108 protein-coding genes and 1 pseudogene (2 of these 109 cut by a window edge) are annotated in these 112107 nt (G+C 63.3%); 44 read left to right on the forward strand and 65 right to left on the reverse strand.

Going from position 1 to position 112107, the window contains the following annotated elements; translation table 11 throughout:
• The 10 genes from glnT to AC1D0N_RS10065 form a co-directional block, all read right to left on the reverse strand.
• On the reverse strand, nt 1–568 hold the start of the coding sequence (gene glnT, locus AC1D0N_RS10020; RefSeq protein ID WP_477243324.1) for a type III glutamate--ammonia ligase. Its footprint begins 740 nt before the window's first position; the window shows 568 of its 1308 coding nt (coding positions 1–568); its start codon is at nt 566–568; the stop codon falls past the left edge of the window.
• Between the two features lie 41 nt (nt 569–609).
• Nucleotides 610–1938: an FMN-binding glutamate synthase family protein gene (locus tag AC1D0N_RS10025; RefSeq protein WP_477243326.1), complete on the reverse strand. Its 1329-nt coding sequence runs from the start codon at nt 1936–1938 to the stop codon at nt 610–612.
• Between the two features lie 6 nt (nt 1939–1944).
• The gene (locus tag AC1D0N_RS10030) at nt 1945–2676 is read right to left on the reverse strand and encodes a GltB/FmdC/FwdC-like GXGXG domain-containing protein (RefSeq protein WP_477243328.1); all 732 of its coding nucleotides are present in this window, start codon (nt 2674–2676) and stop codon (nt 1945–1947) included.
• Nucleotides 2677–2680: 4 nt separating this feature from the next.
• On the reverse strand, nt 2681–3577 hold the full coding sequence (locus AC1D0N_RS10035; RefSeq protein ID WP_477243329.1) for a class II glutamine amidotransferase: 897 nt from the start codon (nt 3575–3577) through the stop codon (nt 2681–2683).
• A gap of 83 nt (nt 3578–3660) precedes the next feature.
• Nucleotides 3661–3984 carry a hypothetical protein gene (locus AC1D0N_RS10040; RefSeq protein WP_477243331.1) on the reverse strand — a complete coding sequence of 108 codons (324 nt, stop codon included), beginning with the start codon at nt 3982–3984 and terminating at the stop codon, nt 3661–3663.
• On the reverse strand, nt 3981–4670 hold the full coding sequence (locus AC1D0N_RS10045; RefSeq protein WP_477243332.1) for a hypothetical protein: 690 nt from the start codon (nt 4668–4670) through the stop codon (nt 3981–3983). The genes AC1D0N_RS10040 and AC1D0N_RS10045 overlap by 4 nt, the downstream gene beginning before the upstream one ends.
• Before the next feature lie 45 nt (nt 4671–4715).
• Nucleotides 4716–6110: an APC family permease gene (locus AC1D0N_RS10050; protein ID WP_477243334.1), complete on the reverse strand. Its 1395-nt coding sequence runs from the start codon at nt 6108–6110 to the stop codon at nt 4716–4718.
• A 14-nt stretch (nt 6111–6124) separates the two neighbouring features.
• The gene (locus tag AC1D0N_RS10055) at nt 6125–6286 is read right to left on the reverse strand and encodes a hypothetical protein (protein WP_477243336.1); all 162 of its coding nucleotides are present in this window, start codon (nt 6284–6286) and stop codon (nt 6125–6127) included.
• Nucleotides 6287–6305: 19 nt separating this feature from the next.
• Nucleotides 6306–6683 carry a hypothetical protein gene (locus AC1D0N_RS10060; protein ID WP_477243337.1) on the reverse strand — a complete coding sequence of 126 codons (378 nt, stop codon included), beginning with the start codon at nt 6681–6683 and terminating at the stop codon, nt 6306–6308.
• 11 nt (nt 6684–6694) lie between these two features.
• Nucleotides 6695–6982 carry a hypothetical protein gene (locus tag AC1D0N_RS10065; RefSeq protein ID WP_477243339.1) on the reverse strand — a complete coding sequence of 96 codons (288 nt, stop codon included), beginning with the start codon at nt 6980–6982 and terminating at the stop codon, nt 6695–6697.
• A 286-nt stretch (nt 6983–7268) separates the two neighbouring features.
• Between AC1D0N_RS10065 and AC1D0N_RS10070 the strand changes: the two genes are divergently transcribed.
• Genes AC1D0N_RS10070 through AC1D0N_RS10085 form a run of 4 tightly spaced genes read left to right on the forward strand, consistent with a single transcriptional unit; the run spans nt 7269 to nt 11051 of the window.
• Nucleotides 7269–8402 carry an aminomethyl transferase family protein gene (locus AC1D0N_RS10070; RefSeq protein WP_477243341.1) on the forward strand — a complete coding sequence of 378 codons (1134 nt, stop codon included), beginning with the start codon at nt 7269–7271 and terminating at the stop codon, nt 8400–8402.
• Nucleotides 8403–8442: 40 nt separating this feature from the next.
• Nucleotides 8443–9039, forward strand: coding sequence for a dimethylamine monooxygenase subunit DmmA family protein (locus AC1D0N_RS10075; RefSeq protein WP_477243342.1), 597 nt, complete (start codon nt 8443–8445; stop codon nt 9037–9039).
• Nucleotides 9036–10001 carry a PDR/VanB family oxidoreductase gene (locus AC1D0N_RS10080; protein ID WP_477243344.1) on the forward strand — a complete coding sequence of 322 codons (966 nt, stop codon included), beginning with the start codon at nt 9036–9038 and terminating at the stop codon, nt 9999–10001. Before AC1D0N_RS10075 ends, AC1D0N_RS10080 begins: the two co-directional genes overlap by 4 nt.
• A 9-nt stretch (nt 10002–10010) precedes the next feature.
• Nucleotides 10011–11051 (forward strand): heme-dependent oxidative N-demethylase family protein, encoded by a 1041-nt coding sequence (locus tag AC1D0N_RS10085; RefSeq protein ID WP_477243346.1) that lies wholly within the window; start codon nt 10011–10013, stop codon nt 11049–11051.
• A gap of 210 nt (nt 11052–11261) precedes the next feature.
• Here AC1D0N_RS10085 and AC1D0N_RS10090 read toward each other — a convergent pair whose 3' ends face one another.
• Complete coding sequence (locus AC1D0N_RS10090; RefSeq protein ID WP_477243348.1) at nt 11262–11981, reverse strand: helix-turn-helix domain-containing protein; 720 nt, start codon at nt 11979–11981, stop codon at nt 11262–11264.
• Nucleotides 11982–12325: 344 nt separating this feature from the next.
• Here AC1D0N_RS10090 and AC1D0N_RS10095 point away from each other — a divergent pair, with 344 nt between their 5' ends.
• Nucleotides 12326–13684, forward strand: a complete 1359-nt coding sequence (locus AC1D0N_RS10095; protein ID WP_477243350.1) for an NAD(P)-binding domain-containing protein — start codon at nt 12326–12328, stop codon at nt 13682–13684.
• Between the two features lie 15 nt (nt 13685–13699).
• Here the strand turns inward: AC1D0N_RS10095 and AC1D0N_RS10100 are convergent, their stop codons facing one another.
• The 8 genes from AC1D0N_RS10100 to AC1D0N_RS10135 all read right to left on the reverse strand — a co-directional run bounded on the left by AC1D0N_RS10100 (nt 13700) and on the right by AC1D0N_RS10135 (nt 23569).
• Entirely contained in the window at nt 13700–15682 is a 1983-nt protein-coding gene (locus AC1D0N_RS10100; RefSeq protein WP_477243352.1) for an ABC transporter permease, read from the reverse strand.
• A complete protein-coding gene (locus tag AC1D0N_RS10105; protein ID WP_477243354.1) occupies nt 15679–16758 on the reverse strand; it encodes a quaternary amine ABC transporter ATP-binding protein in 1080 nt (359 codons plus the stop codon). Before AC1D0N_RS10105 ends, AC1D0N_RS10100 begins: the two co-directional genes overlap by 4 nt.
• 77 nt (nt 16759–16835) lie before the next feature.
• Nucleotides 16836–17810 (reverse strand): ABC transporter substrate-binding protein, encoded by a 975-nt coding sequence (locus AC1D0N_RS10110; RefSeq protein ID WP_477243356.1) that lies wholly within the window; start codon nt 17808–17810, stop codon nt 16836–16838.
• A 459-nt stretch (nt 17811–18269) separates the two neighbouring features.
• The gene (locus tag AC1D0N_RS10115; RefSeq protein ID WP_477243358.1) at nt 18270–19055 is read right to left on the reverse strand and encodes an SDR family oxidoreductase; all 786 of its coding nucleotides are present in this window, start codon (nt 19053–19055) and stop codon (nt 18270–18272) included.
• An 8-nt stretch (nt 19056–19063) separates the two neighbouring features.
• Nucleotides 19064–19828 (reverse strand): SDR family oxidoreductase, encoded by a 765-nt coding sequence (locus tag AC1D0N_RS10120; RefSeq protein ID WP_477243360.1) that lies wholly within the window; start codon nt 19826–19828, stop codon nt 19064–19066.
• A 125-nt stretch (nt 19829–19953) separates the two neighbouring features.
• A complete protein-coding gene (locus AC1D0N_RS10125) occupies nt 19954–21462 on the reverse strand; it encodes a sugar ABC transporter ATP-binding protein (RefSeq protein ID WP_477243362.1) in 1509 nt (502 codons plus the stop codon).
• A 32-nt stretch (nt 21463–21494) separates the two neighbouring features.
• Nucleotides 21495–22433 carry a substrate-binding domain-containing protein gene (locus tag AC1D0N_RS10130; RefSeq protein ID WP_477243363.1) on the reverse strand — a complete coding sequence of 313 codons (939 nt, stop codon included), beginning with the start codon at nt 22431–22433 and terminating at the stop codon, nt 21495–21497.
• A 152-nt stretch (nt 22434–22585) separates the two neighbouring features.
• Nucleotides 22586–23569, reverse strand: a complete 984-nt coding sequence (locus AC1D0N_RS10135) for an ABC transporter permease (RefSeq protein ID WP_477244005.1) — start codon at nt 23567–23569, stop codon at nt 22586–22588.
• Between the two features lie 425 nt (nt 23570–23994).
• Here AC1D0N_RS10135 and AC1D0N_RS10140 point away from each other — a divergent pair, with 425 nt between their 5' ends.
• The gene (locus AC1D0N_RS10140; protein WP_477243365.1) at nt 23995–24957 is read left to right on the forward strand and encodes a sugar-binding transcriptional regulator; all 963 of its coding nucleotides are present in this window, start codon (nt 23995–23997) and stop codon (nt 24955–24957) included.
• Between the two features lie 23 nt (nt 24958–24980).
• On the opposite strand, the gene AC1D0N_RS10145 is transcribed toward AC1D0N_RS10140, so the two are convergent.
• The 3 genes from AC1D0N_RS10145 to AC1D0N_RS10155 all read right to left on the reverse strand — a co-directional run bounded on the left by AC1D0N_RS10145 (nt 24981) and on the right by AC1D0N_RS10155 (nt 28479).
• A complete protein-coding gene (locus tag AC1D0N_RS10145; protein ID WP_477243367.1) occupies nt 24981–25526 on the reverse strand; it encodes a hypothetical protein in 546 nt (181 codons plus the stop codon).
• A gap of 116 nt (nt 25527–25642) precedes the next feature.
• Nucleotides 25643–27136: a xylulokinase gene (locus AC1D0N_RS10150; RefSeq protein ID WP_477243369.1), complete on the reverse strand. Its 1494-nt coding sequence runs from the start codon at nt 27134–27136 to the stop codon at nt 25643–25645.
• A 20-nt stretch (nt 27137–27156) separates the two neighbouring features.
• Nucleotides 27157–28479, reverse strand: coding sequence for an NAD(P)H-dependent oxidoreductase (locus AC1D0N_RS10155; RefSeq protein ID WP_477243371.1), 1323 nt, complete (start codon nt 28477–28479; stop codon nt 27157–27159).
• On the opposite strand from AC1D0N_RS10155, the gene AC1D0N_RS10160 reads away from it, so the two are divergent.
• Nucleotides 28478–28717, forward strand: a complete 240-nt coding sequence (locus tag AC1D0N_RS10160; protein ID WP_477243373.1) for a hypothetical protein — start codon at nt 28478–28480, stop codon at nt 28715–28717. The genes AC1D0N_RS10155 and AC1D0N_RS10160 overlap by 2 nt on opposite strands.
• Nucleotides 28718–28735: 18 nt before the next feature.
• Here the strand turns inward: AC1D0N_RS10160 and AC1D0N_RS10165 are convergent, their stop codons facing one another.
• The 9 genes from AC1D0N_RS10165 to AC1D0N_RS10205 form a co-directional block, all read right to left on the reverse strand.
• Nucleotides 28736–30766, reverse strand: a complete 2031-nt coding sequence (locus AC1D0N_RS10165; RefSeq protein ID WP_477243375.1) for a dipeptide ABC transporter ATP-binding protein — start codon at nt 30764–30766, stop codon at nt 28736–28738.
• A complete protein-coding gene (locus AC1D0N_RS10170; protein ID WP_477243377.1) occupies nt 30759–31637 on the reverse strand; it encodes an ABC transporter permease in 879 nt (292 codons plus the stop codon). The genes AC1D0N_RS10165 and AC1D0N_RS10170 overlap by 8 nt, the downstream gene beginning before the upstream one ends.
• Entirely contained in the window at nt 31634–32587 is a 954-nt protein-coding gene (locus AC1D0N_RS10175) for an ABC transporter permease (RefSeq protein WP_477243379.1), read from the reverse strand. The genes AC1D0N_RS10170 and AC1D0N_RS10175 overlap by 4 nt, the downstream gene beginning before the upstream one ends.
• Nucleotides 32588–32589: 2 nt before the next feature.
• Nucleotides 32590–34923, reverse strand: a complete 2334-nt coding sequence (locus AC1D0N_RS10180) for a molybdopterin guanine dinucleotide-containing S/N-oxide reductase (protein WP_477244007.1) — start codon at nt 34921–34923, stop codon at nt 32590–32592.
• 151 nt (nt 34924–35074) lie between these two features.
• Nucleotides 35075–36739, reverse strand: a complete 1665-nt coding sequence (locus tag AC1D0N_RS10185; protein ID WP_477243381.1) for an ABC transporter substrate-binding protein — start codon at nt 36737–36739, stop codon at nt 35075–35077.
• A 268-nt stretch (nt 36740–37007) separates the two neighbouring features.
• Nucleotides 37008–38192, reverse strand: a complete 1185-nt coding sequence (locus tag AC1D0N_RS10190) for a mandelate racemase/muconate lactonizing enzyme family protein (protein ID WP_477243383.1) — start codon at nt 38190–38192, stop codon at nt 37008–37010.
• A 1-nt stretch (nt 38193) separates the two neighbouring features.
• Complete coding sequence (locus tag AC1D0N_RS10195) at nt 38194–39300, reverse strand: mandelate racemase/muconate lactonizing enzyme family protein (protein WP_477243385.1); 1107 nt, start codon at nt 39298–39300, stop codon at nt 38194–38196.
• A gap of 28 nt (nt 39301–39328) precedes the next feature.
• A complete protein-coding gene (locus AC1D0N_RS10200; RefSeq protein WP_477243387.1) occupies nt 39329–40021 on the reverse strand; it encodes a GntR family transcriptional regulator in 693 nt (230 codons plus the stop codon).
• A 109-nt stretch (nt 40022–40130) separates the two neighbouring features.
• Complete coding sequence (locus AC1D0N_RS10205) at nt 40131–40919, reverse strand: HalD/BesD family halogenase (RefSeq protein ID WP_477243389.1); 789 nt, start codon at nt 40917–40919, stop codon at nt 40131–40133.
• A 101-nt stretch (nt 40920–41020) separates the two neighbouring features.
• On the opposite strand from AC1D0N_RS10205, the gene AC1D0N_RS10210 reads away from it, so the two are divergent.
• On the forward strand, nt 41021–41959 hold the full coding sequence (locus AC1D0N_RS10210; RefSeq protein ID WP_477243390.1) for a LysR substrate-binding domain-containing protein: 939 nt from the start codon (nt 41021–41023) through the stop codon (nt 41957–41959).
• Nucleotides 41960–41968: 9 nt separating this feature from the next.
• Here AC1D0N_RS10210 and AC1D0N_RS10215 read toward each other — a convergent pair whose 3' ends face one another.
• The 3 genes from AC1D0N_RS10215 to AC1D0N_RS10225 are packed head-to-tail and all read right to left on the reverse strand — an operon-like array spanning nt 41969 to nt 46566.
• Nucleotides 41969–43123 carry an efflux RND transporter periplasmic adaptor subunit gene (locus AC1D0N_RS10215; protein WP_477243392.1) on the reverse strand — a complete coding sequence of 385 codons (1155 nt, stop codon included), beginning with the start codon at nt 43121–43123 and terminating at the stop codon, nt 41969–41971.
• A 15-nt stretch (nt 43124–43138) separates the two neighbouring features.
• Complete coding sequence (locus tag AC1D0N_RS10220) at nt 43139–46315, reverse strand: efflux RND transporter permease subunit (protein ID WP_477243394.1); 3177 nt, start codon at nt 46313–46315, stop codon at nt 43139–43141.
• A complete protein-coding gene (locus AC1D0N_RS10225; RefSeq protein ID WP_477243395.1) occupies nt 46309–46566 on the reverse strand; it encodes a hypothetical protein in 258 nt (85 codons plus the stop codon). The genes AC1D0N_RS10220 and AC1D0N_RS10225 overlap by 7 nt, the downstream gene beginning before the upstream one ends.
• 247 nt (nt 46567–46813) lie before the next feature.
• Between AC1D0N_RS10225 and AC1D0N_RS10230 the strand changes: the two genes are divergently transcribed.
• A complete protein-coding gene (locus AC1D0N_RS10230; protein ID WP_477243396.1) occupies nt 46814–47404 on the forward strand; it encodes a TetR/AcrR family transcriptional regulator in 591 nt (196 codons plus the stop codon).
• A 298-nt stretch (nt 47405–47702) separates the two neighbouring features.
• On the opposite strand, the gene AC1D0N_RS10235 is transcribed toward AC1D0N_RS10230, so the two are convergent.
• From AC1D0N_RS10235 to AC1D0N_RS10265, 7 genes are all read right to left on the reverse strand, one after another.
• Nucleotides 47703–48725: a LacI family DNA-binding transcriptional regulator gene (locus AC1D0N_RS10235; RefSeq protein ID WP_477244008.1), complete on the reverse strand. Its 1023-nt coding sequence runs from the start codon at nt 48723–48725 to the stop codon at nt 47703–47705.
• 150 nt (nt 48726–48875) lie between these two features.
• Nucleotides 48876–49670 carry an ATP-binding cassette domain-containing protein gene (locus AC1D0N_RS10240; RefSeq protein WP_477243398.1) on the reverse strand — a complete coding sequence of 265 codons (795 nt, stop codon included), beginning with the start codon at nt 49668–49670 and terminating at the stop codon, nt 48876–48878.
• A 3-nt stretch (nt 49671–49673) separates the two neighbouring features.
• Nucleotides 49674–50660: an ABC transporter permease gene (locus AC1D0N_RS10245; RefSeq protein ID WP_477243399.1), complete on the reverse strand. Its 987-nt coding sequence runs from the start codon at nt 50658–50660 to the stop codon at nt 49674–49676.
• A 118-nt stretch (nt 50661–50778) separates the two neighbouring features.
• Entirely contained in the window at nt 50779–51711 is a 933-nt protein-coding gene (locus AC1D0N_RS10250; RefSeq protein WP_477243401.1) for a substrate-binding domain-containing protein, read from the reverse strand.
• Between the two features lie 233 nt (nt 51712–51944).
• A complete protein-coding gene (locus tag AC1D0N_RS10255; RefSeq protein ID WP_477243403.1) occupies nt 51945–52979 on the reverse strand; it encodes an ABC transporter permease in 1035 nt (344 codons plus the stop codon).
• Nucleotides 52976–54520, reverse strand: coding sequence for a sugar ABC transporter ATP-binding protein (locus tag AC1D0N_RS10260; RefSeq protein WP_477243404.1), 1545 nt, complete (start codon nt 54518–54520; stop codon nt 52976–52978). The genes AC1D0N_RS10255 and AC1D0N_RS10260 overlap by 4 nt, the downstream gene beginning before the upstream one ends.
• A 104-nt stretch (nt 54521–54624) precedes the next feature.
• Entirely contained in the window at nt 54625–55782 is a 1158-nt protein-coding gene (locus AC1D0N_RS10265) for a fumarylacetoacetate hydrolase family protein (protein ID WP_477243406.1), read from the reverse strand.
• Between the two features lie 244 nt (nt 55783–56026).
• Here AC1D0N_RS10265 and AC1D0N_RS10270 point away from each other — a divergent pair, with 244 nt between their 5' ends.
• From AC1D0N_RS10270 to AC1D0N_RS10305, 8 genes and pseudogenes are all read left to right on the forward strand, one after another.
• Nucleotides 56027–57304 carry an NAD(P)/FAD-dependent oxidoreductase gene (locus tag AC1D0N_RS10270; RefSeq protein WP_477243408.1) on the forward strand — a complete coding sequence of 426 codons (1278 nt, stop codon included), beginning with the start codon at nt 56027–56029 and terminating at the stop codon, nt 57302–57304.
• A 67-nt stretch (nt 57305–57371) separates the two neighbouring features.
• A complete protein-coding gene (locus AC1D0N_RS10275) occupies nt 57372–58259 on the forward strand; it encodes an ABC transporter permease (protein WP_477243409.1) in 888 nt (295 codons plus the stop codon).
• Entirely contained in the window at nt 58256–59128 is an 873-nt protein-coding gene (locus AC1D0N_RS10280; RefSeq protein WP_477243411.1) for an ABC transporter permease, read from the forward strand. Before AC1D0N_RS10275 ends, AC1D0N_RS10280 begins: the two co-directional genes overlap by 4 nt.
• A complete protein-coding gene (locus AC1D0N_RS10285; protein ID WP_477243413.1) occupies nt 59113–60183 on the forward strand; it encodes an ABC transporter substrate-binding protein in 1071 nt (356 codons plus the stop codon). The genes AC1D0N_RS10280 and AC1D0N_RS10285 overlap by 16 nt, the downstream gene beginning before the upstream one ends.
• 88 nt (nt 60184–60271) lie before the next feature.
• Nucleotides 60272–60880, forward strand: coding sequence for a cupin domain-containing protein (locus AC1D0N_RS10290; protein WP_477243415.1), 609 nt, complete (start codon nt 60272–60274; stop codon nt 60878–60880).
• On the forward strand, nt 60870–61955 hold the full coding sequence (locus AC1D0N_RS10295; protein ID WP_477243417.1) for an ABC transporter ATP-binding protein: 1086 nt from the start codon (nt 60870–60872) through the stop codon (nt 61953–61955). The genes AC1D0N_RS10290 and AC1D0N_RS10295 overlap by 11 nt, the downstream gene beginning before the upstream one ends.
• Nucleotides 61956–61993: 38 nt before the next feature.
• Nucleotides 61994–63399, forward strand: a pseudogene (locus AC1D0N_RS10300) (aldehyde dehydrogenase family protein).
• Nucleotides 63400–63775: 376 nt separating this feature from the next.
• A complete protein-coding gene (locus AC1D0N_RS10305) occupies nt 63776–64129 on the forward strand; it encodes a SnoaL-like domain-containing protein (protein WP_477243418.1) in 354 nt (117 codons plus the stop codon).
• Between the two features lie 192 nt (nt 64130–64321).
• Here AC1D0N_RS10305 and AC1D0N_RS10310 read toward each other — a convergent pair whose 3' ends face one another.
• Nucleotides 64322–65851, reverse strand: coding sequence for a hypothetical protein (locus AC1D0N_RS10310; RefSeq protein WP_477243420.1), 1530 nt, complete (start codon nt 65849–65851; stop codon nt 64322–64324).
• A gap of 221 nt (nt 65852–66072) precedes the next feature.
• Between AC1D0N_RS10310 and AC1D0N_RS10315 the strand changes: the two genes are divergently transcribed.
• Nucleotides 66073–66258 carry a nuclear transport factor 2 family protein gene (locus AC1D0N_RS10315; protein WP_477243421.1) on the forward strand — a complete coding sequence of 62 codons (186 nt, stop codon included), beginning with the start codon at nt 66073–66075 and terminating at the stop codon, nt 66256–66258.
• A 102-nt stretch (nt 66259–66360) separates the two neighbouring features.
• On the opposite strand, the gene AC1D0N_RS10320 is transcribed toward AC1D0N_RS10315, so the two are convergent.
• Together AC1D0N_RS10320 and AC1D0N_RS10325 are read right to left on the reverse strand one after the other, a co-directional pair.
• A complete protein-coding gene (locus AC1D0N_RS10320; protein ID WP_477243423.1) occupies nt 66361–66840 on the reverse strand; it encodes an SRPBCC family protein in 480 nt (159 codons plus the stop codon).
• Nucleotides 66837–67190, reverse strand: a complete 354-nt coding sequence (locus AC1D0N_RS10325) for an ArsR/SmtB family transcription factor (protein WP_477243425.1) — start codon at nt 67188–67190, stop codon at nt 66837–66839. The genes AC1D0N_RS10320 and AC1D0N_RS10325 overlap by 4 nt, the downstream gene beginning before the upstream one ends.
• A gap of 177 nt (nt 67191–67367) precedes the next feature.
• On the opposite strand from AC1D0N_RS10325, the gene AC1D0N_RS10330 reads away from it, so the two are divergent.
• Complete coding sequence (locus AC1D0N_RS10330) at nt 67368–67703, forward strand: ArsC family reductase (protein ID WP_477244010.1); 336 nt, start codon at nt 67368–67370, stop codon at nt 67701–67703.
• A gap of 218 nt (nt 67704–67921) precedes the next feature.
• On the opposite strand, the gene AC1D0N_RS10335 is transcribed toward AC1D0N_RS10330, so the two are convergent.
• Together AC1D0N_RS10335 and AC1D0N_RS10340 are read right to left on the reverse strand one after the other, a co-directional pair.
• The gene (locus AC1D0N_RS10335; RefSeq protein WP_477243427.1) at nt 67922–69178 is read right to left on the reverse strand and encodes an aminopeptidase; all 1257 of its coding nucleotides are present in this window, start codon (nt 69176–69178) and stop codon (nt 67922–67924) included.
• Nucleotides 69179–69264: 86 nt separating this feature from the next.
• Nucleotides 69265–70179 (reverse strand): LysR substrate-binding domain-containing protein, encoded by a 915-nt coding sequence (locus AC1D0N_RS10340; RefSeq protein ID WP_477243429.1) that lies wholly within the window; start codon nt 70177–70179, stop codon nt 69265–69267.
• A gap of 94 nt (nt 70180–70273) precedes the next feature.
• On the opposite strand from AC1D0N_RS10340, the gene AC1D0N_RS10345 reads away from it, so the two are divergent.
• The 3 genes from AC1D0N_RS10345 (at nt 70274) to sbmA (ending at nt 73126) form a co-directional block, all read left to right on the forward strand.
• Entirely contained in the window at nt 70274–70489 is a 216-nt protein-coding gene (locus AC1D0N_RS10345; protein ID WP_477243431.1) for a hypothetical protein, read from the forward strand.
• A 100-nt stretch (nt 70490–70589) separates the two neighbouring features.
• Nucleotides 70590–71744, forward strand: a complete 1155-nt coding sequence (locus AC1D0N_RS10350) for a YbfB/YjiJ family MFS transporter (RefSeq protein WP_477243433.1) — start codon at nt 70590–70592, stop codon at nt 71742–71744.
• Between the two features lie 116 nt (nt 71745–71860).
• On the forward strand, nt 71861–73126 hold the full coding sequence (gene sbmA / locus AC1D0N_RS10355; RefSeq protein ID WP_477243435.1) for a peptide antibiotic transporter SbmA: 1266 nt from the start codon (nt 71861–71863) through the stop codon (nt 73124–73126).
• A 26-nt stretch (nt 73127–73152) separates the two neighbouring features.
• Here the strand turns inward: sbmA and AC1D0N_RS10360 are convergent, their stop codons facing one another.
• Nucleotides 73153–74154, reverse strand: coding sequence for a polysaccharide deacetylase family protein (locus AC1D0N_RS10360; protein WP_477243437.1), 1002 nt, complete (start codon nt 74152–74154; stop codon nt 73153–73155).
• Between the two features lie 205 nt (nt 74155–74359).
• Here AC1D0N_RS10360 and AC1D0N_RS10365 point away from each other — a divergent pair, with 205 nt between their 5' ends.
• Both AC1D0N_RS10365 and der read left to right on the forward strand, forming a co-directional pair.
• A complete protein-coding gene (locus tag AC1D0N_RS10365) occupies nt 74360–75025 on the forward strand; it encodes a tetratricopeptide repeat protein (RefSeq protein WP_477243439.1) in 666 nt (221 codons plus the stop codon).
• 66 nt (nt 75026–75091) lie between these two features.
• Nucleotides 75092–76528 (forward strand): ribosome biogenesis GTPase Der, encoded by a 1437-nt coding sequence (gene der, locus AC1D0N_RS10370; RefSeq protein WP_477243441.1) that lies wholly within the window; start codon nt 75092–75094, stop codon nt 76526–76528.
• A gap of 238 nt (nt 76529–76766) precedes the next feature.
• Here the strand turns inward: der and AC1D0N_RS10375 are convergent, their stop codons facing one another.
• Nucleotides 76767–77687 (reverse strand): LysR substrate-binding domain-containing protein, encoded by a 921-nt coding sequence (locus tag AC1D0N_RS10375; RefSeq protein ID WP_477243443.1) that lies wholly within the window; start codon nt 77685–77687, stop codon nt 76767–76769.
• Nucleotides 77688–77807: 120 nt separating this feature from the next.
• Here AC1D0N_RS10375 and AC1D0N_RS10380 point away from each other — a divergent pair, with 120 nt between their 5' ends.
• From AC1D0N_RS10380 to AC1D0N_RS10410, 7 genes are all read left to right on the forward strand, one after another.
• The gene (locus AC1D0N_RS10380; protein ID WP_477243445.1) at nt 77808–79091 is read left to right on the forward strand and encodes an MFS transporter; all 1284 of its coding nucleotides are present in this window, start codon (nt 77808–77810) and stop codon (nt 79089–79091) included.
• Nucleotides 79092–79234: 143 nt separating this feature from the next.
• Nucleotides 79235–80419: a cell wall hydrolase gene (locus AC1D0N_RS10385; protein WP_477243447.1), complete on the forward strand. Its 1185-nt coding sequence runs from the start codon at nt 79235–79237 to the stop codon at nt 80417–80419.
• 254 nt (nt 80420–80673) lie between these two features.
• The gene (locus AC1D0N_RS10390; RefSeq protein ID WP_477243449.1) at nt 80674–81066 is read left to right on the forward strand and encodes an AtpZ/AtpI family protein; all 393 of its coding nucleotides are present in this window, start codon (nt 80674–80676) and stop codon (nt 81064–81066) included.
• Nucleotides 81067–81132: 66 nt separating this feature from the next.
• A complete protein-coding gene (locus AC1D0N_RS10395; RefSeq protein WP_477243451.1) occupies nt 81133–81891 on the forward strand; it encodes a F0F1 ATP synthase subunit A in 759 nt (252 codons plus the stop codon).
• A gap of 68 nt (nt 81892–81959) precedes the next feature.
• Nucleotides 81960–82184, forward strand: coding sequence for a F0F1 ATP synthase subunit C (locus tag AC1D0N_RS10400; RefSeq protein ID WP_006206606.1), 225 nt, complete (start codon nt 81960–81962; stop codon nt 82182–82184).
• A gap of 80 nt (nt 82185–82264) precedes the next feature.
• Nucleotides 82265–82846: a F0F1 ATP synthase subunit B gene (locus AC1D0N_RS10405; RefSeq protein ID WP_477243453.1), complete on the forward strand. Its 582-nt coding sequence runs from the start codon at nt 82265–82267 to the stop codon at nt 82844–82846.
• Nucleotides 82847–82856: 10 nt separating this feature from the next.
• Nucleotides 82857–83348: a F0F1 ATP synthase subunit B gene (locus AC1D0N_RS10410; RefSeq protein WP_477243455.1), complete on the forward strand. Its 492-nt coding sequence runs from the start codon at nt 82857–82859 to the stop codon at nt 83346–83348.
• Nucleotides 83349–83646: 298 nt separating this feature from the next.
• On the opposite strand, the gene AC1D0N_RS10415 is transcribed toward AC1D0N_RS10410, so the two are convergent.
• Together AC1D0N_RS10415 and AC1D0N_RS10420 are read right to left on the reverse strand one after the other, a co-directional pair.
• Entirely contained in the window at nt 83647–84342 is a 696-nt protein-coding gene (locus AC1D0N_RS10415; RefSeq protein ID WP_477243457.1) for a ribonuclease HII, read from the reverse strand.
• A gap of 151 nt (nt 84343–84493) precedes the next feature.
• A complete protein-coding gene (locus AC1D0N_RS10420; protein WP_477243458.1) occupies nt 84494–85648 on the reverse strand; it encodes a PA0069 family radical SAM protein in 1155 nt (384 codons plus the stop codon).
• Nucleotides 85649–85797: 149 nt separating this feature from the next.
• On the opposite strand from AC1D0N_RS10420, the gene AC1D0N_RS10425 reads away from it, so the two are divergent.
• Complete coding sequence (locus tag AC1D0N_RS10425) at nt 85798–86301, forward strand: glycosyltransferase (RefSeq protein ID WP_477243460.1); 504 nt, start codon at nt 85798–85800, stop codon at nt 86299–86301.
• 163 nt (nt 86302–86464) lie between these two features.
• Complete coding sequence (locus AC1D0N_RS10430) at nt 86465–87439, forward strand: hypothetical protein (protein ID WP_477243462.1); 975 nt, start codon at nt 86465–86467, stop codon at nt 87437–87439.
• 9 nt (nt 87440–87448) lie between these two features.
• Here the strand turns inward: AC1D0N_RS10430 and moaB are convergent, their stop codons facing one another.
• From moaB to AC1D0N_RS10460, 6 genes are all read right to left on the reverse strand, one after another.
• Nucleotides 87449–88000 (reverse strand): molybdenum cofactor biosynthesis protein B, encoded by a 552-nt coding sequence (moaB, locus tag AC1D0N_RS10435; RefSeq protein WP_477243464.1) that lies wholly within the window; start codon nt 87998–88000, stop codon nt 87449–87451.
• Nucleotides 87987–88880: a 4-(cytidine 5'-diphospho)-2-C-methyl-D-erythritol kinase gene (locus tag AC1D0N_RS10440; RefSeq protein WP_477243466.1), complete on the reverse strand. Its 894-nt coding sequence runs from the start codon at nt 88878–88880 to the stop codon at nt 87987–87989. The genes moaB and AC1D0N_RS10440 overlap by 14 nt, the downstream gene beginning before the upstream one ends.
• A 26-nt stretch (nt 88881–88906) precedes the next feature.
• A complete protein-coding gene (locus AC1D0N_RS10445) occupies nt 88907–89092 on the reverse strand; it encodes a hypothetical protein (RefSeq protein WP_477243468.1) in 186 nt (61 codons plus the stop codon).
• Nucleotides 89093–89175: 83 nt separating this feature from the next.
• Nucleotides 89176–90039, reverse strand: a complete 864-nt coding sequence (locus AC1D0N_RS10450; RefSeq protein ID WP_477243470.1) for a S49 family peptidase — start codon at nt 90037–90039, stop codon at nt 89176–89178.
• Between the two features lie 84 nt (nt 90040–90123).
• The gene (locus tag AC1D0N_RS10455; protein ID WP_477243472.1) at nt 90124–90924 is read right to left on the reverse strand and encodes a tRNA1(Val) (adenine(37)-N6)-methyltransferase; all 801 of its coding nucleotides are present in this window, start codon (nt 90922–90924) and stop codon (nt 90124–90126) included.
• Nucleotides 90924–91148 (reverse strand): putative signal transducing protein, encoded by a 225-nt coding sequence (locus AC1D0N_RS10460; RefSeq protein WP_477243474.1) that lies wholly within the window; start codon nt 91146–91148, stop codon nt 90924–90926. The genes AC1D0N_RS10455 and AC1D0N_RS10460 overlap by 1 nt, the downstream gene beginning before the upstream one ends.
• 219 nt (nt 91149–91367) lie before the next feature.
• Between AC1D0N_RS10460 and AC1D0N_RS10465 the strand changes: the two genes are divergently transcribed.
• Nucleotides 91368–92384, forward strand: a complete 1017-nt coding sequence (locus AC1D0N_RS10465) for a polyprenyl synthetase family protein (protein ID WP_258603703.1) — start codon at nt 91368–91370, stop codon at nt 92382–92384.
• 248 nt (nt 92385–92632) lie between these two features.
• Nucleotides 92633–94408, forward strand: coding sequence for a tetratricopeptide repeat protein (locus tag AC1D0N_RS10470; protein WP_477243476.1), 1776 nt, complete (start codon nt 92633–92635; stop codon nt 94406–94408).
• Between the two features lie 57 nt (nt 94409–94465).
• Here AC1D0N_RS10470 and AC1D0N_RS10475 read toward each other — a convergent pair whose 3' ends face one another.
• Nucleotides 94466–94927, reverse strand: coding sequence for an N-acetyltransferase family protein (locus tag AC1D0N_RS10475; protein WP_477243478.1), 462 nt, complete (start codon nt 94925–94927; stop codon nt 94466–94468).
• A gap of 229 nt (nt 94928–95156) precedes the next feature.
• Between AC1D0N_RS10475 and AC1D0N_RS10480 the strand changes: the two genes are divergently transcribed.
• Nucleotides 95157–96077, forward strand: a complete 921-nt coding sequence (locus AC1D0N_RS10480) for a glycine--tRNA ligase subunit alpha (RefSeq protein WP_477244012.1) — start codon at nt 95157–95159, stop codon at nt 96075–96077.
• Here the strand turns inward: AC1D0N_RS10480 and AC1D0N_RS10485 are convergent.
• Nucleotides 96074–96214 carry a hypothetical protein gene (locus tag AC1D0N_RS10485; RefSeq protein ID WP_477243479.1) on the reverse strand — a complete coding sequence of 47 codons (141 nt, stop codon included), beginning with the start codon at nt 96212–96214 and terminating at the stop codon, nt 96074–96076. The genes AC1D0N_RS10480 and AC1D0N_RS10485 overlap by 4 nt on opposite strands.
• 192 nt (nt 96215–96406) lie before the next feature.
• Here AC1D0N_RS10485 and glyS point away from each other — a divergent pair, with 192 nt between their 5' ends.
• Together glyS and AC1D0N_RS10495 are read left to right on the forward strand one after the other, a co-directional pair.
• Nucleotides 96407–98938, forward strand: coding sequence for a glycine--tRNA ligase subunit beta (gene glyS, locus AC1D0N_RS10490; RefSeq protein ID WP_477243481.1), 2532 nt, complete (start codon nt 96407–96409; stop codon nt 98936–98938).
• Nucleotides 98939–99102: 164 nt separating this feature from the next.
• Entirely contained in the window at nt 99103–99438 is a 336-nt protein-coding gene (locus AC1D0N_RS10495) for an ATPase (protein WP_477243482.1), read from the forward strand.
• A 103-nt stretch (nt 99439–99541) separates the two neighbouring features.
• Here AC1D0N_RS10495 and AC1D0N_RS10500 read toward each other — a convergent pair whose 3' ends face one another.
• Together AC1D0N_RS10500 and AC1D0N_RS10505 are read right to left on the reverse strand one after the other, a co-directional pair.
• Nucleotides 99542–99928 (reverse strand): hypothetical protein, encoded by a 387-nt coding sequence (locus tag AC1D0N_RS10500; RefSeq protein WP_477243484.1) that lies wholly within the window; start codon nt 99926–99928, stop codon nt 99542–99544.
• Between the two features lie 91 nt (nt 99929–100019).
• A complete protein-coding gene (locus AC1D0N_RS10505) occupies nt 100020–100523 on the reverse strand; it encodes a hypothetical protein (RefSeq protein WP_477243486.1) in 504 nt (167 codons plus the stop codon).
• Between the two features lie 159 nt (nt 100524–100682).
• On the opposite strand from AC1D0N_RS10505, the gene AC1D0N_RS10510 reads away from it, so the two are divergent.
• The 3 genes from AC1D0N_RS10510 (at nt 100683) to AC1D0N_RS10520 (ending at nt 103847) form a co-directional block, all read left to right on the forward strand.
• The gene (locus AC1D0N_RS10510; protein WP_477243488.1) at nt 100683–101657 is read left to right on the forward strand and encodes an L-threonylcarbamoyladenylate synthase; all 975 of its coding nucleotides are present in this window, start codon (nt 100683–100685) and stop codon (nt 101655–101657) included.
• Nucleotides 101658–101666: 9 nt separating this feature from the next.
• Nucleotides 101667–103097 (forward strand): FAD-binding oxidoreductase, encoded by a 1431-nt coding sequence (locus AC1D0N_RS10515; protein WP_477243490.1) that lies wholly within the window; start codon nt 101667–101669, stop codon nt 103095–103097.
• Between the two features lie 183 nt (nt 103098–103280).
• The gene (locus tag AC1D0N_RS10520) at nt 103281–103847 is read left to right on the forward strand and encodes a DUF6101 family protein (RefSeq protein ID WP_477243492.1); all 567 of its coding nucleotides are present in this window, start codon (nt 103281–103283) and stop codon (nt 103845–103847) included.
• A gap of 89 nt (nt 103848–103936) precedes the next feature.
• Here the strand turns inward: AC1D0N_RS10520 and ubiA are convergent, their stop codons facing one another.
• Nucleotides 103937–104920, reverse strand: a complete 984-nt coding sequence (gene ubiA / locus AC1D0N_RS10525; RefSeq protein WP_477243494.1) for a 4-hydroxybenzoate octaprenyltransferase — start codon at nt 104918–104920, stop codon at nt 103937–103939.
• 46 nt (nt 104921–104966) lie between these two features.
• Nucleotides 104967–105875: a LysR family transcriptional regulator gene (locus tag AC1D0N_RS10530; RefSeq protein ID WP_477243495.1), complete on the reverse strand. Its 909-nt coding sequence runs from the start codon at nt 105873–105875 to the stop codon at nt 104967–104969.
• Nucleotides 105876–105968: 93 nt separating this feature from the next.
• Between AC1D0N_RS10530 and AC1D0N_RS10535 the strand changes: the two genes are divergently transcribed.
• Nucleotides 105969–106763, forward strand: a complete 795-nt coding sequence (locus AC1D0N_RS10535; RefSeq protein ID WP_477243497.1) for a phytanoyl-CoA dioxygenase family protein — start codon at nt 105969–105971, stop codon at nt 106761–106763.
• A gap of 162 nt (nt 106764–106925) precedes the next feature.
• Entirely contained in the window at nt 106926–108203 is a 1278-nt protein-coding gene (gene purD / locus AC1D0N_RS10540) for a phosphoribosylamine--glycine ligase (protein ID WP_477243498.1), read from the forward strand.
• A 14-nt stretch (nt 108204–108217) separates the two neighbouring features.
• On the opposite strand, the gene AC1D0N_RS10545 is transcribed toward purD, so the two are convergent.
• The 3 genes from AC1D0N_RS10545 to AC1D0N_RS10555 all read right to left on the reverse strand — a co-directional run bounded on the left by AC1D0N_RS10545 (nt 108218) and on the right by AC1D0N_RS10555 (nt 110297).
• Nucleotides 108218–109354, reverse strand: a complete 1137-nt coding sequence (locus tag AC1D0N_RS10545) for a glycoside hydrolase family 25 protein (protein ID WP_477244014.1) — start codon at nt 109352–109354, stop codon at nt 108218–108220.
• A gap of 155 nt (nt 109355–109509) precedes the next feature.
• A complete protein-coding gene (locus AC1D0N_RS10550) occupies nt 109510–110013 on the reverse strand; it encodes a GNAT family N-acetyltransferase (protein WP_477243500.1) in 504 nt (167 codons plus the stop codon).
• Nucleotides 110010–110297, reverse strand: coding sequence for a type II toxin-antitoxin system TacA family antitoxin (locus AC1D0N_RS10555; RefSeq protein WP_477243502.1), 288 nt, complete (start codon nt 110295–110297; stop codon nt 110010–110012). The genes AC1D0N_RS10550 and AC1D0N_RS10555 overlap by 4 nt, the downstream gene beginning before the upstream one ends.
• Before the next feature lie 189 nt (nt 110298–110486).
• On the opposite strand from AC1D0N_RS10555, the gene AC1D0N_RS10560 reads away from it, so the two are divergent.
• Nucleotides 110487–112107 carry the 5' portion of an acyl-CoA dehydrogenase gene (locus AC1D0N_RS10560; RefSeq protein WP_477243504.1) on the forward strand. 149 nt of this gene lie beyond the right edge of the window, so the window shows 1621 of its 1770 coding nt (coding positions 1–1621); the start codon lies at nt 110487–110489; its stop codon lies off the right edge, out of view.

The following is a 112107-nucleotide window of genomic DNA, read 5'->3' on the forward strand; positions in this document are numbered from 1 at the left end:
AGTTCATCTCGAACTGGCCGTTGGCGTCCTCGTGGTCGTTCTGGTAGGCGCCCCAGCCGAGCGCCAGCATGTGGTCGCAGATCTCGGCGATGACATCGTAGCGGCGCATCACCGCCTGCTGGTCGTAGCAGGGCTTCGACGCGGTGTCGTATTCGTCGGAAATCGTCTTGCCGTCCGGCGAGATCAGGAAGAACTCGGCCTCGACGCCGGTCTTGACATGCATGCCGTCGCTCGCCGCCTCGGCAATCAGCCGCCGCAGCGTGTTGCGCGGCGTCTGGTCGACTTCCTTGTCGTCCATGATGCAGTTGGCGGCGACCCAGGCGACCTCCGGCTTCCATGGCAGCTGGATGACCGAGTCCGGATCCGGCACCGCCAGCATATCGGGATGCGCCGGCGTCAGGTCGAGCCAGGTGGCGAAACCGGCAAAGCCGGCACCGTCCTTCTGCATGTCGGCGATGGCTTGCGCCGGCACCAGCTTGGCACGCTGCCCACCGAACAGGTCGGTGTAGGAAATCATGAAATATTTGACGCCGTTCTCTTTGGCGAAGGCGGCGAGATCGTTCCCCATTATAGTTCCTCGCTTGATGGTATTTTTGCTATTCGGATGTCTTAGAAGCCGTTCTTCCCCGGTATCCAGTTGGTGCCGGCCAGCGGCACGCCGGCCATGGCGGCGGCTTCGATGGTGAGCGCGACGAGATCCTCTGGCTCGAGATTGTGCAGGCTGTTCTTGCCGCAGGCCCGCGCGATGGTCTGCGCTTCCAGCGTCATCACCTTCAAATAGTTCGCCAGCCGCCGTCCGGCAGCGATCGGGTCGACCCGCTTCATCAGTTCTGGGTCCTGCGTGGTGATGCCCGCGGGGTCGCGCCCCTCGTGCCAGTCGTCATAGGCGCCGGCCGTGGTGCCGAGTTCGTTGTATTCCGCCTCCCAGCGCGGATCGTTGTCGCCCAGCGCAACCAGCGCTGCCGTACCGATCGACACCGCGTCGACGCCGAGCGCCAGCGCCTTGGCGACATCGGCGCCGTTGCGGATGCCACCGGAGACGATCAGCTGCACCTTGCGGTGCATGCCGAGATCCTGCAGCGCCTGCACCGCCGGCCTGATGCAGGCAAGCGTCGGCTGGCCGACATTCTCGATGAACACTTCCTGGGTGGCCGCGGTGCCGCCCTGCATGCCGTCGACGACGACGACATCGGCGCCGGCTTTCACCGCAAGGGCGGTGTCGTAATAGGGCCGCGCGCCGCCGACCTTGACGTAGATCGGCTTTTCCCAGTCGGTGATTTCGCGCAGTTCGAGGATCTTGATCTCGAGATCGTCGGGCCCGGTCCAGTCGGGATGGCGCGAGGCCGAACGTTGGTCGATGCCTTTCGGCAGCGTGCGCATTTCGGCGACACGGTCGGAAATTTTTTGGCCAAGCAACATGCCGCCGCCGCCGGGCTTGGCGCCCTGGCCGACGACCACTTCGATGGCATCGGCGCGGCGCAGGTCGCGCGGGTTCATGCCGTAACGCGAGGGCAGATACTGATAGACCAGTTGCTTGGAATGGCCGCGCTCTTCCTCGGTCATGCCGCCATCGCCGGTGGTGGTCGAGGTGCCCGACAAGGTCGCGCCGCGGCCCAAGGCTTCTTTCGCCGGGCCGGACAGTGAACCGAAGCTCATGCCGGCAATGGTGATCGGGATCTTCAGCTCGATCGGCTTCTTGGCATAGCGCGAGCCGAGTACGACGCTGGTGTCGCAGCGCTCGCGATAGCCTTCCAGCGGATAGCGCGAGATCGAGGCGCCAAGGAACAGCAGGTCATCGAAATGCGGCAGCTTGCGCTTGGCGCCGGCACCACGAATGTCATAGATACCGGTCGCCGCGGCGCGGCGGATTTCAGAGAGCGTGTAGTCGTCGAAGGTCGCGGATTTGCGCGGCGTCGTCGGCGGGTTGCGATAGGTCATGCTGCCTCAATACGCGTCGGCGTTGTCGATATTGAAATTGTAGAGCGTGCGCGCCGAGCCGTAGCGCTTGAACTCGGACGGTTTGACCCCGGTCACGCCGGCGCGGTCGAGCAGGCCCTTCAGCAGCTCAACGTGCTCTGGCCGCATCTCCTTGGCGATGCAGTCGGCACCCAGGCTGTCGACCTTGCCGCGCACGAACAGCCGCGCCTCGTAGATGGAGTCGCCCAGTGCATCGCCAGCGTCGCCCAGCACCACCAGATTGCCCGACTGCGCCATGAACGCCGACATGTGCCCGATATTGCCATGCACGACGATGTCGATGCCCTTCATCGAAATGCCGCAGCGCGACGAGGCATTACCCTCGATGACCAGCAGCCCGCCCCTGCCGGTGGCGCCGGCATACTGGCTGGCATCGCCTTTGATGGTGATCGAGCCCGACATCATGTTTTCGCCGACACCCGGTCCGGCCGAGCCGTGCACGGTGATCGTAGCGCCATCATTCATGCCGGCACAATAATAGCCGACGCTGCCGCGCACATCGATGGTGACCGGCTGGTCGACGCCGACGGCGACCGAATGGTTGCCCTTCGGGTTCAGCACTTCCCAGGCCGTTTCGTTCGACCCTGATGTCAGATTGTGCAGGGCCTGGTTGAGCTCGCGCAACGACAGCTCGTCGAGGTCGAAGACCCTCGCAGCGTGGTCGTGCGTCACCGTCTTTGAAAGTTTCGTTGCCGGCATGAACTCAATGCTCCCAGAAATAAACGGTCGCGGGCTCGGGTTCCCAGACCTTGGCGCCGTCTATGCCGGGCAGTTTGGTGAGCGCGCGATATTCCGAACCGAAGGCGACATACTGGTCGGTCTCGGCCATGACGGCGGGCTTGCAGGCGATCGGATCGCGCACCACGCCAAAGCCGTTCTTGGTGCCGACGACGAAGGTGAAGAAGCCGTCGAGATCGGAGAGCGTGCCTTCCAGCGCCTCGCCGAGATTCTTGCCATGCGCCATCTGCGACGAGAGATAGGCGGCGGCGACCTCGGTGTCGTTCTCGGTCTCGAATTTCATGCCTTCGCGGATCAGTTCACGGCGGACATTGTTGTGGTTGGACAGCGAGCCATTGTGCACCAGGCATTGGTCGGCGCCGGTCGAGAACGGATGCGCGCCCATCGTCGTCACCGCCGATTCCGTCGCCATGCGGGTATGGCCGATGCCGTGCGTGCCGGTCATTGAGCGCACATCGAAACGATCGACCACCGCTTCCGGCAGGCCGACTTCCTTGTAGATCTCGACGACGTCGCCGGCGCCCATGATTCTGATGTCGGGACGCAGCGCCTGGATGGCCTCGCGCGCTTCGTCGATCTTGGCGGGCGTGGTCCTGACGACGGCGTGGGTCGATTTCACGCTGATCGTCACCGGCGTGCCGATGACCTTGGCCAGTTCGGCGTCGAGGCCGCGGAAATCGCGCTCCGGCTTGGCCGACTGGATGGTGATCTTGGCCTCATTCTTTGAAGGCGCGCCATAGATGGCGATGCCGGCGCTGTCGGGACCGCGATCGCTGAGCGAGATCAGCATCTGCGACAGCATAGCGCCGAGCTGGGGCTCAAGCGACTTGTCCTTCAAAAACAGTCCGACGATTCCGCACATGTCAGGCTCCCGAGGTTTGTTCCTTGGAGATGTATCGAATGAGTCCTGGGAATTCAATTGGTATGAAAAAAATATTCCTCTCGTTATATGTCGGCCTGTGCATTGCTGCCGGCACTATCGCCGCCCGTGCGGGCGCTGTGGACCCATTTGGCGGTGCGGATGCGGGCTATCTTGTAGGCGTCGAGCACCGACAAGGCGTAGATCAGGAAGCCGCCGGCATGGCGGCCGACAAAGGAGGCATCTGGCGGTGCGATCTTCGCCGTCACCCAGGCCAGGATCACCATGAAGAAAAGAAACTGCAAGCCGCGCACCGGCACACCCAGAATGACATGCCCGCTTGCCGGCAAAACAATCGCTGCGCCAAGCACCAGATACGGATTGGCCGGTGCGGGTGAGGAACTGGTCATGCGGCCTGCCGTTTGCGTTGATTGATGGCATCGCGCAGCGCTGATGCCGAAACCAGCAATTTTTCGATCAATGCCGGATCGAGCCTGGCGCCGCCGAACTCAGCTTGGCGGAACACGCCATAACGCGCCCGCTCGGCCTCCGCCAGCAGCCAGACGATGCGCACCCCTTTCGGCGTGATCAGCAATTCCTTGGCGCGGCCTTCGGCAAAGATCTCCAGATGATCGGCGATGATGTCCTGCGGGAAGCGCCCGCCTTTGCGATCCGTCCGCAGCACTGCCTCGGCCGGAAAGTCAGCAACCTTTGGCAGCGTGTGGTCGAGATGGTCGAAGTTGGAGAAGGTCGTCGGCGAGCCCGGCCGCATCATCATGTCGAAAGTGCCAGGCACCGCGACCGGTTCGGTGATCGAGACGGACAGCCAGCGGGCAGGGAGCTTTCTCGTCGCCAGCGTATCGACGATGGTGCGCACTTGCACGCGCTGGCCATTCCATGAGCCGGCAAAGGTGAAAACACCGGCAGCACCGTCGGAGATGTTGGCTGCATCCGCAATGACGGTGCGGACGCCGGCTTCTTCGGCAACAAGTGCGGCCATGGCCTTTTTGCCATTGGCGCGCGCAAGCCAGGCGAGGTGAACGACGAGTGCCAGGGCGATGAGCCCGGCCAGCAATGCTGACGTCACTTCAAACACCTCGTCAAACCAGGCCCGCCCCAGGGGCGAGCACCCTTACCTCGTTCAATAGCCCTGTGGCTTCGGCCACGGCATGGTGAACTGATCGCCGCGGCGCACGAATTTGTAGCGGTAGAAGTGGAACCACAGCGAGATCAGGAAGTAGAAGGCGACCATGGCGATCAGCTGCGAGCCGAAGCCGAGGAAGATGGCAAAGAAGGTCACCACGCACAGGCAGAACAGCACGATCGCCGGCAGCGGATGGAAGGGATGCGTATATCCCCGGCGGATCGAGCCGAGCGGCCACTTCTTCCTGAACATGACGATGTTGATGCTCATGAAGGTGTATTGCAGCACGCCCGACAGGATCGAAAAGGTGATCGCCTGGTTGAGGTCGGCGATGAAGGCGAAGGCGAGCGCGATCGGCAGCAGGAACAGGATCGAGCGATAGGGCGTGCGGTATTTAGGATGCACGGCCGAGAACCAGGTCGGCAGATAGCGGTCGCGGCCGAGCGAGAACCAGGCCCGCGCGGCGTCGTTGATGCAGCCATTGGCGGAGGCGATGGCCGCAAGCAGCGTGGCGATGAACAATAGGTTCTCCAGCAGCGGGCTGCCGGTCAACTTGCCCGCGTCCCACAGCGGGTAGTAGGTGATTCCCAGATACTCCCACGGCATCATCGAAGCGCAGACATACCAGGTCATGGCGGCGGCGATCAAAAGCGTGATCATGCCGGCCATGGTGCCATAGGGCAGCGAGCGGGCCGGCGAGCGCACTTCCTCGGCCGCCTGCGTGGTGCCCTCGATGCCAAGATAGTACCAGATGCCGAACTGGAAGGCGGCGATGACGCCGATCCAGCCATAGGGCAGGGCGTTGCCGGGGGTGACCAGTTCGTTGAGCTTCAGCACCGCACCTTGCGTCCACGGGCTGACCGAGAAAAACAGGATGACGATCGAGACATAGGCGATCGCGGTGACGACGAAATTGACGTTGAGCGTCATCAGCACGCCGCGATAGTTCAGCCACGCCAGCACGACGATGGTGGCGGCGATGAATGAATTGTGGGTGAGCCCTTCGACGCCCGCCTTGGCGACGATGGTATCGCCGAGCAGAATGGCGTCCGAGACTTCGAGCATGGTGTAGGCAAAGACCAGGAACAGCGCGACGTTGAACGCCATCAGCGGTCCGACAATGTGCTTTGCCTGCGCATACTGGCCGCCGGCTGCGGCGACCGTCGATGTGACCTCCGAATCGATCATGGCGACCGAGGTGTAGAGCAGGCCGACAATCCAGCAGACGATCAGCGCCGCCAGCGCGCCGCCCTTGTCGGCCGAGAAATTCCAGCCGGTGAACTCGCCGACCAGAACGATGCCGACGCCGAGTGCCCAGACATGGGCCGGGCCGAGCACCCTGAGCAGTGAAACCCTGTCGCCGTGGATCGTGGGTTCAAGCGCCATCGTCATTGATCAATCCCCACTCAGATCCGGTGTTCTTCGGAGGCGGCTTCAAGTTCGCCTTCACGTGACGAGGTCAAAACCTCCTCGGAAAAGGTCGTGTCGATCTTGAACCAGTCGTAAAGCATCCACAGCGTGAGCACGATCGAGATGCCCCACGATGCATAAGAGAGTGCGGTCCACATGATGATGCTTCCCCGGGGTTTACTTGTCGTCGAACTTTTCGTTGATGACGTCGCGGTATTCGCGATCGGAGGCGCGGAACAGGAAGACGAAATAACCGATCAGCACCGCGGCCATGATGATCAGCGTCGGCCAGTCGATGACATAGTGGAAGTGGTTCTGGATGATGTCGTGCGCGGTCTCGGGCGTGTAGCCGAGCTTTTCCCAGATCGACGCCATGGTTGGATTCTGGCCCAGCGATTCCCACGTCTTGGTATCGAGCGCGTCGATGGATTTCGCCGCCCCGGCCAGCCCCAGTTTCAGCGGCAGCCACAGCGCCACGAAAATGGCGACCACCACGACGATGATATCGAAGATCTGCCCGGCCTTGCTTTGCAACGGCGGCGTGTAGCGCGGCATCTCTATTCCCCTCAGGACTTGCGGTTGCGGAACGCGTCGGCGTTCTTGATGTCGAGCCCGTAGATGAAGTCCTTGTCTTCCTTGTAGTGACTGACCATCGCCAGGATGGCGGCTGTGTTGAAGATCAGCACGGCGGCGGCGGCAATTGCGACGACGATCTTGATCCCGGTGTCCGGGATGTATGGCCATGTCATGATGAGGACGAAGAGGATCGTCGCCCACAGGCAGACGATCAGGAGTACCGATCCGCGCACGTCGGAACGGTACAGCGCTTCGATGCGCTGTTGCAGGTCTGACATCGGTTTTTCCCCTTTTCAAGCGCCCGGCCCCGAATTGGCCGCCCGCTGCCCTCTTTCAACAGAGTGAAATTTTTTTCATAAATTCCGACCGAATTCCGCAATTGTCAAGCCGAATTTACGTGGGGTTAACCGTTTGTCCCCAACCACGAATCTTGCCTGACAATGAAATTATTTGCTTATGGGTATTGCGGCATCCGAACGTTTGCGGTCAATATTCGCTCAAAGCCGCCGCCGCTGCGCAGGGGGCAGGGAACGCAATAGAGTTTTCGAAACGGAGGACGAGCGGATGACGGCATCCTGGAGATTTTCGACCCTGGCGGATCGCCACCGCGCGCTCGGCTCGAAACTCGAAGACTGGAGCGGCATGGGCACCGCATGGACCTACGACAAGGATGCCGACGAGGAGTATGTCGCCATCCGCACCAAGGCCGGGCTGATGGACGTCTCGGGCCTGAAGAAGGTTCACATCACCGGACCGCACGCCTCACACCTGATCGACCTTGCCACGACGCGCGACGTGGAAAAGATTTATCCCGGCAAGTCCGCCTATGCCTGCATGCTGAACGAGCAGGGCAAATTCACCGACGACTGCATCCTCTACCGCACCGGCCCCAACGCCTGGATGGTCGTGCATGGTTCGGGCACCGGCCACGAGGAATTGCAGCGCGCTTCGGTGGGCCGCGATGTCTCGCTGCGCTTCGACGACAATCTGCATGATCTGTCGCTGCAGGGACCGACCGCTGTCGACTATCTGGCCAAGCACGTGCCGGGCATTCGCGACCTCAACTATTTCCATCACATGCAGACGCAGCTGTTCGGTTTTCCCGTCATGATCTCGCGCACCGGCTACACCGGCGAGCGTGGTTACGAGATCTTCTGCCGTGGCCAGGATGCCGGCACGATCTGGGACACGATCCTGGCCGAGGGCAAGAGCGTCGGCATCATTCCGTGCCGCTTCACCACGCTCGATATGCTGCGCGTCGAAAGCTATTTGCTGTTCTACCCCTACGACAATTCGCAAAAATATCCGTTCGACAATGAAGGGCCTGGCGACACGCTGTGGGAACTCGGCCTCGACTTCACCGTCAGCCCGGGGAAGACCGGCTTCCGCGGCGCCGAGGAGCACTATCGCCTCAAGGGCAAGGAGCGCTTCAAGATCTTCGGCGTGCTGCTCGAAGGCAAGGAGCCGGCCGACGAGGGCGCGCCGGTCTATCGCGACGGCAAGAAGGTCGGCGTGGTGACCTGCGCCATGTATTCGCCGCTGGTGAAGAAATCGATGGGCATTGCCCGGCTCGATGTCGACTGCGCGGTACAGGGCACCAGGCTCGAAATCCACAACAAGAGCGGGGCGATCAAGGCGACGGCTGAGCCGCTACCCTTCGACGATCCGAAGAAGACCAAGCGCACGGCGAAAGGCTGAGGCATAGTCAACGGCGAGGGGTTCGAGGCATAAACAGAGAATGGCAGCCAAAAGCATCATCAGCCGGCCCGTTTACGGAACCTTGTCTCCGCAGCCCGGCAAGCACCATCTTTTCGTGGCGGATGCGGAGGGTGCGCTGGCGATATCCGAACTGGCCGCCAGGGCGCCGGCGGATTTCTTCGGCGACGCCCACATCATCTTCATCCCCGGCCATGACGGCAAACATGTCGCTACGCTCGAGGCCCTGAAGCCGGCGCAGTTCTATCAGAGCCCTTCCTTCTCCAGCGCGCTGCCACGACTGAAACAGACGCTGACCAATGCGCATATGGGCCTGCGCGTCTATCTCGCCGGCACTGAAGGGCTGATCGGCCAGGCCATGCAGGCAGCGCTCGAGGCCGGCATCGATCACACCTCGATCCAGACCGAGCATCGCGGCTCGCTGGCGCGCCGCATGCAGTGCGTCCACTGCAAGGGCATCACCGAGAATGTGACGACACAGCCGGCGACCTGTGCGCATTGCGGCCTGCTGCTTCTGGTGCGCGATCACTATTCAAGGCGCATTGCGGCCTTTCAGGGCGTCTGCATCAATGCCGAGGACCGCAGCGAAATTCCTCCTTTGGAGGAGATCTTTCCATGAGCACCGGCACAACCAAACTCGATGTCGTGGTCAGCGATGTCGTTCCGGTCAACGATCTGGTGACGCGCTTCCATTTCCGCCGGCGTGACGGGCAGCTGTTGCCGACATTTTCCGGCGGCGCCCATGTCGTGGTGGAAATGCGCGATGGCGAGCGCACCCGGCTCAATCCTTATTCGCTGATGGGCTCGCCGCTCGACACCCGAGAATACACCATCTCGGTGCGCCGAGACGATGTCGGCCGAGGCGGCTCGCTGTTCCTGCACAGGCATGTCAAGCCCGGCCATGAGATGGTGATCAGCTATCCGGTCAACTTGTTCTCGCTCGACCTGCGCGCCAAAAAACATTTGATGCTGGCCGGCGGCATCGGCATCACACCGTTCATGGCGCAGACCGCGCAACTGGCGGCCGAAGGCGGCAATTTCGAATTGCACTACACCTGCCGCACCGCTTCGCTCGGAACCTATGCCGATGTTCTCAGCGAGCGCTATGACCGCCGCATCAGGCTCTATCACGACGATCGCGACGAGCGCATCGAGCTCGACCGCCTGCTCTCCTCCCAGCCGCTCGGCACGCACCTCTATGTCTGTGGCCCCTCGGGCATGATTGGCTGGGTGCGCGACCGCGCAGCTGCACTCGGCTGGCCGCCGGAGACAGTGCATTTCGAGCATTTCGCAGCGCCCCAGCCCGGCGCGCCGTTCGACGTGACGCTGGCTGTCAGCGACAAGACGATCCGCGTCGACGAGCAACAGAGCCTGCTCGAGGCGATCGAGGCGGCCGGCGTCGATCCGCCCTATCTCTGCCGTGGCGGCGTCTGCGGCCAGTGCGAAACCAACGTCATCTCGTATGACGGCAAGTTCATCCACAACGACCACTGGCTGAGCGAGGAAGACCACCGCTCCGGCTGCAAGATCATGCCGTGCGTCTCGCGCTTCGAGGGCCGCTCGCTGGTGCTGGAACGGTAGGAGGAAATCATGGGCATCACCTTTCGCAAGGAAACGTTCCGCGACGACTTCACCTTCAGGAACAGCCCGGAACACATCAGGCGGTTTCCGTTTCCGTTCCACGAAGACAGCTACATGTATGCGGTCAACATCGAGCCGCATGTCCTGGGGCCGAAGGGCAGCGTGCTGGAAAACCTGATCGACGTCGACGAGCACTATGTCGCCGAGATGCAGGACCGCGCGCTGGTACTGGCCGAGGATCCGCTGCGCTGCCAGTCGCTGCCACATATGACGCTGGCCGGCTGGGACCTGCTCGAACTTTTGATGGAGCAGCAGGCGCTGGGCTATCCCGAGCATTTCACGCTGACCCGCGACGGCGACCGCTGGCGCTGGATCAACCGGCCGCTCGGCATCGACGACAGCTTCACCTTCGGCGACACCTCGACGCTGCCTTACGGGCCGATGGAGTACATCACCCGGCAGAGCCAAGGCGATTTCTGCATCCTCGACCAGCGCGACGGCAATCTGTGGATGGATGCCGGCATGGTCACTACCCAGGCCGACTGGTCGCTCGATTTCGACATCGGCATGAATTTTTTCGAGTGGCACGCGCCGGTGCCGCTGGCGCATGAGAAGGGGATTTTTGTCAGGGCGCTGAAGTTCCTCACCAACATCCAGCAAGGCAAGCCGGCGCGGCGGCTGAACTGGACGATGACCATCAATCCGCGGCTCGACACCAGCCCGGAAAATTATCACAAATGGGGACCGGACCGCACCACCGTGACGCCGGACAATGTCGGCGACAAGGTGCATCTGCGCGTCGAACTGCAGAGTTTTTGGCGGCTGCCGCGCTCGAACGGCATCGTCTTCCCGATCCGCTGTTATCTGATCAAGATGGACGAACTGGTGACGCAGCCCAAATGGGCACGGCGCCTGCACCGCGTGATCCGCGATTTGCCGGAGGAACTCGCCAATTACAAAGGCCTGACGCGGTATAGGCCGACACTGGTGGAATGGCTGTCGAAGTTGGATGACGGCAGTGCGACGAGCCCAGGGTTTGGGCCGGATTAGAGCTGCCGCCGAAGCTGCCAATCTCCCCCCTCGTGGGGGAGATGCCCGGCGAGGCGGAGGGGGGCGCGAAGGAATGCAAACCTTGCCCAGCCTTGCCGAAAGACCACCAACCCCTGAGGTCGCTGCTAGACTACGATCGATTGATAAGTCGGTGGGACAGCGCCCCCTCTGTCCTGCCGGACATCCCCCACGAGGGGGGAGATTGGCTACTTAGCCCGCGCTCTGCGGATAGCAGATGATCGACAGATAGCGCATCGGCAGTTTCGTCAGCTGCTCCGGCCCATGCGGCGCGTCGGCGTCGAAGAACAGGCTGTCGCCTGGCTTCATCGGATAGAGATTGCTGCCGTGCCGGTAAACGACCTCGCCCTCGAGCATGTAGAGGAATTCCATGCCCTCATGCTGGAAGGTCGGGAACACATCCGAATCCTCGGTCAGCGTGATCAGATAGGGCTCGACGACGACGCCGCTGGTGTTGGAGCCGATATGGCCGAGCAGATTGTACTGGTGGCCGGCGCGCGTGCCGCGGCGCTCGACATCGAGCCCTTCGCCGGCCTTGACGAAGACGGCACTGCGCTCCTCCTCGAAGCGGCGGAAGAAGGCGGTGACTGGAACGCCGAGCGCCCGCGACAGCGCCTGCAAAGTGGTCAGCGACGGCGAGGTGATGCCGTTTTCGATCTTCGACAGCATGCCTAGCGAGATGTCGGTGGCGACCGCCAGATCGGCGACGGTGATGCCGAGCTTTTTGCGGAACGCCCTGACTTCACGGCCGATCGCCACCTCCAGCACCTTTTCGCGCGTGTCACGAATGGCATGCGGGTTCTGCGTCAGCGGCGCGCGGATGGTTCGCCCGTCCGTTGCCGCTCCTTTCAGCGACGGCTTGGTCTTCGCGACCGCGGAGCCAGGCTTGAGATCGGATGCTGTTTTCGCCATGTCGCCACCATCCCAAGACTCTGCAGATTTATTTCACTCAAGGTGAACATAATCGGTGCCGATACAGAAGCGCAACCGCCCCGACAAGCCATCTGCGGTCCGTCCCCGTATTTTGCCGGCGCCGGCGATTGCGGTTTTTCACCAGAAGTTCCCCCGGCGAAACGCGGTTTTGCCACAAGGCCAGTTGACAGCATCAAAGGGGCAATTACTGTACTGTGAGTGAAATTTGTTTCGTAAGAGCAATTCCAGAAAGCGTGTGAAACGGTTTTCCGGGAAAAGCTCATAGCGCTTTCCCTTGGGAATTGCGTCAAAACAAAAGTCGAAATCAGATTGGGAGGCCCGGAATGAAAAGTCGTGTTGCCGTCATCGGAGCCGGACCGTCCGGCATGGCGCAGCTCAGGGCCTTCAAGTCGGCCGCCGACAAGGGCGCCGACATCCCCGAAATCGTCTGTTTCGAAAAGCAGTCGGACTGGGGCGGCCTGTGGAACTACACCTGGCGCACCGGCCTCGACGAGCATGGCGACCCGGTGCATGGCTCGATGTACCGCTACCTCTGGTCAAACGGGCCGAAGGAATGCCTGGAATTCGCCGACTACACGTTCGAGGAGCATTTCGGCCGCCCGATCGGCTCCTATCCGCCACGCGCCGTGCTGTGGGACTACATCAAGGGCCGCGTCGAGAAATCCGGCGTGCGCAAATGGGTGCGCTTCAACAGCCCGGTGCGCATGGTGACCTTCTCGGACACGACTAAGAAATTCACCGTCACCGCGCATGACCGCACCAACGACGTTACGTACTCTGAAGAGTTCGACAATGTCGTCGTCGCCTCCGGGCATTTTTCCGTGCCCAACGTGCCCTATTTCGAGGGCTTCGCCACCTTCAATGGCCGCATCCTGCACAGCCATGATTTCCGCGACGCCATGGAATTCAAGGGCAAGGACATATTGATCATCGGCCGTTCCTATTCGGCCGAGGACATCGGCTCGCAATGCTACAAATACGGCGCCAAATCGATCACCTCCAGCTACCGCTCGAAGCCCATGGGCTTCAAATGGCCGGAGAATTGGAAGGAAGTGCCGCTGCTGCAGAAGGTCGTCGGCAAGACCGCGCATTTCAAGGACGGCACATCAAAGGATGTCGACGCCATCATCCTGTGCACCGGCTACCTGCATTCCTTCCCGTTCCTCACCGAGGAGCTGAAGCTCAAGACCGCCAACCGCATGTGGCCGGACGGGCTCTATGAAGGCGTCGTCTGGGAGAAGAACCCGAAACTGTCCTTCATTGGCATGCAGGACCAGTTCTACACCTTCAACATGTTCGACGCGCAGGCCTGGTTCGCCCGCGACGTCATCATGGGCCGCATCAAACTGCCGTCGGCCGAGGCGATGGCCGCGCACGGCGCGAAATGGCGGGCGCGTGAGGAAACGCTGGAGGACGCCGAGCAGATGATCTGGTTCCAGGGCGACTACACCAAGGAATTGATGGAGCAGACCGACTATCCCGGCTTCGATGTCGAGGCGGTCAACCAGACTTTCATGGAATGGGAGCACCACAAGGCGGAAGACATTATGAGCTTCCGCGACCATGCCTACCGCTCGCTGATGACCGGCACCATGGCGCCGCTGCACCACACGCCGTGGCTGCAGGCGCTGGACGATTCGATGGAGAGCTATCTCGAGGTGAAGGGCGTCGCGGCGGAGTAGCCGTCGCACCTCAGTCTATCCAAGTCTTGCCCTGGCTTTCGCCGTCCAGGCGTTGAACAGCCGGTCGGCGACGATGCCGATGAAGGCGATGGCCAAGCCAGCGACGATGCCGCGGCCGGAATCGGCCTTGGACAGCGCGATGAACACCTCCTGGCCGAGATCGCGCGTGCCCACCATGGCGCAGATGATGATCATCGCCAGCGCCATCAGGATCGTCTGGTTGACGCCGAGCATGATCTCGGGAAGCGCCAGCGGCAGTTGCACGCGAAAGAAGGTCTGGCGCGGGGTGCAGCCCGAAACCTTGGCAGCCTCGATCAGCGCCGGCGGCACCTGCCTTATGCCGTGATTGGTGTAGCGGATCGCCGGCACCACGGCGAAGGCTATCGTTGCGATCATCGCGGTGACGTCGCCGACCCGAAACAGCATCACCACCGGGATGATGAAGCAGAAGGACGGCAGCACCTGCAGCGTGTCGATGACCGGCGTGACGATCTTTTCGAAGCGGTCGCTGCGTGAGGCCATCAGCCCGATTGGGATGCCGATCAGGCATGCGATGAAGGCCGAGATACCGCAGAGATAAACCGTTGCCATGGTCTTTTCCCACAGGCCGGTGATGGCGCAGAAAGCGGTCAATGCCGCGACCAGGGCGGCCAGCCGCAACCCGCCAAGCTGGTAGCCGGCCAGGCCGAGCAGGAATACTGCTCCGAGCCATGGAAATCCTTCGCAGAAGGCGCGCACCGGGTTCAGCACGTTGAGGATCAGCGCAACGCGGAACGCCTCGATCGTGTCGAAGAAGTTGATGGTGATCCAGCTCACCGCAGCCTTCCACAAAGGCGCGGTGGTGAAGGTGATCGCTTTCGGCACCGCGGCGAAGGCTGGCTCGAACAGGCCGAGCAGCGTGGTGACGACAAGGATGGCGACGGCCAGTGTCAAATGGGGATAGCGCCGCCAGAAGCGCGGGCTAGCCTCCTGATGCACATGGCCCTTGGCGTGGTTGTGGGCGATCGCCTGGCTCAGCCGGTCAAGCGCGATGGCCAGTGCGACGATGGCAAGACCGGCCTCCATCGCTTCGCCGACCTTCAGTGCCCTAAGCGCCAAAAGCACATCGTAGCCGAGGCCGCCGGCGCCGATCATCGAGGCGATGATCACCATGTTCAGCGCCAGCATGATCACCTGGTTGACGCCGACCATCAGCGTCGGGCGCGCCGACGGCAACAGCACCCGCCATAGTTTCTGCCGCGCCGTGCAGCCGGCCATCTCTGAGAAATCATCGATCTCGGACGGCACGCGCGACAGGCCCAGCATCGTCGCCCGCACCATCGGCGGCGTGGCGAAGATGGCCGTCGCGATCATCGCCGAAACCGGGCTGTTGCCGAACAGCAGCAGCATCGGGATGAGATAGGCGAAGGTCGGGATTGTCTGCATCAGGTCAAGGGCGGGGGAGACGATCAGTCTCTCGGCCCACGGCTTGCGCCACGCCCAGATGCCGGCGAACAGCCCGGTGACGATGCAGAACGGCACGGCGATCGAGATCAGCCCCAGCGTCAGCATCGCGCTCGTCCATTGGCCGAACAGCGCGATGTAGAGAAAGGAGCCGCCGACAAGCATGCCGAGTTTTCGGCCGCCAGCGGCATGCCCGGCAAGGTATGCAGCGGCGCAGACGCCGACCCAGGACAGGCGCGGCAGGACATAGGCGTCGGCGCCGTGACCTATCTTGAAATTCTTGGCCAGAAGGTTGAGCGCGAAATCGAGGGGAACGCCTAGCACCGCGGTGATCGACCGCGTCAACCAGGACAAGTTCTGCTTGATCCAGCGCATCAGCGCGCTGACCCAGTCGGCGACTGGAACGATCGCCTCGGCCGGATAGTTGACGGCCCAGGGCAGACTGTCCTGCAAAAGGAACACCACCAGCACGGCGGCGAGCGCTGCGGCCCAGACCAGCAGCCAGAGCTGGATCGGGCGAGGCCTTGCAGCGCTGGCGCTTGCCGTCACCGTCATGCGGAGGCTCCGGGGCGCTCGATGCCGGCCAGCAGCCCGATCACCGCTTGCGGCGTCACCTCACCGATCGGCTTGCCGCTGCCATTGACCACCGCGAATGGCTTGCCGGCCGAAACGATGCTGGCCGAAAAGCTGGCGATCTTGGCATCGGGCGAAACCGTGCCGCCATGCTCCGAGCCATCGCAGGCGCGCATCAGGCTACGCGCCGAAATCACCTTGGCGCGGTCGACGTCCCTCGTGAATTCGGCGACATAGTCGGTCGCCGGATTGACCACCAGCTGTTCCGGCGTGCCGATCTGGATGACCTCGCCGTCCTTCATGATGGCGATGCGGTCGGCCAACCTGATCGCCTCGTCGAAATCATGGGTGATGAAGACGATGGTCTTGTGCAGCATGGTCTGCAGCCGCATCAGCTCGTCCTGCATCTCGCGGCGGATCAGCGGATCGAGTGCCGAGAACGGCTCGTCGAGGAACCAGATTTCCGGCTTGGTGGCGAGGCTGCGGGCGATGCCGACGCGCTGCTGCTGGCCGCCCGAAAGCTCGCGCGGATAGAAATGCTCGCGGCCGCGCAAGCCGACGAGTTCGATGACTTCTTGCGCCCGTTTTTCGCGCGTCGGCCGGTCCTGCCCCTGGATGCTGAGCGGAAAGGCGATGTTCTCCAGCACGTTGAGATGCGGCAGCAGCGCAAAATTCTGGAACACCATGCCCATGCGGTGGCGCCTGAGTTCGATCAGCGCCGCATCGGAAATCTTCAGCAGGTCCTTGCCTTCGAATTCGACCTTGCCATGGGTCGGCTCGACCAGCCTGGACATGCAGCGCACCAGCGTCGACTTGCCGGAGCCGGACAGGCCCATGATGATGAAAATCTCGCCCTGGCGTATCTCGAGGTCGACGGCGCGCACGGCGCCGACCAGCCCGGCCGCTGCGACATCCGCCATGCTGGCCTTGCCGTCGCGCTCGCGGATGAAATTGGCTGCGTTCGCGCCAAACAGCTTCCACACATTGCGGCAGGCAAGTTTTACCGGGCGGGCATCCGCGCCCGTGGAGATCGCGCCTTGTTCCGTCGTATCCGTCATTCGTTCGTCCTTCTGGAACATCAAAAACTGAGGCCCGGCCGATCAACAGCCGGGTCTCACTTTTCCAGTCGGAACGATCACTGCGCCCAGGCTTTCCAGTCGGCTTCGTGGGCGGCGATCCAGGCGGCGGCGACGTCTTCCGGTGTCTTGCCGTCGAGATCGATCTCGCCGCTCATCTTGTTGAGCTCGTCGGTATCGACCGTGAAGGCTTTCGCCACCTTGTAGGCGACCGGCCACTTGTCCTTCATGCCCGACCAGGAATACTTCCAGATCTCGCCATGCGGCTTGCCGCAGTCATATTTGGCATCGGGGTTGGTGCCCCATTTCGGGTCGTTGTAGCACTCGGGCGTGTATTCGGGGAATTGCACCCATTCGCCCTTGTACTTGGCCGGCGCCCAGTGCGGCGAATAGATCCACAGCATGATCGGCGCCTTGCGCTGATAGGCCGAATCCAGTTCGGCAAACATCGCTGCGTCGGTGCCGGCATGGATGACGGTGAAGGGCAGTTTCAACGCTTCGACGCGCTCGTCGTCAAAGCCTTCCCAGGTTACCGGGCCGCCGAGATAGCGTCCCTTCGGCGCCGTCTCCGCCGTCGAGAACGACGCCGCGCATGTCGGGTCGAGCAGTGCATGCCAGTCCGGCAAGGTCGGGCATTTTTCTTTCATGTATTCGGGAAACCACCATTCTTCCTTGGCCTTCGGTCCGAGCTTGCCGAGACGTTCGGTCTGTCCGGTCGCGTCGGACGCTTTCATGGCTTCGCCGGCCGTCGTGTCCCAGAATTCCAGGCCGACATCGAGATCGCCATTGGTCAGGCCGGTGGTCAGGCTGGAGAGATAATCGGCGGTCGGATATTCGACCGTGTAGCCGAGCTTTTCCAGGATGCCGCCGAGGATCTTGGCGTTCAGATTGACGCTGGTCCAGTCGAACAGCGCGATCTTGATCGGGTCGTTGGATTCAGGTGCGGCCGCCTGGGCCGAAGATGTCAGTGCGCTTGCCGCGGCAAGCGCCAAGGCTCCCATTGATAGTTTCGAAATCACACTCCGAAATGACATGCATGTTCTCCTGTCAAACCACGTGGAAGTTTTCAGTCGTTCCCTTCTTGCGTCTTTTCTTGATTGTGTTGGGAAAGCTCGTCGTTGCGCAAGGCCGTCGGCACCACAATGTCGCAGGCGTTGACGCCGGCGCAAAAAGGTTGGTGCTCAATCTTGTGAAAATGCGGTGCCGGAGGGATCGCGTCATGGCATCAGATGGATTGCTGCGCATCCGCGGATCGATCGCCGCGCATGCGGCGCTCTGAGACGTGCGAGCCATCAAGGTCCCATGATCTCGGCTGTCGGCCTGGCAAGCCCCATCTGGCCAAAGCCGTTTCATGGGATGAAATTATATATACCAACGTTCATCTTGCGCAACGCACAATGCCGTTCGCAACGCGAAATTCGAAAGGCATCGGCTGATCGCCGGGCTTCGAAGCATCGGCCCGACAGGTATTGCTCACGGCGTGAACAGCCTGCTCACGACATGATCAGGCCGCCATCGACATTGATGGTCTGGCCGGTGATGTAGGTGGCGTCGTTGCTGGCGAGAAAGCTGACCAGGCCGGAGACGTCCTCGCCACTGCCGGCGCGGCCCATCGGGATGTTCTTCACCCATTCGGCCATCAGCTCGCCGGGCTTGTAGTCGCCCATCAGTCTGCCCCATGCCGCGTCGTTATAGGCCCACATATCGGTGTCGATGATGCCGGGGCAGATCGCATTGACGGTGATCTTTTCCTTGGCCACTTCCTTGGCAAGGCTCTGGGTGATGCCGACGACGCCGAATTTCGAGGCCGCATAATGCGGCGTGTAGATGAAACCCTGCCGTGCCTGGCCCGACGCCGTGTTGATCAGCCGGCCGCCATCGCCATGCTTGCGGATGCGCGCGATGGCCTCCTGGCAGCACAGGAACACGCCCTTGGTGTTGACCGCCATCACCTTGTCCCATTCGGCCTCGGTCATCGCCTCGATCCGGGCGATGGTGATGACGCCGGCATTCTGTACCGAGATGTCGACGCGGCCGAATTGTTGCTCGGCCAGATCATAGAGAGCGACGACCTCATCCTTCCTGGTCACGTCCATCCGCATCGACGCCACCTTGGCGCCGGCTGCCTTCAGGTTGTCGGCGACCTCGTCGACACGCGGGTCGATTGCGCTGATGACGACGGCAGCACCCTCAGCCGCGAAGCGTTTCGCCATCGCCGCCCCGATGCCGCCGCTGGCGCCGGTGATGACCGCCGTCTTTCCCTCGAAACGCTTCTGCATTTTTCCTCCTACCAACAGACAAAACCGCCATCGACGATCAGGTCGATGCCGGTAACGAAACTCGCGGCGCGGCTGGCCAGGAAGACGGTCGGGCCGACCATTTCTTCCGGTGCTGCCATGCGGCCCATCGGCGTGTCGCGCTTGAAAATCTTCACCTGTTCGGCGACCTCCGGGCGCTTGTTCATCGGTGTCAGTGTGTAGCCGGGGCTCACCACATTCACCCGCAGGCCGCGATCGGCCCACTCCATGGCGAGGCTCTTCGACATGTGGATGACGGCGGCCTTCGACGAATTGTAATGCGCCTGGGTCAGGCCGCGATTGACGATCGAGCCGGACATCGAGGCGATGTTGATGATCGAGCCCTTGCGCCGCGCCAGCATGGTGCGCGCCTCGGCCTGGCAGGACAGGAACACGCCGCTGACATTGACTTCGTAGACCTTCTGCCACTTCTCCAGCGACAGCGTCTCGGCGGCCTCGGCGCCAGCAATCCCGGCGTTGTTGACGGCGATGGTCAGCGCGCCGAGCTCTTTCTCGGTGCGCTCGATCGCCGCCGCAAGATCGGCCTCCGAAGTCACCGTGCCGGTCAGTACCAGCGCCTTGCGGCCAAGTGCCGTAATCTTGTGCGCCGTCTCGTCCAGCCCGCCCTTGGAGGTATGGCCGAAACAGACGACATCGGCGCCGGCCTCGGCCAGACCAATGGCGATCGCCTGGCCGATGCCGCTGCCGGCGCCGGTCACCAGCGCTACGTCTCCGTGAAGATCGAATAGTTTCATCGTCGGTTCCCTCTGCTCCAACCGCCGGCCGTCTGAAATGAAGGGGCGCCAGTCTTTGCTGGCGCCCCGCGCGGTCCGGTCCTTGGGAGGATATCACCTGGAGCGCATTGTTCCGATATGTTGCTCTAGCTCGTGGCGAGTTCCATCACCGCGACGTTGCTGGCTTCGCTGCGGTCGAGAATGCCGCGCTGCCGACCGCGGCTCAGCACCAGCACGCGATGCGACAGGCCGAGCACTTCCTCGAGGTCGGAGCTCACCACTACCACCGCCATGCCCGAGCGGGCGAGATCGGCGATGACATCATAGATCGCGGCACGCGCACCGACATCGATGCCGCGCGTCGGCTCATCGAGGATGAACACTTTGGGCGGGCGCGACACCCATTTGGCGATGATCACCTTCTGCTGGTTGCCGCCGGACAGCTTGCTCACCGCCTGGCCAGGTTTGCCCTTGACGCCGAGCCTGGCGATGCCGGCCTCGGCGAATTTCTGCACGGCCTTGGGGAACACCCAGCCATTCGGCGCGACATGGTCGAAATTACCGAATGCCAGATTCTCGCCGATGGTCTGGTCGAGCACGACGCCTTGTGCCTTGCGGTCTTCCGGCACCAGCACGACGCCGGCCTTGATCGCCGCCGCCGGGCCGCTGAGATGCACCGGCTTACCGGCAACGCGCACCGACCCCGATGAAATCGGGTCGGCGCCGGCGATCGCCCGCACCAGCTCCGTGCGCCCGGCGCCGATCAATCCGGCGATGCCGAGGATCTCACCTGACTTCACCGAGAAGGAAATGTTGTTGAAGCTGTGTTCGGGCGAGGACAGGTTCTCGACTTCGAGCAGCGTGTCCGCTCCCGGCGGCGACAATGGCGGAAACATCCGCTCGACCGAGCGGCCGACCATCTGCTCGACCACGGTGCGCACCGGAATATCGGCGCGCTCGTGCCGGGCGACGATGCGCCCGTCGCGCATCACCACCACGCGGTCGGCGATCTGGGCAATCTCGTCCAGCCGGTGGCTGATATAGATGAAGGACATACCTTCCGCCTTGAGCTTGCGGATCTGCTGGAACAGCAGCTCCGTTTCCTCGCCGCCAAGGGCTGCCGTCGGTTCGTCGAAGATCAATAGCTCGGCATTGAGGGCCAGCGCCTTGGCGATCTCGACCTGCTGCTGGGCGGCGATGCGCAGCGTGCGCACCTTGCGCTCCGGCGAGACGTCGAGGCCGAGGCGCTTGAGCTGTGCCGATGCCTGCGCGTTCATGGCCGCGCGGTCGATGCGGCCGCCGCGCATCGGCAGCCGCCCGACATAGACGTTCTCGGCCACCGACAGGTCCGGCAGCAGCTTCAGCTCCTGGTGGATCATGCCGACGCCGGCTTCGATGGCCGCGGCGGGAGAGGCGGGGGAATAGGATTTCCCCCGCCACATGATGGTGCCGGCATCGGGTTTGGTCGACCCGGCAATGATGTTCGAAATAGTGGACTTGCCGGCGCCATTTTCGCCAAGCAGCGCCACGACCTCGCCCGGGCGCACCTCAAAGCTTGCATCGGCCAGGACCTGGACCGGTCCGTAGCTTTTGCAGAGGCCGCTGACGGAGAGCCCCAGATGGGGGCTCTCCGTATGGCGTGGATTCAGGGACATCGTTGCGCTCGTCTGGTCAGGGATGCCAGCTCTTAAGGATGCTTGGCGATGAACTGCTCGACATTGTCCTTGGTGGTCAGTGTCGCATCCTGCAGATCTTCGGCGGGGACTTTCTCTCCGGCCACCAGCTTGATCGCCGCATCGACGGCCAGCCGGCCCATGCCTTGCGTCTGCTGCGTCGCGGTGACGTCAAAGACGCCGTCCTTCAGCGCCTTGAGCGCCGCCACGTCGCCGTCGAAGCCGGCAACCCAGACCTTGTGGCCGGGATTGGCGACCTTGACTGCCTGCGCCGCGCCGAGCGCCAGCGCATCGGCCTGGCCGATGACGATCGACACGTCGGGATGCGCCTGCAGCAGGTCCTGCGTCAGCTTGAAGCCTTCGTCCTGGTGCCAGCCTTCACTCCACAGTTCGCCGACCACCTTGATATCGGGGTAGCCCTTGAGCGCTTCGCCGCAGCCCTTCGAACGGTCGACTTCAGGTGTCGTGCCCTTCTGGCCGTGGATGATGATCAGCTCGCCCTTGCCGCCGGCCTGCTTGGCGATGTAGTCGCAAACCGCCTGGGCCGAGGCGACGCTGTTGGTGGCGATGAAGGTGTCGCCAGGCGCGCCATCGGCGTTGCGGTCGACATTGATGACCGGGATGCCGGCTGCCTTGGCCGTCTTGGTCGGCACGGTGGCGGCGGTGGCACCGGCCGGGATGTAGATCAGCGCGTCGATGTTCTGCGTGATCAGATCCTGCACCTGGCTGACCTGCGTCGCCGAATCGCCCTTGGCGTCGACGGTAACGATTTCGATGCCCTTTTCCTTGCCGTAGGCTTCGACCGACTGCTTGATCTGGTTGAAGAAATCGGCCTGCAGATTGGCGACGGCGAGGCCGAGCTTCTTGGCGTCCTTGGCCGAGGCCATGTCGGTGAGGCCGAGCAGCGGGATGACGGCCGCGGCGGCGAGCAAGAGTGAACGTTTGGTCAGCATGTTATTCCTCCGTTGATAAGGTCAATCAGTTCTGCCGGCGCACCCTTGGCGCCCTTGGCCGAACACTCCCAGTTTCGGATCAACCGATCCGTATTCCGCCCGAATATCGGGCGAATCTCATTGCGCCCCATTCTTCATTGTGCCCCCGTCCTTCATTGCGCCCTTCGCCGCCATGTGTCGGTGGCGACCGCCAGCGCGATCACCACGCCGATCACCACTTGCTGGATGAAGGGCGAGACGCCGAGCAGGTTCAGGCCGTTGCGCAGCACGCCGATGATGAGGACGCCGACCACGGTGCCGCCGATCGAGCCGACGCCGCCCGACAGGCTGGCGCCGCCGATCACCACCGCGGCGATCGTGTCCAGCTCGTAGCCGAGGCCGGAGCTTGGCTGGACCGAATCGAGCCGTGCCGCCAGCACGATGCCGGCGAGCCCGGCCAGCACGCCGCAGACGACGTAGACCCAGTTGGTCAGCGACTTGACCGGTATGCCCGAGAGCCGGGCGACCTCGGCGCTGCCGCCGATCGCATAGAGGCTGCGGCCGGTGGCGCGGTAGTTGAGGAAGATGGCGAAGATGATCGCCAGCACGATCATCAGCCCGACCGTGACTGACAGGAAGCCGAAATGGCGGATGATCGACAGGTTGGTGAACCAGTCGGGAAAGCCGACGATCTGCGAGCCGTCGGTGATCATGTTGGCGAGGCCGCGCGCCACCGACATCATCGCCAGCGTCGCGATGAAGGGTGGCAGCCTGGTGATGGTCACCAGCATGCCGGAAACCAGCCCGCAAAGGCCGGCGACGACAAGGGCCGCGACGACACCCGCCGCAAGGCCGAGATTGAGATAGTCGGGATGGGCGACATAGCCCATCACCATGGCGGCGAGCGCCAGCACCGAGCCGACCGACAGGTCGATGCCGCCGATCAGGATGACCAGCGTCATTCCGATCGCCATGATGCCGAGCACGGTGATCTGGTCGAGCACGTTGAGGATGTTGCGCATGGTCAGGAAAGTGTCGGTGGTCAGCGTCAGCGCCAGGCAAAGCAAAAGCAGGCCGATCAGCGGTCCCATGGTTCCGGCAAACAGCGCAGAAAGCCTGGCGCCCGCCGGGGCCTGCGCACCGGTGCCGGCTTTCAACTCGCTTGTGTCGTTGCTCACAGCCAATTCGCCTCCTCCACCCAGCAAAATGGCGATGCCTCGCCATCCGCCTTGTTCACCAGGCACCTCCCTGTGAACAATTTATCTTTGATATGCAATTTTGTTCAGCTAAACCGGTCATCGGAAAATTGTCAAGGCCTGCCGCTTCATTCGACGCCGGTTTGCGCTGCAGTTCGGTTTGGCTTACGAAAGGGCGCGGAATGTCGAGTTTTAAGTGCGGATTTTCTCTTTCGATCATTTTAGCCGGCTGAACAGCGGCGGGCGGCCAAGACAAAGTAAATGTTGACTATTTCGGGTTTCATTTCGCGCGGCGATAGGTCGAGGGACCCCAGACGGTTGCTCCGTTTGCAAATGCCGGTTGAAAAGCATGGGGCCGCTACGCACGGCTGCGGGAGGACAAAAAGATGGCGGTGATGGAGAACGAGAAGGCCTCGCGCTTCCCGGACGCCGAGCTCAAGGCGCGGGCGGCGTGGCACTATTATGTCGAGGGGCTGACGCAGGAGCGCATTTCCGAAATCCTCGGCATCGGTCGCATCAAGGTGCATCGAATTCTTTCAGCCGCCCGCGAGGAGGGCATCGTCCAGTTCCGCATCCGCGACAGCGTCGTCGAATGCGTGGTGCTGGAGGAGAGCCTGAAGCAGCGTTTCGGACTCAGCCAGGCCGTCGTGGTGCCGTCGGCCGCCGACAGGAGCAATGCGCCGCTGATGATCGGCCACGCCGCAGCCACCTATCTGGCCGACAATGTGAATGCCGGCGATGTCATCGCACTCGGCTGGGGACGGACGCTGAAATTCGCCATCAAGGAACTGCCGCGGCGGCCGATCGCCAGGACGACGGTGGTGTCGATGCTGGGTGGCCTCACCCACGCCCAACCGCTCAACCCGACCGAAAGCGCCTGGGAGTTCGCCGAAAAGATCGGCGCCGAGTGTTTTCTGCTGCCGGTGCCGGTCTATGCCGACAGGCCCGAGCAGCGCGACGCCTTTATGAGCCAACGCAGCGTTCAGGATGTCGTCTTTCGCGCGCGCCGGGCAAACATCGCCGTGCTCAGCGTCGGCTCGTTTTCCAACGAGAGCCCGATCGCCAACTACGGCTTCATCAAGCCCAGCGAACTCGAGGAATTGCAGGCCGCCGGCGCCGTTGGCGATATTCTGTGCCATTTCGTCGACGCCGAGGGCCGCCCGGTCGACCATGAGGTCAATCGGCGGGTCTGTGCCTATCCGCTGCAGGATCTGTCGGAGATTCCCAACATCATCCTGGTTTCAGGCGGCCAGGAAAAAATCGCCGTCATGCGGGCAGCGCTCGCCAGCAACAAGATTTCGGTGCTGATCACCGATGAGGATGCGGCCAAGGGCCTGCTCAACGGCTGAGCGTTGTCTTCCGCAGAGGCGCTTCAAAATTCGCAGGGCTTGGGGCGCTTGTCAGCCGACCAGTTTGCCAGAGACTTCAGCGGGAACTTTCCTGCGATCGGCTTGCCGTCGCTCAGATCCTGCGAGGCGACGCCTTTGCCGGTGAGGTAATTGATGTCGCAACTGCCGAGCGTGGTTTCGACGCTGCCGTCGGCCTTTTGCACGTTCCAGTCCCAGTAACGGCTGAAGCCGGCGACCAGAAATTTGCCGCCGCGATAGACGATCGTCAGCGTCTCCTCCCATGATTTGCCGGCGCCACAGCCGAAACAGGAGGTGACGGTCAGCGAACCCTTGCCCTTGGCAGCGAGCTCGAGAACCCGGCCCTCGGTAACGGCTTTCTTGACGAAGGTCGGCTTGCGCGACGGACCGAGCTTTTCGTCACCAGCGCCTAGGTAGATGGTAAGCACCGCTTCGCCGCTGTCGGGATCCTCCACCGCCACGGCGCGATCCATCCGGCCGTCATGGTCCATATCGAGCGAGACCTGCAACGGCGCGTCGGCCGGCGGCTCGTCTTGCGCGAGCGCCGACATCGGGACTGCGGAGAGGGCAACAATCCAAAACAGGGCCGCAAGATGAAACGCTGTCTTCATGAGCCAGCGATTCTAGCATTGGCTGGACAACACGCAATATCGGCGGCGAGCGGGGCTCACGCCGGGGCGTTGGCGAGCCTTGTGTGGATGTCGCGCGTCGCCTGATAGAGGTCGCGGTAGATCGCCTTGCGGGCGCGGTAGAAGGGCACGAGATCATCGACAGGGTCGACATGCCTGGTGGGGGCAGCCGTCATCGCTTCTGCCGCCGCCTCGGGCGAAGCAAACCATCCGATCGCGTAAGCCGCCAGCATGGCAGCGCCAAGGGCGGCGGCTTCGTTGACCGGCGAAACCGAGATCGGCCGTTCGAGCACGCTGGCCATGATCGCCATCAGCAGCGCCGAATTGGTGCCGCCGCCGGCGGCGATCATCGCTGTCGGCTTGCCGCCGGTCTGCGCTTCCATCGCCTCGGTGGCGATGGCTTGCTCGAAGGCGATGCCTTCCAACGTCGCGCGGAACAGATGCGCGGGTTGGTGATCGAGCGACAGGCCGACAATGGCGCCGCGCGCCGCACCGTCCCAATAGGGGCTCATCACGCCGGCCCAATAGGGCATGACCAGCAGGCCGTCGCTGCCGTTGGCAATATCGACCGCCGCCTTCTCCAGCACTGCCGCGGATGGCGAGCCGGTGGTGCGGACGATCCAGTCGACCAACTGCATGCCCGAGCGCAGCACGGTCTCCAGCATGAACCCTGAGCCGGTGGGCGAAACCAGCGTGCGAAACGCATCCGACGTGGTAACTGCGCCGGAATAGCAGCCGCTGACGACGCCGGAACCAAGCGAAAGATAGGTCTTGCCCTCGCCATGGACGCCCATGCCGAGGCCCATCGCCTGGCCATCACCGGCGCCGGCGACAACAGGCGTACCGGCCTTCAGCCCGGTCAGTCCGGCCACGCTTTCATCAAGGCCGCCACAGACGGCGCCCGGCGCGATAAGGTCCGGCAGTTGCTCCGGCCGCAGCCCCGCGGCCGCGACAAGCTTGGGATGCCAGGTGCCATTCGCGACGGCGAGAAGCCCGAGCGGGTCGGCACTTGCTGTGCTGGTAACCAGCCGTCCGGTCAGCCGGTGAACGAAGAAGCCGTGCACGTCGACAAGTGCCGCCGCCTGGCTCAGCGCTTGCGGCTGGTGTTCGGCGAGCCACGCAATGGCATAGAGCGCCGGCGTCGGGTCCGGCGGCTTGCCGCTCCAGTCGCGGATGGCCTCGCGGCCGAGTTCGGCCGAGAGCTTGGCCACCTGCGGGCGGGCGCGTTCGTCGAGCCACAGGATGGCGGGAATGAGTGGCTTGCCGGCATGGTCGATCAGCGTGAAGGTCTCGCGCTGATGGGCGATGGAAATCGCCGCCACACGCGCAGCACCAACCCCCTCGGTAACCTGCTTCAGCGCGCCGAGCAGCGCCGTCCACCAGTGCTCGGCATCCTGCTCGAAATGGCCGGGTCTCGGATTGGAAAGCGGATAGGACTCACGCGCCTGGAACAGTTCTTCGCCGTCGCGCGTGAAAGCGATCGCCTTCACGGCCGTCGTCGAGGCGTCGATCCCGATTACGACATCGTTCATCAGGCGGAGATCCGGCGGCGTCAGGCGGCGTTGGTCACGAACCGTCCATCCGACTGGTCGAGACGACGGCGGATCTGGGTTATCACCATCGAATCGTCGGGTACACAATTTTCATAGGTCAGGAACTCGCCGGTCTTGACCGGCTTGACCACCTTGGCGCGTTCGGCAAGGCCGAGCGGCAGGGCGCCCTTGGCGCGCGCGTCCTCCCAGGTCATGGCGAAGCCACGATAGTCGTTCTCGCCGATCATGCCGAGCGAATGTCCCTGGCCAAGATTGCTCTTGGCCACAGCCACCGCCTCGGCGACCGGATGGTCGAGCGGCTCCATGTCGGCGCGCTTGTAGACCACGGCGCGCGCCGCCGACAGCGGCACTTCCAGGCTGGTCAGATGATAGGGGCGGAAGATCGTGAAATAAGGGCCTTTGCCGACCTTGAGGTCGACCATACGCTCCAGCACGCGCGGATGCCTCGTCTCGATGATGCAGAACACGCCGGGCGCGACGCCCTTGCCGATGGAGTAGTCGACCACGCCCTTGCGGTGCAGCACGCCGCCATCCTCGCGCGGGCAGAGCACGCTGGCGAGTTCGTCGAGCGTTGCCGTCGGGCCATGCATGCCGGGCACGTCGGGCACCAGCCCGGTGGCGTTGGCGATCGCCACCATTTCGATCGCTGTCTTGGAGCCGTCGACGAACTCAACCAGCATGCGCGCATTCATGTTGCGCTCGGCCGCTTCCTTCTCGTAGTCGGCCGGCATGGCGTCGATCTTCAGCGGATTGTTCTTGCCCTTGCCGGCGGCGATGATGTTGAAGCCGAGGCTCTTGGCAAAGCCGATGATCTCCAGCGTGCAGGCGGGTTCGTCGCCGGCCGCCCCGGTGTAGACGACGCCGGCCTTGCGCGCTTCTTCCTTGAGGAAACGGCCGATGGTGATGTCGGCCTCGACATTGAGCATGACGATATGCTTGCCGTTCTTCATCACTTCCAGTGCAAACAGCGTGCCGATGTTGGGATTGCCGGTGGCGTCGATGATGACGTCGATGCGGCCGGCCGACGCCAGCGCATGCAGGTCCTCGGTCACGGCGATCTTGCCGGCCTCGATGGCGCGGTCGATCGCTGAGGCATTGGCTGCCTGCACGATGTCGGAGCGATCATGGCCGGCGAGCAGTGCGGCGTCGATCGCCGCTTGCGGCCTGACCTCGGAAATGGCACCGATCCGCATGCCCGGCATCAATGCGACCTGAACGACGATATCGGTGCCCATCTGCCCGGCGCCGGCCAGCCCGATGGTGATCGGGCCTTGGCTTTCAGCGCGCTGCAAAAGTTCCGCTGCAAATTGCGGATGGGACATGTCGCTTCCTCCAGTTCCTGACGCGCCGCAGCGTCGAGATCATCATTTTGAACATTCCTATTTCCAAATGAACAATATTTCAACCAGCAATTTGGCAGTAGCGGCAGGATTCAAATCTGGGTTGGACTCTACGCGGCGATGGAAAGCCTTTGATGCCGGCAGGACAGAGGGGGGCGCGACAGAGCGCTACGGCCTGTCGTTTTCGGAAGGCGACCGTGCCTTCATGATGGCCGATTGAGCCGCGTAGGGATCGCGGTCAGGCCGGCTCCGCTTGCACCACCTGCTTCTGCAGTCTCGCCAGTTCCGCATACGGAATGTGGCAGCGGATCGTATGGCCGGGCTCAGCCTCGGCCAATGGCGGTTCCTGCTGTTCGCAGATCGCGCCGATCTTGCGCGGGCAGCGTGTGTGGAACACGCAGCCCGATGGCGGGTGGGTTGCGCTGGGAATTTCGCCGTCGAGGCGAATGCGCGACGTCTCCGTCTGGTCGAGCTTGGGCACCGCCGACAGCAGTGCTTCCGTATAGGGGTGATGCGGGCCGGCAAAGACATTTTCGGAAGGCCCGAGTTCCATGATGCGGCCGAGATAGAGCACGGCGATCTGGTCGGAGAGATATCGCACCACCGCCAGATCATGCGAGATGAAGATGTAGCTGACGTCTTCCTTCGACTGCAGGTCGGCGAGCAAATTGAGGATCGCCGCCTGCACCGACACGTCTAGCGCCGAGGTCGGTTCGTCGCAGACGACGATGCGCGGCTCGCCGGCGAAGGCGCGAGCAATGGCGACCCGCTGCTTCAGGCCGCCCGAGAGCTGGCGCGGCTTGACGGCGAGATGCCGGTCGGTAAGCCGCACCGAACGGACGAGTTCATCGAGTCGGGCCTGCAATGCGGCGCCACTCAAGCCGGCCAGCCGCTTCAGCGCCCGGCTGATCAGATGGCGGATCGAATGCGAGCGGTTGAGCGCCGAATCCGGGTTCTGGAAGACGATCTGCATCGCCTTGATCTGGTCGGCGCTGCGACTGTCCAGACGCGGCGCCAGCGGCTTGCCCTCGAGTTCGATCCTGCCGCCTTCGTCGGGCGGCACCAGGCCGAGCAGCAGCCTGGCGAAGGTGGTCTTGCCGCTACCGGATTCGCCGACCAGGCCGAGCGTTTCGCCGGGCCTCAGGCTGACCGAAACATCCTTCACCGCCCGCAGCGCATGGCCATGGCTGGCAAAGGTCTTGTTCACCCCCTCGACGCGCAATACGGCTTCGGCTGCCGCCTTCGGCGCGGCGACAACCGCATCGCTTGGCGTGGCGCGTGGCAATGACTGCGCCTGTTCGTGATAGTGGCAGCGCGACAGCCGACCACCAAGATCGTAGAGCGGCGGCAATTCGCTACGGCAGCGGTCCGTCGCCAGCGCGCAGCGATCGGCGAAGGCGCAGCCCTTGATCGTGGCACCTAGGCTAGGCAGGAACCCCGGAATGGTGTCGAGGCGGCCCTGATCCTTGCGCTGGCCGCCGCGCGGCAGGCAGCGCAGCAGCGCCACCGTGTAGGGATGGCGCGGATCGTTGAACACGGCCTCCGTCGGTCCTTCCTCGACCAGCATGCCGGCGTAAAGAACGCCGACCCGGTCGCACATGTTGGAGACGACGGCGAGGTTGTGGCTGATGAACAGGATCGAGGCCGACAGTTCCTGGCGCAGCTGTGCGATCAGATCGAGCACTTCGGCTTCCACCGTCGCGTCGAGGCCGGTCGTCGGCTCGTCTAGGATCAGCATGGTCGGGTCGTTGGCCAGTGCCATGGCAATCGCCACACGCTGCTGCATGCCGCCCGACAGCTGGTGCGGATAGCGCTGCATGACGCTGACCGGATCGGAAATCCGCACCCGGTTCAGCATGGCGATTGCCTTGTCGGTGGCGGCCTGTCCCGTAACGCCGCCAAGCTCGAAAATCTCGGTCAACTGGCGGCCGATGCGGATCGACGGATTCAGCGCCTTGCCGGGGTCCTGATAGACCATCGACACGCTTTCCGCGCGGGCGCGCCTGAGCGCTTCGGCGTCGAGCTTCATCACGTCCTGGCCGTCGAGCGAGATCGCCCCGCCGGTGATTGAGCCGTTCCTGGGGAGGTAGCGCACGACGGTCAGCGCCACCGTGGATTTGCCGCAGCCGGACTCGCCGACCAGCCCATAGGCTTCGCCTTGGCCGATGGTCAGGCTGAGGTTGCGCAGCACCGCGCGGTTGCGGCCGCCGACGCGGTAGGCGACGGAGAGGTCTGAGAGTTCGAGTGCGTTGGCGGCCTTCTCAGTCATTGAGCGCCCCTTGCACGCCGTCGGTCACCAGATTGACGCCGATCACCAGCGAGGCGATGGCGAGCGCGTCGAACAACACCGTCCACCAGAAGCCGCCGCCGATCATGCCGTAATTGCTGGAGATCGACAGCCCCCAGTCGGGCGAGGGCGGCTGGATGCCGAAACCCATAAAGCTGAGCGTCGCGACGGCGAAGATCGCATAGCCGAGGCGGACCGTCGTTTCGACCAGGATCGGCGGGATGACGTTGGGCAGGATCTCCACGAACATGGTGTGCAGCGCGCTTTCGTGCCGCAGCTGCGCGGCAGCGACATAGTCGAGCTCGCGTTCGGCCAGCACCGCCGAGCGCACCGTGCGGGCGATGATCGGCGCGAAGCTGAGGCCGATGACCACGATGACCGTGGTCTTGGACGTCCCGAGCGCAACGATGGCAAGCAGCGCGACGATGACCACCGGGATCGCCATGAAGGCTTCGAGGATGCGGCTGATGATGTCGTCGACGATGCCTCTGAAATAGCCGGTGAACAGGCCGAGCGCCGTACCGGCGATGGTGGCCAGCAAGGTGGCCAGCGGCGCCACGGTGAGGATGTCGCGCGAGCCGACGATGACGCGCGAGAAGACGTCGCGGCCAATCTGGTCGGTGCCGAACCAGTGCTCGGCCGAAGGCGGCGCCAGCGCGTTGATGATGTCGTCGGCAAGCGGATCGTAAGGTGCGAAATGCTCGCCGAACAGCGCGCAGGCGACCCAGAACACCACGATGCCGAGGCCGGTGAGAAATGTGCCGGAGCGCAGCAGCGAAAAGAAAACCTCGGCCATGGGTCCGCGCCGGTTGGTATCGTCAGGCGTCGGCAGGCTGGCATCTGTGGTGCTCATTGGTCTGTCCCCAGCCGTATCCGCGGATTGAGCACGGAGTAGAGGAAGTCGGCGGCCAGAGTGGCGACCGCATAGACGATGCCGATGGTCAGGATGCCGGCTTCGAGGATCGGGAAATCCTTGCCGCGCGCCGCGGTGAAGATCAGCGAGCCGATGCCCTGGTAGCGAAACAGCGTTTCGATGACGACGAGGCCGCCGATGAGATAGCCGGTCTGTGTCGCAATGACGGTGATGGTCGGCAACAGCGCATTGCGCAGCACATGCCGCCAGATCACCGTTCGCCATGGCAGGCCCTTGAGCACCGCGGTTCTGGTGTAGTCGGAATCCAGCGCCTCGATCATGCCGGAGCGGGCCATGCGGGCGATGTAGCCGAACAGCACCAGGAACAGCGGCAGCGAAGGCAGAATCAAATAATAGAGCTGGGTAAAGAAGCCGGCGTTGGGCGGCCATGCGGCGGAAATCGGCAACCAGCGCAGCCAGACCCCGAAAATCAGGATCAGGATGATGCCGGTGACGAACTCCGGCAGCACCGTCACCGAAAGACCGCCGAGGCTGATGATGCGGTCGAGCGGCCGGTTGAGATTGAGCGCTGCGATGACGCCGCCGAGAATGCCGATCGGCACCACCAGCACGAAGGCAACCGCCGCCAGCTTCATGGAATTGCCCAGCGCATCGATGACGAAGGGCGCCACCGGCGAGCGGAAAATATAGGACGTGCCCATGTCGCCCTGGATGAAGTTCCAGATCCAGCTGCCATATTGGGTGAGCAGCGGACGATCGACGCCGAGCGTATGATTGAGCGTGTCGACGGCGCGCTGGTCGGCAAACGGCCCCAATATGGCGCGCCCGACATTTCCGGGCAGCACCTGGCCGCCCAGGAACACCATGATCGAGAGCAGGAACAGCGTGACGAACGACAGGAAAACACGCCGGACGAGAAAGGAGAGCATGGCTAGGACTCCTTATGAAGACCGTTCGGCCCGGGCATGCCGGACACGTCGGGCAAACTCACTGTGGCAGGCGGATCGAATGCTGTCACCGGCGGCACAGCTCCCATAAATCGCGACACCTGGACCAGCGTCGAATTGCAGGTTGGCGATTGGGCAAGGCGCGACGTACCCCGGTCGGGTGTCAGGACATTCGGATTACCATGCTTTTCCAGACTGTGCGATTGTGCTGGCTCCGAGGGGTCGAACCATGCCCCGGTGGGCAACTGCACGACGCCGGGGATCAGGCCATCTGTCAGCACGGCGCCCGCGAGGCATGATCCGCGATCGTTGAAAACGAGGACGACCGCTCCGTCCAGGATGCCGCGTGCGGTGGCATCCGCTGGATTTATCAACAACGGCGCGCGGCCCGACACCTTGCCCGCGCGGCTGACCGACCCGTGATCGTACTGGCTGTGGAGTTTGTCGGCTGGCTGCGGTGACAAAAGATGCAGCGGGAACTGCTTGGCAAGATCGCCGCCCAGCCACTCCCGCGGTTCCCGCCACACGGCATGGCCCGGACAGTCGTCATAGCCGAAAGAATCGATCGTTGGCGAAAACAGCTCTATGCGGCCCGACGGGGTCGCCAGCCGGTGCCGATCCGGATCGACACGGAAGGAGCCAAGCAATGTCTGAGAGGTGACATGCCGGGCAAGCTCGGCGTAGCCGTCCTGCCAGAAACGCTCGAACGGCGGCATGTCGACGCCGGCGGCCCCCGCATTGTCCCTGGCCTGGCCATAGAGCAGGCGGATCCACTCTTTGGCATCGCGCCCTTCGGTGAAGGCCTGGCGCACACCAAGCCGTGTCGCCAGGTCGGCAAAGATCCGATAGTCGTCGCGCGCCTCTTCCACCGGATCGATCGCCTGTTTCATGGCGACCACGAGGTTTTCGCGGTTCGAAAAGGCGAGATCGTTTCGCTCCAGCGGTGTCGTGACCGGCAGCACGATGTCGGCATGGCGCGCCGTCGCCGTCCAGAAGGGTTCGTGGACGATGATGGTCCGCGGACGCTGCCACGCTTCGACGAGGCGGTTCAAATCCTGATGATGGTGGAATGGATTGCCGCCGGCCCAGTAGACGAGCCTGATGTCGGGATAGGATAGTGCGGCGCCGTTGAACTCGAAGGGGCCGCCCGGATCGAGCAGCATGTCGGCCACGCGCGCGACAGGGATGAAGCCTGGCACTCGGTTCGTGCCCTGCGGCAGGGATGGCCATCGAAATCCCATCTCCGGTCGTCCGGCGCCGTTTGTGGATGAATAACCGAAGCCAAACCCGCCGCCCGGCAAGCCGATCTGGCCGAGCAGCGCGGCAAGCGTGATCGCCGCCCAATATGGCTGCTCGCCATGGTCTGCGCGCTGCAGCGACCAACTGACCATCACCATCGTGCGCTTGGCGGCCATTTCCCTGGCCAGCGCGACAATCCTCTCCTCGGCAACGCCGCTCAGGGCGGCGGCCCATGCCGGGTTCTTCGGCTGGCCGTCGGTTTCTCCCAGGACATAGGCCCGCACGACCTCGAGGCCGGTGCAGTATCGCGCCAGAAATGTCTCGTCATGACGGCCCTCGTCGATGAGGACATGGCATAGAGCCAGCATCAGGGCGGTGTCGCTGTTCGGCCGAAGCGGCAACCATTCGGTGTTGACGCCGCGCGGCGCATCGTCGCGCACGGGCGAAACATTGATGAGCCGGGCGCCGTTGCCGACGGCCCTTTGCAAGGCGGCCGCTGCTTCGTGACGTGCCGCACCGCCGCCCTGTATCTGCGCGTTGCGCCAGGGCAGCCCGCCAAAAGCAACGATGAGCTCGCTGTGCCGCTCGATCCCGTCCCAGGTGGAATGATTGCCCGTCAGGCCGTCGGTGCCGCCAAGCACATGCGGCAGGATGATCTCGGCCGCGCCGTAGGAATAGCTCAGCACCGAGCTTGTGTAACCGCCGATCGTGTTGAGGAAGCGGTGGACCTGGCTTTGGGCGTGGTGGAATCGCCCCGCGCTCGCCCATCCGTAGGACCCCGCATAAATCGCGGCATTCCCATGCTCGACGCGAACCCGGTCCAATTCGGCCGCCACGACGTCCAGCGCGGTTTCCCAGGGGACTTCGACAAAGGGTTCGCTGCCGCGCCTGCCACTGGCGCCGGACCTGTTTCCCTCCAGCCAGCCGCGCCTGATGGCGGGGCGCGAAATGCGCAGGTCTCCCTGTACGGTGCCGAGCATGGAGCTGCCGATCGGCGATGGATCGGGATCGCCGCTCCATGGCTCGACGCTGACAAGCCTGCCGTTCTCGGCACCGACTTCGTATGTCCCCCAATGCATGGTGGTGAGCAGGGCCTCGGACTCCTTGGGACACGTCAACGATGGATAGTCCCACAACGCCAAAGTTACACGTCAGGCGGGCGCGCCCCGCCTTGCCACTTAACTGCCAGCCCCAACGCCGGGCTGGCAGTTCCGGCTTCCCTCTTTCCGTTCAGGCCTTCGATGCTCCGCTGAGGAAGAGCTGCGACATGGCCGTCGGCTGCACGCCGGCGACGCCTTTTAGTGTCGCCGTCAGATAGTCGTAGAAATAGCCGAACAGGACGGGTGTTTCCTCAAGCAGCAGGGTCTGGATCTTGCCGGCGTCCGCCTTTTGCGCTTCGAGATCAAGGGCTGCGATGTAGCTGGTCGCCAGCGTATCGTAGTCTTTGTTCTTGAAGTGCGCCGCATTCCAGGTGCCGTCGCTCTTCAGCGGCGCGGCCAGGAACACGTTCGGCACGCCACGGTGACCATAGTCGGTGATACCCATCACCGAATCCAGCCAGTTCGATTTGCCGAACACCGCATCGCCATAATAAGCGCCCTGGTCGAGGATGTTGAGTTCGAGCTCGATGCCGATCTCCTTGACCCAATTCTGGATCAGCTGGGCGTATTCGGGGATTTCCAGATAGCGCTCGGTGGTCAGCGTCACCTTGAAGCCAGCACCTGCTCCCGCTGCTTCCATCAATTGCTTGGCCTGGGCGATATCCTGCTTGCGCTGCGGCACGCTCGGATCGGTCGAGGGGTAGGCGGAGGCGAACGGGCTGTCGTTGCCGGCCACGCCCCGGCCCTTCATCAGGCCGGCCACCAGCTTGTCGCGGTCGAGGCAGAGCGCGATGGCGCGGCGCACGCGCGGATCCTTGAACGGATCGGAATCGCAGCGCATGTGCACCTGCTGATGCGCCACCGATTTCAGGCTGATGATGTCGATGTTCGGATCGCTGAGCAGGCCGACGCCGGCCAGCACCGGCAGCTGGTTGATGATGTCGACCTGACCGCCCTGCAGCGCCAGGATCATTGGCTGCGTGTCGGCGAAGAAGGTGAACTCGGTGCGATCGGGCAGCGCCTTCTCGCCCCAGTACCCATCATTACGGACGAACGACGCGCCGACCTTCGGCGTGTATTTCTCGAGCTTGAACGGCCCGGTGCCGTCGAAGCTCTTTTCGTAGTCGCCCTTGTAGCTCGCCGGCAGGATCACGGCGTTGTAGTTGTCGGACGACAGCATGTAGGGGAAGTTGCCGTTCGGCGCATCGAGATGGAATTCCACCGTATAGTCGTCGACCTTCTTGGTCGCGCCCTTCTGCAGGATACCGCTGAACACCGACAGCGCATTGGACGAGTTCGCCGGATCGGCGAGCCGGTCGATGCTGGCCACCACGTCGTCGGCTTTCATCTCGCCGCCTGAGTGGAATTTCACGCCCTTGCGCAGCGTGAAGGTCCACACCGTGCCGGTGTCGTTCGGCTTCCAGCTTTCGGCGAGCGACGGCTGCAGCACCAGGTCCGGGCCGTCGACGCAGAGGAATTCGGCGACCTGCTGCAGCACCACCAAGCCGCCGGCATCGGCGATGGTCACCGGGTCGATCGCCGCGGCGGGCACGCTGCTGGCGACGCGGATGGTGGCGCCGGCTGCGCCCGCGGCACGGGCCAGCGACGGCATGGCGCCGAAGCCGGCGGCAGCGCCGATGCGGCCGAGCAGCGGCAGCGACAGGCCGAGCAGGCTGCCGTGGCGGATGAAATCGCGGCGGCTGACCCGGCCATCGACCAGTCCGTCGATCAGGTGGTTTTCGAGCGGCGAGCGGCTGCGCCGGATGAAGTCGAGAATGCGATAATTGATGCTCATGGGTTTAACCCTTTCCCCTGTGTTTTTTGTAACTACGAACGCTCTTTGTGATTGACGAGTACCGTGGATGTTCTCCGTATCCCGGGCGTCAATGAGGTCTGCTGACCGGGACTGTAGCATGCGATCTTTGCTGGTCCATCCGGTCCTTAGCGAGGAGAGACCGGATTTGCTTAAGGCACTGCTTCCACCCGTTCCGTCCTGCATTCCGGTCGAAATCCGGCAGCAGGCTTCTGTTTTCTGGTGTCCGTCTTCTCTGTGTTTCCTCCTCCTAGTTCAGCGGCAGGCGGCGATAGGTCCCGGGCTTCACCGGATCGTGATATTTGTTGCAGGATCCGTTCTCGGCAAAGTCGCGGTGGCAGGCGGCGAGGTTTGCGCGCGACAGGGTGACGCCGAGGCCGTGTCCCTCGGGCACTCGCACGACATTGTTCCTCGGCGAGAACGGCCCTTCCTCGATGACGTCCATCGGCAGCATGCGAAACAGCGACTGGTTCGGCTCCCTAATCCAGCCAAGTGCTGCGCACAGATGCAGATAGGCGGCGCTGCCAATGCCGCTGTCGCCGCTGTAGCACCAGTAGTCGATGCCGGAATGCTCGCAGGCGCCGACGAAGCGCAGCATGCGGCCGATGCCGCCATGCACGGTCGGGTTGCCGACGAAGGCGTCCGGCACATTGGCTTCCATGGCGCGCGCAATATCGATGTTGTGGGTCGAAAACGGGATCGAGCAATGGCGGCGCAGTTCGCGCATCTCCTCGATGGTCGCCACCGGGTCTTCCCAGTTGCGCACGCCGAGCTCTTCCAGCGGCCGCGCCAGCCGACGCGCTGTCGCCAGCGAATAGGCCTGGTTGGAATCGATGCGGATCATCGCCTCGTCGCCGAGTTTCCTGCGGATCAGTTCGACCATTTTCAGCGAGATTTTCGGGTCCTGCGTCGAGAACTTGCCTTCGAAGAAGGTGGTTCCGTGCGCCTCATGCATCTCGACGCAATAATCAGCGACCGCTTCCGGTGTCGTCTCGCCTTTGACCTTCGGTCCGTCACCGCGCAGCGAGAAATAATCGGTGAACGGGATGTCCTTGCGCACCGCGCCGCCGAGCAGCTGGTAGAGCGGCTGCTTCCACGCCTTGCCGCGCAGGTCCCAGAGCGCCATCTCGATGGCGCCGAAGGCCATGATACGGCTGCGGTCGTTGATCGACTGCACACCGGTCCAGTAGGGCAGGCAGACTTCTTCGGCGCCGGCGATGTCGAAGGCGTCGCGGCCGACAAGCCGCGCCGCCAGCACATCATTGATGATCGCTGCCGCCGCCGGTGTCGGCGCTTCGCCGAGGCCGATCAGCCCGTCCTCGGTTTCGACCTCGACGATGGTCGGCGAGAAGCCGTCGAGCTCGCCGAACACCCAGGCGTAGGGTGCTTCGAGCCGCAGGTTGATCGGGGTGGCATGGATGCGGCGGATTTTCATCTCAGCCGCCAATTTCGAAGAAGGGCTTGCCGAGCAGGTCAGGCAAGACATCGATGCCGAGGCCCGGACCGTCCGGAATGCCCATGCGGCTGCCGGTGACCGGCGGCTTGTTGGAGGCGGTGCGCACCGTCACCCATTCGTGGAAGGCGATGGCGTGCAGCCGGCGTTCCTCCGGCGTCGACAGCGACAGATGCGCCATGGCGGCAGTGTCGATCTCGGCGCCGCCGGTATCCTCCACCGTGATCATGAAGCCGAGGTCGACGGCAACGTCGCGGATCTGCCGCGTCTTGCTGACGCCGCCGAGCCGCGAGATCTTCAGCGTCAGCCCATCGGCCGCGCCCAGGCGATGTATTTCCAGCATCGCCTCGAGCGACGTCACGGATTCGTCGAGCACCATCGGCTTGTCGAGCATGCGGCGCACCGACATGTTCTCGTCAATCGTGGTGCAGGGCTGCTCGAACGTGTAGTCGATGGCGCGCGTCGCATCGGCGAACTGGCGCGCCTGGTAGGGCGTCCATCCGGCATTGGCGTCGCAGAAGATGACGGTGCCTTTCGGCACCGAAGCGGCGACCGCGCTGACGCGCTCGATGTCGTCATGGACGTTGCCGCCGACCTTGACCTGCAGCCGGTGAAAGCCCTGAGCGACGATGCGCTTGGCGAGGGCCGCCATGGCGTCGACGCTGCCATGGGTGACGACCTTGTAGAGCTCCGCCGTCTCGCTCTCGCGTCCGCCGAGCAGCGTGACCAGCGGCACGTCGGCGGCACGTGCCGCGAGATCCCAGCAGGCCATGTCGAGCGCCGACTTGATGTAGGGATGGCCCTTGAACACCGTGTCCATCAGCCGGCCGATGCTGGCCAGTCCGCGCGGATCCTGGCCGATGAGATGCGGCGCGGTTTCCACGACGCCCGCGCGCGTGCCGGCAGGGAAGGCGGCGGAATAAAAATTGCCCAGCGGCGCCATCTCGCCCCAGCCGGTGACGCCGCTGTCGGAGGTTATGGCGACAATCACCGCGTCGAAGGCGTCGGCCTCGCGCCCCTTGGACATGCGGTAGGGCCCGTCCACGAAGGGCTGCACGACATGGTAGGCTTTTATGGTTTTAATCCGCACGTGTCTGTCCGTTGTCTACGATGGCTGGTCAGGCGCCCCTTGAGGGGCGCTGTTCGAGGCTGCGTGCATAGGAAAGCAGCTGTTCGTAATCGAGGTGGATATGCTCGCGGGCATGGCGCTGGGCAGCACGCATGTCCGTGCCCTTCAGCAAGCGCACATAGGTCTCGTGCACATCTTCGGCCGGCACCGGCTCGTTGCGCGCATGCTGGTGGAGGGCAAAATACATCTGAAGCCGACTGGTCAGCCGCTGCCAGGTTTCCAGAAGCACCGAATTTTCGGCCCATTCATAGATCAGGCTATGCAGTTGCAGCGCCGTTTCGATCTGCCTTGTGGTGTCGAGGTTGCGGGTCGCCTGCTTCACCGCTTCGTGGCGCCGGTCAAGCTCATCGAAGAAACGCTGGTCGCGCTGTGGCCATGTCCGTTCGATGGCGAACTCGTCCAGCACCTGGTTGAGCGAATACGCATCATCGATGTCCTTGGCGGTGACATCGATGACGAAGGTGCCGGCATAGGGGATGCTGGTCAGGATGCCTTCCTGCACCAGCTCGCGCATTGCCTCGCGCAGGGGCGCGCGGCTGACGCGCATCTGTTCGGAAATCCTGAGCTCATTGAGCTTCTGGCCTGGTTGCAGTTGGCCGGTCAGGATCGCGCGTCGCAGCAGCGCCACGATTTCGGCGCGTCGCGTCGTGTCGGCAATCGGGCTGAAATCCGTCGTCACCATCCGGCCCACTCCAGCGAGAACAGAAGGTAAGACAATCAGATTGTCGACAATCTAACAAGAGGTCATTTTTGGATTCTTTTCGTTCGGTGGCATGCCGGCCTCTTTGGCCTCAAGCCGCCCGGCCGTAGAAGCCGACCCGCTCCTCGTTGCTGAACATCACACCCGGCTTCTCGTAGTAGGAGAACACCGCGATCATCCGCTCGCGTTCGCCCTCAACGGTGGTGACGCGATGCGCGGTGTTCTTGCCGCGGAAGACATTCAGCGTGCCCGCCTTCATGCGAAGGATTTTTGCCTCGGGGTCGCGGCCTTCGAGCAGTTTCGCCACGCCGTCATAGTTGGGATTGTCGTCGGAACGGAGGTCGGTGCGGTATTCGAGATCGCCGCCGCCCTCGGCCGCCTGCAACAGCAGCGTGGTGGTGAATTCCGAACGGTCGAAATGCCAGTTCAGCGCCTCGCCGGCGCGGTAGCCCATCACATTGGTGCGCGCCAGCGGATCCTCCATCACATGCAGCTTCGTCTTGCCCATCGCCGCTGCCAGGAAGCGCAGCAGCGGTTCGTACTCGTAGATGGCCAGCACGACGCTGCCGGGGATCTGGTCGGCGCACACCGTATGGCTGACCGTCTCGACCTTGCGCAGCGCCGGATGGTCGGGCGCAAGCTCCGGAAGGTCAGGCTTGAAGTAGATGTTGTGCTTGCGCTTGTGCACGTGCGAGTGCGTGTCCATCACCGGCTGGATTTCCCAGACCGCCTTTTCGGCGACGCCGGGCCGCAGAAAACCTTCGAGATTGAACATGCCGTCGGCTGCCAGCGCCGCTCTGGAGGTTTCCAAAAGGTGTTTCCATTCGGCGCTGCCTTCACGGTCGAGCGGGTAGCGGTCCAGGTCGAGAATGTCTTTCATGTCTCTTGCTCCAAGGCTGAGACCGCAGAAGACGGCAAAAAAATCTTTCTCTCAACGCGGAAAATTATTAGGGTTGCGAAAGAAAAACCTATGGTGACAAGGTGGAACGATTGCCGCCCCTCAATGCGATCAAGACCTTCGAGGTGGCGGCGCGCGCCGGCAGCTTCACGCTCGCGGCCACCGAACTCGGTGTTTCCTCCGCCGCGGTCAGCCAGCAGATCCGCAATCTCGAGAACTGGTTCGGCAAGCAGCTGTTCGTGCGCACCGGCAACCGCATCGCGTTGACCGATGCCGGCCACGCCATCTATCCGCAGACCGCGCGCGCCTTGGGCGACATCGCCGCGATCGGCCAGCGCATGCTGGAAGGGACTTTGAGAACCCGCCTTGTCGTCAGCGTGCCGTTTTCGCTGGCCGAACTGTGGCTGGCGCCGCGGCTGGCCGTGCTGCTCGAAGCCTTTCCGCATATGGCGATTGACGTCCGCGTCGAGGATGACCCGGTCGATATTGCGCGCCAGAACATTGACCTGCGCATCTCCTATGGCGACTATCACTATCCCGGCTTGAAACTCGTCCGTCTCGTCCATGACGACGTGCTGCCGGTCTGCGCGCCGGAATTCTGGCGTCGGCATGGCAGCGGCGCGCCCGACCTGACCGAGCTGCACGAGAGCCTGTTCATCCACACCAACTGGGGCCCGAACTATGCCACGCATCCGAGCTGGGCCGACTGGTTCGCTGCCTCGGGAGGCAGCCGTTCGCCCGATCCTTCGCATGGACGGCGCGTCGGCCTGTCCAGCCTGGCGATATCAGCTGCAAGGCTGGGTCTGGGCATAGCCCTTGGCCAGCGGGTCATGGCCCGCGCCGATCTGGAATCCGGGCGCCTCATCGCGCTCTCATCCGTGTCGGTGCGTCTCGGCCATCCCTATTGCGCCTTCATGCCTGCGGCCAAAGCCGAACGCGCCGATGTCGCCGGCCTCGTCGCACTCCTCAACAAAAAGGCGCCCTCGGTGTGGGAACCGAGGGCGCCACACGACCTTGTCTGATGGGGGTTATCAGCTGGCCGGTTTCTCCTGGGGCAATGGCGAGATCGGCATTCCGGGTCCGATCTTCTGCAGATTGCCTGTGATCACCTGGTCGCCTTCGGCCACGCCGCTGAGGATAGCCACCAGATCGCCGTTGATCGGGCCGAGCGAAACGATGCGCTGGTCGACCGTGTTGCCCTTGCCGACGACGTAGAGATATTTGCCGAGCTGACTCGAGCCCAGCGCCGTCTGCGGCACCATCAGCGCATCGGGCTGCTGCTTGATGTGCAGCCTGACCCGGACATATTGGCCGGGCAGCAGCGTGAACTTGCCGTTGCCGATCGTTGCCCGCGCCGTGATGGTGCCGGTCGAGGGATCGATCGTGTTGTCGATGAAGGTAAGTTCGCCCTTCTGGCGCGCTTCGGTGTCGCCGGGCAGCAGGATGTCGACGTCGATCGGTCCCGCGGCGCGAGCTTCCTCGATCTGCGCCAGATCGGTTTCGCTGGGATTGAAGGTGACGTAGATCGGGTCGAGCTGCACCAGCGTGTTGAGCACGGTGCCGGCGACACTGACCAGCGTGCCGACGGAGGCCTGGTTGCGACCGATGCGGCCGGCGAACGGCGCCTTGATTTCGGCGTAGCTCAAATTGAGCTCTGCCGTCCGCACGGCGGCCTTGTTGACGGCCAGCGACGCCTCGGCCTCGCGCAAGGTGCTGGTGCGCTGGTCGAACGCGTCCTTGGCGATGTAGCCGCTCTTGGCGAGCTCGCTGCCGCGGCCGAGATTGGAGCGGGCATAGTCAAGCGTTGCCGTGTCACGCTGCACCTGCGCGTTGGCCTGGTCGAGAGCAGCCTGGAAATCCTGCGGGGCGATCCGGTAGAGCAGGTCGCCTTGCTTGACGTCGACACCGTCGGCAGCAGCCTGCTCCTGCAAATAGCCCGGCACGCGCGCCTGCAGCGTGATGCTGCGGATCGGCTCGGTGCGCGCGGCATAGTCGAGATAGATCGGGATCGTCTTCTTGACGACGCTGACCACCGGCACCGGCATGACAAACGCGGCCGGAGCCGGCGTCGCTGCTGCCGTACCGGCATTGAGGCTGAGATTGCCCATGTCGAGCCAGTGAACGCTCGCCACCGAGATCGCCCCCAGGGCGACCGCCGCACCCAACGCGATTTTCCATTTACGCATGATCAGTCTCCAATCCTATTCGGCCGCTTGCGCCAAGGGCGCGTAGACGGGTTCGGCAGTTGGTTCAGTTGGTTCGGAAACGGCTTCGCCGTTGCTGCGGCGCTCGCGCAGCTGTTCGATCACCGCGTAGAAGACCGGCACGAACACCAGCGACAGGATGGTCGCCGCGACCATGCCGCCAAAGACGGTGGTGCCGATCGACTGACGGCTTGCGGCACCTGCGCCGGTGGCAAACATCAGCGGCAGCACGCCGAGGATGAAGGCAAAGGCGGTCATCAGGATCGGCCGCAACCGCAGCCGTGCCGCTTCCATCGCGGCGTCGACGATGCTCAAGCCTTCCTCGCGTCGGCGCCGCGCAAACTCGACGATCAGAATGGCGTTCTTGGCCGCCAGCCCGATCAGCATGACGAAGCCGATCTGCGAGTACACGTCGATCTGCATGCCACGTACCCACAGCACCGCGAAGGCGCCGAACAGGGCCAGCGGCACCGCCAGCAGCACCATGAACGGCATCGCCCAACTCTCATACTGCGCGGCGAGGATCAGGAAGACGAAGACGATGGCGAGGCCGAACACGACGGATGCAATCGATCCCGCCTTGAGCTCCTGATAGGTGATGCCGGTCCACTCGTAGCCGAAATCCCTCGGCAGGGCCGTCGCCGCGGCGCGTTCCATGGCCGCCACCGCCTGGCCAGAGGAGAAGCCGGGTGCGGCTCCGCCGTTGATCAGCGCCGATGCATTGTTGTTGTAGTGCGGGACGGTCTCCGGACCGACGATCGGCACCAGCTTGCCCAGCGTGCTGAGCGGCACCATGCCTCCGGAAGCGTTGCGCACGTAGAGCCGCGAAATGTCGGCCGCACCGGCGCGCGCATCCTTGTCGGCCTGCATCGTCACCCGGAAGGTGCGGCCGAACAGGCTGAAGTCGTTGACGTAGAGCGAGCCGAGATAGATCTGCAGCGTGTTGAACACATCCGGCAGGTTGAGGCCGAGCAGCTTGGCCTTATTGCGGTCGAGCTCGTAGTTGAACTGCGGCGTCGAGGTCGAGAACGACGAGAACAGCTGTTGCGGGTTGAGCTCGGGCTGCTTGCGCGCTTCGGCAAGCACCGCCTGCGTTGCATCGTTGAGCGCAATGGCGCCACGGCCGGTCAGGTCCTCGACCTGGAATTCGAAGCCGCCGGTGGTGCCGATGCCGGGGATCGACGGTGGATCGAAGCTCAGCGCAAAGGCTTCCGGTATCTGCAGCAGCTTGTTGCGCACCTCGGCGACGAGCTTCGAGGCGCTCTGGTCCGGTCCGCGTTCATCCCATGGCTTGAGGATGGCGAACTCGACCGCCGAGTTCGATTGCGCGGCGCTGGTCAGGAAGTTCAGGCCTGAGATCGAGCCGACGATATCGACGCCGGGCGTCGACTGCAGGATGTCGCGCGCCTTCTTCGCCACCGCGTCGGTGCGCTCCAGTGCGGCACCATCGGGCAACTGGATGACGACGAAGAAGTAGCCCTGGTCCTCGACCGGAAGGAAAGTCGAGGGCAGGCGCTGCCAGACGAAATAGGTGGCGACCAGTCCGGCCGCAAACAGGCCGAGCATGATCCAGCGCAGACGGATGAGGATGCGCACGCCATGCGCATAGGCATGCGACAGCCGGTCGAAGCCTGTGTTGAACCAGCGGAACGGGGCGAACCGCGTCTCGCCGCGATGGCGCAGGAAGGCGGCGCTGAGCGCCGGGCTGAGCGTCAGCGAGTTGAAGGCGGAAATGCCGACGGAGATCGCCACTGTTAAAGCAAACTGATTGTAGAGGCGCCCGGAAACGCCGGGAATGAAGGCGACCGGCACGAACACGGCCATCAGCACGGCGGTGGTGGCGATGATCGGGCCGGTGACTTCGGCCATCGCCGCCTTTGTCGCGGCCAGCGGCTTGAGGCCGGCCTCGAGTTGTCGTTCGACGTTTTCGACCACGACGATGGCGTCGTCGACGACGAGGCCGATGGCCAGCACCATGCCGAGCAGGCTGAGCATGTTGAGTGAGAAGCCGAGCATCTCCATGACCACCAGCGTCGCGATCAGCGACACCGGGATGGCAATGGTCGGGATGATCGTGGTGCGCCAGCTTTGCAGGAAGATGAACACCACGGCGACAACCAGGATCAGCGCTTCGCCGAGCGTGATCAGCACGTCATGCATAGAGGCCGAGACGAAGCGCGTTGTGTCATAGTGCATGGCGTAGCTGACGCCCTTGGGGAAGCGGCCTGACAGCTCCTGCATCTTGTCCTTGACGCGCTGCTGCAGATCGAGCGCGTTGGAACCAGGCATCTGGTAGACGGCGAGCACCACCGTCGGATCCTTGCCGAAGAAGGCCGACGACGAATATTGCAGCGCGCCGAGTTCGATGCGGGCGACGTCGCGCAGCCGTACCAGCGAGCCGGAAGCCGCATTGGCGCGCACGATGATGTCGCCGAATTCCTTCGGGTCGCTCAACCGGCCGACGGCGTTGACTTGCATTTCGAAGGCGGTGCCGGCCGGAGCCGGCGACTGGCCGATCTTGCCGGCCGCCACCTGGACGTTCTGCTCGGCGATGGCGTTCTGCACGTCGACGGCGGTGATGCCGAGATTGGCGAGCTTGTCAGGGTCGAGCCAGACGCGCATTGAATAGCGCCGCTCGCCGAAGATCTGCACGTCGCCGACGCCGGGCAGGCGCTTCAGCGGATCGACGACCTGCAGATAGGCGAGGTTGCTCAGCGCCACCGGATCGACGGAGCCGTCCGGCGATGTCAGGTCGACGATCAGCACGAAGTTCGGGTTCTGCTTCTTGATCGTCACGCCGCCCTGGTTGACGATCGCCGGCAGCGAGGACGCCGCCTGCGACACCCGGTTCTGGACGTCGACGGCGGCAGTGCTGAGCGAATAGCCGACGTCGAAGGTGATGGTGATCGTCGACGAGCCGTCATTGGAGCTCGACGACGACATATAGGTCATGCCCTGGACGCCGTTGATCTGCTGTTCGAGCGGCGTCGTGACGGTGTCGGCGACGACTTGCGCACTGGCGCCGGGATAATGGGCGCTGACCACGACCTGGGGCGGGGTGATGTCGGGAAACTGCGAGACCGGCAGCAGGAAATAGCAAATCGTCCCGGCGAGCACCATGATGATGGCGATCGCCGAGGCGAAGATCGGACGGTGGATGAAGAAGTTCACCATGAGACGCACGCCTCGCCAAATGCCTTCGCTTCACCAAACGCTCTGGCAACCTTGGACAGTCGCCGGCTGCGCCCCGAACCCGGGTCCGCCAGAAAACCCGACGGCGCCTTGCGGCTCAGGCCCTGCTCATCGGCCAGGGACCGCAGCATCGTTTCGAACGACTGCGGGTCGACACGGTCCGCCTTCATCACCAGCCGGATCATCGGATCCCGGATGGCTTCATCGATCGTCAGATCCTTGCGCTGCAACATTGGAGCGGCTCCTTGGCTGGCGATTCGCATCGGATGATCGCGAACCGTTTTTGTCGTTCTCACCGGCCAAAGCCGCATGACTTGCAGTTTTCCTGCCCTATTTCGTCTCGGCAGGGCCCTGCGGCGATACTGTCGTTGACGAGAGGCAATATGGGTGTTACCAGTAAGTAACATTCATGACGTTACAGACCGGTAACACCCTAGTCAAGAGGCGTACCGGATTTTTAGGGAGACAAGGAGACTTTCGATGGTAGACGGCACTTCGGAACGCGTGCGCCCCCGGGATCGAATCCTGGAGACGGCGCAAGACATGTTTCACAAGCATGGCATCAAGGGCGTCGGCGTCGACGCCATCACCGAAGCCGCCGGCACCAACAAGATGACGTTGTACCGTCATTTCGAATCCAAGGACGATCTGATCATCGAATGCCTGCGCGCCACCGCGTGCAAGGCCGGCGCGATGTGGGATGCATTTGAGGCTCAGCACCCCGGCGACAAGCTTGCGCAGCTGCACGCCTGGGTCAGCAAGGCCGCCGATATGCTCAGGGCTGATGGCCGCGGTTGCGACATGGCCAATGCCGCCGTCGAGTTGAGCGAGACCGACCATCCGGCAAGACGCGTGATCAAGGAGCTCAAGGAAGCCCAGCGCGATCGCCTTGTGACGCTGTGCCGGGATGCCGGCATCGGTCAGGCGGAACTGCTCGCCGATACATTGTCGCTGTTGCTTGAAGGCGCGCGCGTCAGCCAGCAAAGCGTCGGCGCCGAAGGCCCCAGCGCGCAGTTCGTGCGCATGGCGGAAGGGCTCATCGCCTCTTTCAGGGGCGCCGCGGCAAGGTAATTGCCGCCAAAGGCTCCGACTTTCCCGCCCTCTTGCCGCTGAAACTTCAGGCCAGAACGAAAAAAGCCCGCTGCCGGGAGGAGGTGGCAGCGGGCTCGATTTCGAATGAGACGCGGGAGGAGGTGCGCCGCATTCAGCGTCGGCATCGCATCTGGGAGGAGTAGATGGCCGACACCCGTATGATTACGGGCTGCTTAATGATTCGGCAACCATAAAAGTTGCATAGCAGCTGTGCAGATTTGCGGCATCTGCCCCGATATGTCGTACAAATCCGCAAAAAGCGGCCTTCGCCGCGAATTCACTGCACCGGCACGTTTTCCTTGAAGATCAGCCGTGGCTCGATGAATTTCTTGGTCAGATAGGGCGCCGATGAGGCGATTGAGCCGAGCAGGCGAATGACCGATTGCTCGGCGATCAGCCGCGCATTCTGGTCGATGACGACATCGAGCAGGTCGTCGACGAGGTAGCCGCGCGTTTCCCTGGTCAGATCGTGGCAGATGAACACCGGCTTCTTCTGCGGCTTGGCTTCGCGCAGCGCTTTCGCCACGCCCGAACGTCCGGCGCCGACGCAATAGATGCCGAGCAGTTCCGGCTCGTTGTGCAGCGCCTTCATCGTCGCGGTGTAGCTGCCCTCCGGCTCGTCGTTGATCTCGACCGCGCTGGTGATGGTCAGGTTGGGGAATTCCTCGTTCAGCACCGAACGAAAGCCCATTTCGCGCTCCTCGTGTCCGCGATAGGAGCGCGAGCCGACGACCATCGCCAGATGACCGGTACGCCCCGCCAGGAAGCGCCCCATCAACAATGCCGCGGTGCGCCCGGCCACCCGGTTGTCGATGCCGACATAGGCCGAGCGCGGTGCTGCTGGAACGTCAGACACCAGCGTGACGAGGCGTATGCCGGCGTCGACGATCTCGCGCAGTATGTTGCGGGTTCTCGGATGGTCCACAGCAATGACGCCGACGCCGTTCGCCCTGAGCGAGAGGTTTTCGACGGCCGCCTGCAATGCGCCGGGCGAGATGCCGGCGAGATTGTGGATGCGGCAGGAAGCGACAAGCGGCAGGCGCGCCGCATAGTCCTCGATGTGGCTGGCCAGGTCGATCATGAAGGCGTTGCTGCCGATCGGCAGGAAGAATTCGAGATGCGCCGGCCGCGACGGCAGCGTCACCTGGTCGACGACAGGCAGATAGCCGAGCTGCTTGGCCGCCTCCATCACCCGTTGCCGGTTGGCAGCGCTGGCGCCCGGACGATTGTTGAGCACCCGGTCGACGGTCGCCGTCGACAGGCCGCAGCTCCTGGCGATGTCCGAAACGGTGGCTTTCATGGTCACAGTCATAGAGCATGATCCCGAAAAGTGGGAACCGGTTTACTCGGACAAACGGGAACCGTTTTGTCCCAAAGATCATGCTCAACAAAGAGTTAGAGCTGATGCGATCCCGTGCCAGACAACGATGTAAGCAGCCGGGATGACTGCTCAGCCCGGCCGCTGCGTGCCTTCGACGACGGCGTCGTGGATCTCCTTGTCCGACATGCCAGTGATGATCCGTTCGACCTCGGCGACATTGGTCTTCTTCGGGTCGATGTCGTCGGCGACCACCTTGCCCCGGCGCATGACGACGATGCGGTCGACCACCTGAAAGACGTGATGGATGTTGTGGGCGATGAAGATGCAGGAATGACCGGAATCACGGGCGCTGCGCACGAAGCTCAGCACGCCTTGCGTCTCGGCGACGCCAAGATTGTTGGTCGGCTCGTCGAGGATGATGAGGTCGCTGTCGAAATGCATGGCGCGTGCGATCGCCACCGCCTGCCGCTCACCACCCGACAGCGAGCCGATCGGCGTCGTCGGCGGGATGTTTTTCGAGATGCCGACCTGCTTGAGCAGGTCGCGTGCGACCACGTTCATCGCCTCCTGGTCCATCCGGTTGAGGAAACGCGGCGGCTTGATCGGCTCGCGCCCGAGAAACAGATTGCGGGCGATCGACAATTGCGTGACCAACGCCGAATCCTGATAGATCGTCTCGATGCCATGGGCGATGGCGTCGCTGGTGCTGCGCAGGTTCACCTTCTTGCCGCGGATGAAAATGTCGCCGCTGGTCAGTGGCACCGCACCCGACAAAACCTTGATCAGCGTCGACTTGCCGGCGCCATTGTCGCCGAGCAGGCCAACAATCTCCCTTTCATTGACATGGAAATTGGCGTCCTCGAGCGCCTGTACGCGCCCGTAAGACTTGCGGATGTTTTCCATGCGGATAAGCGGTTCAGCCATGGTTCAAGTCCCTGCCTGATGCCGGCGTTCCAGCCATGAATGAAGCGCCATCATGCCGAGGATGATGGCGCCGATGAAGATGTTGTAGGCAAGGCCGGGGACGCCGATCAGCACGATGCCGTTGCGCATCACGCGCAGGATCAGGATACCGAGCACGGTGCCGATGATGGTGCCGCGTCCGCCGGTCAGCGCCGTGCCGCCGATCACCACCATGGCGATGACTTCGAGCTCGTAGCCGGTGCCGCTATTGGGGTTGGCCGCCGAGGTGCGCAGCGAAGAGATGACGCCGGCGAATGAGGCCATCAGTGACGACAGCACGAACAGGCCGATCTTGACGCCGCTGACATTGACGCCGCGCGCCCGCGCAGCACCTGGGTTGCCGCCCGCCGCCTGGATCCAGTTGCCGGTCCGGCTCTGCGTCAGCACATAGCCGAGCGCTATTGCTGCGGCGATGAACCAGAACAGCGACATGTAGATGCGGAACGGGCCGATGAAGAAATCACCGACCAGCGCCTCGGCCAGCCAGCTGCCCTCCGCGCTCCAGGTGCGCTGCGGAAATCCGTCGGTGACGAACAAAGCGGTGCCGCGCACCACCAGCAGCATGCCGAGCGTTACCAGGAAGGACGGGATCTTGAGCTGCGTCACGAACCAGCCATTGATCAGCCCGATGAAGGCGGCGACCAGCAAGGCAACGACGAAGCCGACCTCCAGCGAGGTGACGCCGCTGTTGAACAGCGTCCACATCAGCACCGGCGAGAAACCGAACAGCGATCCGACCGAGAGGTCGAATTCGCCCGATGTCATCAGCAATGTCATCGCCAGCGCAATCAGGCCGAGCTCAACGGTGAAGGCCAGTATGTTGGAGATGTTCTGCGGCGACAGGAAGTCATGATTGAACCCCCAGAACACGGCGAGCTCGATGACCAGCAGCACGAAAGGCCCGAATTCCGGCCTCGCGATCAGGCGTTGGATGAGGGAACGATTTTCCAATTGGGACCCGCGACACAGGATGGGAATTGGCTGAGACCTGCACATTGTGTGTGCAGCCCGGCGGATGGACAAGACAGCCGCGACCGCGGATACGGTCGCGACTGTTGCGTCTCGGATTTTACTTGCCGGACAGGATGTCGTCGTAGACCTGCGCGGTGTCCTTTTCGTAGAGCGCGCCGGTTATGACATTGAAGCCCGGAGGAATGCCGCCGGCGGCCATGGCGGCGAGCGAAAGCGCCACATAGCTGGTCGCTTGCGGGTCCTGCCACTGCCCGGCATTGACGTAGCCGTTCAGCACTTCTTGTGTGGTGTCGAGCGAGTTGCCCCAGCCGACGACCGGGACCTCGCCCGGCTTGATGCCGACCTGATCGAAGACCCGCTTGATCGAGCCGGTCACCAGATCGCCGAGGCCGATGATCGCCTTGACCTTGGCCTTGTTGGCGGTGAGGTAATCGACCATGCGGCTGATCACTTCGGCCTGGTCGAGCGTGGCTTCGGTGATTTCATAGGTGATGCCGAGCGGGCCGAAGACGCTCTTGATGCCTTCTTCTTCCTGAACGCCATAAGTGGCGCCCGGGACTTCAACCGGCATCCAGACGAAATCGCCTTTCTTCACCAGGCCCTTGTCGACCAGATATTGCGCCCAGTGCTTGCCGAAAGTGACGTTGTCGCCGCCGACATAGGCGTTGAAGTTCGCCTTCGGGTCGGGCGTGTTGAAATTGATGATCGGGATTTTCGCCGTCCGCGCTTCCTTGACGATCTCGACCAGGCTGCCCGGATCGGGGCTGGTGGTGACGATGCCGTCGGCCTTAGCGGAGATGGCGGCACGAACAGCTTCCTGCTGCGATGCCACGTCGCCATTGTGGAACGAGGTGTTGACGGTGTTGCCGGTGTCCTTCGCCCATTGCTTGGCGCCGGCGAGGAAGTAGGTCCACACCGGGTCAGCCGGGCCGCCATGCGAAATCCAGTAGAAGGTCTTGGCCTGCGCCGCTGCCGGAATGGCCAGCGCCACAATCAAGCCAAGCACAAGTAATCGTAGCCTCGTCAGCATTTGCTTTCCTCCCATGTTGAAATGGCCTCCGCATCCGGCGTTTGATCACGGCAAAGCCCTGATCGCATTCTCTTGCCAGCGCCGATCTGGAACGCAGCAGAGCATTCCCTTTTTCGACGGTTGGCAAGCCTCCATCGATCAGTGGAAGTCAACGCAATCGCCGGCGCCATCAGCGGTCCCATCAGATTGCATCAGTTTGGGTGATATTTGTGTGAGGTTGGCGGCGGCCGGCCTCAGCCGCGCGCGCCGTTCTGCCTGCGCTCAGCGCGCCAGCCGCGCCATGTCCTGCCCAGCCGGTCGACCGCCAGCGCCAGCACCAGCAGCGCGCCGACGGCGAAACTGGTCCATGTGGCATCGATGCCGAGCAGTGCGGCCCCGCTCAGCACCGCCTGGATGACCAGCATGCCGATGGCGGCGCCGATGACGCTGCCGTGGCCGCCCGACAGCCTCGTGCCGCCAAGCAGCGCTGCGGCGATTGCCAGCAGCGCAAAGCCATTGCCATCATTGGGCGAAATCGAGCCCTGCGCACCGAGATGGACGACGCCGGCGAGCCCCGCAACTGCGCCCATCAGCGCCAGCGCCGTCAGCCGGACCTTGCCGGTCGCGATGCCGGCATGGGCGGCGGCTTCCGGATTGCTGCCTGTCGCCTGTACCCGGTAGCCGAAGCGGGTCCGCTGCAGCACCACCTGCAACGCAAGCGCCAGCAGGACAAAGATCACGACCGTCGCCGGCACGATCCCGAAGGCCTTGCCGGAGAGCGTCGCAAAGAGGCTGCTGTCTCCCGCCGGCGGGGCAATCGCCTGTCCTTTGCCGAGCACCAGCGACAGCCCGTCGATCATCCACCAGGTGCCGAGCGTGACAATGAGGACCGGGACGCGCAGTGCCAGCGCGAGCAGCCCGTTGACGAGGCCGATGCCGGCGCCGAGCGCGACGCCGGCCACAGCGGACAACCAGGGATCGACGCCAGCCCGCATCAGCAGCGCGGCAAGCAGTGCCGTGATGTGGAACACGGCAGCCACCGACAGGTCTATCCCGCGAACGGCGAGCACGAACACCATGCCGATGGCGAGCAGGCCGGGCAGGGCGGCCTGCTCCAGCAGCGCGACGAGACTGGCGGGCTCCAGGAAGGGGCGGTGCAGCAGGCCGAGCAAACCGATGACCACGGCCAGCATAAGGACCACGCCCGTCGTCCCCGGCAGGCGAAAGCTTCGCCCTGGCTTGGGCACGGCCGACCCCGCCAGCCGCGGGACGGTGACGGTTTCGGTCATGCCGCATCCCTCCGGCCTGTGGTCGCCTGCTCGGCCGGCGCGGCTGTCTCGTCGCCGGTGATGAGCCTGCGAACGGCAACCGCATCCATATCCGCGCCCGCCACCTCGCCGGCAAGCCGGCCGCGATGGAAGGCAAGCACGCGGTCGCAAAGCCCAGCCAGTTCGGACATCTCGGTCGAGTGCATGAGCACGATGCAGCCGCTCGCCGCCATCTGGCGGATCAAGCCGTAGATCTCCTGCTTGCTGGAAATGTCGATGCCGCGCGCGGGATCGTCGAGCAACACCACCTGCGGGCCGATCTCCAGCCACCTGGCGACGGCCACCTTCTGCCGGCCGCCGGCCGACAGCGTGCCGGCAAGTTCATCGGGACCGCTGCGGACACGCAGTGCCTCGATCTGCCGCGCCGCGCGCTCGGTTGCCGCCGCCGGCGAATACCAGCGCCGCCCCCAGTCGCGCGCGCCGACAACCACGCTGGAGAGGTTGAAGGCGATGGATCTGTCGGGCATCAAGCCGTCGCCGCCCTGGTTCGAGATCAGGCAGATGCTACGGCGCGCCGCTTCCGTCCGGTTCTTAGGCAGGCCATCGCCATCCGGAAAACGCACCTTGCCCTTGCGCTCCTTGCGTTGCCCGAACAGCATGGCAAGCAGATCCGACACGCCGGAACCGGCGAGCCCGGCAAGGCCGACGATCTCGCCGGCACGGGCGCTGAAGTTGGCATCGGCAAGCCGGCCTCCGCTCAAGGCTGTCACTGTAAGCTGCGGCCGCAGCGTGCCGGCGATGGTCGACAATGAACGCAACGGCACCGGGAACAGCGCGTGGCGCAACCGGCCGATCATGGTTTCCTCGGATGCCGTCAGCTCCTGCCGCGCCTTCGACAGCACGTCGCGGCCGTTGCGCATCACCGTCAGTTCGTCGGCGAGGCCAAGCGCTTCCTCCAGCCGGTTCGACACAAAGAGCATGGTCATGCCCCTGGCCTTCAGCCCGTTGAGCACCGAAAACAGCCGCTCGCTCTGGCACCGGTCGAGCGTTTCGGTCGGCTCGTCGAGCAGGAGCAGCCTCGGATTCTCCAGAAGCGCCCGGGCGATGTTGACCAGTTGGCGTTCGGCCGCATCGAGTTCGCCGAGCGGAGCGCGGACGTCGGCGGAAAGGCCGAGCTGGCGAAGCAGGTCGAAGCTGCGCGCCGCCATCTCGCGGCGGGAAACAAGGCCGCTGCGCAGCGGCTCCCGGTTGACGAAGAGATTGGCCAGCACGGGGCGGTCGGGAAAGAGCGCCGACTGCTGCAGCACCACGCCGATGCCGTGCTTGCGCGCGGCATTCGGACTGTCGAGGGCCACCTTCCGGCCGTTTATCTCGATCGTGCCGCTGTCCGGCCTCAAGATGCCGGCCAGGAGCTTGACCAGGGTCGATTTGCCGGCGCCGCTTTCCCCGACAATGGCGTGGATGGTGCCGCGCCTGGCGGCAAGGCTCATGTCTTCGAGTACGATGGTGCCGCCAAAGCGTTTGGCGACGTTGCGTACCAAGACCAGCGGCGTATCTGACATATGAACGGCCCCCCGACCGCGCGGCGATCTTGGAGTGATTTGCGTCCGCAGTCACCGGGGTACAACATAAAATTGTGTTGATTGCCGCCGGTTCTTCGCCGCTGCTAGAGTAGGTCGGCCCGGGCGAGGTCGCGCATGAGATGGCTGGCGCCATACGTCCAGTGCGGGCAGTCTGGCGACAGCCGCACGCGGTTGACCAGCGCGCCGAATTTCTCCGACGAGATGGTGACGATGTCGCCGACCTTGTGGGTAAACCCCTTGCCCTTTTCGCCGCGATCCTTCGACGGCACGAACATGGTGCCGAGATAGAGCGCAAGGCCGTCCGGATATTGGTGATGCGGCCCCATGGCGGCGGCGACCAGTTCTTCCGGCGAGCGGCTGATCTCTGCCATCGAGCTTGCGCCCTCCAGCGAAAACCCGTCCTCACCCTCGACCTTCAGGCGCACGATTGCCTGCTTGACGTCGTCGATCGAGAAATTGTCGTCGAACAGCCGGATGAACGGTCCGAGCGAGGCCGAAGCGTTGTTGTCTTTGGCCTTGCCGAGCAACAGTGCAGAGCGCCCTTCGACATCGCGCAGATTGACGTCGTTGCCGATCGTGGCGCCGACGATCCTACCGCTGCTGGCGGCGATCATGGCGATCTCCGGCTCAGGGTTGTTCCAGGTGGAAACTGGATGCAGGCCGACATCGGCGCCGAAGCCGACCGACGCCATCGGCTGGCATTTGGTGAAGATCTCGGCATCCGGGCCGATGCCGACTTCCAGATATTGCGACCAGGCTCCGCGCGCGATGAGTTTGGCCTTGATCTCCATCGCTTCCGGCGAGCCGGGTTTCAGCTTCGACAGATCATGGCCGATCAGCCCGGCAATGTCGGCACGAATGGCATCTGCCTTCTCCGCCGAGCCGCGCGCCTGCTCCTCGATGACGCGTTCGAGCAGGCTGACGACGAAGGTGACGCCCGACGCCTTGACCGCCTGTAGGTCGACCGGGGAAAGCAGATACGGCTTTTTCGGATCGCGAACGGCCTGAAAACTGTTGGCGGCGGTCGCGTCGAGCGAACCGACCGGTCTGCCCTTGGCCGAGCGGACATGGCCGGCTGGATCCGGCAGCTCGCAAACGTCGCGTACAGTGGGTGCCGCGCTTGACGTGATGTCGAAGACCCTGCCGTCGCGCACCGTGACCACCAGCGGATGCGAGGCATCGCTGGCCCTGGCGCGGCCGACGAAAAGGCCCTCAGTCGGCAGCTGCGTCGGGTTCGTCATGGCTTGCAGTCCTCTGCGTGATGGAAAGGCGGCGGGGTCGGCGGCGGCACTTTCAACAAATTCCCGGCAAAGGTCTACCCGTCCTGGCGATCCAGACGCGCCCTGTTTTTCAGCCACATTTCGCTTCGCGGGCTGCCCATACGCAGCAATCTGTCGACCCCGGGGTGAATACCCTCTTTCAAAATAATGAAATCGTCACTAGGATTTTCATTTCGTGACATGCATTCCAGGTGATCCCTTGTCCATGCCGTTTTCCGATCCGATCTGGCAGAAGCCGCAAACTGCAGCCAAATTCCAGTCGTTTTTCCCTGGCGGCCAAACTGCCGATGTCGTCATTGTTGGCGGCGGCATTCAGGGCCTGTCGACGGCCTTGCATGCCGCCCGTCTCGGCATGTCCGTGCAGGTGTTGGACGCCGGCGACATCGGCCAGGGCGCGTCCGGCCTGAATGGCGGCCAGGTCATCCCTGGCCTCAAATACGATCCGGAATGGCTGCTGCAGAATTTTGGTCCCGAACGCGGTGAGGCGCTGGTCAACTTCGCAGCCTCGACGGCGGACGCCGTCTTCGATTTGATCCACGACGAGAAGCTGGCGGTGCCGTTCGTTCGCAACGGCTGGATCCAGGCGGCGCATACCGAGACGGCGCTGAAGGCCGCAGCCAACCGGGACCGGCAATGGCGGGCGCGGGGCGCCGATGTCCGGCTTTTGAGCCAGAGCGAGATCGCAGCTAAGACCGGCGCAAAGGGCTATCTCGGCGGCTGGCTCGACCGCCGCGCCGGTGTCATCGATCCGCTCGCCTATACCTCGGAACTGGCTCGGGCCGCCACGGCGGCGGGCGTGAAGATAGCCGAGCGCCAGAAGGTGGTGCGGCTTGGCAAGAATACCGGTGGTTGGCGCATCTCGACCGAAAACGGCACGGACTTGCAGGCCAAGGCGGTTGTCCTGGCGACCAACGCCTATACCGGCGGTCTGATCCCAGGCTTGGCTCAGACGATCGTTCCGCTGCATTCATTCCAGATCGCCACCGCGCCGCTGTCGTCCCATCTGGCGGCCACCATTCTGCCGGTAAGGCAAGCGGTGTCGGATTCGCGCCGCATCCTCGTCTACTATCGCAAGAGCGCCGATGGCCGGCTGGTGCTTGGCGGGCGCGGCCGCATGGCGCTGCCGACCAGCCCGGCCGACTGGGCGCATCTCGAGCGCGCCTTGCGGCGGCTCTATCCGGCATTGGCCGATGTCGCCATCGAGAAGCGGTGGTTCGGCCGGGTGGCGATGACGCCGGACCATCTTCCGCATATCCACGAGCCGGAGCCGGGCCTGTTGGCCGTGGTCGGCTGCCAGGGTCGTGGCCTCGGCCTGATGACCGCGCTTGGCGCGCGCCTTGCGGGCTACCTCCACAGTGGCGATGCCAGGCAGTTGCCGTTCCCGATCTCGCCGATCCGGCCGATCCCGTTCCACGCCTTCCGGCAGGTCGGCGTTGCCGCGACGATCGCCTGGTACCGCATGCTGGATGCGTTCGAGCGCTGATTTATCTTGACAGTTTCATGAATATGAAAAAAGCTTAGATAATTTCAAAATTCCGATGGACAGTCCGATGTCGACCATCGTTGCAACAGAAGCGCCGGCAGCATCCCGATCGTCTTCGGGGTTCCGCTTCGCCATGCTGCTGCCGGGCGCGCTGGTCACCTTCCTGCTGATCCTGTTTGCGCTTGGCCTCGTGCTTTTCCTTGCCTTCCGCAACAATGACGGTTCGCTGCTCGGCGCCGGTTTCACTTTGGCGAATTTCGTCACCGTGGTGTCCGATCCTCTCTACTGGACGGTGACGCTGCGCTCGCTGACGATTGCCGGACTGGTGACGCTGGCAACGGTCGTCACCGCCTATCCCGTCGCCTACTACCTTGCCTTCCATGCCGGTCGGCGCCGCGGCCTGCTGCTGTTTCTGGTAACGCTGCCGTTCTGGACCAGCTACCTCCTGCGCGTCTTCGCCTGGAAGATCGTGCTTGCCTATAATGGCGTGCTGAACTCGGCGCTGATCGAAAGCGGTATCTGGTCCGAGCCGACGCTCGCCTTTCTCAATACGCCGGCTGCGGTGGTCGTCACCCTCGCGCACGCCTATGCGCCCTTCGCCATCCTGCCCATCTATGTGGCGCTGGAGACGATCCCGAAATCGCTGCTCGAAGCCGCGTCCGACCTTGGCGCAAAACCTTTCACCAGCTTCCGCCGCGTCGTGCTGCCGAACTCGATGCCGGGCGTGCTGGCGGCAGCCCTCGTCGTCTTCGTGCCGACGATCGGCGACTATGTGACGCCGGCCATGGTCGGCGGCCCGGCGAGCACCATGATCGGCACGCTGATCCAGTCGGAGTTCGGCAAGGCCAATGACTGGCCGTTCGGCGCCGCACTCTCGGTCGCCGTCATGCTGGTCATCCTCTGCGTGGTGCTGGTCGTGCGCTTCGCCGACCGCCGCTTTGGCAGCCGCACATGAGCGCGGCGCGGACAGAAGATGGCGGCCGCTGGCTCGGCGTCTATGTGCTTGTCTATCTGGTGTTTCTCTATCTGCCGGTGTTGCTGATCCCGCTGTTTTCCTTCAACGATTCGATCCAGGCGGCGTTTCCGCTGCAAGGTTTTACCTTGCAATGGTATGCGACCCTGCTTGGCAATCCGACGCTGTCCGGCGCGCTCGCCAACAGCTTGGTGATCGGTGTGATCGCTGCCTCTGGCGCCACGCTGTGCGGCATCACCGTGTCCTATATGGACCTCTACGGCCGCTCGCCGCTGGCCGCCACGATCAGCGCCATCGCCCGGCTGCCGATCCTGATCCCCGGCGTCATTGTCGGCATATCGCTGCTGATCCTGGTCAATCTCGTCGGCTTCGGCCCGTCGCGCATCGCCATCGTGCTTGGCCACATACTGGTGGGGTTACCGACGACGGTGGTGGTCATGCGCAGCCGCTTCGCCGTCATCCCCAAGACCATCCGCGAGGCGGCCCTCGATCTCGGCGCCTCCGATTGGACGACGTTCAGGCGGGTGATGTTGCCGCTCAGCCTGCCGGCGATCGCCTCGGCCTTCATGCTGTCGTTCCTGATCTCCTTCGATGAGTTCATCGTCGTCTTCTTCCTCGCCGGCACCGAGCCGACACTACCGCTCTACATCTGGGCCCAGCTGCGTTTCCCGAAATCGCTGCCGACCGTCATGGCACTGGGCACCGCGATCCTCGCGGTATCCTTCGTCATCGCTGGCCTTGCCGAATTCCTGCGCCATCGCGGGCTCTCCGCCGCTCAACGGCCGGCGCCCGCCAATCCATCCAAACCAGAAGAAACCAAGAGAGGAGAACTGCAATGGCATTCGACCTGAAATCGATAACCGGAAACAAAGCCCGCGCCGGACTGGCCGCACTGGCACTGGCGCTGTCGACGACTGTCGCGTTGGCGGGCGACAAGCTGCAATATTTCACCTGGTCGGGCTATGAACTGCCCGACTTCAACAAGAGCTTCCTGGCAGCACACCCCGATGGCGTCGAGGCCTCGATGTTCGGCGATGACGATGATGCCTTCACCAAGGTCAAGGCCGGCTTCCGTCCTGACATAGCGCATCCCTGCTACGACAAGGTGGCGCGCTGGAACAAGGAAGGTCTGCTGCAGCCGATCGACACCAAGCGCATCAAGAACTGGGATTCGATCTTCCCGGTGTTCAAGAACCTGCCTGACATTCAGGCCGGCGACGGTAAGGTCTGGATGGTGCCGTGGGACTGGGGCAACACCTCGATCCTCTACCGCACCGATCTGGTGAAGAACCCGGAAGCCAGCTGGAACCTGCTTTGGGACAAGCAGTATGCCGGCCGCATGGCGACCATCGACGCCGTGCATGACACGCCGGTGGTGGCCGCACTTCTGGCCGGCGTCAATCCGTTCGACATGACGCCGGAGCAAATGGACAAGGTGGCGGAAAAGCTGCGCGAGCAGCGCCCGCTGCTCTCCAACTACACCACCGACATGACCTCGGTGGAACAGGCACTGTCGAGCGGCCAGCTGGTCGCGGCCATGACCTGGAACGCATCGGCCACCTCGCTGAAGAAGCAGGGCGTGCCGGTCGAGTTCATGAAGCCGAAGGAAGGCATGCTGACCTGGTCCTGCGGCTTCGTCATGCTCAAGGACGCCAAGAATGTCGACCTTGCCTACGACTTCATCAACAGCCGGCTGGAAACCGATTCCGGAAAATACCTGATCGAGGCCTATGGCTACGGCGCGTCGACCAGCTCGGCCTTCGCCGCGGTGCCGAAGGAGGAGCTGGACAAGCTGCAACTGCCGTCGGATCCCGAAGTGATGCTGAAGACCACCGTCTTCACCGGACCGATGAAACAGAATGACGACCTCGCCAAGATGTTCGAGAAGGTCAAGGCGGGGGGGTGAGTTGATCTCCCCTTCTCCCACAAGGGGAGAAGAGGAGCATATCGACGCTGCGCCGCGCCGATGAAGAGACTGCAACGAGGATGTATGCATGGACATGCTTGACGAGACAGCTGGAAAGCCCAAGGACGACGCTGACGTTCGCGTCGGCCGGCGCGTGCGGGCGTTGCGGCTGGAGCGCAATCTGTCGCTGGCCGATCTTGCCGCCAAGGCCGGTGTGTCGATCGGGGCGCTGAGCCAGATCGAGCGCGGCATGTCGTCATTGCGTGTCAGGGTGATCTGGCCGCTGGCCGCCGCCCTCGACATCGAGCCGTCGGCGCTGATCGCCGACGGCAACGATGCCGTCAACGATCTCTATTGCGTGCGTGCCAACAGCCGGCGGCAGATCCCGGTCAAGTCGGAAGGCATCGCCAAGGCGCTGCTGTCGCCGCCGGCCGCAACGCTCACCGGCATGCTGGTCAGCGTCGATGCCGGCGGCGGCACCGCCGAAGCCTACGCCCATGCCGGCCATGAATTCGGCTTTGTGCTGTCGGGGGAGGTCGAACTGGTTGTCGATTCCACCACCTACGGGCTGAAGACCGGCGACAGTTTTGCCTTCAAAAGCACGCTTTTGCACGCCTTCCGCAATCCGGGTTCCAAGCGCTGCCAGATCCTCTGGGTCAACACGACAAAACCCTCAGAGGTTCGCGATGGCGCTTGATCCTCTCGTCCAGCTGCAGGCTGTCTCCAAGGTCTTTCCAGGTGGCATCGTCGGCCTCGACGCCGTCGACCTCGACATCGCCAGCGGCGAGTTCCTGACCTTGCTCGGCCCCTCCGGCTGCGGCAAGACCACCAGCCTGCGCGTCATCGCCGGCTTCGAAAGCCCGTCGAGCGGCAAGGTGTTGCTTGACGGCCGCGACATCACGGCGCTGAGACCCTTCGACCGGCCGGTCAACACCGTGTTCCAGGACTATGCACTATTCCCGCATATGAACGTCGCCGAAAATGTAGGTTTCGGTCTGTCCTTGCGAAAACTGTCCGGCACGGAGCAAGCCAAGCGCGTCGGCGAAGCCCTCGACATGGTCGGCCTCGTCGACAAGATCGGCGCCCGCGTCTCCGAACTCTCCGGCGGTCAGCGTCAGCGCGTCGCGCTCGCTCGTGCCATTGTCTGCGAACCACGCGTGCTGCTGCTCGACGAGCCATTATCGGCGCTCGATGCGCATCTGCGCGAACAGATGCAGGTCGAGTTGAAACGGCTACAGTCGCGGCTCGGCACCACCTTCGTCATGGTCACTCACGACCAGACCGAGGCACTGTCGATCTCCGACCGCATCGTCGTCATGAACAAGGGCCGGATCGAGCAGATCGCAGCACCAGCGACGCTCTACGACCGGCCCGCCACCAAATTCGTCGCCAGCTTCATCGGCACGATGAACCTTTTGCAGTCGCGCTTCGTCGGCCGCGATGGCGATCGGCTGCGCTTCACCGCCGGCGCTCTGCCGCTGGAAGCCATTTCGGAAACCGGCGATGCGCCTGCCGAAGGCGCCGTGCGCACCATCGGTGTGCGCCCGGAAGATCTGCTGGCGGCGACCGAAGCCTCGACCGGCACGGCACCGGTGCGGGTCAACAGCATCGTCTTTCACGGCCGCACCTTGCGTCTGCATGCCGAACTCGGGCAGGGGACACCAGTGGTGATCGACGCACCACGCCAGGCCGAGGGCTTTCAATTCAGCGTCGGCGACGTGGCGCATATCAGCCTGCGGCGTGGCGCCAACTGCCCTATGCTCTCAGCTTGAACCGATCGTCATCTTCCAGAAAAACCGGAGCGTCCCCCGTGAGCAATCATCTGAACTTCTTTATCGACGGCAAATGGGTCGCCCCCGTGGTGCCGGCAACGCTGGATGTCATCGATCCGTCGACAGAAGAGACCTACACCAGGATTTCCGTCGGCTCGAAGGCTGATGTCGACAAGGCGGTGGCAGCGGCCAAGGCGGCCTTTCCGTCGTTTTCGCAGACCAGCAAGGCCGAGCGCCTGGAGCTCCTGAAGCGTATTCTCGAAGTCTACAATGAGCGCTACGAGGATATCGCCCAGGCCGTCAGCCAGGAAATGGGTGCGCCAATCACCTGGGCCCGCGAGGCGCAGGCCTGGGCGGGCAGGGCGCATATGGAAGCCGCCATCAAAGCGCTGGAGGATTATGAATTCTCAGAAAAGCGCGGCGGCACCATGGTGGTCAAGGAGCCGATCGGCGTCTGCGCGCTGATCACGCCGTGGAACTGGCCGCTCAACCAGATCGTCTGCAAGGTGGCGCCGGCCATCGCCGCCGGCTGCACCATCGTCTTGAAGCCCTCCGAGATCGCGCCGATCAGCGGCATCGTCTTCTCGGAAGTCATGCAGGCCGCCGGCGTGCCGAAAGGCGTCTACAACATGATCAACGGCAACGGCCCCGATGTCGGCCAGGTCATGGCCGGCCATCCCGATGTCGACATGGTCTCCTTCACCGGCTCGACCCGGGCCGGCATCATCGTCGCCAAGACGGCGGCCGAAACGGTCAAGCGCGTGGCGCAGGAGCTCGGCGGCAAGTCCGCCAACATCGTGCTGCCCGATGCCGATTTCGAGAGAGCGGTGCGCAAGGGCGTCAACGCCTGTTTCGGCAACAGCGGCCAGTCCTGCGACGCGCCGACACGCATGACGAAGCACTCGCCATCGCCAAGAAAGCCGCCGAAGCGCACAATGTCGGCGATCCCCGCTCGGAGGACACCAAGCTCGGACCGGTGGTTTCCAACATCCAGTACGACAAGATCCAGCGGCTGATCGAAGCCGGCATCAAGGAAGGCGCCACACTGGTCACCGGCGGCCCCGGCCGGCCCGAACACCTCAACCGCGGTTACTATGTCCGCCCGACCGTGTTCGGCCATGTCACGCCAGGCATGACCATCGAAAAGGAAGAAATTTTTGGCCCGGTGCTGTCGGTCATTTCCTACAGCGACGATGACGACGCGGTGAAGATCGCCAACGATACCGTCTACGGCCTCGCCGCCTATGTGCAGTCGCAGGATATCGAGCATGCGCGCAAAATTGCAGGACAGCTGCGCGCCGGCCAGGTCTCGATCAACTATCCGGAATGGGACACCTTCGCCCCCTTCGGCGGCTACAAGCAGTCGGGCAACGGCCGCGAATATGCCGATTGGGCGATCCACGACTTCCTCGAGGTCAAGGGCATCATCGGCTACGGGGCTTAGGGTTCAGGCCCTGCATCGACGGGCGAACGGTTCCGGCAATTGAAACTTGCCGGGCGCTTGCGCTGCCCCTCATTGTCCTGCCGGACATTTCTCCCCCTATAGTGACGGGGAGAAATGGCTTGCGTCGGGTGATTTCGCCAATCACCAGCGTTGCCGGCAAGGGCGCCGAGGCTGCGGCCAGTTCCCTTCTCCCCGAGCGTGGACGCTGGCAATTGACGGGCCAGGACGATTCCCTGGCCGGCATATGAGAAATCGTCGTCACAGAGCCGCGCTATATCAATCGTCCTGACACGGTCTGTCAGCTGTCGTGCGGGCAACGGTGGCGGGCTGGCAAGCGCTTCCCTACTTCAGCCCAGTGTGAACAGGAGGAACACAAATGACCATCACGGAAATCGCCAAGGATTTCACCGAGCTGCTCCAGCAGGGCGATAACAGGGGTGCTGCCGAGAAGTACAATGCCGACGACATCGCCAGCTACGAAGCCATGGAGGGGCCGATGGCAATCGTCCATGGCAAGGAGGCCATCAGGCAAAAGGGCGAATGGTGGCAAGCGAACAATGAAGTGCATGGCGGCTCGATCGAGGGCCCCTATGTCAACGGCGACCAGTTCGCATTACGCTTCAAGTTCGATATTACGCCCAAGGCCACCGGCGAACGTGTCACCATGGACGAGGTTGGCCTGTACACGGTCAAGAACGGCAAGATCACCGAAGAGCGCTTTTACTACTAAGCCGGAATTCCGCCGGCTTCCGGCTAGCGTGATCAAAAATGTGGCGGCCGGGACACCGTCCTGGCCGCCAAGCGAAAACTCAAATCGTCTTCACGTACTGCGCCAGCTGATCGGCCACCGAGGCTCATCACATAGGCGTCGAACTGGTCGAGGCGGGCGCTCCCAAGGCGGGCTTTCCTCAAGATCAAACATCTAGAATAGATTTCGGCATAGGGCCGGTTTGTTTTCGGGCTGCCAGTTCCCCTGTTTCGCGTATGCAGTGAAATTCGCCGCCGATTCGCGTCTGGCATAATGGGAGAATGTCGCGCGGAACGCTTCATTCTCGCTGAAGAACGCGACGAGATCGAAAGCACCGGCCTTTGACCTGCTCAGATCATCCACAAGGATCACGTCAGGAGGATTGCACATGAGATCGTCGGCCGTTTGAGTTCGGACTTTATCGGCCATTGCCTGCAGCGTGGGCGTCAGCCGGCCAGTCGCTTTCAACTGCTTCGCCATCACGATCGTCATCCAGAAGCTGAAGTGCCTCGAAGGCCAGACGAGGCCTTGGTTCTCGATCATGGGCCAGATGTTGCTTGGAGTTGCAGTGAGCATGATCACCGGAGAGCCGGGCGGGACCGCGTGAAGTAGAGCCAGGACCGGTTCTTCATTGGAATTTTTGTATGGGCCTACAAAAACGGCCAGGAGAAATGGTATTGATCCAACGACTATGATCGCGGTTTGTCGGATCGCCGCGGCGACTGTGCGTTCATGCATGTTCAGCATTGCGCAAAGCGCGAAGAAAGCCAGCCCGGTCACCGGCACCGTATGATACCGAAATCCTTTCTGCTGTGCGAAATACGCCAGGGCAAATCCAATGGCCGCCAAGCCTGCCGCAATCGATTCAGATGGTGCCCGCTTCCGGAGGCAAGCGATGACGATCGCCGCGAGGCCCCAGAAAAGGACGCGCGGCGTGAGCAGTTGCGCCTGGAGTGAACTGTTGTAGCCGTCGTAAGCCGCTGCAAGCATAGGCAAGATCGTTCGGAAGTATTCTTGCGCAAAGACCAATATCGCTACCGCATAGGCCGAGGCGGCGGCTCCCAACACCAACGTTTCGGGTCGGAAAAGTCTCCAGGCTCCTCGCAGCCGGAATCTGAGCCAGAGCTCCAGCAGGATCGGCACCACGACAAAATAGTGCTTCAGAGCGAAGCCGGCTGCAGCCAGGGCACCGGCAGTTGCGGCTGTCTTCCAAGACACCACGGCGCCGTCCGCCCGCCGCGCAATGAGAAAGGCATATGGCAATGCCCCAATGAGCGCCAAGTGCTCGCGTTGTCCGAAGTCGGCCAGCGGGATGAGCAGCATCGAAAGACCCGCCGCACTCAACAGGACCATTCGTCGGCCGGTTGTGTCATCCGATGTGATTGCGGCAAGGGTCGTCAAGGCGAGCGTCGCGAACGCCGTGACAGCGGTTACGACTGCAGCGCCGGCGGTTGCGCCGAGAATTTGAGCCATGCGCTCAATCGGAACCGTCATCCAGAACCAAAGCGGTGGATTCAGCTCGACAATCTCGCCGTAGAGTTTAGTGCCGCCGATCAACTGTCGGGCGACCCACATCTGGTAGACTACATCATGCGAAAGCGGCATCCTGAGCATCAGAGCCCAGCCGACAAGCAGCGAAATTGCCAGGATGCCTTCTGGCCAACGGCGACGCATGGTGGCTGTTCGGCTGCCGTAGACAAACATCGCAGACCTTGGGAGGAGGGAACAGTGTCGAGATTTGACGATGAACGGGCGGTCACTTGGCCCCAAATGCATCCACCCGAGATGACCACTCCACCTTAGCATCTTGCCAACCCAGACGCAAAACGGGATCAGGTGCGCCACTGATCGCGCTGGTCGTGTCGCATGTCGGCAGCTTGCCGAGATGCCGTCCATCAAGCCGGCCTCAAGCAGAAGACCCAGTTGTGGCAAGAAACAATGAAGTGCGTGGCGGCTCGGTCGAAGGCCCATATGTCAATGGCGACCAGTTCGCAGTGCGCTTCAAGTTCGACATAACGCCCAAGGCGACAGGCGAGCGTGTCACCATGGACGAAGTTGGCTTGTACACGGTCAAGAACGGCAAGATCACCGAAGAGCGATCTTATTGTTGAGACCGCAAGCCCCCTCGTTTCCGGGAGCCTGCTCTTGCCGCTGTAGGGTCGAAAAATGAACATGGCGGCCGGCACGATGTTCTGGCCGCCATGCGAGAAGAATCAGATCGTCTTCACATACTGCGCAAGCTGATCGGCCACCGTGCCCCAGCCGTCGAAGAAACCCATCTCTTTGTGGTTGTTGCGGGTGGCCTCGTCGCGGTGAATGGCGGTGGCGGTATAGCGCGTGCCTTTGCCGTCCGGCTGGAGGGAAATCACCGCGGTGATGAAGGGCTCGCCTGACGGCCGGTAGCCCGGCAGCAGCGCATCCGTCCACACCAGCCGCTCATTCTCCACGATTTCGAGATAGCAGCAATGGCGGTCGTTGACCTCCTTGCCGTCGGGCGACTGCATGCGCGTCCGGAACAGCCCGCCCGGCCTGAGGTCGATCTCGCAGTCGGTGATCATCCAGGGCTTTGGCGTGAACCACTGCTTGACATGCTCCGGCATCGTCAAGGCGCGCCAAAGCAGTTCGCGCGGCGCGTCGAGTACGCGCTCCAGCACGAGGTCCAGTCTTGGGTCGGGCTTGAAGGGATAGCTCACTTGTCTATCTCCTTGAGGGTCATCACATAGGCGTCGAATTGGTCGAGGCGGCGCTCCCACAGCGTACGCTGCTCGGCCAGCCAGTTTTCGGCGAGCTGCAGCGGCTCGGGCGCCAGCTGATAGGTCCTTGTGCGGCCGATCTTTTCAGAACGCACCAGCCCGCAACCTTCCAGCACCTTGAGGTGCTCGATGAAGGAAGGCAGGGCCATCTCGAAAGGCTGCGCCAGTTCGCTGACCGAGGCCGGGCTGCGGTTCAGCCGTTCCACCACGCGTCGTCGCGGCGGATCGGCAAGTGCGCGGAAGATGCCGTCGATCGGCGGGTTCGGGTTTGCGGTGTGGAGGCTTGTCATCGGTCGGTCCCGAACCATTGTCAAAGAGTGGTTGGGTAATACTTAGGAAAATTCCTTAGTATTGGCAAGTCCCAAAAATCCTGAGATGTCGGCCAGGGTGCTGGCAAAGCGGGAAGGGCGGTTTTAGGCTGCAGAACGGATTCGACTGTCAGCCAAGGAAGCACGCCTTTGACCACGATGTACGGCATCACCACCTGCGACACGATCAAGAAGGCCCGCCTCTGGCTGGAAGGTCATGATGTGCCTTACCGCTTCCACGACTACCGGGCAGAGGGGCTGGACGCCAAGCGGCTGGATGGCTGGGTCGGCAAGGTTGGCTGGGAGATCCTGCTCAATAAGGCCAGCACGACGTTTCGCGAACTGTCGGACAAGGACAAGCAGAGCCTCGACGAGAAGAAGGCCAAGGCACTGATGCTGGCCAACCCGACCATGATCAAGCGGCCGGTGCTGGAGCTGGGAGATCGGATGCTGGTGGGGTTCAAGCCGGATGTCTATGAAGCCGCGGTGAAGTAAGCCTTCACCGCCGCGATCCTTCGCGCCCCCCTCTGTCCTGCCGGACATCTCCCCCTCAAGGGGGGAGATTGGCAGTTCAGGCGCCTCCATTCATCTCGCTACGATGTTGTTGGCGAAGGCCGCGACAACAGCTGATCTCTCCCCTTGTGGGGAGATGTCCGGCAGGACAGAGGGGCGCTGCCCCGCCGACGTCTAAAAGCCAGCGCTGCGCCGAAACCTCAGGCCCACTCGCCCTTGCGCATCACCGGCACCTTGCGGCCGTCCTTGTGCACGCCGTCGATGTCGATCTTTTCCGAGCCGATCATCCAGTCGATGTGGATAAAGCTCTTGTTGCCGCCGCGTGCCGCGATCTCATCCTGGCTGAGCGAGGCGCCGTCGACGAAGCACTTCGAATAGCACTGCCCGAGCGCGATGTGGCAGGCGGCGTTCTCGTCGAACAGCGTGTTGAAGAACAACAGGCCGCTGGCCGAGATCGGCGACGAATGCGGCACCAGCGCCACCTCGCCGAGCCGGCGCGCGCCTTCATCGGTGTCGAGCACTTTCTTCAGCACGTCCTCGCCCTTTGAAGCCTTGGCCTCGACGATGCGGCCGCCCTCGAAGCGCACCGAAATCTCGTCGATCAGCGTGCCCTGGTAGGATAGCGGCTTGGTCGAGGAGACATGGCCCTCGACGCGCCTTGCGTGCGGCGTGGTGAACACTTCCTCGGTCGGGATGTTCGGGTTGCAGGTGACGCCGTTCTTGGCGGTCGAGGCGCCGCCCATCCATTCATGGCCGTCGGCCAGCCCGACGGTGAGGTCGGTGCCCGGACCGCTGAAATGCAGTGCATGGAAATTGTGGCCGTTCAGCCATTCGGTACGGCCGCGCAGCGCTGCATTGTGCGCTTTCCAGTTGCCGATCGGGTCTTCGACATCCACCCGCGACGCCGCGAAGATCGCATCGGCGAGTTTGGCCACCGCGACATCGTCGGCATCATCAGGGAAAACCTGCTTGGCCCAGGCGAGATCAGGATAGGCGACGATGTTCCAGTTGATATCAAAGCCGGTGATCTTTTCCAGCGCCGGCTGGTAGGCCATCGAATTCGCCTTGTTGGCGCGCGCCACCTTCGACGGGTCCTGCGCCGACAGCAGCGACGGGTCCTCGCCGCGCACGGCAAGCCGCGCGGCATTGTTGGCAAAGGCTTTCGCCATGCCCTCATAGAGCCAGCCGGCGGCGCGGTCGAAGCCAGCATCGGCGCCAAAGCGGTAGCGCGCCAGCGTCATCTCGTCGTCGTTGAAGATCGGCGTTACCAGGCCCGCACCGGCCTTGTAGGCATGCTCGACGATCCGCCGCGTCAACGGCAGTGCTGCGATCGACGAGGTCAGCACCAGATCCTGTCCAGGCTGCAACTGCAGCCCGACCTTGATGGCGACCTCGGCCAGCCTGTCGAGTTTCACCGGGTCTATCGATGCGGAAACGCCGCGCGAATGTGTGGTCATGAATTTGCCTGCCGTGATGTGTGGGTCCGACACTTTACATAGACCGGCACCACCGACCTTTCCACCGCGATTGCGCTGGCTCAGAACTACGCCGCGCTTTCGAGCGACCTGAACTGTGCCATCGTCGCCTCGATTTCCTCGCGCACCCAGACCTTGAAATCCCGGACCTTGCGGCTTTCGCTCTTGGCGGCGGAAGTCACCATCCAGTAGCCGAGCCCGCTCTGGGCGCGGATGCCGAAGGGCGCGACGAGGCGGCCGTCTGCCAGCGCGTCGGCGGTCAGCAATTGCCAGCCGAGCATGACGCCGTGGCCGGCAATCGCCGATTCCAGGCACAGCATCGGGTCGGTGAAACGCGCGCCTTTGAGGAAAGTGACTGGTTCGACCCCAGCAGCCTCGAACCAGCTGTCCCAATTGATCATCGCCCGTTCGTCGGTGATGGCGCAAGTCAGAGCGAGATCGTCGATCGACTTCAGCTTCTCGGCGATCACCGGGGCGCAGACCGGGAAGACTTCTTGCGCCAGCAGCAGTTCCGCCCGTCCGCTTGGCCATTTGCCGTCGCCAAGCCGGATGGCTATGTCGATGTCGGAACGGTCGAGATCGGCGAGCCGCACCGAGGCGTCGATGCGCAACAGCACGTTGGGGTGCCGGGCGAAGTGGCGCGACAGCCTGGGCAGCAGCCATTTCGAGGCGAAGGCCGGCGCCACCGAAACCACCAGCGTGCATTCCGACCCTTCGTCGGCCAGCGCCACCGCTTGGGCGATCTCGCGAAAACCCGCGCCCAACCGGGCCATGAAGACAGTGCCGAATTCGGTCGGCACCAGCCCGCTCGCCGTTCGCTCGAACAGGGCCTGGCCGAGCTGCTTTTCAGTCCGGTTGATCTGCTGGCTGACGGCGCTGACGGAAACGTTGAGCTCTCTGGCCGCCGCCGCAAGCGACCCCAGGCGGGCGACGGTTTCGACGGCGCGCAGGCCGTTGAGATGGACGCGGTTCAAAATTGCCATACAGTTTTTCTAAACTGGCGCGGCCGAAATCTCAATTGAAAGACAGGCCGGAAAGGCAGACCTTATGGAGGCCAGTCAGACCGAGGAGGTAAGGATGGTGAAGATTTTATCGTTGCTCAGGGCCTTTTTCGTCGCCAATCAACGGCATGGCCGGCGGCACGAAGGCGAAACCGCCAACTGGGTGACCGATCCGCTGTCGCATCCCGTGCTCGACACCATGTCGGAGCGCGAACTCGGCGACGTGCCGTTTCGGCTCACGGCCCGACGCACTGCCTATGAGACGGCGACTGTACAGGCCGGGTGCCGTTGAATTGCTGAAGCGATAGCTGCAGGCTCCTGGCCGGGGCGAGCCTTGCTGGCCCAACAAAAGCGGATTGTTTCGGCGCCCGGCAAATCTATTGTGCGCCGCGATGAAAGCCGCTTCACCCTTGCGTCTCGCCGTAGCCGGCATGATTGCCATGGCCGTCGCCATGGGCATCGGCCGCTTCGTCTACACCCCGATCCTGCCCGGCATGATGGAAGAGCTCGGCCTGTCGACGGCCGATGCCGGCTGGATCGCGTCGGCCAACTACCTTGGTTACCTCGTCGGGGCACTTGCCGCCGCCGGCGCATGGGCGCATGGGCGCGAGCGCCTGCTGATGTTTTCCGGCCTTGCCGCCAGCGCCATCCTCGCCGGCGCGATGGGCCTGACCGAGAGCATGGCGGCCTTTCTCCTCTTCCGCTTTCTTGCCGGTCTGGCCAGCGCCTTCGTCATGGTGTTCATGTCAAGCATCGTCTTTGGCCATCTGCTGGCGGCCGGCCGCAACGATCTGCAGGCGCTGCATTTCGGCGGCGTCGGCCTCGGCATCGCAGCGTCCTCGGCGCTGATGGCGTTCCTCGTCACCGAACATGCCGGCTGGGCGGCGGGCTGGCTGTGGTCGGCGCTGCTTTCGGCCTGCGGCTTTGCCGTGGTGGCCTTGCTGGTCGGCAGCACGGCGCCCGCCAATTGCGTCACCGGGCGCGAGCCGGCGCTGCCGACGGACCGATCGCTGCTGAAGATCATCGTCGCCTACGGCCTGTTCGGCTTCGGCTATGTGGTGACGGCGACGTTCCTGGTCGCCATCGTCCGCCAGGGTGGCGGCGGCCGCGTCTTCGAGGCCGCCGTCTGGTTGGTCACCGGCCTTGCCGGCTTTCCCTCGGTCTGGCTCTGGCAGAAGATCGCAGCACGGATCGGCCTCTACGCAGCTTACGCCGTGGGCTGCCTCGTCGAGGTGATCGGCGTCACCGCCAGCGTCGCCATGGGCGGCACCGTCGGGCCGTTGCTCGGCGGCCTCCTGCTCGGCCTAACCTTCATCGCCATCACCGCGCTTGGCCTGCAGACCGCAAGGCAACTTGTCCCACAAGCGCCGCGCCGGATCTTTGCGGTGATGACGGCTTCCTTCGGCCTCGGCCAGATCGTCGGCCCGATCGTCGCCGGGCTGCTGGCGCAGGCATCGGGCAACTTCTTCCTCGCTTCGATCGTAGCTGCTGCTGTGTTGCTCGTCTCGGGCGCGATCACCTGGTCGGCTGCGCCAAAATCGCCATGATTGTGGTCTTGCTCGATGCCGGGCATCGGGCACGGGCATTTTCTTTCCAACTAATGTGTGACCTTATGCCCGCCGAACCCAGCTGATTTGCCCCCCGACCCGAGGATTTCACCACAGTGTTCGTATCGTTTTTTCCGCAGCCGAAGCTGTTTTTCACTTCGGTGATCGTCTGGAGCCTTGCCGCGGTTTTGTTCTGGTTTTTGGGCGGCGAGCAATTGGGCGCGGTCTTTGGACTGCCACCAGCCCTTCCGGATGCCGAACCTATCATTGGCGTGACGGCTTTCTGGTCGAAGCCATTCCTCTGGTTTTACATCTATTTCGCGGCGGTAGTGCTCATTTTCTATGCGTTCTGGGCGCTCTATCGGCCTCATCCCTGGCAGAACTGGGCGATCCTCGGGTCGGCATTCATTTTGTTCACCACCAACTTTTCGGTCCAGGTCAGCGTGGTGCTGAACGAATGGCGTGGACCTTTCTTTAATCTGGTGCAGAAGGCGCTTACGCCGCCACCGGGCTCCGTCAGTCCGGGCGAACTGTTCGCTGGCATATTGATCTTTATGGAGATCGCATTTTGCTGGATCGCGGTGCTCGTCGTGACGCGGTTTTTCGTCAGCCATTTCATCTTTCGCTGGCGCATGGCGATGAACGATTTCTACATGAGCAATTGGACGAGGCTGCGGCACATAGAAGGCGCATCGCAGCGCGTTCAGGAAGACACGATGCGGTTCTCGACAAACGTGGAGGATCTTGGCGTCAGTCTTGTCAACTCCGTCATGACCCTGATCGCCTTCTTGCCGGTGCTGGCAGGGCTCTCGCATCACATAACCGAGCTCCCGATAGTCGGCCAGATTCCGTATTCGCTTGTTGTCGCGGCTTTGGTCTGGTCAGCTTTTGGAACAGTTCTCCTCGCTACGGTGGGTGTCAAGCTCCCGGGTTTGGAATTTCGAAACCAACGAGTTGAAGCAGCGTATCGGAAAGAATTGGTATACGGTGAAGATAATGCTGATCGCGCTGAGCCGGTTACTGTAAAAGAGCTTTTTAGAAATGTGCGCTTGAATTATTTCAGGCTGTATTTCCACTACTCATATTTTAACGTAGCAAGATATTTCTACGGGCAAGCTGATAGCGTTTTTGCGATCGTCATTCTTATTCCGACGATTGCCGCTGGTAAGATAACGCTGGGAATTTTTCAGCAGATTGTTTCTGCATTTTCAGAAGTGGCTTCGTCGTTCCAGTATCTGGTAAGTTCATGGAGCGACATCGTTGTGCTTATCTCCATCTACAAGCGTCTTCGCGCCTTCGAAGCAACGCTAGACGGCGGACCGCTGCCCGACATCGATCGGCGATTCCTCGAACGCCAGGCTCAGGAACCCGACCCGGCCTGATTGCGCGCTGGAAAATGGTGGGCGGCTCAGCCGCCTACCTGCGCCTGTTTCTCGCCTTGCCGCGAAACATAGTCGCTAAAACTGATGCACTCGACATCAGCCTTGACGCAGACCTCGCCGGCGAAGCGCTCCAGCGCGTTCCAGTAGGCGCCGTTGTTCATCTGCGTGAAATGGAAGCCGAGTTCCAGCGGAACGCGCTTGCCCCGATATTGCGCATCGAAGGCGGCGCGGAAGGCTTTATAGCTCCGCTCAGCGAATTCCGTCGCTCCGCTCGGCCGCTCGAAGCCACCGGAGTGGCGGACAAAGAGATTGTAGTCCATCGCGATCACCGGCCTTGAACCAGGACCTTCCGGAATCTCCGGCAGCGAAAAGCGCGTGATACCCTTGCGGGTCGGTGGCACCGCTGGCCCTTGTGAGACGCCGCTGGCGTCGAACTGGTAGCCGGCCGCCGGCAGCGCCTCGTAGAGCGCCTTGTTGGCCGACAGATAGGGTGCGCGAAAGCCGATCACCGCGTGCCGCGCAAAGTCGCGCCAGCCCTTGGGTTCGGGCTCAATACCGTTGATCGCATAGGCGTTCTCGAAAATATGCTTGAACGAGGTGAACTCGCGCAGCCAGTTGGCCTTGCTCCAGTCCTTGCCGTCGAAATGGCCGCAGCCATGGCTGGCGATGTCATGGCCTTCCGAGGCGGCGAGCCCGATCTGTTCGAGCCGATCCGCCACCTCCTGCTTCGAAGCGGCAAAGCCGATGTTGGATTTCCCCGCAGTCTTGCCGGGCGCCGTGTATTCCGCGCGTGTCTGCTGCGACAAAAGGAAGACGCAGGACAGAAAATAGGTGAAGTGGGCGCCCGTGCGCCGCGCCAGCGCGCGGCTGCGCTGCCATTGCGAAATCTCACGGGCGCTGTCGAACGAGATCATGACGATCTGCTTCGGCTTTGCTGGCGATGGCGCCGCTGGCGGATCGGCGTAAGCAACATCCGCCGTGGCGAGCGCGGCAACGGAAAACGCAAGAACGCGGGACAAACGGGGCATCGGCAATCTGATCTGCATCTGGAAGGGTCAAAGGCCGGCTATCGCCAAAATGTGGCGTGGGTGCGGTCGCACCCATCGTTGCCCTTTAAAGCGGCCGGAGCGGCGATTAGCCGATTTTCCTGCCGAACCCCTTCCATGCCGACAAAATTTCGCTAAAACGCGGGCTCAAGGACGGGCCCGGATCGGGCAGGAATGGTTTTGATCGATGTCGGACGACAGTTTTATCCGCGAAGTCAACGAAGAGATGCGGCGCGACCAGGCGCAAGCGCTGTGGGACCGTTTTGGCCCTGCTCTGCTTGTCCTTGCCATCCTGGTGGTGCTCGGCACCGCCGCCGTCGTCGGCTATCGCTATTGGGACGAGACCCGCGCCAACCGCTCGGGCGATGCCTTCTCGCAGGCGCTGAAGCTTGCCAATGACGGCAAGAGCGACGACGCGCTGACCGCGCTCGCCGCGCTGGAAACGGATGGCTACGGCGCCTATCCGCTGCTCGCCCGCATGCGCGCCGCCACCGTCAAGGCGGACAAGGGCGACGTCGATGCCGCCGTCAAGGATTTTGACGGCGTCGCCGCCGACACCGCCATTCCGTCCGGCATTCGCGACATGGCGCGCCTCAGGGCAGCACTCCTGCTTGTCGATCATGGCTCCTTCGCCGATGTCTCCAGCCGTGTCGAGGCGTTGACTTCCGACACCAACACGCTGCGCCATACGGCGCGCGAAGCACTCGGCCTTGCCGCCTGGAAGGAAGGCAAGACCCAGGATGCACTCAAACTGTTCGACCAGATCGCTTCGGATGACGGTGCCCCGCGCAACACGCGCGAACGGGCGACCTTGATGTCCGAATTGATCCGCGGGTCGGGCAGCGCGTCGTAGTGCATGTCGCCCAAAAGTGCGCAGCGGTTTTGGGACAACGACATGCATGATAGATCGTAGGGTCGGATGACATTCAAAGTCGCCATCATCGGCCGGCCTAACGTCGGCAAATCGACCCTTTTCAATCGGCTGGTGGGAAGGAAGCTGGCGCTTGTCGATGACACGCCGGGCGTCACCCGCGACCGCCGCGTCCATGCCGCCAAGCTCTACGACCTGCATTTCGACGTCATCGACACCGCCGGCTTCGAAGATGCCGCGGCCTCGACGCTGCCGGGCCGCATGCGCGCGCAGACCGAGATCGCCATCCGCGAGGCCGACCTGATCTTCTTCACCGTCGATGCCAAGTCCGGCCTGATGCCTGATGACAAGACCTTTGCCGAAATCGTGCGCAAATCCGGCAAGCCGGTCGTTCTCGTCGCCAACAAGGCCGAGGCCAAGGGCTCCCAGGGCGGTATGCTGGAAGCTTGGGAACTTGGCCTTGGCGAGCCGATCCCGATCTCGGCCGAACACGGCCAGGGCATGCCCGATTTGCGCGACGCGGTGATCCTGGCCCTTGGCGAGGCCCGCGCCTTCGACGAAGAGGACGACAGTGGAGAGGACGTTGCTGCCGGCGAAGTGCTGATCGGCGAGGACATCCTCGACCCGGACGCTGAAGATGTGCCTGCCTATGACGACACCAAGCCGATGCGCATCGCCGTCGTCGGCCGCCCGAACGCCGGCAAGTCGACGCTGATCAACGCGCTGATCGGCGAGGAGCGGCTGTTGACCGGACCGGAAGCCGGCATCACCCGCGATTCCATCTCCGTCGACTGGGACTGGCATGGCCGCCGGCTAAAACTGTTCGACACCGCCGGCATGCGCCGCAAGGCCAGGATTCATGAAAAGCTGGAAGTGATGTCGGTACAGGACGGCCTGCGCGCCATCCGCTTTGCCGAGATCGTCATCATCGTGCTTGACGCCACCATCCCCTTCGAGAAGCAGGATCTGCAGATCGCCGACCTGATCATCCGCGAGGGCCGCGCGCCGGTCATCGCCTTCAACAAATGGGACCTGATCGACAACCCGCAGGAACTCTTGGCGGAACTGCGCGAGAAGACCGAGCGGCTGCTGCCGCAAGCCCGCGGCATGCAAGCGGTAACGGTTTCGGCCGAAACCGGACGCGGTCTCGACAAGCTCATGGATGCCGTCATCCGGACGCACAAGGTTTGGAACAGCCGCGTTTCCACCGGCAAGCTCAACCGCTGGCTGGAAGGCATCCTGGCGCATCATCCGCCGCCCGCCGTTGCCGGGCGCCGGCTGAAGATCAAATATGTGACGCAGGCCAAGACGCGGCCGCCGGGTTTTGTTGTCCAGTGCTCAAGGCCCGATGCGATGCCGCAATCCTATGTGCGCTATCTCTCGAACAGCCTGCGCGAGGCCTTCGACATGCCCGGCGTGCCGATCAGGATAGCGCTGCGCACCTCGGACAATCCGTTCGCGGGTCGGGCGAACAAGCGCAAGTGAGTTGCGCGGCTGGCCGACGGCCCTCGGCTTCGTCATCCTAGGGCGGAGCAGGAGCGAAGCTCCGTCGCGGAGACCCTAGGATCCATTCCGTTACCCTTGCCGAAGGATACAGCGGAGCAGAATTTCTGCACCGCAGCAGCGCTTTGAAGTCGCGGCATGGATCCCGGGGTCTGCGCTGCGTCGCTTCGCTCCTTGCTTCGCCCCAGGATGACGAAGAGATGGCGTTACGGCCAAGAACCTAAGCGACCTCTCTCAACCTCTCATTTGCCCGAGAGCCTTCCGGTAGCGCCTCTATCGCCGCCTGCAACAATATGTCCGCCAGCCGCGCCGCCACCGGATCGGGCTCCGCCTCCTTGCGATGCAGGACCAGCGCCATTTTGGGCAAAGCCGGCAGCCCGGCAATCCCCGGCGTCATCGCCCTGACAGTGGCCGGCAGTCCGATATCGGTGCGGATCGTCAAGCCCAGCCCCGCCGCGACCGCCGCCCACACGCCGCCAAGGCTCGGGCTGGAGAAGGCCATCCGCCACGACAGGCCGGCGCGGTCGAGTGCTTCGGTCGCCACCGTGCGCAGCAGGCATGGTGCTTCCAGCGCCACCAGCGGCAGCGCCTCGCCGTCGCGCAGGCTGGTCTCGATCAGCTTTGCCGGGCCGACCCAGCGCATCTGAACATCGGCGACATGCCGGCTGTAAGGCAGCGTCGTGCCGTTGTGCCAGGCCAGTGCGATATCGAGGCTGCCTGAAGTGATCCGTTCGGCGAGTTCGTGGCTGCGCGCGATCCTGGCCTCGATCTTGACCTTGGGGTGGGCGCGGGCGAAGCGCCCGAGCACTTCGGGCAGCACCGCCTCGCCGAAATCCTCCTGCAGGCCAAGCCGGACCCAGCCTTCGAGCTCGACATCATGGATGGCTGATAGCGCTTCGTCATTGAGCTCAAGCAGCCGGCGCCCATAGCCAAGCATGGTCTCGCCGGCCTCCGTCAACGCCAGGCCGCGTCCGGACTTGCGGAAGATCGGCGTCGCCGCCTGCTCCTCCAGCTTCTTCAACTGCGCGCTCACCGCCGAGGTCGAACGACCGAGCCGGTCGGCCGCTTTGGCGAAGCTGCCCAGCTCCATGCCGGTGACGAAACTGCGGAGAACGTCGAGATCGAGAGTTATGCGTCGCACGGAAATAATCCTGATTTTCGGGACTTTATATCAAAAACTTCCTGATATTCGGGACAAAGCTATGGCGGTAGAGACAGTGCGTCAAGGTCCGGCCTTGCCGGTCCATCTGGAGCCTGTCCCATGTCAGCTGTCGTTTCCGATTCCCATTGCACCCCGGGTATGATCGTTGCTCCACCCGGCGCGCCGGCATTGCGCAGCAATCATCGCTGGAAGGTGCTGGGCATCGGCGTCGCCGCCAATGCCTGCTTCTCCGCAACCTTCGCCGGCATTCCGGCCACCGCGGTGTTCCTGCGCTCCGGCTACCATCTCGGTAATGGCCAGCTAGGTCTGGTGCTGGGGCTTATGGGCCTTGGGGTGATGCTGAGCGAACTGCCATGGGGGCTGCTCACCGATCGCTGGGGCGACCGCCGCGTGCTGTTGACCGGGCTCGGCGCCACCGCGATATGGCTCCTGTTCATGGCCTTCCTTGTCGTGCCGTCAGTTGCACATATTCCGAGCGTTGCGCTTCTGGCGGCAAGCCTCCTGGTCACCGGTCTGCTCGGCGGCAGCGTCAACGGCTCAAGCGGCCGCGCCATCATGGCCTGGTTTCGTGAAGGCGAGCGCGGCTTTGCCATGAGCATAAGGCAGACGGCGGTGCCGCTCGGCGGCGGGCTCGGCGCCCTCATCCTGCCGTCGCTGGCCTCAGTCCATGGCTTTGCCGCGGTCTTCGGTCTGCTGGCGGCGGCGTCCGCTGTCTCGACTTTCTTCACCTGGCTCTGGCTGCACCAGCCGCCGCAGGGTGACGATGCACATTCGGCCCAGGCCGCAACACCGGCCGGCACCGCACCGCTGCGCAATGTCGAAGTCTGGCGCATTGCCATCGCCATCGGCGTGCTCTGCGTTCCGCAAGTGGCGGTGCTCGCCTTCGCTTCCGTCTTCCTGCACGACTTCGCCGGCATGGGCACGGCCGTGATCAGCGCAAGCCTAGCTGGCGTCCAGGTCGGCGCCATGGTCATGCGCGTCTGGAGCGGCCGCTTCACCGACCGCCGCGGCAACCGCAGATCGTTCCTGCGTCTTTGCAGCGTCTTTAGCTCTTTCGCCTTCGCAGCCCTTGGATTGCTGGTGATGGCATCCGCCGGCACGCCTGCACCGATGCTCTCGCCGGCGCTCGTCGCCCTGCTGGTTGTCGCCGGCATCTGTGTGTCCTCATGGCACGGCGTCGCCTACACCGAACTGGCCACGCTTGCCGGCGCAAGCCACGCCGGCACGGCGCTCGGCCTCGCCAACAGCTTCGTCTTCGTTGCCTTCTTCCTGGTGCCGATCGCCATTCCGGGGCTGCTGGTGGTCGGGTCGTGGACGGGTGTTTGGCTGGCGGGCGCTGCATGCGCGCTGATTGCCTGGCCGATCTTCCTTCGGCCCGCCTGATTTTCTTCGAACGGACCACCGCCGCAAAAGCGCCCGACTTGGCAACGACAGGGAAAACTCGATCAAACCCGTTAACGCCCCATCAAGGTTAATGCATCATTGTCCCTCTCCAGTGGGTCGGTTCTGCGTTTCTGGAGAGTTCAGTGCATCGACGTGTTTTGAAGCGGCTTGTCGCCGCCGCCGGTGAGAAAAATCGTTCCTTCCTGTCTCCGTTCATTATCGGGCTCGGCATCTGGGTCGGCTTTCCCACAGATATTGCCTACCAGGATATGACGAGCCTGGTTTCCGGCCTCGAGGCGCCGAATTCGCGCTGGAACTCCTATGTCGAGAAATCCGTCGCCGGCTCCGTCCATGCCGCCGAAATGCCGTTCGTCGATTCCATCAGCACCGGCTCGATCTCGGGCTCGGGCGTGCGCTTGCCCGGCATCGGCACCGTCTCGTTTCGCGGCAAGGGCAGCGTCGCCGGCGTGACGCCCGACGAGGAGCGCGTCATGCGCGCCGACAAGAAGGGCCGCATCATCCAGGTCTCGCCGGTGTCGCCGCCAAAGGACTTCAACGCCGGCTCGATCTTCCAGCGCACCTCCTCGCTGCTGCGCCCCAGCATGGACAGCGGCCTCAAGATGGCTTTCGCCAGGCCGCAGATCAAAGGCAAGGAAATCCAGATCGCCCAGGCGTTCCATACGCGTGAGGACAAGAAGCCCGATCCCGGCATGCCGGCCATGCTTGCCGCGCTGGTCAACAACGATCGCCCGGACGTTCTGGCGACCGCCTATGCACAGGCCGAGCCCGACTATGCCAAGGCCTCGCCCTTCGAAGCCCTGCTGCAGGACGAGGAGCCGAACAACGGCCGCTTCATTCCACCGATGGCCAAGGGCGATCATTCGTGGATCCAGAACCCGCTGCCGGCGAGCGTCTTCTCCGCCAAGGAGCAGACATGCCTCGCCAACGGTATCTATTTCGAGGCGCGCGGCGAGACCGTGCGCGGCCAGGCGGCTGTCGCCCAGGTCATCCTCAACCGCGTCCGCAATCCGGCCTATCCGAATTCGATCTGCGGCGTCGTCTACCAGAACGACAACTGGCTCAACCGTTGCCAGTTCTCCTTCGCCTGCGACGGCAGGAAGAAGCGTATCGACAGCCCCGCTCACTATAAGACCGCGCAGGAAGTCGCCATGGCGGTCACCGCCGGCAAGATCTTCATTCCGGAAGTCGGGTCGTCGACGCATTACTACGCCAATTATGTCCATCCGGGCTGGGCGCGCACGATGCAGAAGATGACCAAGATCGGCCTGCACATCTTCTACCGCACCTATGGCGGCGGCTGGAGCTGAGCGCTCGCCAACCGCCCTATCTTTTCCCCGATGCCCGGTCGGTCAAACCGCCATTGCCTGGAGGATTCGGGGCCTGTATCCCCGCTGCCGCGCCGGGCACGATGTCGCACCTTTACAAGTCATTGATTTCACTATAGAAAATACATGGCTTTGAAGTTCCGCCCGTGGCTTGACGGGCGCAAACCCTCTAACTATGTTGCCGGCGACTTTAGAAGCGGACGGACGGCGACGTTCTGACCGGGCAGGGGGGTTCGATGGCCGACAAGAACGGGCCAGACGGAACCGGAGAAACCGGCCGCGGCAAACAGCACGATGCCGACATCCGCGACGACGAACTCGAGCGCCGCCGGCGCGACCTTGAAGCAACGCTTGCGACAAGACGGCCGGACCGGAGCGAGGGGAAAGACGACGCGAAAGCGGTGGCCGGATATGGCCAGGCCCTGAAGCTGTCCAGCGAGTTTATCGCCGGTATAGTGGTGGGCGTGGGCCTTGGCTGGTTTCTGGATCGCGTGGCGGGAACATCGCCATGGGGTCTGGTCGTGGGTCTGCTGCTGGGATTTGGCGCCGGTGTGCTCAATGTCCTGCGTACGGCAGGCGTCGTGGCGGAATTCGGACAGAGCGGCAAACCGCGCGATCCGAAAGAATGAAGGCGCTGCTTGCCGGCGCAATGAACAAGACACTCAAGCCGCGCGCGGCTTTGACGGGGATGTAAAGTGGCTGCTGACAAGGTCGATCCGATCCACCAGTTCCATATCATCAAACTGCTTCCGATCAACATCGGCGGCTATGACCTGTCCTTCACAAATTCGGCATTGTTCATGGTCGCGACCGTGGCCGTCGCATCCGCCTTTCTCTACCTCTCGACGTCGAGCCGCAGCCTGGTTCCCGGCCGGTTGCAGTCGGTTTCGGAAATGGCCTACGAGTTCGTCTCGAACATGCTCAGGGATGCCGCCGGAACCCAGGGGCTGAAGTTCTTCCCCTTCGTGTTTTCGCTGTTCATGTTCGTGCTGGTCGCCAATCTGCTCGGGCTTTTCCCCTATTTCTTCACGGTTACTAGCCACATCATCGTCACCTTCGGCCTCGCCGCCCTGGTCATCGGCACCGTGGTCGTTTACGGCTTCATGAAGCACGGCCTCGGCTTCCTCAAGCTGTTCGTGCCGCATGGCGTTCCTGTCTTCCTGCTGCCGCTGGTGGTGCTGATCGAAGTGATTTCCTTCGTCTCGCGCCCGGTCAGCCTCTCGGTTCGTCTGTTCGCCAACATGCTGGCCGGCCACATCACGCTGAAGGTGTTCTCGGGCTTTGTCGTCAGCCTGAGCGCGCTCGGCGCTGTCGGCATTGCCGGCTCGATCCTGCCGTTGGCCATGGCGGTGGCGCTGACGGCGCTGGAACTGCTGGTCGCTTTCCTGCAGGCCTACGTCTTTGCCGTCTTGACCTGCATGTACCTGAACGACGCCCTGCACCCGGGGCACTGAGCAAGAGTTTCCGGCAGTCGTGCCGGATGGAATCGCAACGGAATTTCAGATCCAAAGGAGTTGAACAAATGGACGCAGAAGCAGCAAAGTACATTGGCGCCGGCATCGCTTGCCTGGGCATGGGTGGCGCAGGCATTGGCCTGGGCAACATCTTCGGCAGCTACCTGGCGGGCGCGCTGCGCAATCCGTCGGCCGCCGATGGCCAGTTCGGTCGCCTGATTTTCGGCTTCGCCGTGACCGAAGCTCTGGGCATCTTCTCGCTTCTCATCGCGCTTCTGGCCCTGTTCGGCTGAGCCCCTATCGGGCAAGCGTTGAGAAGATTGGACAGGCCGGCCGCAACTCTGCGGCCAAGCCTGAATTTCGGGGATAGTCCATGTTCGTGACATCTGCCTTTGCGCAAGAGACAGCGCCCGCCGCGACGGAAGGCGACACGCATTCCGGCACCGGCGTGCCTGCCGAAGCGCACGGCGCGTTCCCGCCATTCGATCCGGCGACGTTCCCGTCGCAGCTTCTGTGGCTGGCGATCACCTTCGGGCTGTTCTACCTGTTCCTGAAGAAAGTGGTGATGCCGCGCCTTGGTGGCATCATCGACGTGCGCAACGATCGCATTTCGCAGGATCTCGACCATGCCGCCAGGCTGAAGGGCGAGGCTGACGCCGCCGTTGCTGCCTATGAGCAGGAACTGGCGGAAGCCAAGGCCAAGGCCAACGCGATCGGCCAGCAGGCCAACGACGCGGCCAAGGCGGAAGCCGAGACCGCGCGCAAGAAGGTCGAAGCCGCCCTCGACAAGAAACTCGGTGAGGCCGAGGCCAGCATTGCTTCCATCAAGGCCAACGCCATGAAGGAAGTCGGCAGCATCGCCGAGGACACGGCTTCGGCCATTGTCGAGGCGCTTGTCGGCGGCAAGACCAGCAAGGCCGAGATCGCGGCTGCGGTCAAATCCGTGGCCCGGTGAGGAGCGCATTATGGACGCCACATCTCTCGCGACGCTTTGGGCCACGGTTGCCCTCGTCATTTTCCTCGGCGTTGCCGTCTACATCAAGGTGCCGGGCCTGATCGCCAAGGCGCTCGATGCCCGCGCCGCCAAGATCAGCAACGAGCTTGAGGAAGCACGCCGGCTGCGCGAGGAGGCTCAGCAGCTGCTCGGCCAATACCAGCGCAAGCGCAAGGAAGCCGAGCAGGAGGCAGCAAGCATCGTCGCTGCCGCCAAGCGCGAAGCAGAATTGCTTGCCGCCGAGGCGCACAAGAAGACCGAGGACTATGTTGTCAGGCGCACAGCACTTGCCGAGCAGAAGATCGGCCAGGCCGAGCGCGATGCGGTCGCCGAAGTGCGCGCCAGCGCCGTCGACATCGCCGTCGAAGCCGCCCGCGCGCTGCTCGCCGGCAAGATCGACGCCAAGGCCGGCGCGGAGCTTTTCAAGGCCTCGCTGCAGGACGTGAAGTCCAAGCTGAACTAGACGATCGCATCAATCGGATCATCGAAAGCCGCCCGGGCAACCTGGCGGCTTTTTTGTTGTTGGCGGATAATCTCCCCCCTCGAGGGGGAGATGTCGCCGAAGGCGACAGAGGGGGTCGGTTCGACCGGGCGCGACCTCCTGTCCGGCGAAAGAAAAGGCCAGCACTTCACGCGAGGCGACCCCCTCTGGCCTGCCGGCCGTTCACCGCTCGGAAAGCCAAGCAATTGGCTTTCCGTCCGCTTTGCGGAGCGCTCCTCAACCCCCTCGAGGGGGGAGATCAGCTGGCGCGACCGTCGCGCTATTCCAGCCCGGCAAAACTCTCCTCTTCGACCACCTCAACCCCGCCCAGCCTGAACGGCGCAAACGACACCCGATGCAGCCGTGCCACCGGCCCATGCGCCTCGATCGCGGTGCGGTGCCGAACCGTCGCGTAGCCCATATGGACCTCGAAACCGTAGTTCTCGTGGTGGCTGCCGCAGCCGCACATCATGCGGTCGCGCATTACCTTGGCAACGATCGAGGCGGCGGCGATCGATTGCGAGCGCTGATCGCCCTTGATCAGCGCGCGGCCCAGGCAAGGCAGGCCCGGCGGCACGTCGCGGCCGTCGGCCAGCGCCAGTTTTGCCTGTATGGGCAGGCCGACAAGCGCGCGCCGCATCGCCTCTAAGCTGGCCTTGAGGATATTGCTGCCGTCTATGCCTTCCGCGCTGATCGAGGCCATCGACACGCCGAAGGCGGAACCGAGGATTTTGAGGAACAGCGCCTCGCGCTGCAGATGGCTGAGCCGCTTGGAATCGTCAAGCCCTTCGGGAATGTTGGCGGGATCGAGGATGACGGCTGCCGCCACCACCGGCCCTGCCAGCGGCCCGCGGCCGGCCTCGTCCATCCCAGCCACCGGCCAAAGGCCTTCGGCCATCGCCTTCGTCTCGAAGGAGAAGTCGGGCTTCTCTACGATTTCAAAAAGAAGCGGAGAATCGGAACGCGCGCGAGCCATGTTGCGGCGAGGTTCGCATCGGCTCCGATTCTCCGCAAGTCCCTCCAGGGTCAGGTGGGGCAAGACCGGGAGGGCACCGTCTGCAGGCCGGGGGACAGGCCGGACGGGATTTCTTCGTCTGCCGGCCGGCAACGGCAAGCAGATGATAATTTCAAAGCAGCATCAACTGCTCGGTCGCGTTGGCCGCGGCGACGAACTGGTCCGTCCGGAGCGTGCGCCGCTCGGCATTGAGGCCGAGCCGCTTGGCGGTGATCTCAAATCGCCGGCCGATCTGCCAGGCATAGGGGCCAGCACCTTTCATGCGCTTGCCCCACTCCGAATCGTAATCCTTGCCGTCGCGCATCGAACGGATCAGCGACATCACGTGGCGATAGCGGTCGGGATAATGGCGCAGCAGCCAGTCCTTGAAGATCGGGCTGACCTCCAGCGGCAGGCGCAGCACGACATAGCCGGCCTCTCGCGCTCCGGCAGCGCGTGCCGAATCGAGGATGCGTTCCATTTCCTGGTCGGTCAGGCCGGGGATGATTGGCGCCACCATCACCGAAGCCGGGATGCCGGCGTCCGAAAGCTGCCTGATCGCCTCCAGCCGCTTGGTCGGCGTCGAGGCGCGTGGCTCCATAGTTCTGGCCAGCATGCGGTCCATCGTCGTCACCGACAGCGCCACCTTGGCCAAGCCCCGTTCGGCCATGCGCGACAGGATGTCGATGTCGCGCGTCACCAAGGCGGATTTGGTGACGATGCCGACCGGATGGCCGCGCGCTTCCAGCACTTCGAGGATCTCGCGCATGATCCGGTACTGCTTTTCGATCGGCTGGTAGGGATCGGTGTTGGTGCCGATGGCAATGATGCGCGGCTGGTAGCCGTCCTTCGACAGTTCCTTGTCGAGCAACCGTGCCGCATCCGGCTTGGCAAACAGCTTCGATTCGAAATCCAGTCCCGGCGACAGCCCCATGAAGCTGTGCGTCGGCCGCGCGAAGCAGTAGACGCAGCCATGCTCGCAGCCGCGATAGGGATTGATCGAGCGGTCGAAGGAAATGTCGGGCGATTCGTTGCGGGTGATGATGGTGCGCGGCTTCTCGACCTGCACCTCGGTCTTGAAAGGCGGTAGTTCCTCAAGCGAATTCCAGCCGTCGTCGAAGACATGCCGGCTGACCGGCTCGAAGCGGCCGGACGGATTGATGCCGGCCGAGCGGCCGCGATTGCGGTCCGGACGGACACGCATGCCGCTCTGTTCGATCATCGCATTGGCCATCTCGGCTCTTCCTGCCCCGAAGGCTGCAATGTCCGCACGCACGATATGTTCCATTTCGCCCTCTCCCAGGGACTGTCGGTCGGCTGTCGAATCGCTCTGTTCATGAAACTATTCCTATTTTGTCGATGAGAACAAAGCAAGAACTTTTTATGCCGCGATGCGAAAACTGGCGTGGAGCGCAGCTTTCCGCTATTCGGCTAACCATGCTCACCGTCCTGATCGAAACCCTTGATGACGAAGAGGGCCTTGCCCGCACGCTCGCCTCGCTGATCGGCGGCGCGGTCGAGGGCGTGGTGCGCGATGTCATCGTCTGCGACACCGGTTCCACCGACCAGACGCATCGCGTCGCCGAACATGCCGGCTGCCATTATGTCAGCGGCGGCATTGCGGCCGGCATCAGGCAGGCGAAAGGCGAGTGGCTGCTGTTGCTGGAACCGGGCGCGCGGCTGGCGGAAGGCTGGATCGACGAAGTCGTCGCCCATACGGCCAGGCAAACCATGCCGGCGCGGTTCTCACGCGCCCGCGGCAACCGCACGCCGTTCCTGTCACGGCTCTTTTCGGGAAACCGGGCGCTCGCCGAAGGGCTGGTGATCAGCAAGCGACAGGCCACCGCCTTGTCGAAAAACGCGCGCAGCGCCGAGGCCATCGCGCGCGGCCTTGCGACCAAACGGCTCAATGCCGACATCTGGGTGGCGCCGGCGAAGTGAGGGCCTGCGCCTCCTCCAGATTTTGCAGGGCACACATTATTGTGCATTGCACAAAATATGACGTGAGGCTAACATTTCATCGATGCGGGACATCAGGGTTTGGGTAATGCCGGAGCGGTGAGCACCGACGCGCGTCAGTGCCGCGTTCATACCCGAGGACCCGATGACCTTTACAAGCCCTGACAAATCCGGCGCCGCCAGCCTTGAGGCAATTGCGCGAAACGGCAGCCTGCTGCGCCGTATTGCAGCGCGTATTCCGACCTATCTGACCGATCTTCGCGAGAACCCGGCCTGGCTGCCGATGTTCATGCTGGCCCGCACCATGCCGGGGCGGCGCCTGCACTGGCTTGGCGCCAAAGCGGCCAAGCCGGCAGGCGAGGCAGGGGATACGATGTTTACCGGCGTCGACCGCACCGCCGTCGTCAACGCGCTGAAATCGGATGGGTTGTTTTCCGGGTTTGTCCTGCCGCAGGCGATCCATGAGGAAATCACCAGCTTTGCGCAGCGCACGCCTTGCTTCGGCAATTTCGACCGCCGTCTCGAGTTCTTGGCCGACGATCATGCCGAGGCTGAAAAGCGTTTTGGCCGCTCCTTGCTCAGCGGCCACTTTTTCGAGCGCATCCTGGACTGCGACGCAGCTCTTGCAATCCAGCGCGATCCGCTGCTTCTCGACATTGCCGCGAACTATCTCGGCGGCCAGGCAAAACTGATCACCACGCGCGTCTGGTGGAGCTTTCCGACCGGGGCTGCCTCGGACGCCGACAAGAACCTGGCGTCGCTCGGCAAATACCATTTCGATCTCGACGACTGGCGGATGCTGAAATTCTTCTTCTATCTGAAGCCCGTCGATGCCGGCACCGGTCCGCATGTCTATGTCAGGGGCAGCCACAAGCGCCGCGCCCTGAAGCATCAGCTGACGCTGCTCGTCGGCCATCCGGCGCAAGACGTGCTCGGCGTCTATGGCGACGAGAGCCCGGTGACGCTGACCGGCGAGGCAGGTCTCGGCTTTGTCGAGGACCCGTTCGGTTTCCACATGGGCACCGTGCCGACGCGCACGCCGCGGCTGATGATGGAAGTCGGCTTCGGCGTGTCACCGCCCTCGCGCCGGCGCTTTCATGGCGAACCGGTCATTCGCTGATCTGGGCTCTTATCCGCTCTTGCCGCGCCGCAGATGCTCGTCCAGGCGCGGCATGATCTCGACGAAGTTGCAGGGCATGTGCCGGTAGTCGAGCTGCGGCTTCAAGATGCCGTCCCAGGCATCCTTGCAGGCGCCGGGCGAGCCTGGCAGCACGAAGACGAAGGTGGCGTTGACGACGCCGCCGGTCGCCCGGCTCTGGATCGTCGAGGTGCCGATCTTGTCGTAGGAAATGCGGTGAAACACTTCGGAAAAGCCGTCCATGCGCTTTTCGAAGATCGGCTCCAGCGCTTCCGGCGTCACGTCGCGGCCTGTAAAGCCGGTGCCGCCGGTGGTGATCACCACATCGATATCCTTGTCCCGCGACCAGCCTAATACCGTGTCACGGATCTTGTCGCGGTCGTCGGTGACGATGTCGCGGGCGGCCAGGATATGGCCGGCCTCGGCGATGCGATCGGCCAGCGTCTGGCCGGATTTGTCGTCGGCAAGGCTGCGCGTATCGGAAACCGTCAGCACCGCGATGCGCACTGGAATGAAGGAACGGCTTTCGTCAATTCTGGCCATCAGCTCCCTCCGATGCGATGCTGCGCGTCGCGGCGACAAACCAGTCCGGTTCGCGGCTGCGGATTTCGGCAGCCGCGCGCTTGGCCACATTGCCGGTCTCGAACAGTCCGAAGCAGGTTGCACCGGAACCCGACATCCGCGAGAATCCCGATCCGGCTCTGTTCAACACCGAGAGCGCCCTGCCGATGGCGGGCAGGATGGCGCTGGCCGCCGGCTCGAGATCGTTGCGGGTGATCTCCAGCCAGTTGCGGACGCTGTGAAAATCGAAATTACGCGGCAGCGGCGGCAGCGCCGCATTGTCGCGACGGGCAAGGGCTGCGAACACCTCGGCGGTGGAGACGGCGGTGCCGGGATTGACCAGAACCAGCCCAAGGGCGGGAAAGCTAGGCACCATCGACAGCTCGTCGCCAACGCCGCGCGCGATCAGCGGTTTTGCCGCAAGGCACATCGGAACGTCGGCGCCAAGCGAGAGACCGATCCGCGCCAGTTCGGCGTCGTCGATATCCAGTCGCCATGCCTGCGCCAGACCGCGCAGCACCGCCGCGGCGTCGCTCGAGCCGCCACCGACGCCGGAGGCGACCGGCAGGTTCTTTTCAAGCCGGATGGTCACCGGCGGCGTGTGCTGCAGGCCGGCCGCCTTGCGCAGCGCGTCGCGCGCTTTCACCACCAGATTGTCGCCGTCGAACGGCACCGCGGCTGCGTACTTGCCAGACACCGAAAACTGATCACTGTCGGCAAGCGCCGTCTCCACCCTGTCGCCGAAACGGGTGAACACGGCCAGGCTTTCGATCAGGTGATAGCCATCCGGCCGCCTGCCGGTGACGTGCAGCGCAAGATTGATCTTGGCATGCGCAGGCCACGTCCGGGCGTCGGAATTCACGGTCTCGGCGGCGAGGGAGATGGCGGTCAGTCCTTGGCCAGGCGGTATTCGCCGGTCTTCGGATCCTTGACCAGCGTGCCCATCGTGCCGTTGGCCGCCTGCTTTTCGGTGCGCCGTATCTTGGCCGTCACGCGCTGCGCTTCCCTGACGAAAGAGCGGTATCCGACATAGGCCAGCGCCCCGACGGCGGCGAAGAAAATGATCTGTGGCATGTCAAAACTCCTCCCTCGCAGGGCTGGCAAACGCGGCCGGTGGGGTCGGTCAACCACTCATGCTAGCCGTTTTCACCGGCTTTTCAAAGCCCGAAGCGCGCCCACAGCGCGCGTTCTTCCGCCGCGTCGACCACGCCGGTCGCGGCGGCGGCGGCGATGTCGGGGGCGGAAAAGCCCTGGCTCGAGCCGAACAGGCCGAACCGGCTGAGGAAGCCGCGCGGCGTGGTGATCAGCTTGAGCTGGGTCTTGGCCCCGAAACGCGTCTTGAGCACGGTGCGCATATCGCCCAGCGCATCGACGAGGCCAAGCTCCAGCCCTTTCTTGCCGGTCCAGAACAGGCCGGTGAACAAGTCCGGGTCGTTCTTGAGCTTGCTGCCGCGCCGGTCCTTGACCAGGTCGATGAAGGTGTCGTGAACCTCGAGCTGCAGCGCCTTCAGCCGTTCGACATCTTCCTTCTTCTCCGGTTTGAACGGGTCGAGCACCGCCTTGTTCTGGCCGGCAGTATGGACGCGCCGCTCGACGCCGATCTTCTTCATCAGTTCGGGAAAGCCGAACGAGGCCGACACCACGCCGATCGAACCGACGATGGAGGACGGATCGGCAAAGATCTCGTCGCCGGCGACCGCGATCATGTAGCCGCCCGACGCCGCCACGTCCTCGACGAACACCAGAACTTTCTTGTTCTTCTCGGTTGCCAGGTCGCGGATGCGTTTGAAGATCAACCGCGACTGCACCGGCGAGCCGCCCGGTGAATTGATCGAGATGGCAACCGCGGGCGCGTCGAAGGAAAATGCCTTTTCGATGAGACCGGCGGTCGAGGCCAGTGACAGGTTCTGCCGGAACTGGCCACCGCCCGACATGATGGTGCCATGCAGCCGGATAACTGGAATGGTGACGACGGTGGAGCGCCAGGATTTCGGCAGCAGGCGGTTCAAAAGGCGTTTCACGAGGGCACTATCTCCGGTCAATTGCTCGAGCGCATGTAGGAATTCGCCGGCCAACGGCAATGCCGCCGCACCGGCTGGGCAAAATCAGTCGCCGAACAGCGACGCCAGCCCGTTGTTGATCATCTCGGTCCGCTCCGATGGCCCGTCGCCCGATTGTTCATGCAGCATCAGCGGCGGGCGGATCGACAGTTTGCCGCGCGCGCCGAGTGCCGCCCTGACGACGATGCGGATCGCCGCCGCCTCGGGGCGAGGGTGCACTGCCAGCATTTCGGCATCGCCGAAGCGGCCTGAGATTGCTACGAGCAGGATGCCGAGCTGCTCCGGTCGCGCGATGACGGCAAGCCCGCCGCGCGGCCTGGCGACAGCCGCCGCACTGCGGATCCAGCTCTCGAACAGCCCGTCCTCCATGACATGCGCCTCTTTCCTCAAGCGGTCGGGCGTGGCGCGATCCTCGGCGGCGTTGAAGGGCGGGTTCATGATGACGAAATCGAAGGAATTGTCGGCAAGGCCGGCCAGCGTTCGCGCCCGGCCCGACAGCGTGACATCGGCTGTCAGCACCGAGCCGCGGTCGCCGAGATGCGCGTTGCCGGGGTGGGCAAGCGTGGTTGCGGCAAAGGCTGCCATTTCGGCGGAGCGTTCGACCAGCACCACCTCGGCAGCCGGACAGCGTGACAGCACCGCCAGACCGGCGGCACCCGCGCCGGCGCCGAAATCGGCCAGGCGCCCAGTGAAGGCGGATGGCACGGAAGCCGCCAGCATCATGGCGTCCATGCCGGCGCGGTGGCCTGCCTGTCGCGGCTGCACCAGCCAGAAGCGCCCGCGATGGAAGGCGTCGACCGTGTGGGCCGGCGTATCCGGGACAGAGGCGGCTGGTGACGCGGCCATTATTTTTGACGGATCTCGTTGGCGATGCCGGCATCCGTCAGGATGCGCCGGGCCATATCGGCCTGATCGGCGTCGACCATGATGCGCCTGGGCAGGATGCCGATCGACCCGTCGAGCACGCTCATGTTCTGGTCGGCGACGAAACAGCCGATGCCGGCATCGCGCATCAGCGATTCGACAAAGGAGATGATGACGGCGTCGTTGGTGCGGATGAGCTCTATCATCGGATGAAACTCGCAGCTTGCGGCGTCGATGTAAACGCTGGAGCATGGTGCCGAAAAGTGTGAAGCGGTTTTCGGTCAACGCCATGCTCTCTCTCGAATATTGACACGCCGTCACCGCAACCGCGCCAATTCGCCTCTTGCCGTGCCCGTGGGTGCAGCCCTAGAGTCATGCAGGGACAAGGGCCGTCGCGCGCGTGCTATCAGACGGGAGTGATTGTAGTGGGTGTCGTTCTCAACATCGAAAACGGGAAGCGGGAAGCCGCCTCCATCAAGGATCTCATCGACCTGACGGCGGCCGATATGGGGCGCGTCAATGAGCTGATCCTGTCCAAGGCCGGCTCCGATGTCGAGATGATCCCGGAGGTTGCCAACCATCTGATCTCGTCTGGCGGCAAACGGTTGCGGCCGATGCTGACGCTCGCCGCCGCCCAGATGTTCGGCTATTCCGGCGAGGGCCACGTCAAGCTCGCCACATCGGTTGAATTCATGCACACGGCGACGCTTTTGCACGATGACGTCGTCGACGAGAGCGGCATGCGGCGCGGCAAGAAGACTGCCCGCATGATCTGGGGCAACCAGGCGAGCGTGCTGGTCGGCGATTTCCTGCTCGGCCAGGCTTTTCGCATGATGGTCGATGTCGGCTCGCTCGAGGCGCTCGACATCCTGTCCAGTGCCGCTTCCATCATCGCCGAGGGCGAGGTGATGCAGCTTGCCGCCGCCAAGAACCTCGAAACCACCGAGGATGAGCATTTTGCGGTCATCAAGGCCAAGACCGCGGCGCTGTTTTCCGCCGCTGCCGAGGTCGGCCCGGTCATCGCCTTGGCGACGCGCAACGATCGCGCGGCCCTGCGCTCCTACGGCATGAACCTCGGTCTCGCCTTCCAGCTGATCGATGACGCGCTGGATTATGGCGGCTCCAGCAAGGATCTCGGCAAGAATGTCGGCGACGATTTCCGCGAGGGCAAGGTGACGCTGCCGGTGATCCTCGCCTACCGGCGCGGCACCAAGGCCGAGCGCACCTTCTGGAAACGCGCCATCGAGGACAATGTCACCGACGATGCCGGGCTGGAAAAGGCCATCGGCCTGATGACCCGCCATGGCGCCATTGCCGACACGATCGGCCGTGCCCGCCATTTCGGCGAAATCGCCCGCGACGCGCTGGCGCCGCTGGAGGCGACGCCGCAGAAATCGGCATTGATCGACGTCATCGATTTCTGCATCAGCCGGGTGAACTGACAAGCTTCCCGGTACGTATCGGGTGCGGCATTGCCGTCGCGAGGCGTTCCAGGCTCGAAAGCAGGCCCGGATTGCCCTTTCAAGCGCATCATTTGGCCGTTTCGCGATGGTTTATTAATCGCATGACCCGATTGTGAATTTGAGGCGGATTGAAGCCTGACCCCAAAAAGGCCATGCTTTGTCGGGAAAAGATCGAGTCTACGGCGATCCCGCTGACGCGGGGCTCGCGTTTGGCTGAAAGGGATACGATGCGGCAAGGACGTGTGCGCTGGCTGACAGGGCTGGCAATTGTGACGGGCATGGCGATCTCCAGTCTGCCGGCCTATGCCAAACAGACCACCGAACCGGTCAAGATCACGTCGTTTTCGGGAGCCTATCTGGCCGCGCGGATCGCCGAAGGCGACAACGACCTCGACAATGCCATTGCCTACTACAAGCAGGCGCTCGCCTTCGCTCCCGGCGACACCTCCTTGCAGCAGAGCCTGATGCTGTCGCTGATCGCGCAAGGCCGCTTCGAAGAATCCCTGGCCTATGCCGACAAGCTCAAGGAAGTTCCCGACGTCGAGCGCTTCTCGCGCCTGGCGCTGGCGGTCGATTCCTTCCACAAGAAGGATTTTACCAAAGCCCAGTACTGGCTCAAGCTGTCGCTCGAATCCGATCTCGACCGGCTCATCTCCGGTGTCATGTCCGGTTGGGCGCAGCAAGGTGCCGGCGACGCCACCGAAGCGATGGCCTCCGTCGACAAGCTCCAGGGTCCGGACTGGTTCGGCCTGTTCAAATCCTTCCATCGCGCGCTGATCGCCGACGCCTCGGGCCAGTCCGAAAAAGCCGATGCGATCTACGCCGCGACCTTGGCCGACACCACCGCCGGTGGCGCTTCGCCCGAAACCTGGATGCGCAATGCGCAGGCTTACGCTTCTTTCCTCGCTCGCAAGGGCGACAAGGACAAGGCGCTGTCGGTGCTCGACCAGGCCGAGGCGTTTTCGCCGGGCAAGCTGGAAATAACGGCCCTGCGCGACAAGATCAGCAAGGGCGAGAAGATCGAGCCTTTTGTTGCCGGCCCGTCGGACGGCGCTTCGGAAATCCTGCTCGACCTCGCCACCGCGCTCAACCGCGGCGGCGGCGAGCCGTTCGTCCGCCTCTATCTGCAATACGCTTTGGCGCTGAAGCCTGAAAGCGACGCTGCCCTGGTGCAGCTCGCCGCCGTTTCCGAGCAGTTGAAGGACGGCGAGGGTGCCATTGCGCTCTATCGCCGTATCCCCGACTCTTCGCCGCTGAAGGAGCTTTCGGACCTGCAGCTCGGCCTCAACCTTGCCGATCTCGACCGCCATGACGAGGCGATCGCCCATCTGAAGGCGTTCGTCGCCGCCCATCCGGACGACATGCGCGCCTATCTGGCGCTCGGCGGTGTCTATTCCTCGAAGGACGATTTCCGCTCGGCCGCCGATCTCTACGACAAGGCGGTCGCGGTGCTGAAGACACCGAGCGCGGCCAACTGGAACGTCTACTACCAGCGCGGCATCGCCTATGAGCGGCTGAAGGAATGGCCGAAGGCCGAGCCGAATTTCCGCAAGGCGCTGGAACTGTTGCCCGACCAGCCGCAGGTTCTGAACTATCTCGGCTATTCCTGGGTCGACATGAACATGAACCTCAAGGAAGGCCTGGCGATGATCCAGAAGGCCGTCGATCTCAGACCGAGCGATGGCTACATCGTCGATTCACTGGGCTGGGCCTATTTCCGCATGGGCCGGTTCGACGACGCCGTGCGCGAAATGGAGCGGGCCGTGTCGCTGAAGCCGGAAGATCCGGTGTTGAACGACCATCTCGGCGACGCTTACTGGCGCGTCGGCCGCAAGCTGGAAGCCACCTTCCAGTGGAACCAGGCCCGCGACCTGAAGCCGGACCCTGATGTGCTCGCCACCTTGCAGCAGAAGCTCTTGAAGGGCCTGCCGCCGATCGTATCCAACACGGCGCAGGAAACCCCGAAGGTCAAGCCCGAGCCGGCGACTGCCCCGAAAGGCTGAGCGGCCCATCCTGATTTTTCGTAACAAACGGGGCCGATGTCGGCCCCGTTTTCTTGATCAGAACAGCTTGCGATAGACGACGAAGCCGGAGCGATCCCCGATCTTGTCGTACAGCTTCATCGCCGTGTGGTTGGTCTCATGCGTCAGCCAGTAGACCCGGCCTGAACCTGCGGCTTTGGCAAGGTCGTAGACGCCATTGATGAGGGCCCTGCCGACGCCCTTGCCACGCGAAGCCTCTGACGTGAAAAGATCCTGCAGATAGCAGTTCGGCGCAATCGCCGTGGTGCTGCGGTGATAGAGGTAGTGCACGAGGCCGAGCAACTGCCCGCCGCTCTCGGCAACCAGCGCATGCACCGGCTCATAGGCATCGAAAAAGCGCGACCATGTCATCTCGGTGATTTCGCGCGGCAGGGCCGTCTCGCCCGAGCGGCCGTAAAAGGCATTGTAGCCGTCCCACAGCGGCAGCCATTGCTCGAAATCCTGTCGCGTGACGGGGCGGACGGTGATTGGGCTAGACATTGCTGGACCTGCTGTCGTTGACACTGGCGATGCGAGGGTCGAACAGACCGCAGGCTGCCATGGCCGGCAATGGGCCAGCCGCCCGCAAAGCTTTCAACGTGCCCTTTGCGCCGTCGCAGCGATCCCATGCCGGCAGGCCTTGCCTTGACGCTTGCCGGCCAGGCATCTAGGGAATGCCGCATTCCGCCGCTCCGTCGAGGCCGCCGTGACCGTCAATATTCCCGCCCACATGCATCCCAGCCGCTCCTTCCAGGGACTGATCCTGACCTTGCACAATTACTGGGCGGACTATGGTTGCGTTATCCTGCAGCCCTACGACATGGAAGTCGGCGCCGGCACATTTCATCCGGCGACGACGCTGCGCGCGCTCGGGCCAAAACACTGGAACGCCGCCTATGTGCAGCCCTCGCGCCGGCCCAAGGACGGGCGCTATGGCGAGAACCCGAACCGGCTGCAGCATTATTACCAGTACCAGGTGATCCTGAAGCCCAATCCGCCCAATCTGCAGGAGCTCTATCTCGGCTCGCTAGCGGCCATCGGCGTCGACCCGCTCCTGCACGACATCCGCTTCGTCGAGGACGACTGGGCAAGCCCGACGCTGGGCGCCTGGGGGCTGGGCTGGGAGTGCTGGTGCGACGGCATGGAAGTGTCGCAGTTCACCTATTTCCAGCAGGTCTGCGGCATCGAATGCGCGCCGGTGGCGGGCGAGTTGACCTACGGGCTGGAGCGGCTGGCCATGTATGTGCAAGGCGTCGACAATGTCTACGATCTTAACTTCAACGGCCGCGAAGGCACCGACAAGGTGACCTATGGCGACGTCTTCCTGCAGGCCGAGCAGGAATATTCGCGCCACAATTTCGAATACGCCAACACGGCGATGCTGCTGCGCCATTTCGAAGACGCCGAAGCCGAGTGCAAGGCGCTGCTCGATGCCGGCGCGCCGGCCTCGAACGACAATCTGCCGATGCATCGGATGGTCTTCCCGGCCTACGACCAGTGCATCAAGGCCAGCCATGTCTTCAACCTGCTCGACGCGCGCGGCGTGATCTCGGTCACCGAACGGCAGAGCTACATCTTGCGGGTGCGCAATCTGGCGAAAGCCTGCGGCGAGGCGTTTTTGCTGACGCAGGCAGGTGGCCTGGCCGCCTAGTTCCTTGCTGAGAGAGTAAAGGCGTCCATCGTCTGCAAGGCGCGGCGAACGCCCGGCATCGCGAACGCGCCATGAACCTGCGCGGTAAAGCAGGCGCTGAGTGCGAGGATCTGCAGCAATGTCGATATCGTCTTCATGGTCGTTCAGCCAATAGTTCTCTGCCTGAGCGTGTGTCGCTTCAGCGCTGCGTTCGGTTCATGGAAATCTTTGATCCAAGGACGGGTGGGCTGACCGCAGCCCGACAGCACGGTCAAAATTTCTGGAAAGGGTGACAGCGGCCAGCCGAGTTGCTATGCCCCGCCCGGACCATTGCCGCGTGAGCCCTATCCATGCCTGACCTGCTTCTAGAACTCCGCTCGGAAGAGATCCCTGCCCGCATGCAGCGCAAGGCGGCGGGCGATCTCAGGAAGATGCTGACCGACGGTCTGGTTGAGGCCGGGCTGACCTATGACGCCGCGCGCGAATACTGGACGCCGCGGCGGCTCACGCTCGACATCAGGGGCCTGACCGCGCGCTCGAAGGACATTCACGAGGAGATCAAGGGGCCGTCGACGACGGCGCCGGAACAGGCCGTGCAGGGATTTCTGCGCAAGGCCGGGCTGGCTTCGATTGCCGAGGCGCATGTTCATTCCGACCCGAAGAAGGGGGACTTCTATGTCGCCCACATCTCCAAGCCGGGCAGGGCGGCGGAAGAAATCATCGCCGAACTGGTGCCGGCTATCATCCGCAGCTTCCCCTGGCCGACATCGATGCGCTGGGGGCCGGCCTCGGCGAAACCCGGCTCTTTGCGCTGGGTGCGGCCGCTGCAGTCGATCCTGTGCACCTTCGGCCCGGAGACCGAGGAGCCGGTGGTGGTCGATTTCGAGATCGACGGCATCCGCGCGGGCAATGTCACCTACGGCCACCGCTTTCATGCGCCGGATGCCATCACCGTGCGCCGCTTCGATGACTATGTGACCAAGCTGGAGGCGGCGAAGGTCGTGCTCGATGGCGACCGGCGCAAGGAAATCATCCTTGCCGATGCCAGGAACCTCGCCTTCGCCAACGGGCTCGACCTGGTCGAGGACGAGGGGCTGCTGGAGGAAGTGTCAGGCCTGGTCGAATGGCCGGTCGTGCTGATGGGCGAGTTCGAGCAGGATTTTCTCGCCATTCCGGCCGAGGTGATCCGGCTGACCATCCGCGCCAACCAGAAGTGTTTTGTGACGCGGCCACAAGGCACCAGCGAAGGCCTTTCCAACCGCTTCATCCTGACAGCCAACATCGAGGCCAGGGATGGCGGCAAGGAGATCGCGCACGGCAACGGCAAGGTGGTGCGCGCCCGCCTGTCCGATGCGCTGTATTTCTGGAAGACCGACCAGGGCAACGTGCCTGATCTCGACCAGTTGCAGGCGTCGGCGGCAAAGTTCGGCCTCAATCTGAACAAGCCGCTCGACCAGCGCATGGCCCGCCTCGACCATCTCGGCGTCACCTTCCACGCCAAGCTCGGCACCCAGGGCGAGCGGGTGGAGCGGATTGCCCGGCTTGCTGAAGAATTGGCGCCGATCGTGGCGAAGTCGCTCTCCCCCCTCGAGGGGGAGATGGCCGGCAGGCCAGAGGGGGTTGCCGCGCGTGAAGCGCCGACGTCTTCTGTCCGCGAGAAGGAGTCGCACCCTGTCGTGCCGACCCCCTCCGTCGCCTTCGGCGACATATCCCCCTCGAGGGGGGAGATTCCCGCACTCGCCAAGCGGGCCGCTGTGCTGGCGAAGGCCGACCTCACCACCGAAGTGGTGGGCGAGTTTCCGGAATTGCAGGGCGCCATGGGCCGCAAATATGCGCTGCTCCAGGGCGAGCACGCGTCCGTCGCCGCGGCGATCGAGGAGCACTACAAACCGCAAGGTCCGTCTGACCGTGTGCCGACCGATCCGGTCTCGATTGCCGTGGCGCTCGCCGACAAGCTCGACACGCTGGTCGGTTTCTGGGCCATCGACGAAAAGCCGACGGGGTCAAAGGATCCTTACGCGCTACGAAGGGCGGCGCTGGGGGTGGTCAGGATCGTGCTCGAAAACAGGATCAAGCTTTCCTTTGGCGTTGCCATTGCAGCGACGGTTTCATCGGCGCTCGCGGCATATGAACGTCTGGGTGAGGGCGCCGAAAGCCGAGGCGTGGTGGCCATGCTGGATACTCGTATTCACGAGTACAGAGGCACGAGCCGTCTCTTACCGGAAGCAGGTCTTGTCGCTGAACTGGTGAAGAACGGCCTCGAGAAGGCAATTGCCGAAACCTTTGGCGCTTCCGATCCAGAGCGAGAATTCTTCGATGGCCAGCGCGTAATGGAGCTGGAAGCCTCCTTGGTCCCATTCATTGGCGACCTCCTCGCCTTCTTCCATGACCGCCTCAAAGTCTACCTCCGCGACCAGGGTGCGCGGCATGATCTGATCGACGCCGTCATCACGCCGCAGTCTGACGACCTCTTGCAGATCGTCAGCCGGGTCGAAGCGCTGGGCTCCTTCCTCGATACCGAGGATGGCAGGAACCTGCTCGCCGGCAGCAAGCGCGCGGCCAACATTCTTGCCGCCGAGGAGAAGAAGAAAACGGCGATTGCAAGCACTGTTGTGCCGGCTCTTTTCAGGGAGGATGCCGAGAAATCGCTGTTTGCGGCGGTGAATCAGGCTGAGAGGCAAGCCGGCGAAGCGATTCAGAATGAAGACTTTTCCGCCGCCATGCTGGCGCTTAGCGTGTTGCGTGAACCGGTTGATTCATTCTTTGAGCGTGTTCTCGTGAATGATGAGGACCAGACCGTGCGCGCCAACCGCCTGGCGCTGCTCGCCCGCATCCGCGCGGCGACCGATCAGGTCGCGGATTTCTCGAAGATAGCTGGCTAAGAGCATGATCCCGAAAAGTGGGAACCGGTTTTCGGACAAGATCATGCTCAAACAAAACAGCTGAAAAAAATCTGCCGGCCGGGCGTTCGAGCCGGCTTACAGTCATATGACGATGATCTCTCCGTGGCAAAAGGGACATGTTCTCCAACCCCACGGAGGCTTCCATGAATTCCGCTCACGAAATCGAAGTGACAGAAGAAACCTCGGGCGACGCCGAGGCGCTTGAATCCGCTTCCGAAACGACCCTCGATCAAACCGCTGCCGCTGCGATCGAAGCTGCCGATCTGTCGGATGACGACGAGGATGGCGATGACGAAGGCAGCGAAGACACCGACGAAGACGACGACAAGGCTGCCGTCCTCTCAGGCGACGACGAGGACGAAGACGACGACGAAGAAAATGACGACGAGGACGACGACAGCGTGAAGGCCGAAGGCGACGACGCTGACGAGAAGGACGAGTCCGACGAGGCCGCCGACGACAAGGATGAAGCGGCCTGAGATTTCTCGACCGACTGCAGTGACGAAACAGGGCGGCTCATCAGCCGCCCTGTTTTTTCAGTCCCGGATGCTGACCTTGTCAGTCTTCCCGAGGTTGACGAAGTCAATCCTCCAGAATGCTGACGTGCACGCTGTCTTCGTAGACGTCGACCTGGATCAACGGCTCGCCATTGACGATGGCGCGCTTGGTCGAGGAACTCATCGCGCCGCCGCGCTGCAGCATGCGCTGCAAATTCGCGCGGTCGTCATTGCTGCTGAACCAGTCGTCACCCTGATCATCGGCGTCGCGCCGGTGAAACTTGTGCCAGTTGGCGCGGTCCTGCCGCACCATCTGCGCGGCACTGTCCAGTTCGTAGCCATCGCTGGCATGGTGGTCCCGATCGGAAATGCGCGCGACATAGGACCCCAGCATGTCATCGGCGCGGGCAGCTCCCGTGCCCAGCAATGATGCCAGCAACAGGCCGGCGACGGTAAATGATCTAGCCTTCATGATAGCCCCCTGTGTCCTGAGCCGGGAAACCCGGCGCGGCGCTTTGGCATGATGGTGCGCCGGCCGGCGGATCGGCGTCAAGCCGAACAGTCTACATGAGTTTCTCTGCAGGGGGTCCCGGCGGTGTCGCTGGCGGAACCGTCGCTGCCGGTTGAGGCTGCGATTGTGTTTCAGGCTGTGGCTTGCCGTTCGTTGCGGTCGTTTCTCCTGCAGGCTTGGTATCAGCCACAGGTTTGGTGCCGGTTGCCGGCGCGGCCGCTGTCGTGGCCTTGGCCGGTGCGGCGGGCGACGCGAAGGCGCCGCCGACAACGCCGCCACGAATGATCATCGGAGGTTGCGTGGAGCCGGATTTGTGTTTGGGCTTTTCCGGGATCGCCGCGACCTTTTCAAAGGTGACATCCGGCTCAGGGTCGCCGAGTGCCACGATCGATGGCGTGGTGTAGGCAGCGATCTTCACCGGTTCGGCCGAGCCAAGCCTGACCACGGACGGCGTCGACGTCGATGCGCCGAGAACGAGAATTGAAGAGGCCTGTGCCCCGCCGGTCATCGCCGCCAGGGTAAAACCAAGCGCTCCAAGCATACGCACCGACACCATGATACTCCCCTTGCCCATGAAGCCGACACCATAGCGTTAGGGAATTGATGCCGGCTTGCGAGGAAGCATAGCATTTTAGGGATTGATAATTCGCCAACGCCCGGACTTGCCCCATAAGCGCCAGCGTACTACGCACCCGGCATCTGCGAGGTGATGACAGTGGCTGAGATAGTTGCCGCCGGCGAGGCGATGGAGCGGGCGCTGGCGTTGCTCGAAGGTGGCGACGTCGTCGCCATCCCGACCGAAACGGTCTATGGGCTGGCCGGCGACGCGACCAATGGCATCGGCGTGGCGCGCATTTTCGAGGCCAAGGGCCGCCCGCGCTTCAATCCGCTGATTGCCCATGTCGCCGATCTGGCGATGGCCGAGCGCATTGCGCTGTTCGATCCCCTGTCGAAAAGGCTGGCGCAGGCCTTCTGGCCCGGGCCACTGACGCTGGTGCTGCCGCAGCGGCCCGGCAACGGCATCCATCCGCTGGTCACCGCCGGGCTGGACACGATCGCACTGCGCATGCCGAAAGGCTTTGGCGGCGAATTGATCGCCAGGCTTGGCCACCCACTGGCGGCGCCCAGCGCCAATTCCTCTGGAAAAATCAGCGCCACCACGGCTGAGGCCGTGGTCGCCGATCTCGGTGCCAGGATCAGGCTGGTGGTCGATGGCGGCGCGACGCCGGTCGGGCTGGAATCGACCATCGTCAAGGTCGAAGGCGCAACAGTGCGGTTGCTGCGACCGGGCGGCATCGCCGCCGAGGAGATCGAAGCGATCGCGGGGACAAAACTGCTGCGCGGCGCGACAGCGGGCATTGAGGCGCCCGGCATGCTGGCCTCGCATTATGCGCCGGGTGCGGCGGTGCGGCTCAATGCCGAAAAAATCACCAGGGACGAAGCACTGTTGGCCTTTGGCGGCCGCCGTGCCGAAGGCTGGCAAGGCGCGGCGGCTGTGCGCAACCTCTCTGTATCAGGCGATTTGCGCGAAGCCGCCAGCAATCTCTTCGCACACCTTCAGGAGCTCGACCGCAGCGGCGCGACAAGCATTGCCGTCGAGCCAATCCCTTTCGACGGGTTGGGCGAAGCGATCAACGACCGGCTTGCGCGCGCCGCCGCCCCGCGTGACATCTCCGCATCCGAGACATAGCTTCCAGCCATGACCAAAATTCTCGCAGATCTCGACCCCGCCCTCATCGATCGCTTCGCGTCCATCGTCGGCGACAAATATGCGCTGCGCGACCAGCAGGATATCGCGCCTTACCTCACCGAGCGGCGCGGACTGTGGCACGGCAGGACAGCACTTGTGCTGAGGCCCGGCAGCGTCGACGAGGTCAGCCGCATCATGCGCCTGGCGAGCGAGACGGGAACGCCCATCGTGCCGCAGAGCGGCAACACCGGCCTGGTCGGCGCCCAGGTGCCGGACACCTCCGGTCGCGAAATCGTGCTGTCGCTGTCGCGGCTGAACCGCATCCGCGAGATCGATGTCCTCTCCAACACGGTGACCGTCGAGGCCGGCGTCATCCTGCAGACGCTGCAGGAAGCGGCCGATGCCGCCGACCGGCTGTTTCCACTGTCGCTCGCCGCGCAAGGCTCCTGCCAGATCGGCGGCAATCTCTCCTCCAATGCTGGCGGCACCGGCGTGCTTGCCTACGGCAATGCGCGTGAACTCTGCCTCGGCGTCGAAGTGGTGCTGCCGACCGGCGAGGTGTTCGACGACCTGCGCAAGCTGAAGAAGGACAACACCGGCTACGATCTGAAGAACCTGTTTGTCGGCGCCGAAGGCACGCTTGGCGTCATCACCGCCGCCGTGCTCAAGCTGTTCCCCAAGCCCAAGGGCCGCGAAGTGGCCTTTGCCGGCCTGTCGTCGCCTGAAGCAGCCCTTGCCCTGTTCAGCCTGGCGATGGGCCATGCTGGCGCCGCACTCACCGCCTTCGAGTTGATCGGCAGGCGGCCCTACGACTTCACACTTCTTCACGCGCAAGGCGTTGCAAGGCCGCTGGCCGAGGATTGGCCATGGTACGTGCTGATGCAGGTTTCCTCCGGCCGTTCGGCCGATGATGCCAAAGCGCTGATCGAGGAGGTACTGTCAGCCGGCCTCGAACAAGGCATCGTCGGCGATGCGGTGATCGCCGCAAGCCTTGCGCAGGGTGACGCCTTCTGGAATTTCCGCGAGGTGCTGCCCGAGTCGCAGAAGCCCGAGGGGGCCTCGATCAAGCATGACATCTCGGTGCCGGTGGCATCGATCCCTGGGTTTATCGAAAAGGCGGCTGGCGCCGTGGCGTCGGTCAGCGCCGGTGCGCGCGTGGTCTGCTTCGGCCACATGGGCGACGGCAATCTGCACTACAACATCTCGCGGCCTATCGACGGCGACGACGAGGCCTTTCTCGGCCTCTACCACGCCATGAACCATGCGGTGCACGATGTCGTGCGCTCCTTTCACGGTTCGATCTCGGCCGAGCACGGTATCGGCCAGTTGAAGCGCGACGAATTGATCGCGAGCGCGCCGCCGATGGCGATCGATTTGATGCGCAGGGTGAAGGCGGCCTTCGACCCGGCCGGCATCATGAATCCCGGTAAGGTTATCTGATCCTTTCGACATCTTGTGTTCGGTCTCATTCCGATAACCATCCCCTGAGATCAGCAAAATTTAACCGACTTTCTTAAGCCGGGCGGTAAGAAGCCCGGCCTAATATTCTCCACAACGAGGCAGGGAAAACCGGCCCGGAGAGACCCGCAAAACGGCTCTCAGGAGAAGACAGGAAGGCGTTAAATGAACAGTGTACTGAAGCCCGTTTGGGCTGGGCGCAACATGCGTCTCGACCCATTCCGCCTGCCGCAAGTGGTAAGCTATGCCACCCGCGACGACTATGGCGACGTGACCTTCACCATCGACCAGCGTGGCGCCGTCATCCGTCGCACGCTCGAGATGAGCGGCGTGCCGGCGATCATCGCTCTGCCCGCCAACGCGTTTCGCGGCGTCGCCGCCCGCGCGATGGAGGATCCGGAAGGCAATGTCACGGTGACGCTGGAACTTCTGCACAATGATCCGATGCTGTCGGTGCCGCTGCTGGTCGCCGACGATCTCGACGATGTCGCCGCCGACTGGCGCGCCTGGGCCGACGCCTATCGCCTGCAGATGCTGCTGATCGAAGCCGACGGCATCGCCCGCACGCTGGAGGAGTCGCTCGGCGCCGCCATCAAGGCGCTGCCGCCGCAGGACCGCCGCAAGGGCCGCGTCTCGACCACGCGCCGCCCGCGCTTCCTTGCCCGCCGCAGGGCCGGCGACCTCGGCCTCAGGCTGGTCGTCGACGGCCTGGAGATTATTTCCAGGGAGTGAGAGAAGCGGTCCGCGACAGCGGACGAAAAGCCAATTGCTTGGCTTTTCGAGCTTCGAGCGCCCTGAGCCTGCGAAGGGCCCGGGCGCCGCTACACCAGCGGCTTCAGCGTCACCCATAGCGCACCGCCGAGCAGGCCGAGAAAGATCAGCCAGCCGACCTGGTTGTTCGATTTGAACAGAAGCAGGCACTGGTCCGGATTGTTGATATCCAGCCTGGCTATCTGGCGCGCCATATGGGCGCCGGCGGCAATCAGCCCGGCCAGCGCCGGCACCGGCGCTTGGGCCGAGGCGAAGGCGATGGCAAAGCAGACCAGCGCCCCGCCATAGAGCCCGACGAGCCAGCTCTTGGTGTTGTCGCCGAACAGCCGCGCGGTCGAGCGTACGCCGACGATGGCGTCATCTTCCTTGTCCTGGTGCGCATAGATCGTGTCGTAGCCGATCACCCACAGGATCGAGCCGACATAGAGCATGACGGCAGGGCCATCGAGATCGCCGAACTCCACCGCCCATCCCATCAGCGCGCCCCACGAAAAGGCGAGGCCAAGCACCAGCTGCGGCCAGTTGGTGAACCGCTTCATGAACGGATAGACGGCGACGATGACCAGCGAAGCGATGCCGAGCGGGATGGCGAAGTCGTTGAATTGCAAGAGCACCGCCAGGCCGATCAATGCCTGGATGACGAGGAATATCCAGGCCTGCCGGCGTGTCGCCTTGCCTGATGGCAGCGGCCGCGAGCGCGTGCGCTCGACCTGGTTGTCGATGTCCTGGTCGACCAAATCGTTGTAGGTGCAGCCGGCGCCGCGCATGGCGATGGCGCCGATCAGGAACAGCAAGAGATACCACGGCGCCGGCAGCAGCGAGAGCAGCGGATCGCCGGGTCGGGGATAGGCAGTCGCGGCAAGCGCGGCGGACCACCAGCATGGCCACAACAGCAACTGCCAGCCGATCGGCCGGTCCCATCGGGCGAGCTGCGCAAAAGGCCATAGCCAGCGCGGCAGAACGCGGTAGACCCAATGGCCGCTCGGCGCGTCGGCGACACGGCCCTGAGCTGCTTTCGATTGCACGGTTTCCATACCGCTGGAGTGGCAGCAGCGGCGAAAGCCGTCAAGACCGATCTGATCAGGTGAAAATATCGTGGGCGGAGAACCAGCCTTTCGCCACATCGATGAAGGCCAGCGCGACATTCGACAGGCGCTGGCGCGTATCATGGGTCAGGATGATGCGCTGCATGGGCAGCGGATCGGCGAGCGGTTTGCAGATCAGCGGCAGGCCGTCATAGCTCAAGTCGCCATGCGGGCGGGTGTAGCTGACGGCGACGCCAAAACCATTGGCCACCATGCTGCGCTGCAGTTCGAACGAACTTGTCCTGGTGTCAGCCACCGGCGAAAGGCCACGGCTGCTGAACAGGTCGAGCATGTGCTGCCAGCTGTGCGGTTGGTCGGTGGTAATCAATGGATAGGCCGCGAGGTCCGCCAGGCTGACGGCCGCACGGCTGGCCAGAGCATGGCCGGCCGGCAGCAGTGCATGCGGCCTGAGCTCATGCAGCAGGATGCGGGCGAAATGGCTGGGCAGGCCGAGATCATAGCTGAGGCCGAGATCGATGGCAGAGTCGCTCAGCCGCCGTCCCAGCGTCTCGAACGTCTCGTCGCGGACGACGATCTCGACGCCCGGACACCGTTCCGAGAAGGCGCGGATCAGCGCCGGCGCGAAATAGGGCGCCAGATCCTCGAAACAGCCAAGCACCAGCTCGCCGGCGACAGCCGCCTCGCGCGATCCCAAGCTGGCAAGCTCGTCCGCCTCGGCCAGAACCTGTTTAGCCTTCGCCACCGCTGTCCGGCCGAACGAGGTCAGCGAGATGCCGCTGCCACGCTGGCGGACAAACAGTTTCTGGCCGAAATTCTTCTCGACATTGTCGATGGCCACCGAAATCGACGGCTGCGAGACGTTGAGCGTTCGCCCCGCCGCGGTGACGCTGCCGTGACGCGCCACGGCGACGAGATAACGCAGCTGTATCAAGGTCAAATTCATAGTCTGTTTCTATGTGTTGCATGGAAAGTAATTATTTTACCTGATGGGCGGTGGCTGCGATAGTCGGCCATCCCTTGAGAAGGAAGCGAACCGATGGCCACCCAACACATCGATGCCGAGACAATTGCCGACTACCAGCGCGATGGCGCGGTTTGCATCCGTGGCGCCTTCAAGGACTGGGTCGACACCATCGCCGCCGGCATTGAGCGCAACATCCAGAACCGCAGCACCACCGCGTCGGACATTGCCGATGGCCGCGGCAGTTTCTTCGACGACTATTGCAACTGGGAGCGCATCCCCGAATTCGCCAAGGTGGTGCGGGAATCGCCGGCCGCCGAACTGGCGGCGGCGGTGATGCAATCGCGCTCCGCCCAGTTCTTCCACGACCACGTGCTGGTCAAGGAACCCGGCACGCAGAAGCCGACGCCCTGGCATCAGGACATCCCCTACTACTTTGTCGACGGCCAGCAGACCGTCAGCTTCTGGATTCCCATCGATCCGGTGAAGGAGGCGACGTTGCGAGTGATCGCCGGCTCGCACAAATGGGACAAGATGATCCTGCCGGTGCGCTGGCTCGACGACAGCAATTTCTACGCCGGCGAGGGCGACTATCTGCCGGTGCCTGATCCCGACAACGATCCTTCCCTGAAGGTTCTCGAATGGGAGATGGAACCGGGTGACGCCATCTTGTTCGACTTCCGGACCGCGCATGGCGCGCGCGGCAACATGACCGCGGCCCGGCGCCGGGCGCTGTCGCTGCGCTGGGTTGGCGACGATGCGCGCTATGTCGAGCGACCCGGCCGCACCTCTCCGCCCTATCCCGGCCACGACATGAAGCCGGGACAGAAACTGCGCGAGGACTGGTTTCCCACCATCTTCAGCAGCTAAGCCGTCTTCCAGAGCTGACGGAAGCTGGCCGGTTCGACGCATCGGGGACGTTGATGCCCAACGTTCCCGTGCGCAATCGGTCTTGAGGGTCGCAAAAGTCTTGACCCGTCGCCCGGCGGGCAATAGCGCAGTCCTTGTCTTGGAATGGCAAGGGATGTTGGCATGCGCGTTTTATTGATCGGCTCCGGCGGCCGCGAACATGCCCTGGCCTGGAAGCTTGCCGCATCGCCGTTGCTGACCAAACTCTACGCCGCGCCCGGCAATCCGGGCATCGGCCGCGAAGCCGAGCTGGTGACGCTCGATATTGCCGATCATGCGGCGGTGACCGCGTTCTGCGCGGAGAAGAAAATCGACCTCGTCGTGGTCGGACCGGAAGGGCCGCTGGTCGCCGGCATTGCCGACGACCTGCGCGCCGCAAACATCCGCGTCTTTGGCCCTTCGAAGGCTGCGGCGCGGCTGGAAGGCTCGAAGGGCTTCACCAAGGATCTTTGTGCGAAATACAACATCCCGACCGCTGCCTATGGCCGCTTCGGCGATCTGGCGTCGGCCAGGGCCTATGTCGAAAAGATGGGTGCGCCGATCGTCATCAAGGCCGACGGTCTCGCCGCCGGCAAGGGCGTCACCGTCGCCATGACGCTGGATGAGGCGCTGGCCGCACTCGATGCCTGTTTCGACGGCTCCTTCGGCCAGGCCGGCGCCGAGGTCGTGATCGAGGAGTTCCTCACCGGCGAGGAAGCGAGTTTCTTCTGCCTGTGCGACGGCGTTACCGCCTTGCCCTTCGGCACCGCGCAGGATCACAAGCGCGTCGGCGACGGCGACACCGGCCCCAACACCGGCGGCATGGGCGCCTATTCGCCGGCGCCGGTGATGACGGCTCAGATGATCGACCGCACCATGCGCGAGATCATCGAGCCGACCATGCGCGGCATGGCTGAACTTGGCGCACCGTTTTCCGGCGTGCTGTTTGCCGGGCTGATGATATCGGACCAGGGCCCGAAACTGATTGAATACAACACCCGCTTCGGCGACCCGGAATGCCAGGTGCTGATGATGCGGCTGAAGGACGATCTCCTGGTTCTGCTCAATGCTTCCGCCGACGGCCAGCTTGCCCATACCTCAGTGCGCTGGCGCGACGAGGCCGCGCTGACCGTGGTGATGGCGGCGAGGGGCTATCCCGGTGCACCGGAAAAGGGCTCGGTCATCCGTGGCCTCGACGAAGCCGCAGGCGATGGCGTCGAGATATTTCACGCCGGCACCGCCATCAACAGCGGCGCGCTGGTCGCCAATGGCGGCCGCGTGCTCAACATCACGGCGACAGGCAAGACCGTCGGCGAGGCGCAAGAAAAAGCCTATGCCGCGCTCGATCGCATCGACTGGCCGGATGGATTCTGCCGCCGCGACATCGGCTGGCAGGCTGTGGCTCGTGAAAAGGTTCGCTGAACCTCGACACGGCTCTAAAATGGGCGGGACAGACCTTTGCCGCTGGTGCGGTCGAGTCCCGTCGAAGCCGTGCTGACCGGGTCGGCCGCCGCGGTGAAGGCGGCCTCGAGCTGTGCCGGCGAACGCTGCTCGGTCCGCTTCCAGGCGACATATTGGACAATACCGAAATTCGGCCGCCGCGGCACCGTCTTCACCACCGGCATGCGGAAGCCGTCGCGGAACCTCGACCAGCGTGCGCCGATGACCGCGACCATCTCCTCGACCGTCGGCGGTGTCGCCACCGATGCGTAGGTGATGGTGACATTGCCGGCCAGGCCCGCCTCGCGCGAAACCGGCACCGGTATCGAGGCGAGATAGTCCGCCGGCACGTCGATCAGCCCGCCGAAGGACCATTGCTGGCGCAGCGCAGCTGCATCCATCGGCGCCACATTGACATCGATGTCGTTGGGCGTGCCCGCGACCCGATAGGGGCAGTGCAATCGGCCGCAATTGGCCTGCGCCGAAAACTGCCACAGCGCATAGCCTTGCCAGTTGCCCATCGGAAAATGGACGTCGATGTCGGGCTTGTAGCGCGCGTACCAGAGCGGCAGCCGCGACAAGAGCCGGTACCTGTAGCGGTTGTCGGCGATGTACTGGGCTGTCTTGCCGTTGGTGTAGAGCACCGGGAAGCGGCCAACGCGTCGATGCACCTGGCGCACGAACTCCTCGGCATCCTCGAGCGACATCCACTGCGTCGGGTCATTGCCCTCGACATCCAGGGCCATCAGGTCGTCCGGCGCCGGTTCGGCGAAATCGATGAAACTGTTGGCCTGATCGACCGGATTGCCGGGGCGGGCGAGGTGATAGGCGCCCCATTTCAGCCCGAGCGCCTTGGCCACCACCTTGCGCGTCTGGAACAGTTCGCGCGTCACCGCATAGCGTTTCCACAGCGTCTTGCAGAGCCGCACCTCGGTCTCGTCGCCGGTGCAGAAATAGGGCGGCGGCAGTCCGTCGGAGGCCTTGTTGATGAAGCCGACGACGCGCTTGTCGGTGGCCATTTGCGCCCAGTCGATGGAATTGTATTCGTAGGCGTCGATGACCAGCGCGCGGTCGGCGTTCTTCCACGGCTCGGCGAAATCCGAGGCCTGTGCGGCCGATGTCAGCGCCACCATCGCCGCGAGAGCGAGCGCTGAGCGGCGAAAAAGATGCGCCGGCGTTTTCAAACAGGGTGTCCCCGCTGACCAAACACCGATGGTGAACCGCTATGGTTAAGGAAATGCTTATCGGCGGATCAGCAGAGGAGGGGGCCGTTCAGAGCACGGCGACGTTAGCCAAAGAGCTTCAACGCTGTGGCTATGGGCAGGAACAGCGACAGCGGGCGGCTCTCAAATGGCATGAAGCCATGCTTGCGATAGAAAGCGGCAGCCTGATCATCCTTGGCATCAACGATCAACGCAAAGGACGCAGGCGCTGCCTGGACGCTGCGTCGAAACGCGTCCACGATCAGCGCCGTTCCGACTTGCCGTCCTTGGTATCGGGTGTCGACCGCCAGTCTGCCGATCAGTATCGCGGGCAGGACGGGATAGCGGGGCAGGCGCTTCGTCAAGTCTTCCGGCAACGATGCGATGGGCACGCTTGATGCCGCCAGGGTGTAGTAGCCCGCAACAGCACCGCCGTTGCCATCAACGGCAACGAAGCAATTGCTGACCCGGCGTTTGATGTCTTGGTTCGCTTGTTCACTGAGATAGCGGTCGAGCGCCAACACACCACAACTGAAAGTCGTGCGATCATGCGATCCGCTGAGCGGCTCGATGATCAGCTTGAGACTCACCGGGATTCGACGACAAGTCGCTTGTAGGCGGCGGCCGCTTTACGCAACGCTTCATTGGGTTCGGGCGGATTGAGAATGGCCTCTACCAGAGCGCGCTGATCCTCGATGGACAGGCGGATGATAGCAGTCTCCTCAATGGTGCGTTGTGCAGCTTCTTGTGCCGCGAAGACCACGAAGTCGCTGACGCTGCGGCCCTGGATTTCGGCTGCACGTTTCACCACACTCAGCATATCTGGCGAAATACGAGCTTCAAGACGGGCAGTACGGGTCTGTTGGTTTGGCATCATTTCACCTCTTGGGCATGAATGTACGGTGATTGACCGTACATTTCAAGGGAGGCTTCTTTTGCAAAATCCGCGTGACAAAGTTTGACGTTTACGTAAAAAGAAGATGGGAGACCGCCCAAAGGCGGATGGTTTTGCGGCCGCGCTGGTCCTAGGGTCGGCCCGCAAAGGTAGGGAGGAGCAAGCGGCATGTACAAGGCACCGGTCGAGGATATTGCCTTCACGCTGAAGCACGTCGCCGGGCTCAAGCCGGCGCTCGATGCCGGCACCTTTGGCGATCTCGGCGAAGATCTTGTCGACGCCATCCTGGCCGAGGCCGGCCGCTTTGCCAGCGAAGAGGTGGCGCCGCTCTACAAGATCGGCGACGAGCAAGGTGCCGCGCTGAAGGGCGCCGCCGTTACCATGCCGCCCGGCTGGAAGGCGCTCTATCGCCACTGGATCGACGGCGGCTGGAACGCGCTGTCGGGGCCTGAAGAGTTTGGCGGCCAGGCGCTGCCGACCATGCTCGGCGTCGCCGCGCTCGAAATGTGGAACTCCGCCGCCATGGCCTTCGGCATCGGCCCGACGCTGACCATGGGTGCGGTCGAAGCGCTGGACAAGCATGCTTCCGAGGCGCTGAAGGCGAAGTATCTGGCCAAACTCGTGTCCGGCGAATGGATGGGCACGATGAACCTGACCGAGCCGCAGGCGGGTTCCGACCTCGCTGCCTTGCGCGCCCGCGCCGAGCCAGTCGGCGACGGCACCTATCGCATCTTCGGCCAGAAAATCTTCATCACCTATGGCGAGCACGATTTCACCGACAACATCATTCATCTGGTGTTGGCGCGGCTGCCCGATGCACCGGCTGGCACGCGCGGCATATCGCTGTTCCTGGTGCCGAAATTCCTGGTCGGCGACGATGGGTCGCTCGGCGCCCGCAACGATGTCTTCTGCTCCGGGCTCGAGCACAAGCTGGGCATCCATGCTTCGCCGACCTGCACCATGATCTATGGCGATGGTTTCCAGGGCACGACGCCCGGCGCCATCGGCTGGCTGATCGGCGAGGAGAACAAGGGCCTCGCCTGCATGTTCACCATGATGAACAATGCCCGGCTTTGCGTCGGCATGCAGGGCGTCGCAGTCGCCGAAGCCGCGACGCAAAAGGCGATCGCCTATGCCAATGACCGCCGGCAAGGCAAGGCTGCAAGCTACAACGGCGCCGGCATGGCGCCGATCGTCCATCACCCGGACGTGCAGCGCACGCTGCTGACCATGAAGGCACTGACGCAGATCGCGCGCGCCATCAGCTATTCCTGCGCCCACGCCATCGACAGCGCGCGCGTGTCCACCGGCGACGCGGCGACGCATTGGCGCGACCGCGCCAATCTGTTGACGCCTTTGGCCAAGGCCTTTTCCACCGATGTCGGCGTCGACGTCGCCTCGCTTGGCGTCCAGGTGCATGGCGGCATGGGTTTCATCGAGGAGACGGGTGCGGCAGCGCTCTATCGCGATGCCCGCATCGCCCCGATCTATGAAGGCACCAACGGCATCCAGGCGATTGATCTGGTGGCGCGCAAACTGCCGCTCGGCGGCGGCGAGCATGTGCACGGCTACATCGCCGAACTGGCAGCTGTCGCTAATGCGGTACGGACCTCCAACCTTGAGGGGTTTGGCCGCACCGCCGATATGCTCGACAAGGCGCTCGAGGATCTCACGCAAGCCACGCGCTTTCTGCAGCAGCTGACGGCCGATGGACAGAACGACGCAGCGCTTGCCGGCGCCACGCCCTATCTCAGGCTGATCTCGCTTGCCGCCGGCGGCGCCTATCTGG

The sequence above is a fragment of the Mesorhizobium sp. P2_E10 genome, assembly GCF_056404235.1.

What these genes read in the sequence shown, in the direction of transcription:
- AC1D0N_RS10070 (WP_477243341.1), top strand. Translation starts at nt 7,269, where the DNA reads ATGACGGCATCCTGGAGATTTTCGACCCTGGCGGATCGCCACCGCGCG.
- AC1D0N_RS10530 (WP_477243495.1), bottom strand. Translation starts at nt 105,875, where the DNA reads ATGAATTTGACCTTGATACAGCTGCGTTATCTCGTCGCCGTGGCGCGT.
- AC1D0N_RS10515 (WP_477243490.1), top strand. Translation starts at nt 101,667, where the DNA reads ATGACCAAAATTCTCGCAGATCTCGACCCCGCCCTCATCGATCGCTTC.
- AC1D0N_RS10145 (WP_477243367.1), bottom strand. Translation starts at nt 25,526, where the DNA reads ATGTCGGCGCTCGCGCAAGACGAGCCGCCGGCCGACGCGCCGTTGCAG.
- AC1D0N_RS10240 (WP_477243398.1), bottom strand. Translation starts at nt 49,670, where the DNA reads ATGGCTGAACCGCTTATCCGCATGGAAAACATCCGCAAGTCTTACGGG.
- purD (WP_477243498.1), top strand. Translation starts at nt 106,926, where the DNA reads ATGCGCGTTTTATTGATCGGCTCCGGCGGCCGCGAACATGCCCTGGCC.
- AC1D0N_RS10535 (WP_477243497.1), top strand. Translation starts at nt 105,969, where the DNA reads ATGGCCACCCAACACATCGATGCCGAGACAATTGCCGACTACCAGCGC.
- AC1D0N_RS10390 (WP_477243449.1), top strand. Translation starts at nt 80,674, where the DNA reads ATGGCCGACAAGAACGGGCCAGACGGAACCGGAGAAACCGGCCGCGGC.
- AC1D0N_RS10065 (WP_477243339.1), bottom strand. Translation starts at nt 6,982, where the DNA reads ATGTCAGACCTGCAACAGCGCATCGAAGCGCTGTACCGTTCCGACGTG.
- AC1D0N_RS10085 (WP_477243346.1), top strand. Translation starts at nt 10,011, where the DNA reads ATGGGCATCACCTTTCGCAAGGAAACGTTCCGCGACGACTTCACCTTC.
- AC1D0N_RS10255 (WP_477243403.1), bottom strand. Translation starts at nt 52,979, where the DNA reads ATGACCGAAACCGTCACCGTCCCGCGGCTGGCGGGGTCGGCCGTGCCC.
- AC1D0N_RS10215 (WP_477243392.1), bottom strand. Translation starts at nt 43,123, where the DNA reads ATGCGTAAATGGAAAATCGCGTTGGGTGCGGCGGTCGCCCTGGGGGCG.
- AC1D0N_RS10100 (WP_477243352.1), bottom strand. Translation starts at nt 15,682, where the DNA reads ATGACGGTGACGGCAAGCGCCAGCGCTGCAAGGCCTCGCCCGATCCAG.
- AC1D0N_RS10270 (WP_477243408.1), top strand. Translation starts at nt 56,027, where the DNA reads ATGCCGTTTTCCGATCCGATCTGGCAGAAGCCGCAAACTGCAGCCAAA.
- AC1D0N_RS10485 (WP_477243479.1), bottom strand. Translation starts at nt 96,214, where the DNA reads ATGAAGACGATATCGACATTGCTGCAGATCCTCGCACTCAGCGCCTGC.
- moaB (WP_477243464.1), bottom strand. Translation starts at nt 88,000, where the DNA reads ATGGCCAGAATTGACGAAAGCCGTTCCTTCATTCCAGTGCGCATCGCG.
- AC1D0N_RS10235 (WP_477244008.1), bottom strand. Translation starts at nt 48,725, where the DNA reads ATGAAAGCCACCGTTTCGGACATCGCCAGGAGCTGCGGCCTGTCGACG.
- AC1D0N_RS10520 (WP_477243492.1), top strand. Translation starts at nt 103,281, where the DNA reads ATGAACAGTGTACTGAAGCCCGTTTGGGCTGGGCGCAACATGCGTCTC.
- AC1D0N_RS10425 (WP_477243460.1), top strand. Translation starts at nt 85,798, where the DNA reads ATGCTCACCGTCCTGATCGAAACCCTTGATGACGAAGAGGGCCTTGCC.
- AC1D0N_RS10125 (WP_477243362.1), bottom strand. Translation starts at nt 21,462, where the DNA reads ATGTCCCTGAATCCACGCCATACGGAGAGCCCCCATCTGGGGCTCTCC.
- AC1D0N_RS10310 (WP_477243420.1), bottom strand. Translation starts at nt 65,851, where the DNA reads ATGTTTGTCTACGGCAGCCGAACAGCCACCATGCGTCGCCGTTGGCCA.
- AC1D0N_RS10110 (WP_477243356.1), bottom strand. Translation starts at nt 17,810, where the DNA reads ATGTCATTTCGGAGTGTGATTTCGAAACTATCAATGGGAGCCTTGGCG.
- AC1D0N_RS10285 (WP_477243413.1), top strand. Translation starts at nt 59,113, where the DNA reads ATGGCATTCGACCTGAAATCGATAACCGGAAACAAAGCCCGCGCCGGA.
- AC1D0N_RS10200 (WP_477243387.1), bottom strand. Translation starts at nt 40,021, where the DNA reads ATGGTGACGACGGATTTCAGCCCGATTGCCGACACGACGCGACGCGCC.
- AC1D0N_RS10330 (WP_477244010.1), top strand. Translation starts at nt 67,368, where the DNA reads ATGTACGGCATCACCACCTGCGACACGATCAAGAAGGCCCGCCTCTGG.
- AC1D0N_RS10165 (WP_477243375.1), bottom strand. Translation starts at nt 30,766, where the DNA reads ATGACTGAGAAGGCCGCCAACGCACTCGAACTCTCAGACCTCTCCGTC.
- AC1D0N_RS10495 (WP_477243482.1), top strand. Translation starts at nt 99,103, where the DNA reads ATGAATTCCGCTCACGAAATCGAAGTGACAGAAGAAACCTCGGGCGAC.
- AC1D0N_RS10260 (WP_477243404.1), bottom strand. Translation starts at nt 54,520, where the DNA reads ATGTCAGATACGCCGCTGGTCTTGGTACGCAACGTCGCCAAACGCTTT.
- AC1D0N_RS10115 (WP_477243358.1), bottom strand. Translation starts at nt 19,055, where the DNA reads ATGCAGAAGCGTTTCGAGGGAAAGACGGCGGTCATCACCGGCGCCAGC.
- AC1D0N_RS10180 (WP_477244007.1), bottom strand. Translation starts at nt 34,923, where the DNA reads ATGCATTGGGGGACATACGAAGTCGGTGCCGAGAACGGCAGGCTTGTC.
- AC1D0N_RS10350 (WP_477243433.1), top strand. Translation starts at nt 70,590, where the DNA reads ATGAAAGCCGCTTCACCCTTGCGTCTCGCCGTAGCCGGCATGATTGCC.
- AC1D0N_RS10280 (WP_477243411.1), top strand. Translation starts at nt 58,256, where the DNA reads ATGAGCGCGGCGCGGACAGAAGATGGCGGCCGCTGGCTCGGCGTCTAT.
- AC1D0N_RS10275 (WP_477243409.1), top strand. Translation starts at nt 57,372, where the DNA reads ATGTCGACCATCGTTGCAACAGAAGCGCCGGCAGCATCCCGATCGTCT.
- AC1D0N_RS10220 (WP_477243394.1), bottom strand. Translation starts at nt 46,315, where the DNA reads ATGGTGAACTTCTTCATCCACCGTCCGATCTTCGCCTCGGCGATCGCC.
- AC1D0N_RS10475 (WP_477243478.1), bottom strand. Translation starts at nt 94,927, where the DNA reads ATGTCTAGCCCAATCACCGTCCGCCCCGTCACGCGACAGGATTTCGAG.
- AC1D0N_RS10340 (WP_477243429.1), bottom strand. Translation starts at nt 70,179, where the DNA reads ATGGCAATTTTGAACCGCGTCCATCTCAACGGCCTGCGCGCCGTCGAA.
- AC1D0N_RS10265 (WP_477243406.1), bottom strand. Translation starts at nt 55,782, where the DNA reads ATGACGAACCCGACGCAGCTGCCGACTGAGGGCCTTTTCGTCGGCCGC.
- AC1D0N_RS10545 (WP_477244014.1), bottom strand. Translation starts at nt 109,354, where the DNA reads ATGGTGGCGCTGACATCGGCCGCACAGGCCTCGGATTTCGCCGAGCCG.
- AC1D0N_RS10290 (WP_477243415.1), top strand. Translation starts at nt 60,272, where the DNA reads ATGGACATGCTTGACGAGACAGCTGGAAAGCCCAAGGACGACGCTGAC.
- AC1D0N_RS10155 (WP_477243371.1), bottom strand. Translation starts at nt 28,479, where the DNA reads ATGTCCCATCCGCAATTTGCAGCGGAACTTTTGCAGCGCGCTGAAAGC.
- AC1D0N_RS10175 (WP_477243379.1), bottom strand. Translation starts at nt 32,587, where the DNA reads ATGCTCTCCTTTCTCGTCCGGCGTGTTTTCCTGTCGTTCGTCACGCTG.
- AC1D0N_RS10140 (WP_477243365.1), top strand. Translation starts at nt 23,995, where the DNA reads ATGGCGGTGATGGAGAACGAGAAGGCCTCGCGCTTCCCGGACGCCGAG.
- AC1D0N_RS10455 (WP_477243472.1), bottom strand. Translation starts at nt 90,924, where the DNA reads ATGGCCGCGTCACCAGCCGCCTCTGTCCCGGATACGCCGGCCCACACG.
- AC1D0N_RS10150 (WP_477243369.1), bottom strand. Translation starts at nt 27,136, where the DNA reads ATGAACGATGTCGTAATCGGGATCGACGCCTCGACGACGGCCGTGAAG.
- AC1D0N_RS10025 (WP_477243326.1), bottom strand. Translation starts at nt 1,938, where the DNA reads ATGACCTATCGCAACCCGCCGACGACGCCGCGCAAATCCGCGACCTTC.
- AC1D0N_RS10360 (WP_477243437.1), bottom strand. Translation starts at nt 74,154, where the DNA reads ATGCCCCGTTTGTCCCGCGTTCTTGCGTTTTCCGTTGCCGCGCTCGCC.
- AC1D0N_RS10415 (WP_477243457.1), bottom strand. Translation starts at nt 84,342, where the DNA reads ATGGCTCGCGCGCGTTCCGATTCTCCGCTTCTTTTTGAAATCGTAGAG.
- AC1D0N_RS10185 (WP_477243381.1), bottom strand. Translation starts at nt 36,739, where the DNA reads ATGAGCATCAATTATCGCATTCTCGACTTCATCCGGCGCAGCCGCTCG.
- AC1D0N_RS10500 (WP_477243484.1), bottom strand. Translation starts at nt 99,928, where the DNA reads ATGAAGGCTAGATCATTTACCGTCGCCGGCCTGTTGCTGGCATCATTG.
- AC1D0N_RS10080 (WP_477243344.1), top strand. Translation starts at nt 9,036, where the DNA reads ATGAGCACCGGCACAACCAAACTCGATGTCGTGGTCAGCGATGTCGTT.
- AC1D0N_RS10095 (WP_477243350.1), top strand. Translation starts at nt 12,326, where the DNA reads ATGAAAAGTCGTGTTGCCGTCATCGGAGCCGGACCGTCCGGCATGGCG.
- AC1D0N_RS10460 (WP_477243474.1), bottom strand. Translation starts at nt 91,148, where the DNA reads ATGATAGAGCTCATCCGCACCAACGACGCCGTCATCATCTCCTTTGTC.
- AC1D0N_RS10035 (WP_477243329.1), bottom strand. Translation starts at nt 3,577, where the DNA reads ATGTGCGGAATCGTCGGACTGTTTTTGAAGGACAAGTCGCTTGAGCCC.
- AC1D0N_RS10130 (WP_477243363.1), bottom strand. Translation starts at nt 22,433, where the DNA reads ATGCTGACCAAACGTTCACTCTTGCTCGCCGCCGCGGCCGTCATCCCG.
- AC1D0N_RS10060 (WP_477243337.1), bottom strand. Translation starts at nt 6,683, where the DNA reads ATGCCGCGCTACACGCCGCCGTTGCAAAGCAAGGCCGGGCAGATCTTC.
- AC1D0N_RS10295 (WP_477243417.1), top strand. Translation starts at nt 60,870, where the DNA reads ATGGCGCTTGATCCTCTCGTCCAGCTGCAGGCTGTCTCCAAGGTCTTT.
- ubiA (WP_477243494.1), bottom strand. Translation starts at nt 104,920, where the DNA reads ATGGAAACCGTGCAATCGAAAGCAGCTCAGGGCCGTGTCGCCGACGCG.
- AC1D0N_RS10480 (WP_477244012.1), top strand. Translation starts at nt 95,157, where the DNA reads ATGCATCCCAGCCGCTCCTTCCAGGGACTGATCCTGACCTTGCACAAT.
- AC1D0N_RS10030 (WP_477243328.1), bottom strand. Translation starts at nt 2,676, where the DNA reads ATGCCGGCAACGAAACTTTCAAAGACGGTGACGCACGACCACGCTGCG.
- AC1D0N_RS10170 (WP_477243377.1), bottom strand. Translation starts at nt 31,637, where the DNA reads ATGAGCACCACAGATGCCAGCCTGCCGACGCCTGACGATACCAACCGG.
- AC1D0N_RS10250 (WP_477243401.1), bottom strand. Translation starts at nt 51,711, where the DNA reads ATGCTGACGAGGCTACGATTACTTGTGCTTGGCTTGATTGTGGCGCTG.
- AC1D0N_RS10470 (WP_477243476.1), top strand. Translation starts at nt 92,633, where the DNA reads ATGCGGCAAGGACGTGTGCGCTGGCTGACAGGGCTGGCAATTGTGACG.
- AC1D0N_RS10120 (WP_477243360.1), bottom strand. Translation starts at nt 19,828, where the DNA reads ATGAAACTATTCGATCTTCACGGAGACGTAGCGCTGGTGACCGGCGCC.
- AC1D0N_RS10420 (WP_477243458.1), bottom strand. Translation starts at nt 85,648, where the DNA reads ATGGAACATATCGTGCGTGCGGACATTGCAGCCTTCGGGGCAGGAAGA.
- glyS (WP_477243481.1), top strand. Translation starts at nt 96,407, where the DNA reads ATGCCTGACCTGCTTCTAGAACTCCGCTCGGAAGAGATCCCTGCCCGC.
- AC1D0N_RS10400 (WP_006206606.1), top strand. Translation starts at nt 81,960, where the DNA reads ATGGACGCAGAAGCAGCAAAGTACATTGGCGCCGGCATCGCTTGCCTG.
- AC1D0N_RS10190 (WP_477243383.1), bottom strand. Translation starts at nt 38,192, where the DNA reads ATGAAAATCCGCCGCATCCATGCCACCCCGATCAACCTGCGGCTCGAA.
- AC1D0N_RS10055 (WP_477243336.1), bottom strand. Translation starts at nt 6,286, where the DNA reads ATGTGGACCGCACTCTCTTATGCATCGTGGGGCATCTCGATCGTGCTC.
- AC1D0N_RS10345 (WP_477243431.1), top strand. Translation starts at nt 70,274, where the DNA reads ATGGTGAAGATTTTATCGTTGCTCAGGGCCTTTTTCGTCGCCAATCAA.
- AC1D0N_RS10555 (WP_477243502.1), bottom strand. Translation starts at nt 110,297, where the DNA reads ATGCCAAACCAACAGACCCGTACTGCCCGTCTTGAAGCTCGTATTTCG.
- AC1D0N_RS10230 (WP_477243396.1), top strand. Translation starts at nt 46,814, where the DNA reads ATGGTAGACGGCACTTCGGAACGCGTGCGCCCCCGGGATCGAATCCTG.
- AC1D0N_RS10430 (WP_477243462.1), top strand. Translation starts at nt 86,465, where the DNA reads ATGACCTTTACAAGCCCTGACAAATCCGGCGCCGCCAGCCTTGAGGCA.
- AC1D0N_RS10325 (WP_477243425.1), bottom strand. Translation starts at nt 67,190, where the DNA reads ATGACAAGCCTCCACACCGCAAACCCGAACCCGCCGATCGACGGCATC.
- AC1D0N_RS10075 (WP_477243342.1), top strand. Translation starts at nt 8,443, where the DNA reads ATGGCAGCCAAAAGCATCATCAGCCGGCCCGTTTACGGAACCTTGTCT.
- AC1D0N_RS10225 (WP_477243395.1), bottom strand. Translation starts at nt 46,566, where the DNA reads ATGTTGCAGCGCAAGGATCTGACGATCGATGAAGCCATCCGGGATCCG.
- AC1D0N_RS10445 (WP_477243468.1), bottom strand. Translation starts at nt 89,092, where the DNA reads ATGCCACAGATCATTTTCTTCGCCGCCGTCGGGGCGCTGGCCTATGTC.
- AC1D0N_RS10040 (WP_477243331.1), bottom strand. Translation starts at nt 3,984, where the DNA reads ATGACCAGTTCCTCACCCGCACCGGCCAATCCGTATCTGGTGCTTGGC.
- AC1D0N_RS10405 (WP_477243453.1), top strand. Translation starts at nt 82,265, where the DNA reads ATGTTCGTGACATCTGCCTTTGCGCAAGAGACAGCGCCCGCCGCGACG.
- AC1D0N_RS10335 (WP_477243427.1), bottom strand. Translation starts at nt 69,178, where the DNA reads ATGACCACACATTCGCGCGGCGTTTCCGCATCGATAGACCCGGTGAAA.
- AC1D0N_RS10365 (WP_477243439.1), top strand. Translation starts at nt 74,360, where the DNA reads ATGTCGGACGACAGTTTTATCCGCGAAGTCAACGAAGAGATGCGGCGC.
- AC1D0N_RS10205 (WP_477243389.1), bottom strand. Translation starts at nt 40,919, where the DNA reads ATGAAAGACATTCTCGACCTGGACCGCTACCCGCTCGACCGTGAAGGC.
- AC1D0N_RS10410 (WP_477243455.1), top strand. Translation starts at nt 82,857, where the DNA reads ATGGACGCCACATCTCTCGCGACGCTTTGGGCCACGGTTGCCCTCGTC.
- AC1D0N_RS10105 (WP_477243354.1), bottom strand. Translation starts at nt 16,758, where the DNA reads ATGACGGATACGACGGAACAAGGCGCGATCTCCACGGGCGCGGATGCC.
- AC1D0N_RS10050 (WP_477243334.1), bottom strand. Translation starts at nt 6,110, where the DNA reads ATGACGATGGCGCTTGAACCCACGATCCACGGCGACAGGGTTTCACTG.
- AC1D0N_RS10305 (WP_477243418.1), top strand. Translation starts at nt 63,776, where the DNA reads ATGACCATCACGGAAATCGCCAAGGATTTCACCGAGCTGCTCCAGCAG.
- der (WP_477243441.1), top strand. Translation starts at nt 75,092, where the DNA reads ATGACATTCAAAGTCGCCATCATCGGCCGGCCTAACGTCGGCAAATCG.
- AC1D0N_RS10160 (WP_477243373.1), top strand. Translation starts at nt 28,478, where the DNA reads ATGTCGCTTCCTCCAGTTCCTGACGCGCCGCAGCGTCGAGATCATCAT.
- AC1D0N_RS10380 (WP_477243445.1), top strand. Translation starts at nt 77,808, where the DNA reads ATGTCAGCTGTCGTTTCCGATTCCCATTGCACCCCGGGTATGATCGTT.
- AC1D0N_RS10505 (WP_477243486.1), bottom strand. Translation starts at nt 100,523, where the DNA reads ATGGTGTCGGTGCGTATGCTTGGAGCGCTTGGTTTTACCCTGGCGGCG.
- AC1D0N_RS10090 (WP_477243348.1), bottom strand. Translation starts at nt 11,981, where the DNA reads ATGGCGAAAACAGCATCCGATCTCAAGCCTGGCTCCGCGGTCGCGAAG.